Here is a 112,966-nt window from a genome sequence, read left to right as displayed (position 1 = left end):
TGCAGCTGGTGTTGCGCAGTTTGTCCCACTTGACGTGGGTGGCACCGATACCGGCACCGACGTAAGGCGTGAAGGCGCCGTAGGTGCCGATGTCGACATAGGCGTTGGCCATCAGGCTCCAGGCAGAAACCGAGGTGACGTCGCGCGACCGGCACGGACCGACCACGCTGCCGCAGTTGCCGAGTGTCGAGCCGGCGAAGTCGGCGCTGCCCCAGTAATCGGCGGTAACGTCGGCACGCAGGTAGTTGTTGAACTGGTAACCGACGCCGACGCCGGCGACCCAGGAATCATCGATATCGGCCGTTTCGAAATTGGTGATGGAGCCGCCGGGGCCTCCCTGGTAGTAGTTCGCACCGCGCAGGTCGTTCCAGGCGTAGCCGACGTCACCGCGCAGGTACCAGCCGCTGGTCTGGATGACCTCGACCGGCTGTTCCGGCACCGGCTCCATTGGCGGTTGATAGACATCTGCAGCGTAAGCTGCCGTGCCGCTGAGCAATATAGCAACAACGCCACTCAAAATTCTCTTCATGGCCCACTCCAATATATTTCGTTGCTTGGCTCACCATGAAACCGGTGCCCAAATCCCGTTGTTGGTTATGGATAATGAGGAGCAAAGGTTAAGTTCCGATTAACTACAATCGTTTACCGAGTTTGTTAAACATCGGATCTATTCTTGTAGTTGTCACGCGACGTTACTGTCGGCAACCGAGCATCCGTAAGGCACACCTAAATAATTTGGCAAGACAAAGCGCTAAGAGTGCGCATGGCTGGAAGCACTGCTCGGCAAGTGGGCGCCCGCACGGGGAAAAGTCTCCGACGCGGCGCATGGCTGACGCACCATCCGCACAAAAAAGAGGCCGGTGCAACGCACCGGCCCTGGAGGGAAGCCGAGGTCTGACGCTTAAGCGGCGTTGCGCACGCTGCCGATGACGTTGACCAGTTCGTCGACGATGCGCTCGACTTGGCCGCGATCGTCGCCTTCCGCCATCACGCGGATCAGCGGCTCGGTGCCGGACGGGCGGATCAATAGACGACCAGATTTCGCAAGCTCCGCCTCCGCGTCCGCAATCGCCTGGCGCACGGTCGCGTCTTCAAGCGGCTTGCCGGCGGAAACACGCACGTTCTTCAGCACCTGCGGCACCGGCTCGAAGCGATGGCAGACCTCGCTCACGGTCTTGCCCTGGCGCTTGATCACCGCAAGGATCTGCAAGGCCGCAACAAGGCCATCGCCCGTCGTGCCGAAATCCGAGAGCACGATGTGGCCCGACTGTTCGCCACCGACGTTCAGTCCGTCCTGACGCATCTGTTCGACCACATAGCGGTCGCCGACCTTGGTGCGGCGCAGGTCGATGCCGCGCCCCTTGAGGTAACGTTCAAGACCGAGGTTCGACATGACCGTGGCCGCAACCGCGCCACCGCGCAGCACGCCGTCCTCGGCCCAGCTGTCGGCAATGACGGCCATCAGCTGGTCACCATCGATGACGGTGCCGTTCTCGTCGACGATCAGCACGCGGTCGGCGTCGCCGTCGAGCGCAATGCCGATATCGGCGCGCACTTCATGGACCTTCTTGGAAAGAGCAGCCGGATGCGTCGAGCCGCAGTCGAGGTTGATGTTGAGACCGTTCGGCTCGGTGCCGATGCTGACGACCTCGGCTCCCAGTTCCCAAAGGGCGGTCGGAGCCACCTTGTAGGCCGCGCCATTGGCGCAATCGATGGCGATCCTCAGACCTTGAAGGGTGACGTCGCGTGGCAGCGTGCGCTTTGCGTGTTCCAGGTAACGATAGATGTCGCCATCGACGCGCTTCGCCCGGCCGATGTCTTCGGACTTTGCCAGCTGTCCAGAGAGGTCCTGATCGAGCAACGCCTCGATCTTCTGTTCGATATCGTCGGAGAGTTTGTAGCCGTCAGGGCCGAACAGCTTGATGCCGTTGTCCTGGAAGGGATTGTGGGACGCCGAGATCATCACGCCGATATCGGCGCGCAAGGAACGGGTGAGCATGGCCACGCCCGGCGTCGGGATCGGCCCGAGCAGGAAGACGTCGAGGCCGGCGGCGGTGAAGCCCGCCACCATCGCGTTTTCGAGCATGTAGCCGGAAAGACGCGTGTCCTTGCCGATCACCACCCGGTGGCGATGGGCGCCATTGCGAAAGATCGTACCGACGGCGATGCCGACCCGCATCGCCAGATCCGGAGTCATCGGAAACATGTTGGATTGGCCGCGAATACCGTCGGTGCCGAAATACTTGCGCTTCATAAGAGCTCCATCGTTCTGCCGGGTCAGCGCTGGCTTTGCCAGCTTCGCCTGTCTGCGGGGTGCGCGACTGGGTTTCATTGACCGGACCTCATTTCATATCGGCGGTTGCCGTACGCCTCGGATCGTCATGCCCACCCATGGCCATGCGATCGCAACACATGAGTCTTCTTTGACACAAAAGCGCAGCAAACGGCAGCGAGCCTAGCATCAGAAATCATTACATCCCGTTACCAAATGCCAGGTACAAAATCCCCAACGAAAAACCGCCGCTCCACTCAAGGAACGGCGGCTCCAATACATGGCCGACAGGCGTCGGTTATTGCGGCTGCGGCTCGAACCCGCCTTCGGACTCTTCGCCCTTGTTGCCCGCCGAGCCTTCCTTCTTGGCGCCGGCCGAGGGAACGGCCGAGCCACGATGCGGCGGCGTGTCGTCGCCGAGATCGCGTGCCGGCTTCTCTCCGCGGATCAGCGCCTTGATTTCTTCGCCGGTCAGCGTTTCGTATTCGAGCAGGCCTTCGGCAAGCGCGACGAACTCGTGGTTCTTTTCCGTCAGGATCTTGCGGGCGGTCTCGTAGGCCTCATCGATCAGACGACGGATTTCGTTGTCGATCTTCTGGGCGGTCGCCTCCGACACGTTCTTCTGCTGGGCAACGGAGTGGCCGAGGAAGACTTCCTGCTGGTTCTCGCCGTAGGAAACCTGCCCGAGCTGGTCGGAGAAGCCCCATTGCGTCACCATCGCACGGGCAAGCTTGGTGGCCTGCTCGATATCCGACGATGCGCCCGAGGTGATGTTCTCCTTGCCGAAGGTCAGTTCTTCGGCAACGCGTCCACCCATCATGATGGCAAGACGCGAGACCATCCACTTGTAGCTCATCGAGTAGCGGTCGCCTTCCGGCAACTGCATGACCATGCCGAGTGCGCGACCGCGCGGGATGATCGTCGCCTTGTGCAGCGGATCGGCCGAGGGAACGTTGAGCGCGAGGATCGCGTGACCGGCTTCGTGATAGGCGGTCAGCTTCTTCTCGGCCTCGGTCATCGCCGACGAACGACGCTCCGCGCCCATCATGATCTTGTCCTTGGCATCCTCGAACTCGAGCATGGTGACAAGACGCTTGTTGCGACGGGCGGCCATCAGGGCAGCCTCGTTGACGAGGTTCATGAGGTCGGCACCGGAGAAGCCGGGCGTACCACGTGCGAGCACCTTGAGGTCGACATTCGGCGCCAGCGGCACGTTGCGCACATGCACCTTGAGGATGCGTTCGCGGCCGTTGATATCCGGGTTCGGCACGACGACCTGGCGGTCGAAGCGGCCCGGACGCAGCAGCGCCGGGTCGAGAACGTCGGGACGGTTGGTCGCAGCGATCAGGATGATGCCTTCATTGGCTTCGAAGCCGTCCATCTCGACCAGCAGCTGGTTGAGCGTCTGTTCGCGCTCGTCATTGCCGCCGCCGAGACCGGCGCCGCGATGGCGACCGACGGCGTCGATTTCGTCGATGAAGATGATGCAGGGTGCATTCTTCTTGGCCTGCTCGAACATGTCGCGCACACGGCTGGCGCCGACGCCGACGAACATTTCAACGAAGTCCGAACCGGAGATCGTGAAGAACGGCACGTTGGCTTCGCCGGCAACCGAGCGGGCAAGCAGCGTCTTACCGGTACCCGGAGGACCGACGAGCAGCACGCCGCGCGGAATGCGACCACCGAGGCGCTGGAACTTCTGCGGGTCGCGCAGGAATTCGACGATTTCTTCCAGGTCTTGCTTGGCTTCGTCGACGCCGGCGACGTCGTCAAAGGTGACGCGGCCATGCGCTTCGGTCAGAAGCTTGGCCTTGGACTTGCCAAAGCCCATGGCGCCGCGCGAACCGCCCTGCATCTGGCGCATGAAGAACAGCCAGACGCCAAGGATCAGAAGCATCGGAAGCAGGGTACCGATATAGCTGAGGAACCCGGACGAACCGTCGGTTTCCGGGCGAACCGTGACCGTCACGTCCTTGGCTTCAAGGCGCTCGGTGAGCGCCGTATCGACTGAAGGCGCGTAGGTCTGGAAGGTTGCGCCGCTTTCGGAATAGCTGCCGATCACTTTAGAGCCGGTGATCACGACTTCCTTGACGCGGCTCGCATCCACGTCTTTCAGGAACTGCGAGAACGGAATCTCGCGCGAGCCGGTGCGCTCCGTCGGCTGTTGGAACATGCTGAACAGCGCGATCAGCAGAAGCGCTATGATTGCCCAAAGGGCAAGATTACGAAAATTAGGGTTCATCGAACTCCCCGGAACCTGTCACGACCCGCGCATTTCGCGAGCCGCTGTCTTGCTCCCTAACATAGGGTTCTGGTGACGTATTGCCAAGGCAAACCGCCGGCTACCGTTCCATTTCTGTCAACAGATCGTGAACCGGCGGCGGAGGATAAGGCTCTCGTCCGAACAATCCGGCGATCCGGTCAGCCATGATCCGGTCGAAACCCGGCAAAAAGGTGTCGTAGAGCCCGATCCGCGGCTCGATTGTGACGGATGCGACACTTTCGCGGTTCCCATACAGGACCTTCGGTGCCGAAAGCGATGCACGGCCGGCAACGCCCGGTGGCAGACCTGCGGCAATAAGTCTCTGCTGTTGTGGCCCGCCCCTGCCTTCTGCCGCGACGGAGATGGGCGTACTTGCGCCGTTGTGCACATGAAAACGGCCGTCCCATGTTCCGGTCTTACCGCCCGCAAGCGTCAAGGTCGCCAGGCCGCGCGCCTCGCGATAGAGGTAAAGTCCGCCTGCGCGCAGGTCGAACACGCATCGTCCGGCCGTCATCCTGCCGGGCGTTGCCTCTTGCAGAAACGCCGCTACCCGCTTCACCGTGTCGGCTGCGGGGATATGCGCGCGGCCGCCGACGACGGCCACCAGCGCGAGCAGCGCCCGCTGCCAATCGACGTTGTCGCGGCGGTTGGCGAGAGCAAGCGGGATCTCCACAACCAGGCCCGCATGCACGCGCACCTGGCGGGTGAGGAAGCCGGCAGCCCTCGCCGACGACCAGGCCCTGGCTCCAGCATCCCATGCCCCCTCCTCCACTCGCGGCGATTGCGCCAGTTCAGTCCGGACGCGGACCCGCTCGAAAGTCGGATTAGCGTTGCTCGGGTCATCGAACCAGCTCAAGTCGCGCGTCTGAAGAAAGGCGCGGATCGACGCCCTATCAAGACTAAGGAACGGCCGCAGCACCCAGACCCGGCGGTCGTAAAGCATGGCGCTCGCCATGCCGGAAGCACCCGGCCCTTGCGTCCTTTGCATCCGCATCAGGATCGTTTCGCGCTGGTCGTCGCTGGTGTGGCCGGTGACGATGCAACCGGCCTCAAACCGATCGGCGGCATCCGCCAGCAACCGGTAGCGCGCCTCGCGCGCTGCCGCCTGAATGCCGGTCGGCGGCTTCGCGCCATCCCAACGCAGGATGAGGTGCGGGACGTCGATGCTTGCGCAGAACGCGGCAACACCGCGCGCTTCCTCGGCCGATTCCGGCCGCAGCGCGTGGTCGACCGTACATGCGGCCAGGGAAAATCTTTTGGGTTCGGCTGCCTCGATCGCCTCGTTCAAGGCGAGAAGCAAGCCCTTGGAATCGCTCCCGCCGGAGACGGCGACGAGGATGCGCGTTGGGCGAAGAAAGGAGGCAAGAAATCGTTTTGCCGTTTCGACAACGGCTGTCGGCGCGGGAGCCTCAGCAGCCAAAGCGGCTCTGCTCGCTCGTCACCTTCGCCTTCACCGCAGGCGAGGCCTTGGGATAGCGCTTGTTGACCTCGCCCAGCGTCGCGCAAGCGGTTTCCTTGTTGTCGAGCGCGCCAAGCGACATGCCGAGCTTCAGAAGCATTTCGGGCGCCTTCGGCGATTTGCCGTGGGCCTGATGCGCATTCAGGAAGGTTTTTGCGGCGTCGCTGTATTTGCCCTGCGAATATTGGGCTTCGCCCAGCCAGAAGCTGGCATCGGCTGCCTTATCGCCCTTCGGAAAGGCGGCCAGGTAATCGCCGAATTCCTGTTCGGCGGTGCTGTAGTCGCCGGAGAGGACGTGACCGTAGGCCGACTGGTAGAGGTCGCCGGGATTGTCGAGAGACGCGGTCTGCTGGCTACCGGGATTGCTGTTCAGGCCGCCATCGGCCGGTGCGCCGGAATCGACGCCGGGAAGCGTGGCGTTTGCGCCTGGCCGCCCATCGGTCGTCGCTGCGACCGGATTGCCGTTCTCGTCGAAGACGATCTGCCCGAGTGTCGACGGCGGGGCCGCGCCATTGCCGCCCTGGCCTGCTCCGGGCGAAACGCCGGAAGACGCCATGTCGTTGCCGCCGGCTGCCGGCGCCATGGTCTGGCTATCCGTCACCCCCGGGGTGACGGACGCCTGATCGCTGGTTTTCGGCGTCTGCAGAGCGCCGCTCTTCTTGGGGGAGGCCTTGCCGCTTTCCAGATCCTGGAAGCGGAACTCGTTGTCCTCCTGGAACTTCCGGATCTGCTCCTGCATCTGCAAGAGCTGGAAGCTCATTTCCTCGATACGCCCGTTGAGCGAGCGGATCTGTTCTTCGAGCTGGCCAATCCGTGCGGTTTCGGCCGACTGCACCTTCACGACGGGCAGGTTCTGCACGCCGCTGTTGGTCTCAGCCGTTCGGGCCAGCAGCCCTGAAAGAGGCATGGCGTTCGCCGTCTGGCCGAGACCCGCAAGGGTCGCAAGACCGATCAGGCCCGCCACGACAAATTTCTTCATTTCATTTGTCCTGTTCGAATACCGGTTGTCCCACCCTTGACCAGGGGCCTGCAATACATCTCGCCGAGTCATCTGGGTGATTGCCGCACAGTTTTCCAATTGCCCTGAAAAAGCAACGGAGTTCGGCCAAAGTGTGGTAAAAAAGCAAAGGGCGGCCGAGGGCCGCCCTTTTAATTTAGCGATCTGTGATCTGCGGAACACGCAACGCCTCCTCGGATCACGTCGTGATTCCGGGCCACGCGATGCGCGCGGCCGCGGCATCATTACATGCCAGCGCCACCGAGAACGGTAACGGCGCGGCGGTTCTGCGACCAGCAGGAAATGTCGTCGCAAACGGCGACCGGCTTTTCCTTGCCGTAGGAGATCGTCTTCATGCGGTTCGACGGAACGCCCTGGCTGATCAGGTAGTCGCGGGTGGAAGCCGCACGGCGGGCGCCGAGCGCCAGGTTGTATTCGCGCGTGCCGCGTTCGTCGGCATGGCCTTCGATGGTGATCGCGTAGTTCGGGTACTTGGCGAGCCACTGGGCCTGACGAGCGAGCGTCTGCTGCGCGTCGGCGCGGATCGAGGTGGAGTCGGTGTCAAAGAAGATGCGGTCGCCGACATTGACGGTGAAGTCCTGCTGCGAACCCGGCGTTGCCGAACCGGCGCCACCGAGGCCGAGTTCGCCAGCACTGCCCGGCAGGTTCTTCTTCGATGCACAGCCAGCCAGGGCAAGCGTCATGACCAGGGCGATCATGACCGGGTTGCGAGCGATGGTCTGCATGCGGCCTGCGGCCGGGGTGTCAATTCGGCTCATACGCCGGTCTCCTTGAGAAGTGTCTGAATTCACGGTTGCCAGACTGTAACCGGAAGCGGTTAATCGCTATTCAACAGTTATGGTTAACAAATCGATAATTTCGGCTCGGGCCCTGCTAGACCAGCACTTTGCGGCGAGAAAGCGGCATCATTGCCACATTTTCCCGCCGCAAATCGGATCAGCCTGCAGCGGGATCAGGAAATAAGGACGCGGCTTTCCGCGGGCCTCCCGCCCCCAAGCAGACGAGAGGCGATCACGTCAACGGCTTTGGATCGAGTGACCCAAAGCCGTCGTGAACTACTCGAGCAGCGGCGACCAGGCCGGGTCGGATGCGAAGCCCTGCGTCTGGATCAACTGCTCGTTGTAACCCGACAGATCGATCGAATAGAGCTGCGGTCCGCCGGAGCCGGCGCCCTGGCGGAAGAACATCAGGACGCGGCCGTTCGGCGCCCAGGTCGGGCCTTCGTTGTGGAAGCCGGTGGTCAGGATACGTTCGCCCGAACCGTCGGTCTTCATCACGCCGATCGAGAACTTGCCGCCCGACTGCTTGGTGAAGGCGATGAGGTCGCCGCGCGGAGACCAGACCGGCGTCGAATAGGAGCCGTCGCCGAAGGAGATGCGGCGCTGGCCGGAGCCGTCGGCGCCCATGACGTAGATCTGCTGGCGGCCACCGCGGTCGCTTTCAAAGGCGATCTGGCTGCCATCGGGCGAATAGGACGGTGCGGTGTCGATCGCCGCGGTGTTGGTAAGGCGCGTCGTGGTGCGCGAGCGCAGGTCCATGGTGTAGATGTTGGCGTTGCCGTCCTGCTGCAAGCTCATGATGACCCGCTGGCCGTCCGGCGAGAAGCGCGGCGAGAAGGTCATGCCGGGGAAGTTGCCGACCACCTCGCGCTGTCCGGTCTCCAGCTGCAGCAGGTAGACGCGCGGCTGCTGGTTTTCGAACGACATGTAGGTGACTTCCTGGCGGTTCGGCGAGAAGCGCGGCGTCAGAACGATGTCGTTGGAATTGGTGAGCGCACGGGCGTTGAAGCCGTCCTGGTCCATGATGGCGAGCTGACGCTTGCGGGCCGTCTTCGGGCCGCTTTCGGCGACATAGACGATGCGGGTGTCGAAATATCCCTTTTCACCGGTAACGCTCTGATAGATCGCGTCGGCGATGATGTGGGCCACGCGGCGCCAGTTTTCCGGCTGGGTGAAGAACTGCTGGCCGGTCATCTGCTTGTTACCGAAGGTATCCCACAGGCGGAACTCGGCCTTCAGCCTGCCGTCGCCTTCCTGCGTCACGCGACCGGTGACGAGCGCCTGGGCGTTGATGACCTTCCAGTCTTCGAAACGCGGCGTCGCATCCGGATTGCTGATCTTCTCGATGAAGGCGCCCTTGTTGATCGGCGCGAACAGACCCGAACGCTTCAGGTCGGCTGCGACCACGTCGGAGATCTTCTGGCCGAGTTCGCCCTGGAGGAAGTCGGTAACAGCAATCGGCAGCGGTTCGACGTTGCCCTTGTTGATGTTGATTTCGACTTCAGCGTTCGCCGGCGTCACCGCCGCCACGACGGCGACTAACATGCCCGCGGCCACCATCATGGCGCGGATAAGAGAGACCTTGATCATAGAGACAAGCCTTTCAGCTTCGTACGAAGGGTTTGCAGGGGTGGTTTGCTATCCGGCATGGGTTCCAATCCCGGCAGCTCTAAAGTGCGAATTCCGAGGGGTCGAAATTCAGCACGAGGGTATTCCATCCTTTTTCGCCCTCATATTTTTCAGGCGGCAGGTTCTGTAGCGGGGCCGAACGGCGGATCGCGCGCAGGGTGCTGCTCTCGACCGCACGACGGGTGCCTTCCGGGCCGCCGGTGGCGGTCACTTCAGGCGTTCCGACGATGTTGCCCGCGGGGTCGAGCTGCACGCGGACGGTGACGCGGACCTCCTCGACGCCGGTCAGGCCCGGGGTCAGCGACCAGTTGCCCTGGATCTGGCCCTTGACGCCGTCGATCTCGTTGGCGCTGAGGCCAACCCCGATCGTCTTCTTGCCACCGAGCGCGGCCTCCTGCGTCGAACGCTTCGCGCCGCCGGCAGACGGATCCTGCCGGTTGAGCAGCGCTGCAATCTCGTCGGCGTTGAACTTGCTTTCCTCGGTGGAAGCCTGCTTCTTCTGCTCTTTCGGCGTCGCCTCGTTCTTGCGATCGGGCGTCTTGGCGCTTTGGGCGGGCTTTTCGACCTTCGGCTTCGCAGCGGGCGTCGGCACCTTCTCGGGCAACGCTTCGGCTTCCGGGTTCTCGGCCGGCTTTTCTTCGGCGGGCGCCGGATCGGGCTTGGTCTCGGGCTTCACTTCCTGCTTGGGTTCCGGCAGGGCTGCGACCTCGGTCGCGGGCTCGGAGGCGGGCTTGGATTCCTCGACCTTCTTGATCTCCTGCTCGACCGGATCGGGCGTCGGCTCGGGCTTGTCGTTCTTTTCCGGAGAGGCCGTGGCTTCGCTCTTCGACGGCTTGGCGTTCGGCGTCGGCGGGGTCTTCAGGTCGGTATCGTTGTCGCCGACATTTTCAGCCGGCTGGTTCGTCTCCGGACGCTTGGTCGGAACCGGCGACGAATGCTCCTTCTTCGGTGCCTTCTTGTCGCCCTGCTGAACCTGCGTCATCTCCGAATAGGGAACGATGTCGACAGGCAAAGCCTCGACGTCGGCGACCTGGAAGTCAGCCGGGCTGCCAAGCGACACCAGCGCCCAGGTCAAGACCATGGCGTGGAGGACAGCAGATGTAGCGAGACTGCCCTTCATCGTGGACGATCACTTTTCCTGTTCTTGCAGCGTGACGAGGCCGAGGTTCTTGAACCCGGCGGCAGAGATGCGGGCCATGACCTTCATGACCGTGCCGTAGTCGGCATTGGTGTCGCCGCGCACATAGATGCGTTCGTTGTAGCCGGTGGTGGCAATCGCCTCGAGCTTCGGCACGACTTCATCGATGGCGATCGCGGTTTCCTGCAGGTAGATCTCACCGGCCGGGTTGACCGAGACGGTGATCGGCTGCGTATCGGAATTCAGCGCCTTTGCCTGCGTTTCCGGCAGGTCGATCGGCACGCCGACCGTCATCATCGGTGCGGCCACCATGAAGATGATCAGGAGCACGAGCATGACGTCGACGAACGGCGTCACGTTGATCTCGCTCATCATGGCTTTCTTGCCGCCGCGGCGACGACGTCCGCCACCCGAACCTTTGGCTCCGCCAACCGACATACCCATCAGCGTGGTCTCCGTACTCTCTGGCGATTACTGCGCGGCCTGGCGCGGGTTCTGGAGCTTCTCGTCGATCTGCCGCGACAGGATGGCGGAGAACTCGTCGGCGAAAGCTTCCATGCGTGCCGACAGCTTGCCGGCGTCGGCCGAGAACTTGTTGTAGGCGATAACCGCGGGGATAGCGGCGAGAAGGCCGATCGCGGTCGCAAGCAGCGCTTCGGCAATACCGGGCGCCACGACCGCAAGGTTGGTCGACTTCGAACCGGCGATCGCCTGGAACGAGGTCATGATACCGACGACCGTACCGAAGAGACCGATGAACGGCGCTGCCGAACCGATGGTCGCGAGCGAGCCGAGGCGGGCCTCCAGCGATTCCGATTCCCGGGCGAGCGTCACGTCCATGGCGCGGTCGATACGCATCTGCAGGCCGATCGGCGAACGGGCACCGCGCTCGAAGCTCTTCTTCCATTCGCGCATGGCGGACACGAAGATCGCACCCATGCCGGCCGTCTGGCGGTCGGCGAGCGTGCGGTAGAGTTCTTCCAGCGACTGGCCGGACCAGAACACCTGCTCGAAGCTGTCGAGCTGGCGACGGACGCGCCCGTAGTTGAGCGTCTTGTCGACGACGATCGCCCAGGTCCAGACGGAGGCTGCGACCAGCCCCAGCATGACCAGCTTCACGACGAAGCCCGCTTGCATGAATAGCGACCAAAGGCTCACATCGTGTGTTGCCGCGGCCAATCCAACCTGTTCCATCGTCTTCAGTCCCCGAATCCAAACACCCGGCAAGAGCGGCTCATGCTCGTGACCGGGTAGCCCAAACGTCCTGTTTGCAAGAGTGCCCGGCACCGCCGCAGATCGCACCATCGCGACCTTAATTAGCTTTAGGTTGCCTTCTCTCCGTCAATTTTGGTCAAAGGATGACGTGCACTGCACAAATCCTGATGCGATGATTAAGACACCATTATGGTTAAGAGACCGTTACCGCTGTGTGTCTTTACAGCGTCACCTTCGGGGCGGAACTTACCCGCTACCGCCACGTTTCTTGACAACGACCCGATCCTCGACCGGACGTTGCGACAAGTTGCCATTCTCGCGATATCCTGGCCTTGAAGACATCGGGCATGTCGATCTCCAGACAGGCCAGGGGCCGTGAACCATCCAATCGCGCTGCGGGTGATGAGAATGACCGAAACGGAAGACACCGCCACCAATCGGAACAAGGGCAAGCCGGCCCCCGGGACATCGAAGGGGTCCGGGGCGACACCCGCGAAGTCCCGTCCGGCCGCCCCTGAAGACACGGTTGCCGGCGTCACGATCACGCATCCCGAACGGCTGCTGTTTAACGGCGGCATCAGCAAACTGGATCTTGCCCGCTATTACGCGGTGGTCGCCGATCGCATGCTGCCCTACGCCGCCAGGCACCTGCTGTCGCTCGTGCGCGCGCCGCAGGGGCTGAGGGGCCCGCGCTTCTACCAGAAGCATGCCGGGGATGGTTTTCCCGAAGAGATCAAGGAAATGGCGATCACCGAAAGTTCCGGCGAAACCGAAAACTACATGTACGTGCAAGATGCTGCCGGCCTGGTCGCCGCGGTGCAGATGGGATCGCTCGAATTCCACATCTGGGGTTCGCGGGTCGATGCGCTTGAAACACCGGACCGGCTGGTCTTCGACCTCGACCCGGACGAGGGCCTTGATTTCGGCATGGTCAAGACCGCAGCGACGGCGCTTCGCGATGCGCTCTCCGCCATCGGATTGGCATCGATGCCGATGGTTACCGGCGGCAAGGGCGTGCACGTGATAGTCCCCCTGGCAGAGCACGCCACCTGGGCGCAGGCCAAGGCCTTTGCCAAGACCTTTGCGCAAGGCTTTGCCGATCGCGAACCGGACAAGTTCATCGCCACCATGTCGAAGGAAAAACGGAAAGGGCGGATCTTCATCGACTGGCTGCGGAACGAACGCGGCTCGACGGCGATCGCCCCCTACTCGACCCGCGCACGGGACGGTTGCCCGGTCGCCACGCCCGTCAGTTGGGAGGAGCTTGCCGGTCTTGACGCCGCCAATAGCTTCCGAATGGCCGACAGTCTCGAACGGATCGAACGCGGTACGGATCCCTGGCGGGACTTCGCGAAGGCGAAGCAATCGCTCACCGACGAGATGCTGAAGCAGCTCGGCGTGGAAGCGGCGGACTAGGCCCGCGCGCGTGCCGGACTAGCCGGCGCTCTCCTTGGCATGCTGGAACTTGTAGGCCAGCGCCTCCGGCAGCCGCCGCGGGCGGCCCTGCGCATTGATCACGGCGATGATCACCTTGGCAGCGATCAGCAACTGTTCGCCGCGGCGAATTTCCTGCTGCAGCACCATCTTGGCGCCGCCGGCCTTCTCCGTGACGGTCGTGATCGTCAGGATATCGTCCATGCGCGCCGGCGCTTTGAAGTCGATCTCCATGCGGTGGACGACGAAGACGAGGCCCTCGCTGTCGCCCTCGATCGCCAGCGTCGCCTGTTCGACGCCGAGCAGCCGCAGGAAATCGGTGCGGGCGCGCTCCATGAAGTGCAGGTAGCGAGCGTGGTAGACGACGCCGGAAAAGTCGGTGTCTTCGTAATAGACGCGCTGGATCAGCTGATGGCCGTTTTCGGTCAGTTCGCCTGCGAGCGAAATCAGGGACATACTTTTCTCCGAAAGAATTTCCCGTTTCCTGTGCAGGAACAAAAAGCCGTTTGCAAGCATTGCAGCCTTGTCACAATCCTATCCTATCACGTGACGGACTTCCTTTGCGATCAGGAGAACGTGCATGAAGATTGCGATTCTCGGCGGCGACGGTTTCGTCGGCTGGCCCACGGCCCTTCATTTGTCCGATGCCGGTCACGACGTTCATATCCTCGACAATCTCTCCCGCCGATGGATCGATACGGAACTGGGCGTGCAGTCGTTGACGCCGATGGATTCGATCCAGGAACGCACCCGCATCTGGCATGCCGAAACCGGCCGCCGCATCCATTTCAACCTGATCGATCTTGCCCGCGACTACGAGCTTCTGAAGAACTGGCTCGCCGAACATCGCCCTGATGCCATCGTGCATTTTGCCGAGCAGCGCGCCGCCCCCTATTCGATGAAGAGCGACCGCCACAAGAACTACACGGTCAACAACAACGTCAACGCCACCCATAATCTGCTGAACGCGCTGGTCGAACTCAGCCTCGACGCCCACCTGATTCATCTCGGCACCATGGGCGTTTACGGCTACTCCACCATCGGTGCGGCGATCCCCGAGGGTTATCTGCCTGTCGGCATCGAAACGATGGGCGGCGAGACTGTCAGCCAGGAAATCCTCTACCCCGCCAATCCCGGCTCGATCTACCACATGACCAAGTGCCTGGATCAGTTGCTCTTCCAGTTCTATGCCAAGAACGACGGGCTCAGGATCACCGATCTGCACCAGGGCATCGTCTGGGGCACCCACACCGAGCAGACGCGCCGCCACCCGCAGCTCATCAACCGCTTCGACTATGACGGCGACTACGGCACCGTCTTGAACCGCTTCCTCATCCAGGCGGCGATCGGCTATCCGCTGACCGTGCACGGCACGGGCGGCCAGACACGCGCCTTCATCCATATTCAAGATTCGGTCCGCTGCATCGAGCTGGCGCTCACGAACCCGCCGGCGCGCGGAAGCCGCGTCGAGATCTTCAACCAGATGACCGAGACCCACCGGGTGCGCGACCTCGCGGAGATGATCGCGTCGATATCGGGCGCCCAGGTCGCCTGGCTGCCGAACCCGCGCAAGGAAGCCGCCGAGAACGAGCTCGTCGTGCACAACGAGAAATTCCTGAGCCTCGGCCTCAACCCGACCCGGCTGCAGGATGGGCTTCTCACGGAAATCGTCGATGTCGCCAAGAAATTCGCCTATCGTGTCGACCGAACGCGCGTGCCCGCCGTCTCCGCCTGGACCAAGGACATCGCGCCGCTCATCAACCACGACCCAGAGGGCAAGCGGCTGAAATCCGTTTCATGAGATCGACCGATCCTTCGGAGGGGCTCCGCCCCTCCTCGCCTCCCCAAGCCGACCATGCCTATGTGACGCTCGTCACCAATGGCGATTACGCGCTCGGCGCCCGCGCGCTGGCGCGCTCCATAAGGCTGACGGGCACGAAGGCCGATATCGTCGTGCTCCATACCGGCGGCGTTTCGCGCGAGGCGCTGGCGCCGCTCGCAGAATTCCAATGCCGCCTGGTCGAGACCGACCTGCTGCCGCTCTCCGACTGCTTCAACGCGCGTCATCAGCGCCGGAACGTGCACGAAATGGCGCCCTTCACCAAGGGCCGCAAGCCCGACTTCCACTCGCCGCTCGACAACTTCTGCAAGCTTCGGCTCTGGCAGCTTGGCGAATACCGACGCTGCGTCTTCATCGACGCCGACGCCATCGTTCTCAGGAACATCGACCGGTTGTTTGCCTATCCGGAATTCTCCGCCGCCCCCAATGTCTACGAAAGTCTCGCGGATTTTCACCGGCTGAATTCCGGCGTCTTCGTCGCCGAACCGTCATGGGCGACCTTCGACAGAATGCTCTCTCAGCTTGACGCACCCGACGCCTTCTGGCCGCGCACCGACCAGACCTTCCTGCAAGCCTTCTTCCCGGACTGGCACGGCCTGCCAGTGACCATGAACATGCTGCAATATGTCTGGTTCAACCTGCCGGAACTCTGGGACTGGAGCGCGATCGGCGTGCTGCACTACCAGTATGAAAAGCCCTGGGAGAAGAATCATCCGCGCCGGGAGGCCCTGCAGCCGTTGATCGATCTCTGGCACGGCTATCTCACGGGAGAGGCTATTCCGGACATCCCATCGCTCGCCAACCCGGTCCGCCGATGACCCGGGTGCTTGTCTCCGGCGGCACGGGCTTCGTCGGTCGCTTTATCGTCCAGCATCTGCTGCAAGCGGGGCACGAGGTGGTGGTCGGCGGGCGCCCGCGGCCCCCAGACACCTTCTTTGGCGGACCTGTCGATTTCGTGCCCCTGTCGCTCGATCCGACCATCGATCACAGAGCGGCCTTCGACAATGTCCAGTGTTTCATCCATGCCGCCTTCCAGCACATCCCCGGCCGATATCGCGGCGGCGAAGGCGACGACCCCGAGGGCTTCCGCCGCACCAATCTCGATGGTTCGGTCCGCCTGTTCGAAACGGCACGCGAACAGGGCGTGGAGCGCTGTATCTTCCTGTCGAGCCGCGCGGTCTATGGAGCACACCCGGCGGGCACGGTGCTGACCGAGGGGTCGGCCTGCCACCCCGAGAGCCTCTATGGCACGCTCAAGCTTGAGGCGGAGCGGCAACTGGAACTGCTCGGCACTAACGACTTCAAGACAGCGAGCCTGCGCGTCACCGGCGTCTACGGAGCGCCGGGCAATGGGGCGTCGCACAAATGGCAGACCCTGTTCGACGACTATCTCCGGGGCCGCCCGGTTGCACCGCGGGCCGGCACGGAAGTGCATGGCGACGATGTCGCAACCGCCGTGCGCTTCGTGCTTGAAGCGGAAGCACGCCGCCTACCGGCTTCGGTCTTCAACGTCTCCGACATCCTCGTCGACAGCCGCACCATTCTGGAAATCGTGCGCGAAATCGCCGGTTGCACGAACGACCTGCCCGAACCGGCCGCATTGGCTGATTTCAACGCGATGGACTGCGACCGCTTGCGCGCGCTCGGCTGGGTGCCGGGCGGGCTGCCGCGGCTGCGCGAGACGATCGAAGAGCTGCTCGGCCGAGGCCGCAGCACAGAGCCGTTCTGTGTCGATCAAGGACTCCTTTAAGGAGTATTAATTTACAATTTAACACCCCAGGTTGCTTTCGAAAATCCGCGCTATGTTGGCTGTGCGGAACGGTTCCGCTCCGCGCAAAAGCTCAACCCTCCCGTCGATCGACGGCGCTTCGAAGGAAATCAATCATGCCTATCGAGACGTTGAATCCTGAAGTCTGGAAGCTTGTCGGCACTTTGAACGGTGAATGGAAAACGAATGGCGGCAATGATTTTGGCTGGGGTACGGTCAAGACCTCATCGCAAACCTTGACCGCAAACGCCTTGCTTTCGGTTTACAAACTGATGCGCGGCAACCAGAACCTGACGCGTGACTACTATCTCGTCGTCGGGGATGTCTATCACGGCATCCAGGGCTCGCCGTCCAACCCGTCGTCCAACTGGGTGTCGGTCGGCTTTTACGCCAATCAGATGAAGCTGCGCCTCGAAACGAACTCGTCGCAGGCGCGGCTGGTAACGTTCGGGCCCAACAGCACCGTCGAGCAGGCGACGATCAGTTTCTCGATCGGCGGCGAACTCAGCGCCGAATACAGCAAGGAAGGTCCGAAGGGCGGCGCCTCGCTCAGCGCCAATGTGGGTGTCAGCTTCACCGCCTCCGAGGTTTCGTTTGCGGCGCGGCCCGCAACGCAATCGATCGAGTGGCAGGCGCGGCTGCCCCATGTCGGCTGGGTGTCGCCAGGAGTACCGGCAAATCCCGGTCGCCCGTCCTATGCCGGCTACATCTGGAATGCAGCCGCGATCATCGAGGTCCCCCAAGGCGCAACGCCCAACTTCAAAGGGCGCTTCGAGGTGGACTTCGAATTCAATTGGACGCGCGGCATTCGCAAGCGGTCGTTCACGCCCGAGATCGATCTCGTCTACCAGTCTCTTACGAGGACCGGCACCAGCGACATCGAGGTCGTTCCGCCGCTGCCGACGATACTGGAGACCTTGCGCTCCCTCGCTTCTTCGACCGGCCGGGACGGCAAGACCGACACCTTCCTGGCAGCGCTGGAAAACTCTCGCGTGATCGATGCCCTCGGCGACAGCAATCTCGACCAGATCGTCATCGCGCCGACCAACTTGGCCGTCCAGACCTACTTCGATAAGCACCCGCAAATCGCGCTCGAGGCGGTTTCGCCGGCAAACCAGGCCTGGCTCGATAGCTGGGTCGCCGAACGGATCATCAGCACACCGCCCGGCTCAGTTGAACTGGCAACGCTCAGCCCGTCGGTGAAGAGCATGAGCGAGGGAGAATGGTACCAGTGCGCCGACGGCCTGCTGTTGGTCACCGACACCTATGAGGTCGCGTCCGGCCTGCGGGGCGCACTGCGAAGCGGCGCCATCCGGGCCGCCTGAGGCCACGTGATGAACGGGCGCCAGCTCGGCTCAACGGAGCGAGCCGGCGGAGGAAAACGGGTCTGGCGTCGTCTTGACGCCAGGCTCTTTCAGAGCGAGACCAGCAAGCTTGGAATTTGTCGCTCAGCCGAGATCGATCACCACGATCTCCGGTGGCATGCCGAAGCGAACCGGCGCAAGCGAGCAGCCGAGACCGCCGGAAACGATCAGATTGCAATCATTCTCGGTCACATGGCCATAGGCGTAGCGCTCGCCGAAACGCGAGGGCACGACCGGCGCATAGCCGAGAAACCGCACCTGGCCGCCATGGGTATGGCCCGACAGCGTCAGCGCGACACGCGATGGAACGCGCGGGAAGACATCCGGCTCATGTGCCATGAGGATGACCGGATCGGCATCGCTCACCTGGGCGAGCGTGCCGTCGAGATCGTCGAGACCACCCATGTGCCTGCGCTTCCATTTTTTACCGGGCAACAGCGCCAGCTGATCTTCGAGGCCGGCGACCCAGAAACCCTGCCCGTCCTTCTCGAAGCGGGCAGCCCGGTTGCTGTAGACGTTGATGCCGACGTCCTGCAGCGCCTTGTGCCCAAAGGTCGGTCCGCCACCGTTCGTCTGCGCCGTCCTGTCCTCCCACCAGTCGTGATTGCCCATGACGGCGTGTACGCCGAGCGGTGCCTCGAGGACTGCGAGCGCCTTCGACCATTCGCTGGAATGCACATAGCTGGTGACAAAGTTCATGCCGGCCACATAGTCGCCGAGCAGCAGCGTGATATCGCCGCCAAGCGAGTTGGCCTGCCGGCAAATCGAAGCGATGCGGCTCGCCGGCATCCAGGGCTCGCAGGCGTGGATGTCGGTAAGCACGACGACGCGCAGCTTCAGCCCCGGCGTCCAGTTGGGCGGCCTCAATTTGTATCGGGTGACGTTCAGCCGGGCCAATGGTTCGACGGCAAAGGCGTAACCGCCAAGTGCTGCCATACTGGCGATACCGCCGCCGATCAGTTTCAACAATCCGCGGCGGCTGATCATCTAGTCGTCGTCCTCTAATGTCAGGCGAAACTGGGTCGCCTCCATTTCCTTGGGGGGATTAAGGCCGATATGTTTCCAGGCATTGGCGGTCAAAATACGGCCGCGCGGTGTGCGTTGGATGAAGCCCTGCTGGATAAGATAGGGCTCAATGATATCTTCGATCGCATCGCGCGGCTCCGAAAGGCCGGCGGCGATGGTTTCGATCCCGACAGGACCGCCGCCGAAGTTCTGCGCGATCATGAAGAGATAGCGCCGGTCGAGCTGGTCGAGGCCCATATTGTCGACGAGCAGCCGCGTCAGCGCCTCGTCGGCGAGTTCCTTGGTAACGGCTTCCGCACGCGCCACTTCGGCGAAATCGCGCACCCGGCGCAACAGCCGGCCGGCGATGCGCGGCGTGCCGCGGGCGCGACGGGCGATCTCGCGGGCGCCGTCGTCGGTCATGCCAAGCCCCATCAGCCGGGCGCCGCGCCGGACGATCGATTCCAGTTCCTCGACCGTGTAGAAATTGAGCCGCACCGGAATGCCGAAACGGTCGCGAAGCGGCGTCGTCAGAAGGCCAAGCCGGGTGGTCGCCGCCACCAACGTGAACTTCGACAGATCGATCTTCACCGACCGTGCCGCCGGGCCTTCGCCGATGATGAGATCGAGCTGGAAGTCCTCCATCGCCGGGTAGAGGATTTCCTCGACCGCCGGATTGAGCCGGTGGATTTCGTCGATGAAGAGCACGTCGCGCTCTTCGAGATTGGTGAGCAGGGCTGCGAGATCGCCGGCCTTGGCGATCACGGGACCGGAGGTCGAGCGGAAATTGACGCCGAGTTCCTTGGCCATGATCTGCGCCAGCGTCGTCTTGCCGAGACCGGGCGGGCCGACGAAGAGCACATGGTCGAGCGCCTCGCCGCGGTTCTTTGCGGCCTCGATGAAGATCTTCAGGTTGGCGCGCGCTTCCGCCTGGCCGGTGAAATCGTCCAGCGTCTGTGGGCGCATGGTCGCATCGATGTCTTCACCGCGCTTTTCCGGCGTTATCAGGCGTGCGGCGTCAGTCATGCGTTCGTTCCATTCGGTCGGGCAGCTCAGCGCTGCAACCCGTCATCATGCCGGGCACGATGCGTTCTGCCTTCTGCACCCGGCCAAGGCAAGCGTTCATCGCGCCAGTTCTTTCAGGCCCAGGCGAATGAGTTTGGCGCTGTCGCCGCCTTCGCCGCCGTTCCTCAGGGCCGCCGCAACGGCATTGGCCGCTTGGTCGCGCGAGTAGCCGAGATTGGTGAGCGCCGAAACCGCATCGGAAACCGGCGCGGAGGCGACGCCCTCGCCAAGCTCCTGCTTGAGGCCGATCGACGCCGACATCTCGCCGGCAAAGGACGGCGCCTTGTTCTTCAGTTCCGTGACGATGCGCACCGCCACCTTGGGCCCGACACCGGGCGCACGGGAGACGGAGGTCTTGTCCTGCAGCGCGATCGCATTGGCCAGTTCGCCCGGCGTCAGGGTGGATAGCACGGCCAGCGCCACCTTCGAGCCGACCCCCTGCACGCTCTGCAGCAGACGGAACCACTCCCGCTCCAACGCTGTCAGGAAGCCGAACAGCTTCAGCTGGTCCTCGCGCACATAGGTCTCGATGAAGAGGATAGCCGCCTCGCCGGCAGACCCGAGCCTGGACAAGGTGCGCGCCGAGCAAAAGGCAACGTAGCCGACGCCATGCACATCGAGCACGACGTGATCCTCGGCGATCTCGTCGATGGTACCCTTCAATTTGCCGATCATGTGGCGTCTCTCGCGGTGGGTTCTGGATGGTCCCCGGACCATCGGAAATTATCGTGTCGGGCGCAACTACGCCATCAATGCGGCAAGCCGGCTCGTCACCGATTGCCGGTTGTGGGCATGGCAGATGGCGATCGCCAATGCGTCCGCCGCGTCGTTGCCCTTGAACTCGGCCTTCGGCATCAGAACCTTCAGCATCATGTGGATCTGCTGCTTCTCGCCGTGGCCGACGCCGATCACCGCCTTTTTGACGGCGTTCGGCGCGTATTCGGCGACCCTCAGGCCCGCGCGTGCCGGCACCAGCATGGCGATCCCGCGCGCCTGGCCGAGCTTCAGTGTCGCCGTCGCGTCCTTGTTGACGAAGGTCTGTTCGACCGCCGCCTCATGCGGCTGATAGCCGTGCACCACCTCGGCAAGCCCGTCATGCAACTGGCAAAGTCGGGAGGCGAGATCCATGTCACCATCCGAGGTCACCGTGCCCGAGGCAACGAAACGCAGCGAATTGCCGAGCGTCTCGATGATGCCCCAGCCGGTACGGCGGAGCCCCGGATCGATACCGATGATACGAATCGTGGTCTGCATGGATTTCACCCTATGATGTCAGCCCGGACGCTGCCAGCAAAAAGTGAACAAAACAAAAACATACGCACAGTTGAGACGCGGACTCAGGTTTTCTTCGGCAGCGCCCTTGGATTGAGGAAAATTGAGCTTACATAGCCTTGCATCAATTTCTCTCAATGAAGGCCTTTGCCATGGCGACTTTCTCCGTCCTCGATCTTTCCCCGATCACTGAAGGCGGCAGCGTCGCCCAATCGCTGGAGAATTCGCGCCGACTGGCCCAGGCGGCGGAGGAGAACGGCTACACCCGTTTCTGGCTGGCCGAGCATCACGGCATGAAGGGTATCGCCAGTGCCGCGACCTCGATCGTGATCTCGCATGTGGCGGCTGCCACCAAGACGATCCGCGTCGGCTCCGGCGGCATCATGCTGCCGAACCACTCGCCGCTTGTCATCGCCGAGCAGTTCGGCACGCTCGCCGCTCTTTACCCCGGCCGCATCGACCTCGGTCTCGGCCGCGCTCCAGGCACCGACATGCGCACCGCCCAGGCGCTTCGCCGCAACATGGAAGCGAGCGGCAACAACTTCCCGAACGACGTCGTCGAACTGCAGGCGCTGCTCGGCCCGGTCGCCGAAGACCAGAAGATCATCGCCGTGCCGGGCGCCGACACCAATGTGCCGATCTGGCTGCTCGGCTCCAGCCATTTCAGCGCCCATCTCGCCGGCATGCTCGGCCTGCCCTTCGCGTTTGCCTCGCATTTCGCACCCGACATGCTGCTCTCGGCGCTGGAGATCTACCGCGAGCGCTTCACGCCCTCCGAGACCCTTGCCAAGCCGCAGGTGATGGTCGGCGTCATGGGGGTCGCCGCCGAAACGGACGAGGAGGCGAACTACCTCTTCACCTCCATGCAGCAATCCTTCGTGGCGCTGCGGCGCAATGCCCGCGGGCAGTTCCCGCCGCCGGTCCAGTCGATGGATGGGCTGTGGAGCTACGACGAGAAGATCTTCGTCGACCATTCGATGATGTATGCGGTCGTCGGCGGGCCCGAGACGATCCGGCGCAAGATCGGGGCGTTCCTGGAACAGACGAAGGCCGACGAGCTGATCATCTCGATGCCGATCTTCGACATGGACGCGCGGCTGAATTCGCTTCGCCTCTTCGCCGACGCTCAGCGCGATCTCGCCAAGGCGGCCTGAGGCGGGCCGATCAGATCGCCCCGAAGGCGGGTGCGATCTCTTCCAGATTGGCAAAGAATCGATCCGGCCCGAGCCCTTGCAGGAAAACCGGGTCGGCATAGCCCCAGGCGACGGCCCCTGCCGCCACACCGGCCTTTCGCGCCGCCTCGATATCGCGCGCCTCGTCGCCGATCGCCAGGATGCGAGCCGCATCGAGGCCGGAGTGCCTGATCGCCCGCTTGAAGTGCTGCGCCTTGCCGAAGAGCGCGGCCCCGCATTCGAAGAGATCGACAGTCGCAGCCGCTTCGCCGAGCGCGGCACGAATCCCCTCTTCCGCATTCGAGCTGACAATCGCAATGCCGATGCCCGCCGCCTTCAGTTTCCAGAGAAGCTGAGCGGCGCCCGGAAACAGCCGGACGCTTGCGGCTTCCGCTGCCATGGCCCGGCGCATGAAGGTGGCGATCTGCGGCAATTTCCAAACGGGCACGCCGAGTTGCGCGATGATCTCGCGGCTGCCCATCGCCCGCAACGACTGGAACTCCTCGACAGAGAGTTCGCGGAAACCGTAGCGCCGCGCAGCCGCATTGCACGCCGTCATGAAGCTTGCCGCCGTATCGGCAAGCGTGCCGTCGAAATCGAAGATCGCGAACTGATAGGTCATCGGGCCATCCAAAGAAAAACCCGCGCCCTTTCGGACGCGGGTAGGAAATCTTCAAGCGACGGTCGCCCCAATCAGGCCGACAGCTTCGCCAGGATCTCGTCCGACACTTCGAAGTTCGAGTAGACGTTCTGGACGTCGTCGTCGTCTTCAAGGATGTCGATGAGCTTCATCAGCGACTGTGCCTTTTCTTCGTCGACCGGAACGGTGTTCTGGGCCTTCCAGATCGCCTTGACCGTTTCGGCTTCGCCGAGCGCGTCTTCGAGCGCCTTGGAGACTTCGCCGATCGCTTCGAAGCCGCAGATGATCGTGTGGCCGTCCTCGTCGGTGGTGACGTCGTCGGCGCCAGCCTCGATTGCCGCGTCCATCACCTTGTCGGCGTCACCGACGGAGAGCTTGTAGGTGATCTCTCCGACGCGATCGAAGGAGAAGGAGACCGAGCCGGTTTCGCCGAGCGCGCCGCCGGCCTTGGTGAAGGTCGAGCGCACGTTGGAGGCGGTGCGGTTACGGTTGTCGGTCAAGGCTTCGACGATGACTGCGACGCCGCCCGGGCCATAACCCTCGTAGCGGACTTCTTCGTAGTTCTCCGCGTCGCCGCCGGAGGCCTTCTTGATTGCCCGTTCGATGTTGTCCTTCGGCATCGACTGCGCCTTGGCGTTCTGGATCGCCAGGCGCAGGCGCGCGTTCATTGCGGGATCGGGCATGCCCGACTTGGCGGCAACCGTGATTTCGCGCGCGAGCTTGGAAAACATTTTCGAGCGCACCGCATCCTGACGGCCCTTGCGGTGCATGATGTTCTTGAACTGTGAATGGCCAGCCATGGCACCCTCTGCATGCATTAATTTGAATGGAATGGGGCGCCTTATAGTTTTATTGCCGCTTTCCGTCCAGCCGGGGGGCGGTTTTTCAGTTGGCCGAGACCTGCGCGCGGCTGAGGAGGAAGCTGTGCCCGTCGTCACGACGACAGGAAAGACCGGTGCGTTCCGACACGCAGGAGAACGGCCCGCGCGACCAGCTTTGTCCATAGTCGAGAACGGTTCCGACCGAGCAACAACTCGGATCGCCGACGGCGTGATTGATCGTGGCGGCCCCCGCCCGGCCAAGTGTCGCCCTGACATAACGCGGCGCGACGATATCGCAGGCCAGTTCCGGACCACCGTCGGCGGGCTGATAGACGGACGTGCCGCCAGCCGGCGTATAGATGCAGCCGATATTGCCCGAGGGCATCGCGAAAATCTCCTGCTCAGTTGCCGGTTTGACCGCGGTCTCCGATTGGCTTTGCGGCTGTTGTCCCTCTGGAGACGGCATGCGCGGCGGCGGCACGCCACCGGCCTCGGCAAGAGTTGAAAAGGAGAGAAAGAGCGATACGCCAACCACGAGCAACTTCATCGGGCGATCCCAGGATGTTCAAACGCCCTTGAGAATATAAATCAGTGGTTTGCTTGGCAAGGAACGCAGGGATACTTTGATACCGGCGCTGTCCGCATAACGCTTGTCGTAGTCGTCGCCGAACATGTCGAGGAAAGCCTCGATCGGCGGGCCGCGGCGATGCATCGGCAGAATCAGTGACGAGCGCAGCCGGCTGACGACCCGGCTCATGCTTTCCGCCCCCATGGTCAGGCCGCCATCGACAGGCACCATCAGCACATCAAGCCGACCGATCTGGCCATAGTGGATGTCGTCGAGCTCATGGTGCAGATGGCCGAGATGCCCGATGCAGAGATCCGCCACCTCGTAGATGAAGATCGAGTTCCCGTCGTGCTCCATGGCGCCGCCACCGGCGCGAATGTCCGTCGTCACGTTGCGGATGTAGGCGTCGCCGACCACGAGATCGTGGCGCGCCGGTTGGCCGCTGTCGCTCCAGCCGTGCAGCACGGTCTTGATCGCCGGATCCGGCGTCAGCGTGTAGTGGCTCGAATGCGCCTTGTTCATGGTCGCGACCGTCGGCGGCGCCGACGGTGCGTACCAGCCGCTGTAGTCGGTTGCGATCGAGACGCCGCCGGGCGTCTCGATCAGGAAAGTGGAATGGCCGAGATAGCTGATCGTCACTTCGCCGGCCGTCGTCTGCCCCTTGGTGGCGGCAGCAGGCGTGAAACTGGCGAAGGTGGCCTGGGGGATCGTCTCGGCGATCGCCTGGCATTGGCTGACAGGGCGCGGCTGCTGCTGCGCATGGGCAACCGATGGCCAGGACGCGTGGATGATCCATATGGCGGCGAATGTGTAGACAAAGTACCGGAGCATCAGCCTTCACCTCTCTCACTTGCCGCCCGACCTCGGGCCCTGGGGGCACGCAGCAGGCAGGTATTGAACAGCGAATGGAAGCCTTTGCCTTCGCTCGACCGAACGGTGGCGTCACGGGGCCGGGAGAGAATTGTTCAAGGGCCGGGCCACGTCCAGTTACAAACGGCAGGCGGTGCTCACGTTTACGTCACCGACCCCGGGGGACGATCAAGAAACTATAACCTCTTCAAAGCCAAATGCCCCGGCATTGCTACCGGGGCATCTGTCCGATTGTCGTCAGGCCGGCGTTACTCGGCCGGGTGCGGTGCCGGCTCGCTCACGGCCACCTTGCGTCGCCGGAATGACCGGAGCGCGACGTAGAACACCGGCGTCAGGAACAGGCCGAGGAACGTTACCCCGAGCATGCCCGAGAAAACCGCGGTACCCAGCGACTGGCGCATTTCGGCGCCCGGGCCGGTCGCGATCATCAGCGGCACAACGCCGAGGATGAAGGCGAAGGCGGTCATCAGGATCGGGCGCAGGCGCAGCTGGCTCGCTTCCACCGCCGCCTCGATCGGCGTTTTGCCCTCGTCCTCGCCCTGCCGCGCGAACTCGACGATCAGAATCGCGTTCTTGGCCGCAAGGCCAATCAGCACGATCAGCCCGATCTGCGTCAGCACGTTGTTGTCGAGCCCGCGGATGAACACGCCGACCAGCGCGGCCAGCACGCCGAGCGGCACGATCAGGATGATCGCCAGCGGCAGGACCCAGCTTTCGTACTGGGCCGAAAGCGCCAGGAACACGAAAACGACCGACAGTGCGAAGATGAACACCGCGGTGTTGCCTGTCTGGCGTTCCTGGTAGGCGAGTTCCGTCCACTCGAAGGTCGTGCCCTGCGGCAGGATCTGGGCGGCGAGCGCCTCCATCTTGTCGAGAGCCGTACCCGTCGAGACGCCGACCGCGGGGTTGCCCTGGATCGGCACCGAGACGTACATGTTGTAGCGCTGCACCAGCGTCGGACCGGCCGTATCCTGGATCTCGACGAGTGTACCCATCGGCACCAGCGCACCGGTTGCCGAGCGCACTTTCAGCGCCAGGATGTTGTCACGCTCGACTCGGTACTGCTGGTCGGCTTGCGCCCGCACCTGGTAGACGCGGCCAAAGGCGTTGAAGTCGTTGACGTAGGACGTGCCGAGGTTGATCGACAACGCCTCGAAGATGTTGGGGATCGGCACGTTGAGCGTGCGTGCCTTGTCGCGGTCGATCGCCAGGAAGTATTGCGGACTGGAGGCCGAGAAGGTGGTGAAGACCCCTGTCAACCCTTCCGTCTGGTTGGCAGCACCCATCATCTGGTAGGCAAGCCCGAGCGCGCGGCGCATGTCGGAGCTCTGGCGGTCCATGATCTGCATCTTGAAGCCGCCGGAGTTGCCGATGCCGCGCACCGAAGGCGGCGGCACGGCGATGATGAAGGCTTCCTGGATGCTCTGCAGGCTGCCATAGAGCTGGCCGATGATCTGGTTGGCCCCCTGCCCGTTCTTCAGCCGCTCTTCGAAGCTTTCGAAGGAGGCGAAGACCACGCCCGAATTGGACGCGTTGGTAAAGGTCGCGCCGTTGAAGCCGGCAAAGGCAACGGCGCTCTTCACCCCGGGCACGTCCTCGATGATCTTCGAAGCGCGTTTGACGACGGCGTCCGTCCGGTCGAGCGAGGCGCCGTCCGGCAGCTGGATGACGACGATCGCATAGCCCTGGTCCATGGTCGGCACGAAGCCGCGCGGCACGATCTGCGCCATGTACCAGGTGGCCCCCAGCAGCCCCACGAAGACGAGAAGGGCCGCGGCCAGCGCCACCTTCGTCGAGACGAGCTTGCGCACGACCCATGAATAGCCCGACGCCATCCGGTCGAAGCCGTTGTTGAAGCCGTTCGCCAAGGCCTTGCCGAACCGCGTCAGCGGATTGCGGCTTTCATGATGGCCGTTCTCGTGCGGCTTCAACAGGATAGCCGCCAGCGCCGGTGACAGCGTCAGCGAGTTGAAGGCGGAAATCACCGTTGCGACCGAGATCGTCACGGCGAACTGCAGGTAGAACTGGCCGGCGATGCCGGGGATGAAGGCCGTCGGCACGAAGACCGCGGTCAACACCAGCGAGATCGCGATGACGGCCGCCCCCACCTCGTCCATGGTCACATGCGAGGCCTCGCGCGGGGTCATGCCGCGCGCGAGATTTCGCTCGACGTTCTCGACCACCACGATCGCATCGTCGACAACGATGCCGATCGCCAGCACCAGGCCGAACAGCGTCAGCATATTCAGCGAGAAGCCGAAGGCATAGAGGAAGGCGAAGGTGCCGACGAGCGACACGGGGATGGCGACGATCGGGATAATCGCCGTTCGCCACGACTGCAGGAAGACGAGCACGACGATGGCGACGAGAATGGCCGCCTCGGCGATCGTCTTGTAGACCTCGTTGATCGATTCCGAGATGAACTCGGTCGGGTTGTAGACGATGCGGTATTCGAGCCCGTCGGGGAAGTCCTTGGAAACGTCGGTCATCACCTTCTGGATCTGTTCGGCGGCGTCGAGCGCATTGGTGCCCGGCCGCGAGAAGATGCCGAGCGCCACCGCCGGGCTGCCATCGAGATAGCTGTTGTTGACGTATTCGCGGGCGCCAAGCTCGACGCGGGCGACGTCCTGCAGCTGCACGAGACGACCGCTTTCCGTCGCCTTGACGATGACGTAGCGGAACTGCCGCGCATCGCTGAAGCGGCCGTCCGTCGTGACCGTATACTGGAACGCGCTGTCGCCCGGCGCCGGCGGACCGCCGATCGAGCCGCCGGAGACCTGCACGTTCTGCTCGCGCAGCGCCTGCACCACGTCGCCGGCCGTCATGCCGTAGGCCGACAGTTTCTCCGGATCGAGCCAGACACGCAGCGCATATTCGCGCTCGCCGAACAGGATGACGTCGCCGACGCCGTCGAGCCGCACGAGCAGGTCGCGGATGCGCGTGCGCGCATAGTTCGAGACGTAGAGCTGGTCATAGCGTTCGGTCGGTGAGAGCAGATGCACGACCATCATCAGGTCGGGCGAACTCTTGGCCGTGGTGATGCCGATGCGCCGGACTTCTTCCGGCAGCCGGGGCTCAGCGATCGACACGCGGTTCTGCACCAGCACCTGCGCCTGGTCGAGGTCGGTGCCGAGCTTGAAGGTGATCGTCAGCGCCATCGAACCGTCGGCGGTCGAATAGGAGGACATGTAGAGCATGTTCTCGACGCCGTTGATTTCCTGTTCGAGCGGCGTCGCGACGGTGTTCGCAACGGTATCGGCGTCGGCGCCCGGATAGGCGGCGCGAACGACGATGGTCGGCGGCGCAATTTCCGGATACTGCGCTACGGGAAGCTGAAAATAGGCGATGCTGCCGACGATCAGGAGCACGATCGACAGCACCGACGCGAAGATCGGCCGGTCGACGAAGAAGTGAGCAAACCTCATTGCGCCGCCCCCGCTGCTTGCGCTTCGGGGGGAAGCTGCACCGTCTCGGGCTTCACCTTGGTGCCGGGGCGTGCCCGCATCAGGCCGTTGACGACAATGGTCTCGTCGCCGGTCATGCCGGAGCGGATGACGCGGTAGCCATGCAGCTTCGGGCCGAGACGGACAGGCTTGGTCACCACTGTTCCGTCCCCGGTCACCTCGTAGACAATGCGCTCGTTCTGGTCGGCGCCGATCGCCTCGTCCGGAATGAGGACCGCCTTGTAGGTGTTCGAGCCTTCGATCTGCACACGGCCGAAGAGACCGGGCTGCAGCACGAGGCTCGGGTTATCGAGACGGGCGCGCACGCGCATCGTGCCGCTCTGCGGATCCACGCGGTTTTCGGCGAAGTCGAGCTTGCCCTTGAACGGCTCCTCTTGCGAGTCGGCGATGGTGACCAGCACTTCGAGCGAGCCGCCGCCTTCCTGCAGCGCGCTGCCGCGCTCGCGCGCGACCCGGGCATAGGAAAGCAGCCGCCGTTCGTCGACGTCGAAGTAGAAATCGATCGGGTCGAGCGACACGATCGTCGTCAGCACTGTCTGGTCAGCCTGAACGAGATTGCCCGTCGACAGCAGGCGCCGGTCGACGCGGCCGCTGAGCGGCGCGGTGATGGTGGTGTAGTCAAGGTCGAGCTTGGCGCGCTCGACCGCCGCTTCCGCGCCGCGCACCAGCGCCTGCGCCGACAGGAGTTCGCGGCGGTGATCGTCGAGCGTCGAGACCGAAAGCGTGCCGGTGCCCGTCAGCGATTGCGTCCGCTTGAACTGGGCTTCGGCGAATTCCAGCGAGGAGCGCGCCGATTCCAGCGTCGATTCGGCCTGAGAGAGAGACGTGCGATAGGGCCGCTGGTCGATGACGAAGAGCTTGTCGCCCTTCTTCACCAGGGCGCCGTCGGTGAAGTTGACCTCGTCGAGATAACCGCCGATGCGGGCGCGGACCTGCACCTCGTCGACAGGCTCGAAGCGGCCGATGAACTCGTCGCTGTCGATGACATCCCGCACGACCGGCTTGGCGACGGTCACCACGGGCAATTGCGCGTCCTGCGCCTGGGCACCGATTACGGATAGAAGGGAAAGAGAAGCGCCGACGATCATCGGCAAATGCCACTGAGACAACATGCATGCCCTCCGAATGCACTTGGATCACGAGGGGCAGCCAATCGACCAGACCACCGCAATCGCTTTGAACATTTCAGAGCGGGGCCCGTGCGCAAAACAGCCGCATTACCCGTCCCGCTCCGCACAAATCCTCGGATCGGCAGCGATCCGAGAGGCAAAGTCACACAAGCAATCAAATGATACAGCGGCCTTGCGCCCTTCGGCCCGCGAACGCTGTCAGGTCAAAACCGCCCGCAGCGGGCATCGGCCCGAAACGCGGCGACAACAGCACATGCCCGCAATCCAGGACTGCGGACACCATTCATTCTGCAAAAACCCACGAATACATCACGCCCCGGCCCGGCGTGATTTCGCGATAACCTGCCATCATTTGATGGGGTTGTCACCTTGAAAAAAATCAATTCCGATAAGGCGATACGGGACAACCAAAGGTGCCCGCGCGCAGTTTTGCGCTGCGCCTCAGGACGCCGCCTGCCCTGGCCTTAAGACCAGAAATCCGGGATCGTTTCCGCCAGTCTCGGCCCAAGCCGCAGCGGCGCGATCTTCTCGGCAAGCCCGGTGCGATCGGAGATCTCGACCCCGAGACCGCAGATGGTGGCCGGACCCGACGCCGCCTCGAAGCGCCCCTTCGGCATCTTCGAGATGAAGCGGTTGAGCGGCTCTTCCTTGTCCATGCCGAGCGAGGAATCGTAGTCGCCGCACATGCCGGCATCACTCATATAGGCGGTGCCGCCGTTGAGGATCTGGTGGTCGGCGGTCGGCACGTGCGTATGCGTGCCGACGACGAGGCTGGCGCGTCCGTCGACGAAATGGCCGAAGCACTGCTTTTCGCTGGTCGCCTCCGCATGAAAGTCGAAGACGATCGCATCCGCCTGCTCGCCGAGCGGGCAGGCATCGAGGATCGCCTCGGCCGACTTGAAGGGATCATCGAGTTCGGGATGCATGAAGACGCGGCCCATGACGTTGGCGACCAGCACGCGCGCGCCGTTGCGGGCAAAGAACAGGTTGGAGCCGCGGCCGGGCGTGCCGGCCGGATAGTTGGCCGGGCGCAGGAACTGGTCGTGCCGCTCGCAGAAGACCACCGCTTCCTTCTGGTCCCAGACGTGGTTGCCGGTGGTCACCACGTCGGCGCCGGCGTTGATCGTCTCGAGGAAGATGTCTTCGGTGATGCCGAAGCCGCCGGCGGCGTTCTCGCCGTTGACGATGACAAAGTCGAGCTTGAGGTCGCCGATCAGTCCCGGAAGCCGCTCCCAGACCGCCGTACGGCCCGTCTTGCCCACCATATCTCCCAGAAACAGAAGCCTCATGCTCGCTCAAATCCCACCAGGGCAGCTCCGGCGGAAGCGCGTCAGCGGTTGTGGCGGCCGGACCTGCGTAAAACAAAGAGGTAGAGCGTCTACACGATCCTGGCCCGACAGGAAACGCCCAAGATCGATTCCGCCGGAATCGCGAACCGATCGTCGGCCGCGACCTGCACGATTTCAAGGCACAGGGCCGTTCCTCAGCTACGTCATCGATTAGAAATGCCGGAACCCGCTCTCGGTGAGCACGGCATCCAGCGCCACATCATGCGGTTCGGCCGGCACGGTGGCGACTTCCTGGCAGTCGAAGGCAATGCCGATCAGCTTCGGCAGGTGCCCCTTGTTGCGCAGCCGGTCGATCGCCCGGTCATAGTAGCCGGCGCCGTAGCCGATCCGGTGACCGGTCGCGTCGAAGGCCGAAAGCGGCACGAGCATGATATCCGGGTCGAGCACCGGCGCATCCGGGCCAGGCCCGGTCGTGCCGAAGCCGGTGGCGATGATGTCGACGCCATCGAGCAGCTCGCGAAAGACGATCGTCTGCTTGTCCATGATCACGGGCAGGCAGAGCCGGGCCCCGCGGCTTTTCAGCCGCGCCATCAGCGGCCGGATATCGACCTCGGAGCGGATCGGCCAGAAGCCGGAAACGATGTGCCCGGGATCGAGCGCAATGACGTCGCCCGCATGGTCGGCCATGGTCAGGCTCGCCTCGATCCGTATCTCCGCGGGCATCGCATCGCGCAATGCCAGCCGCTCGTTGCGCAGCGCCGCCTTCAAGTCTTTCGGTGACATCGTGCCCTCTCCTGCCTCATGCCATCGTCGCGGACGAATTTTCTTCCCGAAATGGCACAACCCGTCACTTTCTCGCCGATTCCCGGCTCAATCACCAGCCTATACACCCGATGTCGCCCATGCATAGCCACCCGCTTCGCCGCTTTTGCCGCGGTTTGCGACAGCACGGCCAGCGCCTTCCCGGTTCGGCACAGCATTAGCGTTCCGTTCATCATGGACGACGGTTCCGCTTTCGCGCATCGGCGACCGCATGCAAATAAAGACGCGATTTCAAATAATTAGCAGGAACTAATGCCCGCGTTCGATGTATGGACGCGCTCCTGCAGGCAGCAGTGGAAAAGCCGACGTCCATGAAGGACCAGATGAAAGAACTCGAACCGTTGGAACTGCGTTGCCTGACGCTCGCCGCCCGCGGCCGCACGCGCCAGGACATGATGCGCGAAACCGATATTCCCCTCGACCGGATCGACCGGGCGCTGGAAGACGCCATGCGCAAGCTGCAGGCCGGCAATCTGGCCGAAGCCGTCTTTCGTGCCGCAAGGCTCGATCTCATCTCGTAAGGATTGGCGCGGGGACTGCCTAGAGCATCCAGTGCGACCGATAGACCGCCTGCTCCAACATCCGCTCCCGCCGTCGAAGGTCGAAGTCGACTGCCGGGATCCCGGCGTCGCGCAGCAGCAGCGGCCTGTCCGCCGGCACCTCGGCAGGCGCCTCGACAAGCAGCAAATCGGCGGCCCATCGCCTTGCCCTGCGTCGGGCGGCAGCGAACGTGTCGGAAAAGGCGAGAACGGCAAGTACGCTCATGGCAGGGACTCGGGCCTAGGATGATCTGACAGAACGATCTTCGTCCTCGCATTGACATTTGACAAACGAATTGCAAGCATGACTGTCATCAGAAATTCTGATGGTTGACGCCATGCCCCTCCCGCTTGATAGCGATCTGCTCAGAACCTTTCTCGCAGTTGTCGATACCAGCAGCGTCACGCGCGCCGCAGACATCGTCGGGCGTACCCAGTCGGCCGTCAGCATGCAGATCAGGAAGCTCGAGGATGTGCTCGGCGACGCCCTGTTCGAGCGCCATTCGCGCGGTGTGGTGCTGACTCCGCAAGGACTGCGGCTCGTCGACAATGCCAGGCGCATCGTCACCCTGCTCGACGACACCGCCGCCGCGCTGCGTCAGCCGGCGCTCGACGGCGCCGTTCGGATCGGGCTGCCCGAGGAATACATCAACTCGACCTTGCCGAAAGCGCTGGGGAGTTTCGCGGCCATCCACCCGGGCGTCGAAGTGACCGTGCAGCAGGGCGCCTCGATGACCAATGTCGCGGCACTGGAGGCGGGAGAGATCGACCTTGCCGTCGTCTTCGAGCCCGGCGGAAAGACGAGGAACGAGGTGCTGATGATGGATCCGACCGTCTGGGTGACGTCGGAGCAGCACCGGACCGACGAGCGCCGTCCGGTACCGATCGCGACCTATACCTATCTTGAAGGCGGCTGGTGCGACGACCTTGCCCAGCGCAATTTGAGGAAATGCCGCATCGACAACCGCGTCGCCTATGTCAGCCGCACCAGCGGTGGCCTGATGGCGGCGGTGGTGTCCGGCCTTGCCATCGCGCCACTTGCCCGCAGCAGCATCCCGTCCGGCTGCCGCGAACTGACGGCCGATGACGGCTACACCGTGATCGACCACTCGAATGTCGTGCTGCGGATTTCAAAGGCCGGGAACGGCAAGGACCGGATCGTCGAGGCCATGGCCGACGCCATCCGCCGGGCTTTTGCCGGGGACTGAGCGAGCAGTCGAAAGGAGGGAGAAGTGCGATCCACACAACCGATGGATATTTTACGATCCCGGGTGCCTACAAAGTAGGTGGGCGCCATGTGTCCGAACCCACGGGTCCGGACAGGGACAGCTCCCTTAGGATCGAGTATGGCCCCGGGGATTGTGGTTCCTGTCGGGGAGCGCAGACCGCATTCGATATATAAAGTGTCTCGGTGCTTCGCGCCAGTGGCTCGCCGACGAAACCTTGTCAGCTCGACGGCGTCGTGGGGCGGCCGTTCAGCTTGGCGGCGATACCGTGGATCTGCTGGGTCACTTCGCTGAGCGCCGAGGCCAGCGCCTCCTCGTTCTTCAGCTGATCCGAAAGCGCGGCGTCGCGCCCATTCGTCAGGTTGCCGACCTCGGCTTCGAGGTTCTTCAGCCGGCGATTGACCTCGCTGAGCTCGTCCATGACCATGATGCCGGCCATGACGGTCAGGCGCAGATCGCCGATCTCGCCAAACTGGGTCTTGAGGTGTCCGACATACTGATCGAAATTGGTGGCAAGCTCGATCAGATGATCTTCCTGCCCTTCCTCGCAGGCCATGCGATAGGCCTTGCCGTCGATCGAAACTGTCACCTGCGCCATGTCGCTTGTTCCTAGCGGTCGAGCACCGCCCGAATGGTTTCCATCGCCGTCACGAGGCGACGGGAAACCTCACGGTTGACCTCCTCGAGCCGGTTTGCCCGGAACTGCGACTGATCGAGTTCCTGCGCCAGTCGCGACCGGTCGGTGTTGACGCGTCGCACCTCGCCCTCGAACTCGCTGAAGTCCCGCTCCCTGTCAAACCGACCGTCGATCGCATTCTCCAGGGATTGCACTGCGTTTCGCAGTTCGTCGATCGCCGCTTTGACAGTCTTTGCCGGCATGTGTTCCGAATACCTCGCCCATGAGGCCGAATCGCCCGAATCCCGTCCGCCGCTTCGGCTCGATCTTTTTTAAACCTATTACGTAAGTCTCAACAATGCCAAGTACGGCAAACAACAGCGGAAGCTGTGGATGGATTGCGTAGCCGGCTTTCTTCAACGGCAGTGCGGTAGGCTTGTTGCATTGCGGAACAAGCACCGCGGCGGGGGCCGGAGCAACCTGCCGTCAAATGGCCGCGGAAGGCCCGTATTTGTTGACTCGCACGGCGCACCTGCTATGTGTCAGCCGCTTCTTGCGCGGTCTTTGGAGGATAGAGACCGTTCCCTGACCACCGAACGCAAACGGAACAGTCATGATCTCTCGCGAAAAACACGACCGGATGGCAAATGCGATCCGTTTCCTCTCCATGGATGCCGTCGAGAAGGCAAATTCCGGCCACCCTGGCCTGCCCATGGGTGCAGCCGACATAGCGACAGTCCTCTTTACGCGCTATCTGAGCTTTGACCCCAAGAATCCGTCCTGGCCAAACCGCGACCGCTTCGTGCTGTCGGCCGGCCACGGCTCGATGCTGCTCTATTCGCTGCTCTATTTGACGGGCTACGAAGACATCTCCATCGACGAGATCAAGAACTTCCGCCAGCTCGGCGCCCGCACCGCCGGCCACCCGGAATACGGCCACGCCGCCGGCATCGAGACGACCACCGGTCCGCTCGGCCAGGGCATTGCCAACGCCGTCGGCATGGCGATCGCAGAGCGCAAGCTGCGTGACGAATTCGGCTCCGACCTGATGGAGCACTATACCTACGTGCTCGCCGGTGACGGCTGCCTCATGGAAGGCATCAGCCAGGAAGCGATTTCGCTCGCCGGCCACCTGAAGCTCAACAAGCTGATCGTCTTCTGGGACGACAACAACATCTCGATCGACGGCCCGATCTCGATCGCCGACTCGACCGACCAGCACGCCCGCTTCCGCGCCTCCAACTGGAACACCATTGCCGTCGACGGCCATGATCCGGACGCGATCGCCGCTGCGATCGACCAGGCGCAGAAGTCCGACAAGCCGACCATGATCGCGGCTAAGACGACGATCGGTTTCGGCGCACCGAACAAGGCCGGCACCCACAAGGTTCACGGCTCGCCGCTCGGCGCCGAGGAAATCGCCGCCACCCGCAAGGCGCTCGGCTGGGAAGCCGAAGCTTTCGTCGTTCCCTCCGACGTGCTCGACGCCTGGCGTCTGGCCGGCCTGCGCTCCACCAAGGCGCGCAAGGAGTGGGAAGACCGTCTTGAAAAGAGCGAGGCCGAGAAGAAGGCCCAGTTCGTTCGCCGCTTCTCCGGCGAACTCGAAGGCCGCCTCTCCTCGGCCATCGACGACTACAAGAAGAAGCTCGCCGAAACCAAGCCGTCGCCGGCAACCCGCAAGGCTTCCGAGGACGCGCTCGAAGTCATCAACGGCGTTCTGGCCGAAACCATCGGCGGCTCGGCTGACCTGACCGGCTCGAACAACACCAAGACGAGCCAGACCAAGTCGATCACCCCTGACGACTTCTCCGGCCGCTACATCCATTGGGGCGTTCGCGAGCACGGCATGGCCGCTGCCATGAACGGCATGGCGCTGCATGGCGGCGTCATCCCCTATTCCGGTGGCTTCCTGATCTTCTCGGACTACTGCCGTCCGTCGATCCGCCTGGCTGCCCTGATGGGCATCCGCGTCATCCACGTGCTAACGCACGATTCCATCGGCCTTGGCGAAGACGGCCCGACGCACCAGCCGGTCGAGCACATGGCAGCGCTGCGCGCCATCCCGAACCTGTTGATGTTCCGCCCGGCCGACGCCACGGAAACGGCCGAGTGCTGGCAGCTGGCGCTCGAAAGCCACAACCGTCCGTCCGGCATCGCGCTGACGCGCCAGAACCTGATGGCCGTTCGCACCGAGTACGAAGAAGAGAACCTGTGCGCCCGCGGCGCCTACGACCTGATCTCGGCCGCCGACGCCAAGGTCACGATCTTCGCCACCGGCTCGGAAGTCGAAATCGCCGTCAAGGCCTGCCAGACGCTGACCGCCAAGGGCATCTCGACCCGCGTCGTCTCCGTTCCCTGCTTCGAGCTTTTCGCCGAGCAGAGCGAAGACTACCAGCAGGCGATCATCGGCAACTCGCCGGTCAAGATCGCCGTCGAAGCCGGCATCCGTCAGGGCTGGGATCACTTCATCGGCAGCGATGGCACCTTCATCGGCATGTCGAGCTTCGGCGCTTCCGGCCCCTATAAGGAGCTTTACAAGCACTTCGGCATCACGCCTGAGGCGGTGGTTGCCGCCGCGGAAACGAAGCTCGCCTGATCAATCTGCGGGGCGCGCCGAAAGGTGCGCCCCGCTTTTTTCGTACCACGTCAGTCAGACAGGGAGAGACCCATGACAGTGAAAGTCGCCATCAACGGTTTTGGCCGCATCGGCCGCAACGTGCTCCGCGCCATCGTCGAATCCGGCCGCACCGACATCGAAGTCGTTGCGATCAACGACCTCGGCCCCGTTGAGACCAACGCTCACCTGCTGCGCTATGACTCGATCCACGGTCGCTTCCCGGCCGAGGTCAAGGTCGAAGGCGACACGATCACCATCAACGGCGGCAAGCCGATCAAGGTGACCGCGATCAAGGATCCGGCAACGCTGCCGCACAAGGAACTCGGCATCGACATCGCGATGGAATGCACCGGCATCTTCACCGCGCGCGACAAGGCTGCAGCCCACCTGACGGCCGGCGCCAAGCGCGTCATCGTCTCGGCCCCGGCCGACGGCGCCGACCTGACGGTCGTCTACGGTGTCAACCACGACCAGCTGACCAAGGACCACCTGGTCATCTCCAACGCATCCTGCACGACGAACTGCCTGGTTCCGGTCGTCAAGGTCCTGAACGATACCATCGGCATCAGCCACGGCTTCATGACCACGATCCACTCCTACACCAACGACCAGCCGTCGCTCGACCAGATGCACAAGGATCTGTACCGCGCCCGCGCTGCCGCTCTGTCGATGATCCCGACCTCGACCGGTGCCGCCAAGGCCGTTGGCCTGGTTCTGCCGGAACTGAAGGGCAAGCTCGACGGCACGTCGATCCGCGTCCCGACCCCGAACGTCTCCGTCGTCGACTTCAAGTTCGTCGCCAAGCGCAACACCTCGGTCGAGGAAATCACCAACGCCATCAAGGCCGCCTCCAACGGCGCGCTCAAGGGCGTTCTGGGCTACACGGAAGAGCCGCTCGTTTCGCGCGACTTCAACCATGACAGCCACTCCTCGATCTTCGCGATCGACCAGACCAAGGTCGTCGAAGGCAACTTCGTGCGTATCCTCACCTGGTACGACAACGAGTGGGGCTTCTCGAACCGCATGGCCGACACGGCGGTCGCGTTCGCCAAGCTCATCTAAGACAGATGTTTCGCGCCCTCTCCTCAACGACGGTCCGCTGGCGTCCGCTGGAAGGGGAAGGGCTCGAACACCTGACGCTGACAAAAATCGACACCACCGACGGCGCGGTCATCCGCGCCGTCGGCGTTCTGATCGGCAGCCGCGGCGGCACGCCCTATGGCGCGCGCTACCGGATCGACTGCGACGACAGCTGGCACGTGCGCAAGCTGATGGTCGACACGACAGACGGCCGCAGCCTGCACCTGCGCTCGGACATTCCGGGCGAATGGGCAACGGCACGCGGCACGCCCCTCCCCGAATTCGACGGCTGTATCGATATCGACCTCGCGGGAACGCCCTTCACCAACACGCTGCCGATCCGCCGCCTCGGGCTTGTGAGCCAGTCCGGCACCGCCAGACTGAAGATGCTCTACGTGCCCTTCGACACGTTTCAGCCTGTTGTGGACGGCCAGCACTACACCTGCCTCGATGATTTCAGGCTCTATCGCTACGAGGCCGAGGACCGCAGTTTTGCCGCGGAACTGCCCGTAGACGAGGACGGCCTCGTCATCGACTACCCCACCCTTTTCCAAAGACTATCACCGGAGACTATCTGATGACTTTCAAGACCCTCGACGATCTGACCGACATCGCCGGCAAGCGCGTTCTGGTGCGCGTCGATCTCAACGTGCCGGTCAAGGACGGCGTGGTCACCGACGCGACCCGCATCGAGCGCGTCGCGCCGACCATCCGCGAGCTGTCCGAGAAGGGCGCCAAGGTCATCCTGCTCGCCCATTTCGGCCGCCCGAAGGGTGAACCGGTCGCCGACATGTCGCTGAAGACGATCGCTCCGGCCGTCGAGGACGTGCTCGACCAGCGCGTTCATTTCGGCGCCGACTGCATCGGCGACAAGGCCAAGAACGCGATCGCCGACATGAGCGACGGCGACGTGCTGCTCTTGGAAAACACCCGCTTCCACAAGGGCGAGGAAAAGAACGAGGCCGAGTTTGTCAAGGCGCTTGCCGCCAATGGCGACATCTACGTCAACGACGCCTTCTCGGCCGCCCACCGCGCCCATGCCTCGACGGAAGGTCTTGCCCATCACCTGCCGGCCTATGCCGGCCGCACCATGCAGGCCGAACTCGAAGCGCTGGAAAAGGGCCTCGGCCAGCCGAAGCGGCCGGTCGTTGCCATCGTCGGCGGCGCCAAGGTCTCGACCAAGATCGACCTGTTGCAGAACCTCGTGACAAAGGTCGATGCGCTCGTCATCGGCGGCGGCATGGCCAACACCTTCATCGCCGCCAAGGGCATCAATGTCGGCAAGTCGCTCTGCGAGCATGACCTCGCCGACACCGCCCGGGCGATCATCGCCGCTGCCGACAAGGCCGGCTGCGCCATCGTGCTGCCGGAAGACGGCGTCATTGCCCGCGAGTTCAAGGCCGGCGCCGACAACGAAGTGGTCGACATCAACGCCATTCCGGCCGATGCCATGGTTCTCGACGTCGGCCCGAAGTCGATCGCGGCCGTCAATGACTGGATCTCCAAGGCCGAAACGCTGGTCTGGAACGGTCCGCTCGGCGCCTTCGAAATCGCGCCTTTCGACAAGGCCACCGTTGCCGTTGCCAAGCATGCGGCTGCCCGCACCCGTCAGGGTTCACTGGTCTCGGTTGCCGGCGGTGGTGATACCGTCGCGGCGCTGAACCATGCCGAAGTCGCCGACGATTTCAGCTACGTCTCGACCGCCGGCGGCGCGTTCCTGGAGTGGATGGAAGGCAAGCCGCTCCCGGGCGTCGATATCCTGAAGCAGAAGTAAGACATACAACCGGCGCGTGGGAAGCACTCTCACGCGCCGGCAATCAAGAAAAAACCTTATTTATTCAAACGATTAAAAAAATTTTAAATCGTTTCAGTCGATTTTCTCGCCATTTTCCTGGACAATTTCACCTGTTACTCGCGCTCCTGTTGGGAGCGTGGCGGTTGCCCCGCGCACCGTCGGCCCTGCAACTGTTTCAGTGTTCGCCTGATCCTCACGATCGGCGCTGTCTAGGGAGAGAAAAAGCATGACGGAAAAACTGGAAGACATCGCCGTCGCCATGGTCGCCAATGGCCGCGGGCTGCTTGCCGCCGACGAGTCCACGGCAACGATCAAGAAGCGCTTCGATACGATCGGCCTCGAATCCACCGAGACCTCCAGGCGCGATTACCGCGAGATGCTGCTGCGCGCCGAAAAGGCGATGCGCAAATACATCTCCGGCGTCATCCTCTACGAGGAAACCCTGTTCCAGCATGCGGTCGACGGCACGCCGCTCGTCGACATCATCCGGGCCGCCGGCGCGATCCCCGGCATCAAGGTCGATGCGGGCGCCAAGCCGATGACCAACTTCCCGGCCGAAACGATCACCGAAGGGCTCGACGGCCTTGCCCAGCGGCTGGCTAGATATCACGAGGCCGGCGCACGCTTTGCCAAGTGGCGCGGCGTCGTCTCCATCTCCGATACGCTGCCCACCGCCGGTGCGGTGCGCGCCAATGCCCATGCGCTCGCCCGCTATGCCGCCCTTTGCCAGGACGCCGGCATCGTGCCGATCGTCGAGCCGGAAGTGCTGATGGACGGCGCGCCGGGCGACCACTCGATCGATCGCTCCGAACAGGTGACCGAGTGGACGCTGCGGACCACCTTCGAGGAACTGGCGGCCATGCGCGTCAAGCTCGAAGGCATGATCCTGAAGCCAAGCATGGTGATCGACGGCAAGAAGGCCCGCAATGCCTCCGTCGCCGAAGTGGCCGAGCGCACCATCCGGGTACTGAAGCGCACGGTGCCTTCGGCTGTACCGGGCATCGCCTTCCTCTCCGGCGGCCAGTCGACCGAGGAGGCGACCGCCCACCTCTCGGCAATGAACGCCAGCCACGACCTGCCCTGGAAGCTCACCTTCTCCTATGGCCGCGCCCTGCAGCAGGAAGCGCTGACTGCCTGGCACGGCAAGGCCGACAACATCGGCGCCGGCCAACGCGCCTTTGCCCATCGCGCCGAGATGTGCAGCTTGGCGGCGAAGGGAACGTGGAAGAAGGAACTCGAGAAGGCCGCCTGAGCCAGGTTGACCGCATAGGAGGGGCCGCTGTCGGCCCCTTTTCATTGCAAAGGCTTGACGCCTGCAACGCGACGGCTTCGTCGGCGCTGTGGAACTTGTCACCCGGACAAGTTCGGGCCTTTGTGCGGTGTGTCGGCTGTCTTAAGCCTTGACTTCAGAGCCGACACGATGAGCGCCAGCGGCGCTCCACCAGCGAAAGCCACGACCATGACCTCAGACTCCGCGCCGAAATCCGTTGACTATGTCACCGTCGACGTCTTCACCGACGAGCGCTTTGCCGGCAACCAGTTGGCGGTCATGTCCGACGCCCGCGGCTTGAGCGATCGCCAGATGCAGGCGATCGCGACCGAATTCGGCTATTCCGAAGTCACCTTCGTGCTGCCGCCGCGCGACCCTGCGAACACCGCAGAAGTCCGGATCTTCACGCCGACGACCGAGATCCCCTTTGCCGGCCATCCCAATGTCGGCACGGCCTTCGTGCTCGGCCGGCAAAAGGAAATCTTCGGCCGCGCGCCCGGCGAAATCCTGCGTTTCGAGGAAAAGGCCGGCCTCGTCGAGGCCACGTTGCTGCGGGAAGACGGTGTTGTCGGCGGCGCCACCATCGTCGTACCGCGCAGCCTGACCGTCGGCCCAGAATTCGACGCCGACACCATCGCGGCCTGCGCATCGCTCGCGCCTGAAGCCGTCAGCAGACGCGTGCACGCACCGAGCCGGCTTTCCGTCGGCCTGCCCTTCGCCGTCGCCGAAATCATGGATGTCGCGACGCTGTCGTCCGCCCAACCCAATGTCACCGCCTTCCAGGCGGCCAATGCCCGCTACAAACCCGACGAAGACAGTTTCAGCCTGTTCCTCTACGCTCGCTCGGAGGAAGCGCCCTGGCAGATCCGGGCGCGCATGTTCGCACCGCTCGACAATGTCAATGAAGACCCGGCTACCGGCAGCGCCTCGGCAGCGCTTTCCGCCTATCTCGTCTCGCTCGTCCCGGAGCAGGATATCGATGTCGAGATCACCATCGAGCAGGGTGTGGAGATGGGGCGTCGCAGCCTCATCGGCGCGCATGTCCGAAAGCAGGGTGGCGTCGTTCGCAAGGTCAGCCTTTCCGGCCATTGCGTCAGCGCCATGCGCGGCCTGATCGAGCTCTAGCGCTTTTCAACGCCTCAGGCGCGGTCGCGCTCCGGCAGAAGCTTCAAGATATCGGCAAACATATCCTGCCATTCGGCGTCTTCCATCTCGAGGAAGCCGAACCCCCGCAGCAGGAAGACGCCTTCCGTTGCGAGAAACACCATCCGCGCCCTGCGCCCCTCCTCCGTCGACAGGTCGAGACCATCGAGGCGGGCGCGATACCAGGCGCGGTTCTTCGCCATGTGCTCTTCCCGCTGCAGCAGTGCGGCCATCATGCCGGATGTGCGGGCATTGTCGGCCGTGTTCATCCGGGCGGTCACCGACGCATGGGCGCGCATTGCCTTGATCGGATCAGGATCGTCGCCACCCTCCGCCGCTACCGCGGCATCGAATTCATCGAACCAACGCTGCATCATCGCGTCGATCAGGCCGTCCTTGTTGCCGAAGCAGTATTGCACGCCGCCCTTGGTAATCCCGGAAGCCTTGGCGACGGCATCGATCGTCAGCCCGGCCGCGCCGACGGAATTCACCACCGCCTCCGCCGCATCCAGCACCTTGTCACGATCGATTGTTCGTCGTCGTCCCATCTTGACTTCCTATTTCAAATCCATACGTACGTATTCAAATAAACAACGACCCTGATTTAAACAAGGCCCAGCCCCCATTTCCCAGTGGCGGCCACCGAGGTGTACCATGCTTCCGCAAAATCGCTGGCTCATTCTAGCCATAGTATCGAGCGCACTTTTTCTGATCGTCGTCGACATGACGGTGCTCTATACCGCCCTGCCCCGTCTGACCCATGACCTCGGCGCCACCGCGTCGGAGAAGCTCTGGATCGTCAACGCCTATGCCCTGGTCGTCGCCGGCCTTCTGCCTGGCCTCGGCACGCTTGGCGACCGCCTCGGCCACAAGAAGCCCTTCATCGTCGGCCTTGCCGTCTTCGGTATCGCCTCGCTGATCGCCGCCTATGCACCGACACCGGCGATCCTGATCGGTGGTCGCGTCCTGCTCGCCGTCGGCGCCGCTCTCATGATGCCGGCGACACTGTCGATCATCCGGCTGACCTTCACCGACGAACGGGAACGGTCGCTGGCGATCGGCGTATGGGCGGCGATCGCGTCCGGCGGCGCGGCGATCGGCCCGGTGCTTGGCGGTTTCCTGCTCGAATACTTTTGGTGGGGCTCGGTCTTCCTCATCAACGTGCCGGTCGTCGCGATCGCCCTCCTGCTCGGCCTCGTCGTGCTGCCAAACAACGCCGGCAATCCGAAACACCCCTGGGACGCAATCGGTTCGCTGCAAATCATGGTCGGTCTCATCGGCCTGGCCTATGCCGTCAAGGAAACAAGCAAGCGCGAGCCGTCGCTGGAAGCGGGCCTTGCTGCCGCCGTGATCGGTGCGATCGCACTCTTTCTCTTCGTGCGTCGCCAGCGCCGCAGTCCGCATCCGCTGATCGATTTCAGCCTCTTCCGCAATGCGGTGTTTTCCTCCGGCGTCGCCGCCGCACTGGTGGCATCCGCCTCCATCGTCGGCATCGAACTGGTGCTGAGCCAGCAGTTGCAGCTGGTCGAGGGCTTTTCGCCGCTCGAGGCCGGCTTCTTCATCCTGCCGATCCCGCTCGCCGCTTTCGTCGCCGGGCCGCTGACCGGTACGCTGCTGCCGCGCCTCGGCGCCGAAGTGGTGCTGCGCTCCGGCCTCATCCTGGCGGCGCTCGGCCTCGGCGGCTATCTGCTCGTCCATGAAACCGGAGCGCTCGCCCAGGTCGCCACCCTCGTGGTTCTCGGCCTCGGCATCGGTGCGTCCATGACCGCCGCCTCCAGCGCCATCATGTTCAACGCCCCGCCGGAACGGGCCGGCATGGCAGCATCGATCGAGGAGGTCTCGTTCGAGCTTGGCGGCGCGGTCGGCATTGCCGTGCTCGGCACCGTCATGTCGGTCGTCTACACCGCCTTCCTCGTCCTGCCGGAGGGGGCTGCGATCCCGGCGATGGCACGCGACAGTCTCGACGAAGCCCTGCTTCTCGCCGAGAAGCTGCCGGCGGATGTGGCGAGCGAACTGGTGACCCGTGCCCGCCTCTCCTTCGAAGGCGCGTTTACCGCGGTCGTGATGGTGGCGACAGCCATGCTGTTCGTGACCGGAGCGGCCATCTGGTGGCTGACCGCCGGGCGGGTCAGCGCCCCTCAGGGATCCCGCCAGGCGGGTCCCCACTAAGCAACTGCGAGCCGCCGGATGGCAACGACTGTCCGGCGGTTCAGCGCAATCCGGCCTCGCATTTTGCGATCGCCTCGACCATCGCCTGGAAACGGACATGGTGGCGAACGGCGTCGAGGTCTGAATCTTGCTTGAACCAGAGCAGCTGGTAGCAGGAGCTCTGCGGCAGCAAGGTCTCGAGAAGATCGAGCGCCGCATCGATATCGCCGAGGATGCAATAGACACAGGCCGTGTTGTAACGGGCGACCACGTCATCGGGATCGATCGCCAGCGCCCGCGCTGCCCATTCCCGCGCACGGTCGGCCTCGCCCATATGGGCAAGCGCCAGCGCGCCGCGATGGGCCGGGCCCGAGTTTTCCGGATTGAGTTCCAGCGCCCTCTCCGCCCGGGCAATGCCGATGCGCGCCCACTGCTTGCGTTCGCTGTCGCGGCCGAGCGTGCGATAGGCGCTCATCAGGTGGATCGGTGACAGATAATCGTCCGGTCGGATGTCCGCGGCACGCTTGAAGAACTGGATCGCCATTTCGAACGCGCCCTGCATGAACAGGAAGCGGCCATAATGGAAGTTCGCCTCGTAGAGCCCGGCATCGAGCGTCAGCGCCTGCTCGAAGGCGGCAACCGCCTCCTCGCATTGGCCGTCCTGGTGAAGCACCAGACCACGGGATGCGTGTGCCTCCGCGAGGTCTGGATCGAGCGCCAGCGCCCTGTCGGTGATGGACAGGATGCTTTGCAGCGGAAACTCGTCCTCGTGCCAGTCACGCAGCGCCGACTCGCAATCGGCGATGCCGGCATAGGCCCGGGCAAAATCCGGATCGAGTTCCACCGCCTTCATGAACATGCGCCGGGCGAGCAGGAGATAGGAGCGAGTCCAGGCATGCGAAAACTGCCGGCCGCGCAGATAGTAGGTGTAGGCCTCGACACTTGTCGTCGGGTCGCTCTCGATCGCCCGCCTTTCCGCCGGCAACAGCTTGATCTTCAGCTGGTCGACGATCGCATGGGTGATTTCGTCCTGGATGGCGAAGATGTCGGTCAGGTCCCGGTCGTAGCGATCGGCCCAGAGATGCGTGCCGGTCAGCGCATCGATCAACTGGCCGGTGATGCGCACCCGCGCGCCCGCCTTGCGTACGCTGCCTTCGAGGATGTAGCGGACACCGAGTTCCTGGGCCACCTGCTTCACCTTCACCGATCGCCCCTTGTAGGTGAACACCGTGTTGCGGGCGACGACGTGCAGCTTCGATATCTTCGAAAGATCGGTGATGATGTCTTCGGTGATGCCGTCGGAGAAGTACTCCTGCTCGGGATCGTGGCTCATATTGGTGAAGGGCAGTACGCCGACCGAGAGCCCGTAGCCATCGTCGAGCACCACCGGACACGATCCGCTCGGCGCCGACGCCACCTTGGTCGGTGCACCGAGCGCCACCGAATAGACATGCACGCCGGCGGCGATGTTCTTCAGCGTGTGTTCGCCCTTGTCGATGAAGCCAACATCGAGGCGCGCGCCGACATGGTCGCGCACGGAAGCCGAGACGGCGATGCCGGAGGGTTCGGCGAGGCCTTCGAGGCGCGCTGCGACATTGACGCCATCCCCGAAGATGTCGCCATCCTCGACGATGATGTCGCCAAGATGCACGCCGATCCTGAGTTCGATGCGTTTGAGCGGCGAAACGCTTTCATTGCGCAGCAGCATGCCACGCTGAATATCGACGGCGCAGGCGACCGCGTGCACGACGCTTGCAAATTCGACGAGGATGCCGTCGCCGGTGAGCTTGACGATGCGTCCCTTGTGACGGGTGATCTTCGGATCGACGAGTTCGCTCTTGTGCCGTTTCATGGCGGCCAGCGTGCCGGTTTCGTCAGCGCCGATCAGGCGACTGTACCCCACGACATCGGCAGCGAGAATGGCGGCAAGCCGGCGTTCCAAGAAACCCTCGAAGTCATCTCCCGAATGAGGCTCGCACTTTAGCGCTTTCTTTCCCATCTGTCCTGCGCCCTTTTCTGGTTGAAACGACAGGTTTCGCAACCAAGGTAGCGGTGAGCCGCAGGCGATGGAGTTCCAAAGGTAACGGGGAGTTGCGGCGCGGCGGCCGGATCAGGGACGGATCAACACCGTCACCATCATCATCACGATGGCGAAGACCGCGATCTTCCAGAAATCGCGACGGCGGCGCAGCCCCGGAATGCCGATCGGCCAGAGGAGCTGAATGGCCATGATCAGAAGCAGAAAAAGGGCGATCGCCTTCTGCATGTTGCCCTCGTCTACCGGGAGGCTGCCTCGACCGGTGAAGCGTTCGCAACACCGGCACTCTTCGTCGCACGCAGCACCGCCTCCCCCGAGGACGAGCGATACGTTGCGCCTAGCAAAAAGGGCTAGTGTTTCCGCGGGCGATTTGCAATGACCGGCCGCCGCATGTTGCGTCATTCATCTCCGATCGAAGGACAAAACCTGCGGCAACGCCAGGCGCTGCAATCACAAACCGGCTGGCAATTCACCAGGCACCGCCCTAACTTGCTGACGGCAGAACGAATTTCGGATGAATGATGAGAAAGAACCTGCTCCCTGTCGCCGCCCTCCTGCTTGGCACGCTGTTTCTCTTTCTGGGCAATGGTCTGCAGGGGTTGCTTCTTCCGGTCCGCGGCACCGCTGAAGGTTATCCCACCACCATCCTCGGCCTGATCGGCACATCCTGGGCTGCCGGCTTTGTGCTCGGCTGCTTCTTTGCACCCACGGTCGTCAAGCGCATCGGCCACGTGCGCGCCTTCAGCGTCTTTGCATCGCTGATCGCGATCGTCGCGCTGCTCACCGGCATCCTGATCGACCCGACCTGGTGGCTGATCCTCAGGGCCCTGACCGGCTTTTCCACCGCCGGCACCTCGATGATCATCGAAAGCTGGCTGAACGAGCGCGCCACCAACGAGAGCCGCGGCGTCATCTTCTCGCTCTATATCGCCATCACGCTCTTCGGCGTCGTCGGCGGCCAGATGATGATCCCCTTCGGCGATACGTCCACCACCATCTTGTTCATGATCTGCGGCATCCTCTACTGCGTCGCCATGCTGCCGACGCTGATGTCCAAGGCCGCCTCGCCGCAGCCGCTGAAGAAGGTGAGCCTCGACCTGCGCGGCCTTTATCGCAACTCGCCGGTTTCCTTCCTCGGCATCCTGCTCGTCGGCATCGCCAATGGCGCCTTCGGCACGCTCGGCGCCGTCTTCGGCCGCCAGGCGGGACTTTCCGACAGCACTGTCGCTGCCATGATGAGCGTAGCGATCTTTGCCGGCGCCGTCATGCAGTTGCCGGCCGGCCGGCTATCCGACCGCATCGACCGGCGCTACGTCCTTGCTGCCCTTGCCGGCATCGGCGCGATCGCCGGACTCCTCATCTTCCTGATCGAGCCGAGCCAGGTCTGGATCGTGCTGACGCTGATCGCGATCTACGGCGCTGCGGCCAACGCGCTCTATCCGATCGCCGTCTCGCACGCCAACGACTTCGCGACGGCCGAAGACTTCGTCAAGGTGTCCGGCGGCCTGCTGCTGCTCTATGGCATCGGCACCATCATCGGCCCGACGATCGGCGGCCCGGTCATGACGGCGGCGGGCCCCTACGGCCTGTTCATGATCACCGCCTGCGCCCATATTATGATCACGGCCTATGCCATCATCCGCAGCCGGATGCGCGCACCGGTTCCGGTCTCCGACCGCGACGCCTTCTCGCCGGTCAATGCCGGTGCGCCGACGACGCCGGAAAGCCTGCAGCTTTCGCCGCGCGCAGCCCCGTTCGAAGAAGCACACAACGAACCGGACAAGCGTCCGGAATGGGAGGATCAGTCGGATGAGCCTGTTTGACGACGACCGGCCACAGAAGAAGGTGGCCCATGAAATCGGCAGCGATCTCGCGCTGCTGTCCGTCGATGAGCTGACGCAGCGCATCGCGCTTCTGACCGAAGAGATCACTCGGCTGGAGGCGGAACGGACACGCAAATCCGCCAGCCGTTCGGCCGCCGAGAACCTGTTTCGCTGATCCGGCGGCGGAAGGTCGCACCGCAGCAAAACGGAGCGCGTTTAACGCAGCATTAAGCATTATCTGCGATTGTCAGGGCATCCGGAGCTTTCCGGTTTCAGACAATTTCTCCGACTGGCGAATGGGTCTGATTTTTCTCCCTGTTTTACCTTGAGAGCCGCTTTCCGCGGCTCTTTTTTTGTTTTGGCATAGGTTTATCTAAAGAACTGTGGAGATTAACCCTTTCTTAAGAATGCCCTTGCGCGAAATGCGCTATCGGATCATTCTTCAAGCATAGAGACGGGCAAGGATTTATTTCCCATAGCCGTCCCCTACCTGACTGTCGTGATGCGTTTGAACCAGGGAAAACAGGTCATGTCCGAGAGAGGATTGAATACGGTCAGTTTCGCAGGACACGCGGCGTCCTCGGCACAATTCAAGACACTCTATTCGGAAGGCATGGGACTGGTCGAAGAAACGGCCACCTATCTTGACGGACCCGGCCGCGCCGCTTCCAAGGTCCTGCCGCGCATGGCATCGGTGCTCTATGCAGCCGAATCCATGCGGCTGACCACCCGCCTGATGCAGATGGCCTCCTGGCTCCTGCTGCAGCGCGCCGTCAACAACGGCGAGATGAGCCGCGACCAGGTGATGTCGGAAAAGAGCAAGGTTCGCCTCGACAGCTTCAACGTCGACAAGTCCGCTCCGGGCTGGGCCGAGCTGCCGGAATCCTTCCGTGACCTGATCGAGCGGTCGCTGCGCCTGCAGAACCGCGTCGCCCTGCTCGACCGCGAAATCTATCGCCCGCACGAAGCGGCCGCGATCGTCCCGGACAACCAGAACGGCGTCAAGGCGCAGATCAAGCTGCTGCAGACGGCCTTCGGAACCAACTGACGCCGCGCGCAAAGAACAAATCTGAGAAACCAAACCCGCCGCTACAGCAATTGCAGGCGGGTTTTTCTTTGCGACCGGCAGCGGCGGCGGCCGCCCCTCGTCATCGACAAACAGCGACTTATCGGACATGATCCTCACCGAAGCCGACTTGGCTCCCTTCCGCGACGCGAACGGGCTTGCACATCTGGAACCACTTCCCCGGTTCCTCGAGAGCGCTGCGACGCTACTCAGCCCCGGACGCGTCATCCTGCCAAGCCAGATGTTGACCCCGACCCACAAAGCCTTCGAGACCGAATGGAACGCCTTCGATTCCGGCAGGCCGCGAGAGACGCTCCATGCGATCCCCGTCCTTGCCTTCCGACGGCACGTACCTGTTCTCAACCCAGCCGTGGAATGACGCGGGCTGGTCCATCAGTGCTCAGGATTCTATTGCCAGCAGATCAGGATGATCGCGACGCGCCTGAGGCCGACGCCGGCGATCGCTGCGCATTTGAACGCCATAGTCCGAAAACACCATGACGCGGACGCCGGTTTCCTTCATCCCGACAATCTGCGCGCATCGCAGATCGTGTCTTACGTCGAAACGCTGGCACGCCTGGGCCTCGACTGCGACGTTTCCTGGAGAAACCTCACCGAGGGCGCCTATCCGATCGACGCCACGCAAGCGCATCTCGATCGTCTGACGGAAGAGGCGTTGCCGCCTGCGGAAATCGCCGACTGGTCGGATCCGGAACCGCGACATAACGCCGTCATCCTGCTCCTTGCCTGGAACAGCGACTGAGCGCCGCTGCCCGCAGCGCTGCGCCCGGCGTATCTCCCAAAACCAAGACAGCAAAAAGCCCGGGCCAATGACCCGGGCTTTTTGAAATACCGAAGAGGCGTTCGATTAGAGGCCGAGGCCTTCGAAGCGCTTCTTGAACTTGGAGACGCGGCCGCCGCGGTCCATGAGCTGCTGGTTGCCGCCCGTCCAAGCCGGGTGCGACTTGGGGTCGATTTCCAGGTTCATGGTGGCGCCTTCAGAACCCCAGGTCGAGCGGGTTTCGTATTCGGTGCCGTCAGTCATGACTACCTTGATGACGTGGTAATCGGGATGGATGTCTGCCTTCATAACGATCTTCCTAGAGTTCCAGGGTCCAATTGTCGCAAGGCATTGCGACTTCGAGACCGAACACGTAAATGAAGCCGCGTACCGGCTGAACGGCCACGGCTTCCCAATTCGATGCCGTGCCTATACATCAAGGTCTGCGGGATAACAAGTGCCGCACGGAAGACTCATGGGCAATCCCTTTCCTCCGTGTTTGGCGAAAGGGGTCAAGTGTCGTCAAGAGAAAACCAGGCGCCAACGCGCAAATCCATTCGCCCGCTCGCCACGCTGCTTCCCTATCTCGCGCGCTATCGTCACCTGGTCGTCGGCGCCAGCATTTCGCTGATCCTTGCTGCCGTAACCACGCTGGCGCTGCCGCTCGCCGTGAGGCGGATGGTCGACAACGGCTTCTCCAGTCCCGATAGCGGCTTCATCAATACCTATTTCGCGATGCTGATGATGCTCGCCATCGTGCTCGCGCTGGCGAGTGCGGCGCGCTACTACTTCGTCATCACGCTCGGCGAACGCATCGTCGCAGACCTGAGGCGCAGCGTTTTCGATCGCGTCACCCGCCTTTCCGCCTCCTTCTTCGACGTCAACCAGTCCGGCGAGATCGTCTCGCGACTGACCGCCGATACGACGCAGGTGAAATCCGCAGTCGGCGCCACCGCATCGGTCGCCCTGCGCAACCTGATCCTGTGTCTCGGCGCCATCGGCATGATGGTCTATACCAGCCCCAAGCTTTCGAGCCTCGTGCTGATCGCGATCCCGATCATCGTCTTCCCGCTCGTCGGCTTCGGCCGTTCCGTGCGCCGCCGCTCGCGCCAGGCGCAGGACACGCTCGCTGCCGCCTCGGCCTATGCCGGCGAGGCGATTGCCGCATCGCGCACCGTGCAGGCCTTCAATGGCGAAGCACTTGCCAACAGCCACTTCGGAGCCGCCGTCGAGGATGCCTATGGCGCGGCGCGCGCGGCGATCAAGGCGCGCTCGGTGCTCACCGCTTTTGCCATCACCATGGTGTTCGGCAGCGTTGTCGCGGTCCTGTGGTTCGGCGCGCACGACGTGCTCTCCGGCAATCTTTCCGCCGGTACGCTCAGCCAGTTCCTGCTTTACTCGGTCTTTGCCGCGGGCAGCCTCGGCTCGCTGTCGGAAGTCTGGGGCGAGCTTTCGCAGGCAGCCGGTGCTGCCGAACGGCTGAACGAGCTTCTGACCGAAATCCCCGAGATCCAGGCGCCGGAACATCCGGTCGCCATGCCGGTCCCGGCAACCGGCGCCATCACCTTCGACGACGTTCATTTCGCCTACCCGTCGCGGCCCAACTACAAGAGCCTCAACGGCCTCAGCTTCAACATCGCGCCCGGCGAGACCGTTGCGATCGTCGGGCCGTCCGGCGCCGGCAAGAGCACGGTCTTCTCCATGCTGCTTCGCTTCTACGATCCCGCCAAGGGCGCGGTGAGCGTCGACGGCGTCGATATCCGCACTGTCGACCCCAAGGATCTGCGCGAACGCATTGCGATCGTGCCACAGGATGTGACGATCTTCGCCTCGTCCGTGCATGACAACATCGCCTTCGGCATGCCGAATGCCAGCCGCGAGGCGGTGCGCGCCGCCGCTGTCGCCGCGCAGGCGGACGAGTTCATCGGCAGGCTCGACAAGGGCTACGACACCTATGTCGGCGAACGGGGCGTCACGCTTTCCGGCGGCCAGCGCCAGCGCATCGCCATTGCCCGCGCCATCCTCAAGAACGCGCCGGTGCTGCTTCTCGACGAAGCAACCTCTGCCCTTGACGCCGAGAGCGAGACGCTGGTCCAGAAGGCGCTGGACAGCCTGCTGCACGAGCGCTCTACCATCATCATCGCCCACCGCCTGGCGACAGTGCTGAAGGCCGATCGCATCCTGGTGCTGGATCATGGCCGCATCGTCGAGGAAGGAACCCACGCCTCCCTCATCCGCCAGGGCGGGCTCTACGCCAAGCTGGCGCGGCTGCAGTTCAACCATGGTGCAGAGGCCCTGTTCGTCAACGCGCAGAGCTGAGCTGGCCGCACGGCGCGAAAAGCGTCCTCCGATTTGCCGTAAAGCGGTTGCCGACGGAAGGTCGAGCCCTATTGTTATGGGGCCCGGCCGAGGAGGCCGGTATCGTTTTCTGCAGAATTGATCGGGAGGACTACCGCATGGCATTTTCGCACCTGACCCGGCGTGCCACTCTGGCGCTGGGCCTGATGGCGCTGACGGCGCTGCCCCTTGGCTCGACGGCACTGGCTGAGGGCTTTCCCGACCGGCCGATAACGCTCGTCGTTCCCTTTGCCGCGGGCGGCTCCACCGACGTGGTTGCCCGCATCGTCGCGCAGAAAATGTCGGAGGATCTCGGCGAGCAGGTGATCGTCCAGAACGTCGCCGGCGCCGGTGGCAATCTCGGCGCAGACAATGTCGCCCGGGCCGATCCGGACGGTTATACGATCCTGATGGGCACGGTCGCCACCCATGCGCTCAATCCGCTGATCCTGAAGACCAAGCCCTATGATCCCGAGAAGGACTTCGCGCCGATCTCGCTGCTCGTGGTCGTGCCCAACGTGCTCGTCGTAAACCCGGAACTGCCGGCCAAAAACGTCGCGGAACTGCTGGCGCTCCTGAAGGCAAAGCCCGACGAGTATAGCTACGCCTCTTCCGGCAACGGCACGCCGCTGCACCTCTCCGGCGAACTTTTCAAGAAGATGGCCGGCGTCAGCATGCAGCACATTCCCTACAAGGGCGCAGGCCCGGCGCTGAACGACGTCATCGGCAACCAGGTGCCGATCATGTTCGACAACCTCCCCTCCTCCTCCAGCCACATCAAGGCGGGAACGCTGAGGGCGCTTGCGGTGACCACGGCAGAACGGGCACCGTCCTTCCCGGATGTGCCGACGGTCGCCGAGGCCGGCATTCCGGGCTACGAGACCTACACCTGGAACGCGCTCTTTGCCCCCGCCAACACGCCTGAGCCGGTCGTCGCCCGCCTCAACGAGACGGCCAACAAGGCGCTGAAGGATCCCGCCGTCGTCGAACGCATGAAGGAATTCAGCGCCACGATCGTTGGCTCGACCCCGGAAGAGCTGCAAGCCCATGTGAAGGCGGAACTGGCGAAGTGGACGCCGGTCGTGCGCGACGCCAACGTTCAGATGGATTGACTATCAGAACGATCGGAGCCGTCATCCGTTGCCACCACCTTCTCCCCGCAAGCGGGGAGAAGTGACGTGTGGCGCGCTCCGTGCGTTTGCGTCAAACACACACGGTGTCCCTCGGATTGAACCCGGATACACCACCCCACACTCGAACGTCGCCTCTTCGCGCTTGGCAGGGAGAGGCTAGTGTGAGGGCACTACGGGTACGTGGGACAGAGCCATCACGCCCCGGCAGCACCCCGTCCCGCAGCCCGGCCGGAAAAGATGCAGCCGCCGAGAAACGTGCCTTCGAGCGCGTTGTAGCCATGCATCCCGCCTCCGCCGAAGCCGGCGACTTCGCCGGCAGCGTAGAGACCGGGCACCGGCTCGCCCGATTGCTCCAACACCTGGCCTGACAGGTTGGTTTGGAGCCCACCGAGCGTCTTGCGGGTCAGAATATGCAGGCGGACGGCAATCAGCGGTCCGGCCTTGGGATCGAGCAGCCTGTGCGGCTTGGCGGTGCGCAGCAGCCGATCACCGCGATAGGCGCGTGCGCCGCGGATCGCGGTGATCTGCGTGTCCTTGGAGAAAGCGTTGGTGATTTCCCGGTCGCGCGCCTCGATCTGCTGCCGCAGATGCTCCAGCGACAGCCGGTTCTCGCCGGTCAGCGCATTCATCGCCGGCACCAGGTCGTCGAGCCGATCGCGCACGATGAAGTCTTCGCCCCTATCCATGAACGCCTGGACGGGCCCCGGCGGGTTCTTGCCGAGCCGCTTTAACAGAAGGGCGATGCTCTTGCCGGTGAGATCGGGATTCTGCTCCGAACCGGACAGCGCAAATTCCTTCTTGATGATCGCCCGCGTCAGCACGAACCAGCTGTAGTCATGGCCGCTGTCGCGGATCGCCTTCAACGTGCCGAGCGTATCGAAGCCGGGCATGGCCGGCGCCGGAAAACGGTTGCCGTCGGCGTCGCACCAGAAGGACGAAGGGCCCGGCAGGATGCGGATGCCATGGTCCGGCCAGATCGGATCGAAGTTCTTCAACCCTTCGGTATAGTGCCACATGCGATCCGCATTGATGACCGCGCCGCGCGCCTGGCTGGCGATCTCCAGCATGCGCCCGTCGACATGATGGGGTACGCCCGCGACCATCGTCGCCGGCGGCTGGCCGAGCCGCTTGCGCGGCCAGTTGCGGCGGACCAGATCATGGTTTCCGCCGATACCGCCTGACGTGACGACGACCGCGTCTGCCGAAATCTCGAAATCGCCGACGATGTCGCGCGAGCTGCGTTCGCCGCGCCCGACCGGCTCGTCCTTGAGCAGCGCACCGCGCGCACCCGTCACGCGGCCGTCGGTGGTCACGAGCTCATCGACCCGGTGACGGAAACGGAAGCGCACGAGACCGCGGCTTTCCGCCTCCCGCGTCAGCCGGATGAACGGTTCGAGCACCGCCGGGCCGGTACCCCAGGTGACGTGAAAGCGCGGCACCGAATTGCCGTGCCCGTGGGCAAGGCCACCGCCGCGCTCCGCCCAGCCGACCACAGGAAACCAGCGCATACCGAGCGAGTGCAGCCAGGAGCGTTTCTCGCCCGCGGCAAAATCGAGATAGGCTTCCGCCCAGAGCCGCGGCCAGTGATCCTCAGGACGGTCGAACTGCGACGAGCCCGCCCAGTCCTGCCGGGCAAGCTCGCGGGTGTCGCGGATACCCATGCGGCGCTGTTCGGGGCTATCGACGAAAAACAGGCCGCCCAGCGACCAGAAGGCCTGTCCGCCGAGGTTCTGCTCCCCCTCCTGGTCGAGCACGATGACCCTGCGCCCAAGTGCTGCCGCCTCCGCTGCGGCGACAAGCCCGGCAAGCCCCGCGCCGATAACCAGTACATCGCAATCCATGAAATGCTCTCCCCCTCGCATCCCATCCGGCACCCCACGCCCTGACACGCGAAGGTTTCCGCAGCCATCGAAATGGCTGCAAAAACTGTTACGCGTACGTCAAGGTCAATTCAAGGGCCGGACTGGCGTCACCGGCGACGGGACGCTCACGGGGCCGAAAGCTTACTTCTCGGTCAGCTTGAGCTCGATGCGGCGGTTCTGCGCCCGCGCTTCCGGGCTTTCGCCCGGCGCGATTGGCTGGTACTCGCCAAAGCCTGCAGCAACCAACCGGTCCGCCGGTACGCCCTTCGAGATCAGGAACTTGACCACCGAGGTCGCGCGCGCCGACGAGAGCTCCCAGTTGTCGGCAAAACGCCCGGCGCCGGAAAGCTGCACATTGTCGGTGTGGCCGTCAACGCGCAGAACCCAGTTGATTTCGGCGGGGATTTCCTTGGCGAGATCGAGCAGTGCGGTGGCGAGCTTGGCCATTTCCGCCTGCCCCGCCGGATTGAGGTCGTTGCCACCGGACGGGAACAGCACCTCCGACTGGAAGACGAAGCGGTCGCCGACGATGCGGATGTTTTCGCGGTCGGAGAGAATTTCCCGAAGGCGTCCGAAGAAGTCCGAGCGGTAGCGATTGAGTTCCTGCACCCGCTGGGCCAGCGCCACGTTGAGGCGTCGGCCGAGATCGGCGATCTTGGTCTGCGACTGCTGGTCCTTGGCTTCCGATGCCTGAAGCGCCACCTCGATGGCGGCAATCTGGCTGCGGAGCGCCGCGATCTGCTGGTTCAGGAGTTCGATCTGGCTCATCGCCCGCGCGCTGACTTCGCGCTCGGTCTCAAGCTCAGAGCCGAGACGGCCGATCTTCTGGTTGGCGGCGTCCGAGCTGCCAGCACCCTGGTCGAGCAGGGCCTGCAGCCGCGAGCGTTCGCCCTCGGAGGTGGCGAGCGACGCCTGCAGATTGGCAAGGGAATCCTCGAGATCCTGCTTGCCGCTCTTTTCCAGCGCCAGAAGCTGGGTCAGCTCGTTGATCTGGCTGTTCAGCCGCGTGAGTACCTCGTCCTTGCCACTGATCTCACGGCTGAGCAGAAACTGTGCGAGGACGAAGACGGTCAGCAGGAACATGATCGACAGCAGCAGCGTCGACAGCGCGTCGACGAAGCCCGGCCAATAATCGATCGTGCGCTGAGAGCGACCTTTTCGGGCGAGCGCCATGGATCATTCCCCTCCGGTCTCTTCCACGCGCGCCTTGGCCGGCACGGCCGGCTTGTCATGTGCTGACGAGCGGTCGGAGATGCCGACGCGCGAAGCCAGCTTGTCGAGCGTCTTGCGCATCGCCTTGGCTTCGTCCTGCTGGGCTTCGATCCAGTCCCGCAGCATCTGCTGCTCGCCGCGCATGTTCTTGACCAGCCCCTGAATGCCTTCGGCGAGGCTTGCCATGGCGGCGGTCGTGCGCTGGTTCGCGCCGCCCTCATGGTTGAGGCGCACGAGCTGGTCGGTGAGCCTCTTCAGCTCCTCGACCGGCGCGCCGGCGGGCAGGTCGAGCGCCGGCGAAAGCTCCGAGCCAACATCGGTCACGGAGGAGAGCCAGTTTTCAAGCTCGGTGTAGAAACGGTTCTGGGCCCGCCCGGCCTGCAGATCGAGAAAGCCGAGGATCAGCGAACCGGAAAGGCCGAAAAGCGACGTCGAAAACGCCGTACCCATGCCGGTCAGCGGTGCCGACAAGCCAGTCTTCAGCGCTGAGAGAATGTCTTCCGTCGTGCCCGATCCGGCGTCCAGGGACTGGATGACCGTATTGATCGAGCCGATCGTTCCAAGCAGGCCCCAGAAGGTGCCGAGCAGGCCGAGAAACACCAGAAGCCCGGTCAGGTAACGCGAAATGTCGCGCGATTCGTCGAGGCGGGTGGCGATGGAATCGAGGATCGACCGCAGCGCCGTGGTCGAGATTGCCGTCTGGCGACCGCCGATCAGGGCCCGCATCGGCGCGAGCAGCACAGGATCGCGCCCGACCTTGTCGGCGCTGCCGGCGGCACGAAACGAATTGAACCAGCGCACTTCGGGACGCAAGCCCAGCACGTGGTTGAAGACGAGCAGGATGCCGATCAGCAGGACGCCGAGGATCAGGCCGTTGAGGCCCGGATTGGCGAGAAAGGCATTCTGCGCCTGGCGGAAGAGGATCGCACCCACGAAGCCGACGATGATCAGAAAGACCACCATCGTCCAGAAATAGTGCATGGGGCTCGAGAGCTTGTGCGGGTTGTAGCCGTGTTCCATGCCTTCCCGACCGTTCCATCCGGACAGATGCAGTTTCGTCATGGGTATGAGTATCTCCGCTTCACTTGACGGAACGGCGCCGCGCCGGCCCGGAGCCTATCGCATAATTCCTGAAACCGAAATCGATTCAAGGGCCAATTTGTGCATGCAGCCGCGATCACGTCGCGGCCTGCAGGTCGCCAGTTAGGCACGGGCCTGTGGCGGTGTCGTGTTGCTCCGCCGAGCTTCGCACCAAAAACAAAGCCCCCGATGCGGGCTGCGCGTCGGAGGCTTTGAAACGAAAGGGATGGCGACTTACTTCGTCGGCACCGGGCGGTGAACGACTTCCGTCAGCGCCTTGACGATGTATTCGTTACCGCAGATGACCGAGCCGTCATCGACCGGGCGGGCGCCGCCGTTGATATCGTGCGTCCACCCACCGGCTTCGCGAATGAGAAGCACGCCAGCGGCAATGTCCCAGGCGGCAAGGTCACGCTCCCAGTAGCCGTCGAAACGGCCGGCAGCGACATAGGCAAGATCGAGTGCAGCCGAGCCCATGCGGCGGATGCCGGCGACTTCGCCCATCACGTGGCGCAGCTCGATCAGGTACTTGCCGTGGTTGCCACGGCCAAGATGCGGCGTGCCGGTGGCGATCACGGCATCGGAAAGATGCTTGCGCGCAGCGACGCGCAGACGGCGGTCATTGAGGAAGGCGCCACCGCCGCGCTCGGCCGTGTAGAGTTCATCGGTCGCCGGGTTGAAGACGACGGCGCCGACGATTTCGCCCTGGCGCTCCAGTGCGATCGAAACGGCGAAATGCGGGATGCCGTGCAGGAAGTTGGTGGTGCCGTCGAGCGGATCGACGATCCAGCGATGGGCGCCGTCGGTGCCGATGATCTCTTCGCCTTCCTCGCCGAGGAAGCCGTAGGTCGGACGAGCCTTCAGGAGTTCTTCGCGGATGAGCTTTTCGGCCTTGCGGTCGGCCTGCGAAACATAGTCGCCGGGTCCCTTGAGCGAGACCTGCAGGTTCTGGACTTCGCCGAAATCGCGGGACAACGACTTGCCCGCCTTGAAGGCGGCCTGAACCATGACATTGAGAAGTGCTGAACGGGCCATCTGGCGATCCCTTGAAAACGAAGGCCGATCGAACGCGTTCGATCGGACGTTGAACCTGCTTGACGAAACATAGGCGCATTGCCGGCCCCAAGGGCAAGCTGCAAACCGTGTTCCGTCGTCAAAAAACCGAGTGAAGTCTCACTCCGCTCGCGCATTGCTGCCACTTTCGTGGCGCCACGAGCAAAACCGCGGCTTCAGAAACACAAAAGCCCCGCGAGTTCAAGCGAAATAGCATGTTTGCCGGCCGGCGGCGACGGGATTCCGCCGCGCTCAGCTCCGGCGATACTTGTTGGCTGCACTCAGCGCCTGCTTCTGCTGCTCTTCGTTCAGGCCGAGGTAGAAGTCCTCGAGCGCATCGTCCTTGAGGCCGGCGCGGCGCGACAGCACATACCATTTGGCCGCCTCGACCGGGTTGGGCCTTGTGCCGATGGCATTGACATAGAGATGCGAGAGCCGGTTCTGCGCCACCACGTTGCCGCCCTCGGCCGCCCGGCGCATCCAGCCGAAGCCGTCCTCCAGGTTCCGATCACCGGCAATGCCTTCGATCATCCAGATGGCGATGTCCAGCTGGGCTGTGTCGAAGCCCGCCCGCGCCGCACGGATCAGCCATTCGCGGGCACGCGCCCGCTTGCTTTCCTCGATGCCGTCGACATTGACCAGGATCTGCGACAACGCATATTGCGCGTCCGCAATGCCCTGCTCGGCCGACTTCTCGTAATAGGGCATAGCCAGCTTCAATCCCTTCGGTCCGGGATTGTCGGCAACGAGCGTTTGCCCATAGTTGAACTGCGCCGAGCCGTTGCCGAGATCGGCCGCCTTCTTCATCAGCTCTTCGGACTTCTTCCGGTCACGCTTGGCGTAGCGCCCCTCCATCAGGATCAGGGCATATTTGAACATCGCCGCCGGATCGCCTTTTTCCGCCGCCTGGCCATACCAGAAGGCAGCCTGCTGCGGGTTGCGCACGACGCCCAGCCCCTGCTGCAGGATTTCGGCGATCAGCGTCTGTGCCGCCGGATCGCCGAGCTGCGCCCGCGGCAGCGCCAGATCCATCGCGGTCAGGTAGTAGCCGCGCTGGAACGCGCCATAGGCCTCGTCGACCTTGCCGACGAAGGGTTTTTCGGCCGGGAGCGCCGGCAATTCCGCACCCATGCGATCGAAAACGCCCACGCCTCCAGACGGCGCCGTGCCGTCTCCCGGCTTCTTTCCCGGGGCCGCGTTCGACTTGTCGCCGGTCTCTGCCCCTTCGGGCATCGCCGCGCCGTTGAAGGGTGTGATGCGGCCGCGTTTTTCGACGCCGGCATCACCGCCGTCACTCGGCTGCTCCTGCGCATGTGCCGGCAGCGCCAGCGCAACGGCCAGGGCGACAAGGGAAAAACCCCTACTCAATCTGGAAGACGGACGGTTCAACATCGAAACGTCTTAATCTTCAAACCGTGGCGCTTTTTCGTCAAGCAACGCGTTGACCGCGGCAACGACGGAAGGCGCCTGTCCCGGCTCACCGAAGACGGCCAGACGAAGCGCCACGAACTCGGCGCCGGTCTCCGCCACGGCAAGCGCCGATTGCGGATCGGTGCCGCCCATGACGATGCAGGGGATCTCGATCATCGACGCCCACCATTCGGCAAGCGCCAGGTTCTTAGAATGCGCCTCCGGCTTGATGTCGCCATCGGTCTTGCCGAAGAACACGTAATCCGGGCGCACTTCTCCGATCTCCAGCGCATGGTGGCGGTCGGCCGCGTTGCCGCCGCCGACGATCAGCTTCGGCGTATGCTTCTCAACCGCCTCGCCGAGCACCTCGGCATTGCCGGCGACATGCAGGCCATCCGCCTTGGCGCGACCGGCAACGCGCGAGTCGCCCGCGATCAGCGCTGCGGCGCCCGCCTCCTGGATGACCGGCACCAGGCGCTCGGCATGCTTCTGGAACTCGGCATCGTCGAGCCCATATTGCGGCACGATCACCGAGGCGACGTCGCCACCCTTGAGCGCGTCGGCGAGCACCTTGGCACGTTCCACCGCATCGGGCATGTCGGGCGCGATCAGCACCAGGCGGCAGCGTTCTGTTGTCATGCTCAGATATCCATTTCCGGCTGTGCCGCGTAAGCCGCGAAACCAGCGCTCGATTTCATTTCCGAAAACCGATAGACGGAGACTGCAAAAGGATCAACAGCCACCCATGCTTCCGGATCTCGACTTCTACCTTATCGCCATCCCGGCCGTTCTGCTTGTCGGCCTCAGCAAAGGCGGCATGGGAGAAGCGCTTTCGCTCATGGGCGTGCCGATCCTGTCGATGGCGGTGTCGCCCGTCCAGGCCGCGGCCCTGCTCCTGCCGATTCTGATCGCGATGGACCTTGTATCGCTCTGGATGTGGCGCAAGCATGGCGACCGCAAGACGCTTTTCATGCTCTTGCCCGGCGCCATTGCCGGCATCCTCATCGGCTGGGCGACCTCCGCCTATGTCTCGCGTGACCTGCTCCGCCTGATCATCGGTCTGATCACCGTGCTCTTCGTGCTTCGCTACGTCTACAACATCTGGCGCATGCGCCTCGGCATCACCATCGCGCCGAAGACGCAGCGGGCCGGGCCGGCAGCGCTTTGGGGCTCGTTCGCCGGTTATGGCAGCTTTGTTGCGCATGCCGGCGGCCCGCCCTTCCAGATCTATGCGCTGCCGCTGCAACTCGATCCGCGCGAATATACCGGCACGATCGTGCGCTTCTTCGCGATCCTCAACGCCGTGAAGCTCATTCCCTATTTCGCGCTCGGGCAACTGGATCTCAGCAACCTGAAAATCTCGGCGACGCTCTTTCCGCTGGCGATCGTCGCGACCGTGTGCGGCGCCTTTATCGTTCGCCGCATGAAGCCGCAGATCTTCTATCCCTTCATGTATAGCATGGCCTTCATCGCGGGCTCGAAGCTGCTCTGGGACGGTATCGTCGGCCTCGCCGCGGCCGGCTGAGCCGCCACCCAAGTATTACGGAAATATTGCAAAGCAAAATTAGCATTTCGCGCCGCACAAAATTCTTGCTGCTTTGCAAAAATTCGCCTAACGTCCGCCCATGACGATCGCGGACCCTTTCGATGCCATTGCGGACCCGAACCGGCGCCACCTGCTGGAGGAGTTGCGGCGCGCGCCGAAAACCGTGAACGAACTGGCAGAAGGCTTGCCGATCAGCCGCCCGGCCGTATCGCAACACCTGAAGGCCTTGCTGGACTGCAATCTGGTCTCGGTATCGGCGAGCGGCACCCGGCGGATCTATGCGATCAACCGGCCGGGTTTCGACCGTCTCAATCTCTGGCTCGACCAGTTCTGGTCCTGAGCGCGGCGGGCGCCGGCAGCGCAAGCGGCACGCCCTGAAAAGAAACAGACCGGGCGTCAAGCCCGGTCCAGCATTTCGTATCTTCCATCGTGGGGATTGGTTCTAAACCTTGTTGCGCCTACTCAGAGGGGAGATGGCGCTTCCCGATAGTCCTGGGAAATACCGTTGATAATCAGTGAGTCGAGGAGCGAAGCCTTTCGATTTCGTCCTTGATGCGCAGCTTCCTCCGCTTGATGTCAGTGATCAGCTCGTCTTCCACAGATGGCTGATTCAGTGCCGTATGAAGCTCCTGTTCCAGGGCGCCATGTTTTTTCTCAAGCGTTGCAAGATGAGCCTCAACAGTCATTTGGCAGTCCCTTCCTTTTGCTTGCATCCGGCACGCAAATGCCGGATGTTCCATGGTTGTAACCTTACTACTGTGCCATGCCATTTTTCATTTGTCGAAGGCGAAATGATGACGACGGATAACTTCCCGTTACCGCCCAAGATGTGATAGAGCGGCGCATGAAATTCCGGTTCGAGGAGGGCTTCGCGACCGGGCTGATGGGGATCGCTTTGCATGCCGGACCAGGACCAGGCCGAACTCAGATTGACCGCCGCGCGGCTGAGGCAGGAACATGAAGACTACGACGCTGCCATCAACGCCATGATTTCGACCGGCTGCGACGCGCTGCGGATCCAGCGCATGAAGAAGAAGAAGCTGGCGATCAAGGACAAGATCAGCAAGATCGAAGACCAGATCATTCCCGATATCATTGCCTGAACGCGGAACAGGACAGACGTGATCGACACCACGACCCCACCCGTCGCCATCATCATGGGAAGCCAGTCGGACTGGGAGACGATGAAGAACGCCGCCGATACGCTCGACGCGCTCGACATCCCCTATGAGGCGCGCATCGTTTCGGCCCATCGCACGCCCGATCGGCTGGTCAACTTCGCCAAGGGCGCCCGCGACGAGGGTTTCAAGGTGATCATCGCCGGCGCCGGAGGTGCAGCGCACCTGCCCGGCATGTGCGCCTCGATGACGCCGCTGCCGGTCTTCGGCGTCCCGGTCCAGTCAAAGGCGCTGTCCGGCCAGGACAGCCTGCTGTCGATCGTCCAGATGCCGGCCGGCATCCCGGTCGGTACGCTGGCGATCGGCCGTGCCGGCGCCGTCAATGCAGCACTCCTTGCGGCAGCCGTCCTTGCGCTTGGCGACGAGGACCTCGCAGACCGGCTCGACGACTGGCGTGAACAGCAGACCATTGCGGTTGCCGAGTATCCGGTGGACGAGGCATGACCACCATCGGCATTATCGGCGGCGGCCAGCTTGGCCGCATGCTGGCGATGGCAGCCGCCCGACTGAACTTCCGCACCGTCATCCTCGAGCCGCAGGTCGACTGTCCGGCGGCCCAGGTCGCAAACGATCAGATCGTCGCGGCCTATGACGACGAAGCCGCGCTCGGCGAGCTTGCCGCCGTCAGCGACATCATCACCTACGAATTCGAGAACGTGCCGGTCGGGGCCGCCGAGCGGCTTGCCGCGAAACGTCCCGTCTTCCCGCCGCCGAAGGCGCTGGAAGTCGCCCAGGACCGCCTCACCGAAAAGCAGTTCATCAACGGCTGCGGCATTGCCACGGCACGCTTCCATGCCGTCGACAGCCAGGCCGACCTCGAAGCGGCGCTTGCCGATTTCGGCGGAACCGGCGTCCTGAAAACCCGTCGCCTCGGCTATGACGGCAAGGGACAGCGCGTCTTCCGCTCGACGGCAGACAGCCCGGCCGGCGCTTTTGCGGCACTCGGCGGCGTGCCGCTGATCCTCGAAAGCTTCGTGCCCTTCGAGCGTGAAATCTCGATCATCGCCGCCCGCGCGTCCAACGGCGCCGTTGCCTGTTTCGATCCGGCGGAAAACGTGCACCGCAACGGCATCCTCCATACCTCGACGGTCCCGGCGGAGATCGGCACTGCGACGGGCGAAGCGGCACGGGTTGCCGCCAAGGCGATCCTCGATGCGCTCGGCTATGTCGGCGTCATCGGTGTCGAGTTCTTCGTGCTCGCCGACGGCAGCCTGATCGTCAACGAGATGGCGCCACGCGTGCACAATTCCGGCCACTGGACGGAAGCCGCCTGCGTCGTCTCGCAGTTCGAGCAGCATATCCGTGCCGTCGCCGGACTGCCGCTCGGCAATCCGCGTCGCCATTCGGACTGCGTCATGCAAAACCTGATCGGCGACGACCTCGACGCCGTCCCCGCATGGCTTGCCGAGAATGACGTGCTGGTGCACCTCTACGGCAAGACCGAGGCCCGCACTGGGCGCAAAATGGGCCACGTCACGCGGCTCGTCCGCGGCTGAGAGCCATAGAAATGCGGGGCAAGACGCCAAAATGGGGCGTCTTGTGGTTGACACACCAGGGGTGACACGGTATTTGCCATCCCACCTTAAAGGAGCGCGCTCACGGGCGCGCTTTTGATTGTTAGAGATACCGGGCGAATTTTCATTCCCCGAAACCTGCGGATCAGGAAAATGAAGATCAAGAATTCGCTCAAGTCGCTCAAGACCCGCCACCGCGAAAACCGTCTGGTTCGTCGCAAGGGCCGCATCTACATCATCAACAAGTCCAACCCGCGCTTCAAGGCTCGTCAGGGCTGAGACCCGTCTGGGGACTTGGGAACAGCGCTCAGGCGATGTCCCAGAATTGATTTTGAAGTTATTCCGTGGCGAGCTAACATGCTCGCCATGCGAGTTTTTAGACCCTTGATTCTGGCGTGTTCCGCCTTGCTCGCCATCTCCACGGGAGCTGGCAACCTCTGCTTCGCGGCGGAAGCCTCGGCGCAAACGGAAGCAACCAGCCTCACCACCCCGAAGCAACGGCTCGACGCCCTGTTCGCCGACCTGAAAAAGGAACGCGACCCTGACAAGGCACGCGAGCTTTCCAACCAGATCCGCATGGAGTGGCAGGATTCCGGCAGCGCCACGGTCAACCTGCTGATGCAATGGGCCGACAAAGCGATCGCCGATAACAAGCAGCCGGCCGCTCTCGACATCCTCGACCAAGTTATCGCCCTTGCGCCCAACTATGTCGAAGGCTGGAACCGCCGCGCGACCTTACACTATACGATGGGCAACTACCGGAAATCGATGGCCGACATCAACCGCGTGCTGTCGATCGAGCCCCGCCACTTCGGCGCGCTTGCCGGCATGGCGGCAATCCTCGGCGCCTCCGGCAAGGATGAGCTTGCCATGCGTGCCTGGGAACAGTTCCTGGACATTTATCCCGCCGATCGCAAGGCGCAGGAACAACTGGGCGAACTTGCCGAAAAACTCGCCGGCAGCAAGACCTGACAACGCGCGATCCCGTCGATTGCCTAGCCCGTCAACGCCCCTCCCCTCCGACAGAACGTCGCTTCTGAAGATCGCGGCAGCGGCGCGCTGTTTCGTCGAGCCCATCTGGGAGGAATGGCATCGCCATGCCGGAGCCGACCGCCCAGCGATCGCCGCGCAAGGCACCTGCGGTCGAACGAGCCTCTTCCTGCAGCGCGTCTTGAACACTCAAGGCTTCGGCGCCGAATGGGTCTGCGGAACGCCGCGCAGCGGGCCGTTGGGGCCTGAAAACGGACCGTTCGGCTTCCGCTGGGGGAAGACCTGGCAAAGCCATGCCTGGGTCGAATGCGGGAATTTCATCGTCGACATCACAGCCGATCAATTCGGCGCGCCTCCGGTGCTCGTTGTCGACCGCATGGACAACCGCTACAACAAAGACAACCGGGATGCGGCGCTGCCAGAGTTTGTGCTGGCCCGCAAGCGCGCTGTGGACGACATCTGGCCGCGATGGCAAAGGATAAACCTCGGCGGCCTCAAGGGTCCGGTCACGCCTTGAAAGACGGGCGCCGGAAGACAAATAGAAACGATGTTCCCAGTCACGCTCCTGTTCCTTGCACTGATACTCGCCGGCATCGCCTACAGCCTCTGGCACGCGCGTGGCTTCGTTCGGCGCTTTCCCAATGTCGGCGAACTGATCGATATCGGCGGCTACCGCATGAACAGCGTGCACCTGCCGGCCGGCGGGCAGGCCGACCTCCTGCCCGTCGTCTTCATTCATGGCGCAAGCGGCAACCTGCTCGACCAGCTGCATGCTTTCGCAACCGCGCTTGATGGTCGCGCCGAGATGCTGTTCGTCGATCGGCCGGGCCATGGCTATTCCGAGCGCGGCGGGCCGGAAAACGACCTGCCCGGTGGCCAGGCGGATGCGATCGCAAGGCTGATGGACAAGCGCGGCGTCGGTCGCGCGGTGATCGTCGGCCACTCCGTCGGCGGCGCGATTGCGGCGAGCTTCGCGCTCAATCATCCGGACAAGACCGCCGGCCTCCTCCTGCTGGCGCCGGCCACCCACCCCTGGCCCGGCGGCATCGACTGGTACTACCGCCTGACGGCCCTGCCCTTCGTCGGCTGGCTCTTTGCCCATACGCTGGTAACGCCACTGGGACAGCGACGCATCGAGGGCGGTACGCACTCGATCTTTTCGCCCAACCCGCGGCCGGCCGACTACATCGACAAGACCGGCCCGCATCTGGTGCTGCGTCCCTCGACCTTCCTCAGCAACGCCCGCGACATCGCCAATCTGCACGGCTATCTGACTGCTACCGCGCCCCGCTACCGAGACATCGCCGCACCGACCGTGATCATCACCGGCGACAGCGACGGGATCGTTCTGGCCGATATCCACTCGCGCGGGCTGGCGCGCGATATTCCCGGCGCCGAACTGCACTGGATCGGCAATCTCGGCCACAAACCCGACTATGTGGTCACCGACGTCGTCGTTGCCGCGGTCGAGAAACTGGCCGGAAAGCCTGGCGATCTCGAAGCGGCAGTCAAACGCGCCGAAGAAAGGCTCGCCGCCGCCAAGACGCCTTGATCGCGGACCCGACGCCCCTACCGTCTGAGCAGCCCGTTCCGACCCGCGCCGTCACGCAAAGTCTCATATCCATAGACGGTAATGCCGGGATCGTGTCACCGTGTGAGGGAGCATTCGGCTCTGCTAACGGGAGGGATCGGACATGAAAAGAGTGCTTTCAGCCGCGGCCTTGACGGCAATGTGATCAGCGGCGGCGCAGGCCCCGCATTCCCTGAGGAAGCCGGTGCCGACAAGGCGATGCCGGCCCTGATGGAAGAACTGGCAAAAACGAACATCGGCTTCAGCTCTTCGATGTGCGCTTCGATGCCCTTGGACGTGTGACCGTCGGGGTAGGCAAAGCCTTCAAGATCCAGATAGCGACGCTCGGTCATTGGAGCAAGGAGGGCGTCGTGGACGAAGAATACCTCTTCTGGGACAACCAGGGCTTCATGAAACAGATCGGTCTTGCCCAATAAGGCAGAAACCCCAGGAGCGGATCATCGCGCCTGGGGTCTCGTTGCTGTTCGAAAAAGATGACGGCGTCAGACGCCGCTCATGCCGTCCGAGCCGATATAGGCGATGCGCAGCATGTTGGTCGCGCCGGGGGTGCCGAGCGGCACGCCGGCCGAGATGATGATGCGTTCGCCCGGCTTGCCGAAGCCTTCCGAGGCTACGATGCGGCAGGCGCGGTTGACCATGTCGTCGAGGTCGGTCGCATCCTCGGTGACCACGCAGTGCAGGCCCCAGACGACCGAGAGGCGGCGCGCCGTCTGCACGATCGGCGACAGAGCGATGATCGGCACCTGCGGCCGCTCGCGGGCGGCGCGCAGACCCGTCGTGCCCGACGATGTATAGCAGACGATGGCAGAGAGCCGCAGCGTCTCGGCGATCTGGTGGGCAGCGAGCGAAATCGCGTCGGCGCCGGTGGCTTCCGGCGGCGTGCGCTGCGCGTAGATGATGCTGGAATAATGCGGGTCGCGTTCGACGTTGCTGGCGATCGACGCCATGGTCGAAACGGCTTCTACCGGATATTCGCCCGAGGCCGATTCTGCCGAAAGCATGACAGCATCAGCACCTTCGAACACGGCCGTCGCGACGTCGGAGACTTCGGCGCGGGTCGGGACCGGAGCCGAGATCATCGATTCCAGCATCTGGGTGGCGACCACCACCGGCTTGCCGGCGCGGCGACAAGCGCGCGTCAGCTGCTTCTGCAGGCCGGGCACCGATTCCAGCGGCATCTCGACGCCGAGGTCGCCGCGGGCGACCATCAGCGCGTCCGAGAGCTCGATGATCTCGTCGATGCGGTCGAGCGCCTGCGGCTTTTCGATCTTCGACATCAGGCCAACGCGGCCGCGGGCGATCTTGCGAACTTCGGCCAGGTCTTCCGGACGCTGCACGAAGGAGAGCGCCACCCAGTCGAATTCACCGGTCGCCAGAACCGCGTCGAGGTCGGCGCGGTCCTTGTCGGTCAGCACGCCGACGGCGAGCAGCGTATCAGGCAGGCTGACGCCCTTGCGGTCGGAAATCCTGGTGCCGGCGACAACGGTCGTGACGATGCTCTTGCCGTCGGCCTTCTCGGCCTTCAGGTGCAGCTTGCCGTCGTCGATCAGCAGGCGATGGCCGGGCTTGACCGCTTCGAGGATCTCCGGATGGGGCAGATAGACGCGCGTATTGTCGCCAGGCTCGTCCTTGTTGTCGAGCGTGAAGGTCTGGCCGACCTTGAGATCGACCTTGCCTTCGGCGAACTTGCCGACGCGCAGCTTCGGTCCTTGCAGGTCGCCGAGAATGCCGATCGGCCGGCCGCAGCGCGCTTCGACTGCGCGGATGCGCTGCACCAGCGTGCGCATCACGTCGTGGCTCGCATGGCTCATGTTGATGCGGAACAGATCGGCCCCGGCCTCGTGCAGCTTCTGGATCATCTGCTCGTCCGAAGACGCCGGTCCGAGCGTTGCGAGGATTTTGACTTTTCTGTTCCGCTTCATCAATTCTGGCTTTCCTGCGTGCCGGACGGATCCGAAAGCTGAACCATCCAGCTTCCCTGCCGCCCCGTGTCGTACTCTTTGAATCCCATGCGCTGGAAGCCGCGGGCGAAGCAGTCCTGCACGCCCGTGATTTTGAATTCGTTCTCGGCGACGCACATGTTGACGTCACCGGTCCAGCGACCGCCACGGGCCGCATCTTCCGCGTAAAGATAATAATAACGTGACTGAAGCTCGCCCTCGATCAGGGTCGCGCAGGTGTTGGCAGGCACCTGCCACCAGCCTTCCGTCATCCAGCCGTCCTTGGCCCGGTAGCCGATGGCTACGCCGACCAGTGTCTGGGTGCCGTTGCATACGCGAAAGTCGGCGCGTGCATCGCTGGCGAAAAGAAATGAGCTTGATGTTGCCAGGAGAAACAGGAGGATGCCTCCCAGTGTCGTCAGCCCCGGCTTCGCTTTGGAAAAAGGATATCTGGACACGGTTTCCGATGGAACTCCGTTTTGATTTGCGTGGCACTTTCTTGCGACGGGCAGCCCCGAAAGTCAACGCAACTCTAATCGATTACAATCGGTAAATTGCTTTCGGATTTCGTTAAACAGTTGCGTTTTTCTTGCGATTGACGCCCACGCGTGCGATCAGCGAGACGGGACGCTGAAACGGACTGGAAGGGCATGCAACACTATTCTCCCTATGAGATTATCGAAGCCAAGCCCACAACCGGGCTCGTGCTCCTTGCCGATCACGCGATGAACCGGCTGCCTGCCGAATATGGCAGTCTCGGCCTTCCCGCCGCGGCCTTCGAGCGGCACATCGCCTACGATATCGGTGTCGAAGCGCTCGTGCGGCGCCTGTCGGCGATGCTCGACGCGCCGGCCGTTCTCGGCTGCTTCTCGCGCTTGTTGATCGATCCCAACCGCGGTGAGGACGACCCGACATTGATCATGCGGATTTCCGACGGAGCGATCATTCCGGGGAACCACCCCATCACCGAGAAGGAGTGGGAAAACCGGCTGAACCGGTTCCATCGCCCCTATCACCGCGCCGTCTCCGAGACCATCGGCCGAAGCGCCGAGGCGCATGGCGCAGCACCGCTGGTCATCTCCATCCATTCCTACACGCCGGCCTGGAAGGGCGTCGCCCGTCCCTGGCACGCCGCCGTCCTCTGGGACAGCGACGGCCGCGCCGTGCTGCCGCTGATCGACAGGCTCGAGGCGCCGGGCGATATCGTCGTCGGCAACAATGAACCCTATGACGGCGCGCTACGCGGCGATTCGATGTTCAGGCATTGCATGGTGCCGGGCATTGCGCATGCCCTCATCGAGGTGCGACAGGACCTGATCGCCGACGCTGAAGGCGTTGCCGCCTGGGCCGAGCGGCTGGCGCCGATCCTGGCAAGCCTGAACGCCATGCCCGAGCTGCATCGCTACGAGCGGCACATCTCGCGCACCGGCGCCTATGATGAAGAGGACGAGCGACCATGACCGAACTGACCCCGGAGCAACAGAGCGCCTTCGAGGCCGCCGCCTTTCGCCGGCTGGTCAACCATCTGCGCGAACGCAACGACGTCCAGAACATCGACCTGATGAACCTCGCCGGCTTCTGCCGCAACTGTCTGTCCAACTGGTATCGCGAAGCCGCCGAACAGGCGGGCGTTCCGCTTGCCAAGGAGGAATCGCGCGAGATCATCTACGGCATGCCCTATGAGGAATGGCGCGAGCGCAACCAGAGGGAAGCATCGGCAGAGCAAAAGGCGGCGTTCGAGCTCAACCGGCCCAAGGCTGAGTGACGAAAGGCGTATGGGGGCTTCCGCCCGCACTTCGCTTGAACGCGTGAGCCGCTTGAAAATGATGGCCGGATCGCACCGACACAAACCGTCGTGATCAAGGGATTAGGGTCTTTTCGCCCGCTTCTGCCACGGAAATGACCGCGTTGTTGCGCAATCACCCTTGACGTTGGCGGCCGTTCGCGGCACGTCACGGCACCCAAGAAATTCCATTCCCCCTATCAAGGAGAAGACCATGTCGGATGCTCACGGCGTCGCACGCGATCAGCTTCGTGCTTTCATCGAACGGATCGAACGCCTGGAAGAAGAAAAGAAGACCATCGCCGACGACATCAAGGACGTCTACGGCGAAGCCAAGTCCACCGGCTTCGACGCCAAGATCCTGCGCAAGGTCATTTCGATCCGCAAGCAGGATCACGACGAGCGCATGGAACAGGAAGCGATCCTCGACACCTACCTCCAGGCGCTCGGCATGGTGCCGGCAGCCGACGAGGAATAAGGCAGGACTTTAGGGGCCGCCGGCAGGCGGCCTTCGCCTGCCGCGCGTAAACGCCGCAGTAGAGACGCCCATGCATCCGGAGCCGGCGTAAGGCGAAGGTAGACGACAGACACGAAAAAGCCCGCCAGGTCGGCGGGCTTTTTCGTGTCTGTGCTTGGTGGAAGCTCAGTTGGTGCTGAACTTCTTCACTTCCATGAAGTTGACGGCATTGCCGCTGAAGCGGGCCGTGTCGACGTTTGGTCCGGCGCTGCTGGAGAAGCCGGCCGCATAGACCGTCGTCGGGGCAGTCCGCAGGGACTTGCTGACGAAGCGCGGCGCCTTCACCGGCTTGGAAAGCGTTGCGACGCGGCCAGTCGAAAGCGCCCATTCGGAGATGATCTTCTGGGTCAGCTTCGGTTCGGCGCGCACCGACGAGCGGGTCGCGGCATCGGCGTCGTTCTTCTTCGGTCGGCCGCCCTTGGCCGGCGCTTCCGCCTGCGTGTCAAACGCGCTGTCGAAGATCGCGGCGCGTGCATTATTGCCCGACTGCGGCGCGTAGGCTGCCATCTCGATCGGCTGCGGCTGGGCAACCGGCTGGCGCTCAGCCGGGGTCGGCTGGGCAAGCGCCACACGGGTCTTGGCTTCGGCCGCCACATCGCGCGGTGGTTCTGCGGATGCCACGACCGGGCGCTCCGCGAAGGAGGGGATCACGACCTGTGCATCGGCAACGGCGGCAAGCGCCGCGTCACCCGCGGGCCGCATGGCCGGAACCGGCACGAAACCGAGCGCCTGCATGTCCGGCTCAGCATCGGCGGATGCGACGAGCGTGTTCATGTCGCGGCGGTCAAGCATTTGCGGGACCGGAACCTTCATCGAACCGAGGTCGGCAAATTCGCTCGGCATTTCCGAGGTTGGCGGCAGGGCTGCGGCAAGCGCTTCCTGGGCCGGGTTCTTCTCCGGCGCGACGAGAGCCACGGCTACGCCAGCATCGGCAGGCGCCTGCTTGAAGGCGGGCCGCACGGCCGGAACCGGCGCATTGATGTTCTGTTCGGCAGCAACCGTCGGCTCGGCGGCGACAGAACCGGCGACGCCGGGCAACGCTTCCTGAGCGGCGGGCGCAGCAGCCGTCTGCACCTTGGCAGCAGGCGCAGCACCACCTTCGTCATCGGTACCGGGGCCGGCTGCGATTGCCGAGGGTTCTTCATCCTCGTCACCGCCGCCGCCAAACAGCATGGCAAACAGGTTGCCGCGACGCTTGCCGCTGGCCGTATCGCCCGGACCGGTATCGCCACCGCCAGCGACCTGGATCGCCGAGGCACCGACGCGACGCTTGTAGTCGGCAACCGCCTGGTCATAACCGGGAAGCGGCTTACCATCGGACGGCAAATGCATGGTCTTTCCGTCGGGGAAGAGGCGTGCCAGTTCGGCACGGCTCATGCGCGGCCAGGCGCGAACGCCACCGACGTCCATGTGAACGAAAGGCGAGCCGGATGTCGGGTAATAGCCGACGCCGCCCACCTGGAATTTCACGCCGATTTCACGCAGCGTCTTCAGCTTCACATCAGGCAGATAGAAGTCCATCGCCTTGCCGAGCATGTGCTGGCTCTTCTTGGCGACACCCTTAGAGCGCGAACGCAGCATTCCGTTGGTCGCCGGCGAACGATAGGCCGAGACGACGTGGATGTAATCGCGCGAGCCGCTCTTCTGGTAAACTTCCCAGACGAGATCGAGCAGGCGCGGATCCATCTTCGTCGGCTCGTTACGTCGCCAGTCGCGCAGGAAGCGGTTGATTTCCTGCAGGCCCTTGGCGTCATAGCGGCCATTGCGCTTGAAGGTGATCTGCGCCTTTTCCTGGGTATGGATGAAATAGAGCTTCAGTGTCCGGGTCTGGCCTGCGGCCTCCACGGGAGGAGCAAAACCAGGCGTCACGAGGGCAGCCGCAAGAGCAACGGATGTCAGAACCTGCGGCACCCGGCGGGTGACCGCCGCGCAGACTCTAGCTAAGGAGCCGAGCGGCTTCTTAAAACCGAACAAATTTGGCATTCAATCCCCGTCCGACGGACAACCGTGCTTCGCTGTCTCAGATGACTGTCAAATAAGGTGACAGCATGGCAAATTTGCCACAGTCGTCACCGCCCCTTATAATATAGTGAATACTTCACTAACAAGGTCTAAACGGCGGTGACTGAATAGCACGGCTAATGAATCGTGAATGCGTCGATTTTATGCCGCCTCTCTCAAAGGGTTATCGGGATCGATGCCATAATCCTTCAGCTTGCGGTAGAGGGTAGACCGGCCGATACCGAGCTTGCGGGCCACCTGGCTCATCTGGCCGCGGTAGAATTTCAGCGCAAAACGAATCAGTTCCTCCTCGACTTCCGCAAGCTTGCGCACGTCTCCGCCCTCGTCGACGCTGGCGATCGCGTTCTCCATGCGTGCGTCGCCGGAGGCCTCTGCCTCCATGGATTTCGCCGCACTCGCAAAGTCCGGATAGACGCTCGACACGGTCTCGCCGCCAGCCGCCGCCCGCTCCGGACCAGCCTCGCCCCAGGAGAAACCGGCGCGGTCGGAAACCACATAGCCGGGGATCTGGGTGGCGATCTGCGGGAAATCCTTCACCGTCAGCTCATTGCCCTCGGCAAGCACGACGGCGCGGAAGATCGCGTTTTCGAGCTGGCGGATATTGCCCGGCCAGTCATAGGCCGTCAGAAGCGCCAGCGCGCCGCTCGATACCGTCAGCGGCTGGTTCAGCCGCTGCTCGGCGGCAAAGCGCTCGACGAAGGAGCGCACCAGCACCGGGATATCTTCCTTGCGCCGGCGGAGCGCGGGGATGGTGATCGGGAAAACGTTGAGGCGATAGTAAAGATCCTCGCGGAACCGCCCTTCGCGCACTTCGTTGATCAGGTCCTTGTTGGTGGCCGAGATCAGCCGGACATTGACCTTCTGCGGATGGCGCGCACCGATCGTCTCGACCTCGCCCTGCTGAACCGCGCGCAGAAGCTTCACCTGGACTTCCAGCGGCAGGTCGCCGATCTCGTCGAGGAACAGGGTCCCCCCGTCGGCATCGACGAACTTGCCCGCATGCTTTTCGGTCGCGCCGGTAAAGGCGCCCTTCTCGTGGCCGAAGAGAATGCTCTCGACCAGATTGTGCGGGATGGCGCCACAGTTGACGGTGATGAAGGGCTTGCCCACCCGGTCGCTTGCCGACTGGATGGCGCGCGCCACCATTTCCTTGCCGACGCCGCTCTCGCCTTCGAGCACGACCGGAATGTTCGACTGCGCGGCGCGGCGCGCAAGGTCGATCACCCGGATCATCGCCGGGCTTGCAGAGACGATGTCGTCGAAGCCGACGGCGCCGCCGCGCGGACGGCGCGAGGTTTTGACCTTGCCGTCACGGCTCGCCATCTTTAGCGCGTTACCGATCGCCACCGACAGCCGCTCCGGAGAGACCGGCTTGACCAGGAAATCGAAGGCTCCGGCCTGCATCGCGTGCACCACGGTCTCGATGCCACCCTGTCCGGTCTGGACGATGACGGGCGTGTCGACGCCGCGCTCGGCCAGTGCTTCGAGGAAGCCATGGCCGTTCATTTCCGGCATCAGGAGATCGAGCAGGATGACATTGATCATGCCGCCCTTGCGCCCCAGCAGCTCCAGACCGCTGCGGCCGTTATCGGCGAGATGCGCCACATGACCGAGACGCTCAATCATGTTCGTCAGCAACCGGCGCTGCACCGGATCGTCATCAATGACCAGAATGTGTGATGTCACGGAAGCCTCCTGCTCTGGACACGCGGTACTCTTTGGCCAACCTCATGTGCCAAATCACGTCAGGCATCTGTGCCATAAAGGGCTGAACATCATGTTTTGAGAAATGCTTGCATTTTATCCATTGCCGGCGATAGCAATGGGGCCCATATCGCTTGCCTCTTCCTGTCACGAACGAGAGAAATCCGACGATGACCTTCCGCCCCTTCGCCCCCGAGCAATTTGTTGTCCGCGCCGCCGCCGGCCAGAGCCATGGCGCGGTCGCCGACCTCGGTGACCTACCCTCCTGGCGGCTGGAGGACCTCTATCCCTCCGCGTCCTCGGATGCGTTTCGCAACGATATGAAGAAGGCCGATGCCGACGCAATCGCCTTCGAGGCCAAGTGGAAGGGCAAGCTGGCCGAAGCGGCGACGAAGAGCGGTGACACCGGCATCGGCGCTGCCGTGCGGGAATTCGAGGCGCTCGAAGACATCATGGGGCGCATCGCCTCCTTTGCCGGTCTCACCTATTTCTCCGACACGTCGAAGCCCGAAAACGGCAAGCTCTATGGCGACGTGCAGTCGAAGCTCACCGACATGTCGGCGCATCTCTTGTTCTTCTCCTTGGAGCTGAACCGGATCGACGACGCGATCCTCGACAAGGCGCTCGAAACAGATGCGCTCGCCGCCCATTACAAGCCCTGGCTGACCGACCTGCGCATGGACAAGCCCTATCAGCTCGACGACAAGCTGGAGCAGCTTTTCCTGGAGAAATCGATGACGGGCGCAGCCGCCTTCAACCGGCTGTTCGACGAGACGATGGCAAGCCTCACCTTCACGGTCGACGGTGAAACGTTGCCGCTCGAGGTCACCCTGAACCTGCTTCAGGACCCGTCGAGCGATGTTCGCAAGAAGGCGGCGATGGCGCTGGCGGAAACCTTCAAGGCCAACATCCGCACCTTCACGCTGATCACCAATACGCTCGCCAAGGACAAGGAAATCTCCGACCGCTGGCGCGGCTTCAAGGATATCGCCGACAGCCGGCATCTGGCCAACCGCGTCGAGCGCGAGGTCGTGGACGCGCTCGCAGAAGCGGTCAAATCCGCCTATCCGCGCCTGTCGCACCGCTACTATTCGCTGAAGGCCAAGTGGCTCGGCATGGAACAGATGGATTTCTGGGACCGCAACGCGCCGTTGCCGGAAACGCCGAATGCGCTGATCTCCTGGGACGAAGCCAAGGACACGGTGCTCTCCGCCTACAATGCCTTCGCTCCGGAAATGGCCGATATCGCCCGCCGCTTCTTCGACGAGCGCTGGATCGACGCGCCGGTGCGCCCCGGCAAGGCGCCGGGCGCCTTTGCCCACCCGACGGTGCCGTCGGCCCACCCCTATGTGCTCGTCAATTATATGGGCAAGCCGCGCGACGTGATGACGCTCGCCCACGAACTCGGCCATGGCGTGCATCAGGTGCTCGCCGGCGGTCAGGGCGCGCTGATGGCCTCGACCCCGCTGACGCTCGCCGAAACCGCGTCCGTCTTCGGCGAGATGCTGACTTTCCGTGCGCTGCTCGACCAGACGAAGGACAAGCGCGAGCGCAAGGCCATGCTCTCCCAGAAGGTCGAGGACATGATCAACACGGTCGTGCGCCAGATCGCCTTCTACGAGTTCGAGCGCAAGGTGCACACCGCGCGCAAGGAAGGCGAGCTGACGGCCGACGATATCGGTAAGCTGTGGCTGTCGGTGCAGAACGAGAGCCTTGGCCCGGCCATCCGGATTTCCGAAGGCTACGAGACCTACTGGGCCTATATCCCGCACTTCATCCATTCGCCCTTCTACGTCTATGCCTATGCCTTCGGCGACTGCCTGGTGAACTCGCTCTACGCCGTCTACCAGAACGCCGAACAGGGCTTCCAGGACAAGTACTTCGAGCTTCTGAAGGCCGGCGGCACCAAGCACCATTCCGAACTGCTCGCCCCCTTCGGCCTCGATGCCACCGATCCGTCGTTCTGGGCACAGGGACTGTCGATGATCGAAGGGCTCATCGACGAACTCGAAGCGCTTGATAAGGCCTGATCCGGACAAAACGTCCGGATCACGGCGCGATCGACAAGACGACTTTATGAGCGACACTGCACCCTATGTGCTGTTCCGGGACGACAGCGAAAGCCGCACCACGGTTTTCGCATCGCCTTCGCGCGTCATTACGGCCCGCACGAAGGCCGAATTTGTCCGCGGCCTTGCCGCGCTTGAACGCGCGCACAAATCAGGCAAATGGATTGCCGGCTTCATGTCCTATGAGGCCGGCCACCTCTTCGAAGAGAAGCTCGAGGGTTTTGCCGAGGAAAATCGCAAGACGCCGCTGATGTCATTCGGCATCTTCGATGCGCCGAGCGAGGATCATCCCCTCGCCGAACCGCAGCGGCGCACCGAGAACGAACCCTTCTTGAGCGAACCGCGAGCCGGCTGGGATTTCGATACCTACCGCGAACGTTTCGACCGCCTGCACCTGCATCTGCGAAAGGGCGATTGTTACCAGGCAAACCTGACGATGCCGATCCATGCCCGCTGGTCCGGCGACCCGCGCGCAGCCTTCTGGTCGCTGATCGACCGACAGCCGGTCAAATACGGCGCGCTCGTCGCGCTCGACGGGCCAGTGCTCCTGTCGCGCTCGCCGGAGCTTTTCTTCCGTGTCGATGCGGACGGCTGGATCGAGACCCACCCGATGAAGGGGACGGCCAAGCGCGGCGCGTCGGCGCTGGAAGACGCCGAGATCATCGCCGCCATGCGCGCCGACGAAAAGACCCAGGCCGAAAACCGGATGATCGTCGATCTCCTGCGCAATGACATCTCGCGCATCACCGAGGTCGGCACGCTTGATGTCCCCAAGCTCTTCGACATCGAGACCTACCCGACCGTGCACCAGATGGTGAGCCACGTCCGAGCAAAGCTCCTGCCCGAGATCAGCCTCAAGGATATTTTCACGGCGCTCTTCCCCTGCGGCTCGATCACCGGGGCGCCGAAGATGCGCGCCATGGAAATCCTGCACGACCTGGAAGACGGTCCCCGCGACGCCTATTGCGGCGCCATCGGTTTCATCGCCCCGAACGGCGTGATGCGGTTCAGCGTCGCGATCCGGACGATATCGCTCTTCGAAAATGGCGATGCCGTCTTTAATGTCGGCGGCGGCATCGTCTTCGACAGCACCGCCCAGTCCGAATACGAAGAGTGCCTCCTGAAGGCCCGCTTTGCCGTTGGCGACGACAGGATCGCGCTCGGCGAAGGCGATGTCGCGCCCGCCGACGACGCGGTCGTCCGATGACGGATTTCTCGTTGATCGAAACCCTGCGCTACGAGCCCGAAGCCGGTTTCATCCGCCTGCGTCTGCACCTCGCGCGGCTGGTCCGATCCGCCCGCCGTCTCGGCATTTCGGGCGCCGATGGCGCGCAGGCCGCGCTGCTTGCAGCGGTCAAGGCCGGCGATGGCGGCGCCGCGCTTCGCGTTCGCCTCGAGCTCTTCCCGGACGGCCATATCGAGGTGAAGACCGCCCCCTTCGCGCCGCTACCCCAAGATACGGTCTGGCGGGTACGGGTTGCCAGCACCCGGCTGAAGTCGGGCGATCCGCTGCTGCGCTACAAGACCAGTCGCCGCGCCGCCTATGAGGCAGCCCGCGGCGAGTTCGGCCCGAGCGAGGCCGACGAAGTTCTGCTTCTGAACGAGAAGGATGAGGTCTGCGAAGGCACGATCACCTCCGTCTTCCTCGACGACGGCAGCGGCATCCTCAAGACGCCGCCGATCGCCTGCGGCCTGCTTGCCGGCGTGCTGCGTACCGAGCTCATCTGCCAGCGCCGCGCGCGAGTTGCGCGGCTTTCACTTGACGACCTCGCCCGCGGCAACCTTTATCTCGGCAATTCGCTACGGGGCCTGATCCGGGTGAACCTCCTGGTCTGAGCCGGGAAGCGTGTGGCGCCTGACCTGGTCCCGCCCATCGCGCTTGGCGAGATAGAGCGCCTGATCGGCGCGTGCATAGAGGTCGCTGACCGTGTCCCCGTCGCGATACTCCGCAACCCCGACCGAACAGGTGTAGAAGAACTCCGGGATGTTCTCGAGCGGGCGGGAATTGCGCACCCGTTCGAGCAGACGATCGAGAATGCGGTGGCCCTCGCTGATGGTGGTATCAGGCAGGATGAGCATGAATTCCTCGCCGCCAATCCGGCCGAAGCAGTCCGAACGGCGAACGAATTCCTGCATCTGCCGGGCGAAATCGAGCAACACCTCGTCGCCGCGCTGGTGCCCATGGCGGTCGTTGATCGCCTTGAAGTAATCGATGTCGATGATCGCGACGCAGCCCCACATATGCGGGTTCTCGGCGCAATTGGCGATGAATTCGGTGAGCCGGCCCATCGTGTAGCGACGGTTGGGAACGCTCGTCAACTCGTCCACCTGGGCGGCCCGAAGCGCGAAGTCGCGGTCCTGCCTGAGCTCGCGCTCCTCCGCATGGATGGCCGTCACGTCGACGGCGATGCACAGCATGCAGCCGTCCGCGTCCACTGTCTCCGTCATCCACATCCAGCGACCGTCGTGCAGGTCGGTTTCCATGGCGCGGAACGGCACCTTGCCGCGCCGATGCATCGTCGAGGCGATCCAGGCATCGATGTCTTCGGTCTTCAGGATCGTTCCGTGGCCGGCAGCGTGGTTCCGGCGCATGATTTCCTCCCAGGTCGGGCTCTCATCCGGGCCGACATGGTAGGCTGCGCGGAATGCCGGATTGGCAAACCGCAGGCGATCATGCTGGTCGTAGAGCGCGATCAGCACGGGTGTTTTGCTCTGTAAGGCCGCAAGAGCCTTGAGATGACTACCGGTCACGGTCTGTCACGCCTCCGGGTCGGACAACGATCAATTATGGCGCGAAGCGGATGCTTCTAGCGAAGCTATAGCACGAACAGCTTGTGGCAAGCGTTTCATCGTGCGAAACGATAGGGATATGGTTAAATCACAGCCTTGGTGCGGCCGGTGAGCATGAAGCATACGCCTTACGACGGTTCTTCAAAACCTTTCACCATCGGCCTTGCCCAGCTCGACCCCGATCGCTGGATCGAGCCGGACGACCAGCTGCAGCACTACCTCTGCGAAAAGAAGCGGCTGCTTGCGCAAGCGCGCGGTACCGTGTTCGCCGCCGCTGACGGAACGCAGGACGCGCAGCGCGAACTGCTCGATGTTCTGCTCGACTACCTGCCGGCCGCCTATCCAGAGATCTACCGCCGCGACGGCGACCGCATGATCGTCGGCGGCGAGCCCGTGCCGCTCGACGGCGATGAGCCGCTGGCCGTTTCGGGCTCGCTGGTCCAGGACGATCTTGCCATCATGCAGAAGACCGACGACGGCTGGCGCCTCAACGCCGCCTATGTCGCCTTTCCTTCCTCCTGGTCGCTCGCCGAAAAATACGGCCGCACCATGAACGAGATCCATGGCCCCGTCCCGGGCTTCGAGCATGGCACCCGCAACGCCGAGCTGATTGCCCGGATGTTCGACAATCTGCCGCCGGGCCGTTTCGTCGAGCGCTTCAACTGGGCGGTCAATGTCGACGGCGCGCTGCACCTGCCGAAATCGAAGTCCGAGGGCATTGCCGCCAGTGCCATCGAGATGACCGAGGAGCGTACCTTCATCCGCATCGAACGGCAGACGCTGCGCAAGCTGCCTGAGACCGGCGCGCTCGTCTTCACCATCCGCATCTATTCGGACCCGCTGGTGATGCTGCGCAAGCGGCCGGATGCCGCAGCGCTGGCCGCGTCCTTCGTCGAACAGCTGCGCGCCCTGACCTTGCCGCAGGCCGCCTACAAGGGGCTTGTCAGCAAGCGGGACGGGCTGATTGCAGCACTGCTTACGATCGCCGGTTAAGCACACTCTCAAATAGCGGTTGACCGACCGGCTCTTTATTGTGACAGCAATCTATGCTCTACAGCGCCGCGTGCCCCACGGGCACAGCGGCCGTTTCGGCACACTCGCACGAGCCAGACAGCGGCCACAGCCGCTTCCTCATGCTTAGTCACCCACCGCCACAGGGAAAGTTTTCTCAGGAGTAAGACAAAAATGGCAGATACCACCTATCCGGTTTACGGCGAGATCACCGGTCCGATCGTCATGATCGGTTTCGGCTCGATCGGTCGCGGCACCTTGCCGCTGATCGAGCGCCACTTCAAATACGACAAGAACCGGTTGATCGTGGTCGAGCCCCGTGAGGACGCTGCCGACAACGAGCTGTTCGAACGGCATGGCGTACGCCACGTTCGCGCGCATGTGACGAAGGACAACTACAAGGAACTGCTGAAGCCGCTTCTCACCGAAGGTGAAGGCCAGGGCTTCTGCGTCAACCTGTCGGTCGACACCGGCTCGGTCGATCTGATGAGGATGTGCCGCAAGCTTGACGTTCTCTACATCGACACGGTCGTCGAGCCGTGGCTCGGCTTCTATTTCGACAGCGAAATGGACAATGCCGAGCGCACCAACTATGCGCTGCGCGAAACCCTGCGCAAGGAAAAGGAAAAGAACCCGGGCGGCACGACCGCGGTTTCCACCTGCGGCGCCAATCCGGGCATGGTCTCCTGGTTCGTCAAGCAGGGCCTCCTCAACCTCGCCAACGACCTCGGCGTAAAGTTCGAAGAGCCGCATCAGGACGACCGCGAAGGCTGGGCCAAGCTGATGAAGAAGGTCGGCGTCAAGGGCGTGCACATCGCCGAGCGCGACACCCAGCGCACCAAGAACCCGAAGCCGTTCAACACCTTCTGGAACACCTGGTCGGTCGAAGGCTTCATCTCCGAGGGCTTGCAGCCGGCCGAACTCGGCTGGGGCACCCATGAAAACTGGATGCCGAAGAACGCCAAGAAGCACAAGAAGGGCTGCAAGGCGGCGATCTACCTGGAGCAGCCGGGCGCCAACACCCGCGTGCGCAGCTGGTGCCCGACCCCCGGCCCGCAGTATGGCTTCCTCGTGACCCACAACGAGGCGATCTCGATCGCCGACTTCTTCACGGTTCGCGACAAGGACGGCGAAGTCACCTACCGCCCGACCTGCCACTACGCCTACCATCCGGCCAACGACGCCGTTCTGTCGCTGCACGAGATGTTCGGCAACGGCGGCAACGCCCAGCCGGTGCACCACGTCCTTGACGAAAAGGAACTGGTCGACGGCGTCGACGAACTCGGCGTGCTGCTCTACGGCCACGACAAGAACGCCTACTGGTTCGGCTCGCGCCTGTCGCTGGAAGAAACCCGCCGCATCGCGCCTTACCAGAACGCCACCGGTCTGCAGGTGACCTCGGCCGTTCTCGCCGGCATGGTCTGGGCTCTCGAGAACCCGAAGGCCGGCATCGTCGAAGCCGACGAGATGGACTACAAGCGTTGCCTCGAAGTCCAGCTGCCCTACCTCGGCCCGGTCGAAGGTCACTACACCGACTGGACCCCGCTCGACGGTCGCCCGGGCCTGTTCCCGGAAGACATCGACACCAAGGATCCGTGGCAGTTCAAGAACATCCTCGTTCGCTAAGCTGCTGAGACGTAAGCGCATCCGGCCCGGGACACGAACGTGCCCCGGGCCTTTTCATCTCTGGCGGAAAAGCCCGAGGCCGCGGCCTGCCGCTCTTGCTTTCAACTCATGATCGCGGCATGGTCTGCCGGAATGAAACAATCCGCTCGACCCAAACGCGGGGGAAATCGCCTATGAAGCCATTCGCCGTTCTGACCCTAATCGCAACCGCGGCCGCGCTTGCCTCCTGCCAGTCGTCGCCACGGATCATCGATAACGGTGGACAGCCGGCACGCCAGGCATCAGGCGTCGAGGGCTCCTGGGTCGACCCGAACGGTATCGTCTCGACATTTGCCGGCGGTACCTTCTCCACGCGCACGACCGACACCAACCAGCTGCTCGCCTCGGGCAACTACGTCAAGACGAGCCCGACGCTTGTCGAGATCAACATGACCTCGCTGGTGCGCAACACTCAGTCCAAGGTCGCTTGCGCTCTGGTCACGCAGAACCAGCTCAACTGCACCACCGACGCCGGGGCACAGTTCTCGCTCGCGCGTCGCGGCTAATTGAGAAAACAGGCATGTATCAAAGGCCCCTCCGGGGCCTTTTTTCGTTGCAGGGCCGTGGTTTACCCTCGTTGCAATTTGGCAAGCCCCTCGAAGCTTTAACGCTTGAAGTCGCCCGCAAGTGATGAAAACATCCGGCCCGGCAAAGCCACCCCGATCGTGGGGACCGGATCCGTTTCGACGGCCGGATACGGTCGGACGACAATAGGCAAAAAACAGGAGAACATCATGATCAGACATGTGCGGACCGGCCTGATGACCGCGTCCATTCTTGCCCTTTCCTCGGGCGCAGCCTTCGCCGATTATGAATTGAACATCCTGCATATCAACGACCTTCATTCCCGCATCGAATCGATCAACAAGTTCGATTCCACCTGCTCGGCGGAAGAGGAAGGCAAGAACGAGTGCTTCGGCGGCGTCGCGCGCCTGAAAGCGCTGATCGACCAGAAGCGCCAGGACCTCTCGGGCAAGAACTTGCTGCTCTTGAACGCCGGCGACAACTTCCAGGGCTCGCTGTTCTTCACCACCTACAAGGGCCTGGCGGAAGCCGAATTCCTCAACCTGATGAAGTTCGACGCGATGACCGTCGGCAACCATGAATTCGACGAGAGCGAAGACGGCCTTGCCGGCTTCCTCGACAAGATCGCCTTCCCTGTTGTCACCGCCAACGTGCTGCCGAGCGTCAAGTCGAAGATCGGCGACCGCATCAAGCCGTCGCTCGTGCTCGACGTCGGCGGCCAGAAGGTCGGCATCGTCGGCGCGGTTGCCAACGACACGCCGGAACTCTCCTCCCCCGGCCCGGACATCCTGATCGGTGACGACGTCGCCACCACCACGGCAGCCGTCGAAGAACTGAAGAAGCAGGGCGTCGATAAGATTATCGCACTCACCCATGTCGGCTATCCGCGCGACCTCGCGGCCATCGCCAAGATCCCGGATGTCGATGTCGTCGTCGGCGGCCACTCGCACAGCCTGCTCTCCAACACCGATGCGAAGGCCGAGGGTCCTTACCCGACGATGGTCGACAACCCCGGCGGTTACAAGGTTCCGGTGGTCCAGGCCGGCTCCTACACCAAGTATCTCGGCGACCTCGTCGTCACCTTCGACGACAAGGGCGTGGTCAAGTCTGCCAAGGGCGACCCGATCCTCGTCGACAGCTCGATCAAGCCGGATGAGGCAGTGCTTGCCCGCGTCGCCGAACTCGGCAAGCCGATCGAAGAGCTACGCTCGAAGATCATCGCCAAGACCGAAGCGCCGATCGACGGCTCGCGTGAGAATTGCCGCGCCAAAGAGTGCGAGATGGGCAGCCTGCTCACCGACGCCATGCTCGACCGCGTCAAGGGCCAGGGCGTGACCATCGCCATCACCAACGGCGGCGGTCTGCGCGCTTCCATCGATGCCGGCGACGTTTCGATGGGCGAAGCCATCACCGTGCTGCCGTTCCAGAACACCGTTGCGACCTTCCAGATCAAGGGCGACGGCATTCGCGCAGCGCTTGAAAACGGCCTCAGCAAGCTCGAGGAAGCTGGCGGCCGTTTCCCGCAGGTGGCCGGCATGAAGTTCTCCTTCGACAAGTCGAAGCCGGTCGGCAGCCGCGTCGTCTCGGTCGAGGTGAAGGAGGGCGAGGCCTATGTCCCGCTCGATCCGGCCAAGACCTATTCGCTCGTCACCAACAACTACATGCGCAATGGCGGCGACGGCTACGACGTCTTCAAGACGCAGGGTGAAAACGCCTACGACTACGGTCCGGGCCTCGAAACCGTGCTTGCCGACTACCTCGCCGCCCACCAGCCGTTCAAGCCCTATACCGATGGCCGCATCACCGAGGTCGCTTCGGCGGCCGGTGCGGCAACGGCCGAGCCGGCGGCGGACGCAAAGCCTGCTGCCGACGCCACGGCAGCCCAGCCGGCGGCAACGGCCGGCGGCACCGCGGCAGCGAGCGGCCCGCAGAAGCATGTGATCGCCAAGGGCGACACGCTCTGGGACCTCGCCAAGGCTTTCTACGGCGAAGGCGCGCTCTGGAAGAAGATCTCCGACGCCAACGGCAAGCCGGCGCCGCGCCACCTGCATGTCGGCACGGAACTGGAGATTCCGGCAAAGTAAGACAATTTGCCTCTCCTTTCAGAGCCGGCGCGGGCTTCCCCGCGCCGGCTTTTCTTTTTAGAAGAACTGGAAACCGAAGGAACGAAAGCGGTGTCCCGATACGGGGACCCGACGAGGATGAAGATGACCGATCAGCTTGCCGTGACCACTCCTGCCAACCACCCTTCCGTCAAATCCGGAAAGGTCGGCATCCTGCTGGTCAATCTCGGCACCCCCGACGGCACCGACTACACCTCGATGCGCCGGTACCTCAAAGAGTTCCTGACCGACCGCCGGGTGATCGAGTGGTCGCGGCTGTTCTGGTATCCGATCCTGTTCGGCATCGTGCTCAACACCCGCCCCGGCAAGGTCGGCAAGGCCTACGAGATGATTTGGAACAAGGATCTGAACGAGAGCTACTTGCGCACCTATACCCGCAACCAGGCGACGCTGATGGCAAAAAGCTTTGCCGACCAGTCCAACGTGATCGTCGACTGGGGCATGCGTTACGGCCAGCCGTCGATCGCCTCGCGCATGGAGACCCTGCAGAAGGCCGGATGCGAGCGCATCCTTGTCTTCCCGCTCTATCCGCAATATGCCGCCGCCACCACGGCCACCGTCAACGACAAGGCCTTCGAGGCGCTTCTGAAGATGCGCTGGCAGCCAGCGCTGCGCACCGTCCCGCCTTATCACGACGACCCCGTCTACATCGACGCCCTGGCGACCTCGATCGAGCGTCACCTGGCGACGCTCGACTGGGAGCCGGAAGTGGTGCTCACCTCCTTCCACGGCATTCCGAAGAGCTACTTCGACAAGGGCGACCCCTATTACTGCCAGTGCCAGAAGACCGCGCGGCTGCTGCGCGAAAAGCTCGGCTGGGCGAAGGACAAGCTTCAGGTCACCTTCCAGTCGCGCTTCGGGCCCGAGGAATGGCTGCAACCCTACACCGACAAGACGGTCGAAAAGCTCGCCCAGGATGGCGTCAAGCGCATCGCCGTGCTCAATCCCGGCTTCGTCTCCGACTGTCTGGAAACGCTGGAAGAGATCGCCGAGCAGGCGGCTGAGAGCTTCCATCACAATGGCGGCGAGAAGTTCACCCACATCCCCTGTCTGAACGACAGCGCCGAAGGCATGGCCGTGCTCGAACACGTCGTGCGCCGGGAGCTTGCCGGCTGGCTTTGAGCCTCCCGCCAGCCCATTTGAAAACGGCACGCCGATCACCACCTCAGGATGAAGGAGCCGCGCGCTTGCCCACCGGCGAGTGCGCCCTTCTAACATTTTGAATTTACGCGCAATCCGCGGAAAACCGATTCCGAACGGAACCGGAATACGCTAGACTGCAGCCACAGGTCGAGATTGCAATTTAAGGGGGTATATCTTGGGCGGAATGGATATCGTCGTCATTGGCTTCGTGGTGCTTATCATCCTGATCCTCTTCATGGGGATCAAGACGGTGCCGCAGGGCTACCGCTATACGATCGAACGCTTTGGTCGTTACACGAAAACGCTGGAACCCGGTCTCAACCTGATCGTTCCCTTCATCGACCGGATCGGTGCGAAGATGAACGTGATGGAACAGGTGCTCGACGTACCGACCCAGGAAGTCATCACCAAGGACAATGCCAGCGTCTCGGCCGATGCCGTCGCCTTCTATCAGATCCTGAACGCGGCGCAGGCCGCCTACCAGGTCGCGCACCTGGAAAACGCCATCCTGAACTTGACGATGACCAACATCCGCTCGGTCATGGGTTCGATGGATCTCGACGAGCTCTTGTCCAACCGCGATACGATCAATGACAGGCTGCTGCATGTCGTCGACGAAGCCGCCAGCCCCTGGGGCATCAAGATCACCCGCGTCGAGATCAAGGACATCGCACCGCCGAAGGACCTGGTCGATGCCATGGCGCGGCAGATGAAGGCCGAGCGCGAGAAGCGCGCGCAGGTGCTGGAAGCCGAAGGTGCCAGAAACGCGCAGATCCTGCGCGCCGAAGGCGCAAAGCAGTCGGCGATCCTGCAGGCTGAAGGCCAGCGTGAAGCAGCCTTCCGCGACGCCGAAGCGCGCGAACGTCTGGCGGAAGCCGAGGCGAAAGCGACCAAGATGGTCTCCGAGGCCATTGCGGCCGGCGACGTGCAGGCGATCAACTACTTCGTCGCGCAGAAGTATACCGAAGCGCTCGCTTCGATCGGCACCGCCAACAACCAGAAGATCGTGCTGATGCCGATGGAAGCCTCGGCGCTGATCGGTTCGCTCGGCGGTATCGGCGCCATCGCCAAGGAAGTCTTCGGCAACGGTGACACCACGCCGGCGAGACCGCGCCAGTCGACGCCGCGCACCACGCCGGCCTTCCCGGCCGATCCCTCGCAAGGGAAGTAACCCATGATCGAACGCGCCATTCAAGAACTCGGGCCCTGGAGCTGGTGGGTTCTGGGTTTCGTGCTTCTGGCAGCCGAGCTCGTCGCGCCCGGCGTGTTCCTGATCTGGATCGGCGTCGCGGCCCTTGTCGTCGGCATCCTGTCCCTCCTCCTTTGGGAGGTCGGTTTCTGGATTTGGCAGGTTCAGCTGGTGCTTTTCGCCCTGCTGTCGGTAGCGGCCGTTCTGCTCGGCCGCCGCTTCGTTCTCTCCACCTCCGAGATATCCGACGAGCCGCTGTTGAACCAGCGCGCCGAAAGCCTCGTCGGACGCACGGCGGTGTTGGAGAAGCCGATCGCCGAGGGCCGAGGACGGATCCGGCTCGACGACACGTTCTGGATCGTCGAGGGGCCGGACCTTCCGGCCGGCACGCGGGTGCGCGTCGTTTCCACCAACGGCCGCAACCTGACCGTCGAAGGCGTAACCGCAAGCGGCTGATGCCACGACGTTTTTTCCGCTTGGAAACGATTGCTTAACCACGTCGCTTTACGATTGCGAAAGGATTGCAATCAGACTCGTGGACAAACGGCATATGGTGCCAGGCACATCTCGCTCGACCAAAGGAGACGCGCGGCGTTCGGCCTCGCTGGCGTTGCTGCTGGCTGGCACAGCGCTGCTTGTCCCGACGTCCTTGAACGCCCAGACCGCCACGACCGCGCCGGCGACGACCTATATTGCCGGCACGGCACCGTCAGCCGTCCCGGCCACGACACCCGCGATCACCGATCCGCAGACGACCGGCGCCGTCAGCGCCGACGACCTGACACCGGCTTCAAACGAGGACTACCTCCGCCTGAACCAGCGCGAGCCGACGCTCGACGGCCTGCGGCTGCGGGCCTATGACCCCGAATACGATCGCGCAGCGGGCATTCGCCTCGGCACCTTCACGCTGCGCCCGAGCGTCAGCGAGACCATCAATCACGAATGGCGCAAGGACGGCGACACCAAGACCAACCGCGGCTATCTCGAAACCGGAATTCGCGGCACCTTGACGTCGGACTGGTCGCGGCATCAGCTGACCGTCACCGGCGAAGGCGTGCTGCAGAACAACATCTCCGGCGAGGGCGAGGAAGAGCCGCGCGCCAATGTCGATGCCGAACTGCGCCTCGATCTCTGGGACGAAACGATCGCCCGTCTGCGCGCCGGCTACAGCTTCGAGCGCGAAGACGCCGACGACCCGAATGCGGTTTCCAACGCCAAGAACCAGTCGGCGGTCAACACCTACCGCCTCGGCGCGGCCGTCGAGCGCGATTTCGGCCTGATCCGCGGCTCGGTCGGCATCGATTTCGACCGGCGCACCTATGGTGATGTCGAACTCGAAAACGGCACGAACCTGTCGGTCAAGTATCGAAACCGCAACACCGGCATGCTCACCGCCCGTGTCGGCTACGAACTGTCGCCGGCGCTGATCCCGTTTCTCGAAGCCTCCGTCGGCAAGTCGCTCTACGACCTGCGCCAGGACCCGCTCGGCTTCGAGCGCTCCTATCAGACCTATGCCGGACGCGGCGGTATCGAGCTCGACCTCGGCGAGAAGCTCTATGGCGAGCTCGGCCTCGGCTACGAGACCTACAATTTCGAGGACGATCGCCTCGGCGACCTCCGCGGCCTCTCGATCGATGGCCGTCTCAACTGGTCGCCGCAACGCGGTACCGACGTGCTCTTCGCCGTTTCGACCGACCTCAACCCGTCGACGACGGCGGGCGATGCGGGCTCGATCGACTACAACTTCACCAACATCATCACCCACCAAATGCGCTCGGACCTGGTCGCGCGACTGACGAACAACCTGACGCTCCGCAACTACCCCTCGAACGCCCGTTCGTCGGACGAGACCACCTGGCGCACCGGCGCCGGCCTCACCTACGACATCAACCGTTATTTGGCGCTGACGGGCGACGTCAGCTACGAGCGTACCACCCGCGATCAGGGCGACACCACCGACATCACCCGTGTCGGCGTCGGGTTGACGCTCCGCCGCTGAGGCAATCCGATCATCAGATAAAAAAGGCCGCGCCCGACGGGCGCGGCCTTTCTGCCTTCGAGAAGAGAAAGCCGATTACTTCAGGCTGGCGAGCAGGCTCTTCAGCGGACCTTCCACGGTCGGGCGAATGTCGCCACGCTCGAGCGCAAACGCAACGTTTGCCAGGATGAAGCCGTCCTTGGCGCCACAGTCATAGGTATCGCCACGGAAGTGGTAGGCGGCAAACTGCTGGCTGTCGGAAAGCTTGAGCATGCCGTCGGTCAGCTGGATCTCGTTGCCGGCGCCACGCTCCTGCTTTTCGAGGATAGGGAAGATCTCCGGCTGAAGGATGTAGCGGCCGTTGATGAAGAAGTTCGACGGGGCAGTGCCCGGTGCCGGCTTCTCGACCATCTTGGTGATCTTGAAACCTTCGCCGACCTTGTCGCCGACGCCGACGATGCCGTATTTGTGCGCCTGGTCCGGCGCGCATTCCTCAACCGCGATGACGTTGCCGCCGCTCTGCTCGTAGAGCTCGACCATGCCCTTGAGGCAGCCCTTCTCGCCCTTCATGATCATATCTGGCAGGAGCAGCGCGAAGGGCTCGTTGCCAACGAGTTCACGGGCGCACCAGACTGCATGGCCAAGGCCGAGCGGCGCCTGCTGGCGGGTAAAGCTGGTCGTTCCCGCCTTCGGCAGGATGCGGTCGAGCAGTTCGATCTCAATCTTCTTGTTGCGCTCGCGCAGCGTCTGGTCGAGCTCGACCTGAATGTCGAAATAGTCCTCGATGACAGCCTTGCTGCGGCCGGTCACGAAGATCAGATGCTCGATACCGGCTTCCAGCGCTTCGTCGACCACATATTGAATGACCGGCTTGTCCACCACCGTCAGCATTTCCTTCGGCACGGCCTTGGTCGCCGGCAGGAAACGGGTGCCCAGTCCTGCGACCGGGAACACGGCTTTGCGGACTTTACGCTTGTCGGTCATCGATACCTCCTTGAAAGGATTTCACTCTTAACTCTTGCCGAATGGTCCTGGACGTCAATCCGTCCCGAACCATACAGCGCTCCGTAATGGAGCCGCAATCTCTATGCCGTCAGCTGAACACAGCATGAACCGACGAAACAAATGCATATGCGAACTCCACGACCAACGCTTGACATTTTCTGTGGCCGAAGACGCCACCACATTTTCATGGTAAAGGGTTTGTTGACCACGTTTCTGTAGATTCGTTGCAATCCGGCAATGCAACAAGCGCGGCCGGATCCGAAACAGGAGCCGCCGACGACTGCCCCCACCGTCCAGGCTGGCCCCAGACTGCCACCTTGCGGAGTGATTCGGGCCATGACGGCCGAAGCTCCGCAGAGAAACGGAACCGACAGCTGATGATCAGAAACCGCAGGACGTTTTTCCGTCATATCGCAGCCGCCCTCGTCCTATCCGCCGCCACGCTCGGCACCTCCCCCGCGCGCGCCGATACCGGGTTCCAGAACTGGATCAACGAGTTTTACGCGACCGCCGCTCAGGCAGGCATCACCAAGGCAACCTACCGCCAGGCCTTTGCCGGCGTAAAGTCGCCCGACCAGACGGTGATCGACAAGGCCAACTACCAGCCGGAGTTCAAGCACAAGATCTGGGAATATATCGATTCCCGCGTGAACCCCTACACCAAGCGCGTCGGCCAGGAGATGGCGACCAAGCACGCTCGCACGCTGAACGCGCTGGAGAAACACTTCGGCGTCGACAAGACCATTCTGCTCGCCATCTGGTCGATGGAGTCCAACTACGGCGCCGTGCTGGAAAAGGACGACCGCCTGCACTACGTGCCGCGCGCGCTCGCCACCCTTGCCTATGCGGATCCGAAGCGGTCGAACTATGCCAAGAAGCAGCTGATCGCCGCGCTGAAAATTCTGCAGAAGGGCGATATCACCCCGCGTGAGCTGACCGGCTCCTGGGCGGGCGCCATGGGCCACACCCAGTTCATCCCCACGAGCTACCTGCTCTATGCGGTCGACGCGGACGGGAACGGTCACCGCGACATCTGGAACTCCGTGCCGGACGCGCTGGCAACCGCCGCCAACCTTCTGAAGAAAAACGGCTGGCAGCCGGGCGAGACCTGGGGCTACGAGGTCGCTCCGCCGGCCAATGCCGCGAAGTATTCCGGCCAGACGAAGACGCTCAAGGAATGGGCGTCGCTCGGTTTCGCCCGGCCGAACGGCAAGGGCTTCCGCAATGGCAGCACACGTGCCGAGCTCAAGTTGCCGAGCGGCGGCCAGGGGCCCGGCTTCCTGATGACCAAGAACTTCTTCGTCATCAAGCGCTACAACGCGTCCGACAGCTACGCGCTCGGCGTCGGCCTGCTTGCCGACCAGATCGCCGGCTACCAGGGGATGCAACAGCGCTGGCCGCGCCCGGACGGATCGCTTGATATCAGCGAGAAGTTCGAGTTGCAGAACCGGCTGAAGGAGCTTGGCTACTATAGCGGCGAAGTCGACGGCAACTTCGGCTCCGGCTCCAAGGCCGCGATCCAGGCGTTCCAGTCGAAGAACGGGCTGGCGCCGGATGGAGAGCCGACCCAGATGCTGCTGCGGGCGCTGCGCAACTAGCAGGCTCGAAACGGTTTCACGATCTGCGTATCCGTGAGATAAAAGACCGAAAAGGCGCGCTGCATTCCCTGCGGCGCGCTGATCCGTGACAGCGGCCAGGCGCCGCCGGAACACGTATGAACGGGCAGAAAAGCAGATGACGAGCAAGCGCAGCAGGCAACAGGGCCGGACGCCGTTCGGGATTGCGACGATTATGATCGCGCTCGCGGCCATGCTCACCGTGAGCCTGTTCGCCAGCTTTGCCGAGGCGCAGGAGCGGGTGCAGCGGCGCAATCTGTTCCAGATGCTCTTTGGCGGACTGAGCCGCGAGCGGCCGGTCTATGAGGACCGGGACTATTTTCCCGAACAGCCGCGCCCGAAGCGCCAGCGCCAGCCGCAACAGCGCCAGAAGGGCCTGGGTCAACAGAAGCAGAAGCCGAAACCTGCCGACACCGCTGCCCCGGCGCCCGTGGTGGTGGAAAAGGCGCCGGATGCCAAGAAGGTGCTCGTCGTCGGCGACTTCATGGCCGGTAGCCTTGGCGACGGCCTGAAGACCGCCTTCGAGATGACGCCCGGCATCACCACCGAGACACGCGCGAACGGCTCGTCCGGTCTCGTGCGCGAGGACTATTACAATTGGCCCGGCACGCTGCCGGGCTATGTCGGCGAAGTGAAGCCGTCGGTCATCATCATCAGCTTGGGCGCCAACGATCGCCAGCAGATGCAAATCGGCAGCACCAAGGAGAAGTTCCGCTCCGACCTTTGGACGGAAGAGTATCGCAAACGCGTCAACGCGCTGGCAGCCCTTGCGCGCAAGGAAAAGCTGCCGGTTCTCTGGGTCGGCATGCCACCATTCCAGTCGGCCGCCATGACCGCCGACATGGTCACCTTCAACGGTATCTACCGCGAGGAAATTGAGAAGGTCGGCGGCCAGTTCGTCGACATCTGGGACGGTTTCGTCGACGAGGGCGGCAAATTCGTGCTGACCGGGTCCGACATCAACGGCCAGCAGGTGCGCCTGCGCGGCGCCGACGGCGTCAACCTGACCAAGGCCGGCAAGCGCAAGCTCGCATTTTACGTGGAGAAGGACATCCGCCGGCTGCTCGGCGATGCCGCCGCGACCGACAAAAACGTACCGGGCGCCGACGAACTCAAGGACCTCGTGGTGACCGCACCGCTCGGCAACGAGGATATCGTCAAGACCCAGCCGATCGGCCTGACCGATCCGGCGCTCGATGGCGCCGCATCCCTGCTCGGCGGCGCAGCACCGGACAAGGGCAACGGCAAGAGCCCGCGCGACCTGCTGGTGGGCAAGGGCGACGTCGCCGCCGCCCCGGCCGGCCGCGTCGATGACTTCCGCCTGTCGAAACCGAGCACGGTGATCAGCAACCCGGTGATCCGCAACTAGATCGACGAACAGTCCTGCCCGGCCACAAAAAAAGCCCCGCATCGCTGCGGGGCTTCTTTCATGCTTGGGAGTGAACTTGCTTAGCGCGGCAGGGTCGTCGAGCCCATCAGCGCCTCGTCGATCGCACGTGCCGCCTGGCGGCCTTCGCGGATCGCCCAGACGACGAGCGATTGGCCGCGGCGCACGTCGCCGGCCGTCCAGAGCTTGTCGACTGAGGTCTTGTAGTCGCGCTCGTTGGCGACGACGTTGGTCGAGCCGCGGCGGTCGGTGTTGAGCGTCAGCTTGTCGCCGAGATCCTTGATCACGCTGTTGGTGAAGGGACCACTGAAACCGATGGCGATGAAGGCAAGATCCGCCTTGATGATGAACTCCGTGCCGGCGACCGGCTTGCGGCGATCATCCACCTGGCAGCACTTCACGCCGGTCAGGTTGCCGTCCTCGTCGCCGATGAACTCAAGGGTCGCCACCTGGAACTCGCGGATGGCGCCTTCGGCCTGGCTGGAAGAGGTGCGCATCTTCGTCGCCCAGAACGGCCAGACGGCGAGCTTGTCTTCCTTTTCCGGCGGCTGCGGACGGATGTCGAGCTGGGTCACCTTGACGGCGCCCTGGCGGAAAGCGGTGCCGACACAGTCGGACGCGGTATCACCACCGCCGACGACGACGATATGCTTGCCGCCGGCAAGGATCGGCTGCGACGGCCAGCCGACGCTGTCGATGTTCTCGCGGCCGACGCGGCGGTTCTGCTGGACGAGATAGGGCATCGCGTCATGCACGCCGGCGAACTGGACGCCGGGGATGCCCGCGTCGCGCGGGGTCTCGGAGCCGCCGCAGTAGAGCACGGCGTCATGCTCGTCGAGCAGGCGCTGCATCGGCACATCGACGCCGACATTGATGCCGCAATGGAAAGTGACCCCTTCGCCGCGCATCTGGTCGACGCGGCGATCGATGAAGTTCTTTTCCATCTTGAAGTCCGGGATGCCGTAGCGCAGCAGGCCGCCGGGCTTGGTCTCGCGTTCGTAGACGTAAACCTCGTGGCCGGCGCGGGCAAGCTGCTGGGCCGATGCCATGCCGGCAGGTCCCGAGCCGATGACCGCGACCTTCTTGCCGGTCTTGGTGACGGCCGGCTGCGGCACGATGTAGCCCATCTCATAGGCTTTGTCGGCGATCGCCTGCTCGACGGTCTTGATCGCCACCGGCGTGTCTTCGAGGTTCAGCGTGCAGGCTTCCTCGCACGGCGCCGGGCAGACGCGACCGGTGAATTCCGGGAAGTTGTTGGTCGAATGCAGGTTGCGGATCGCCTCGTCCCAGTTGCCGTTGTAGACGAGGTCGTTCCAGTCCGGGATCTGGTTGTGCACCGGGCAGCCGGTCGGGCCGTGGCAATAGGGGATGCCACAGTCCATGCAGCGTGCCGCCTGCTTCTGCACTTCCGGTTCTGACATCGGAATGGTGAATTCGCGAAAATGGCGGATGCGGTCGGACGCCGGCTGGTACTTTGCCACTTGCCGGTCGATCTCGAGAAATCCAGTTACCTTACCCATCGTTTCATCCTGAAAGCTTTGCGTCTGAACAGGCGCTTTTTGCGAGCGCGCGTGAGAGGCCCCCGAACCGATCTGCAATGAACCGGGAGCCTTGGTCACCGGGGCCTCCTATTCGGCCGCCTCTGCCATTTTCATGCGTTCCATATCCTCGAGCGCACGGCGGTATTCGACCGGCATGACCTTGCGGAATTTCGGCCGGTAATCCGTCCAATGGTCGAGGATCTCCTTCGCCCGGGGCGAACCCGTGTGGTGAAGGTGATTGGAGATGAGCTGATAAAGCCGCTCCTCGTCATGGCGCGTCATGTCGCCCGACACGTCGACCATGCCCTTGTGCATGATGTCGCCGCCGTGGTGATGCAGCTTCTCCAGCATGTCGTCCTCTTCCGGAACCGGCTGCAGCTCGACCATCGCCATGTTGCAGCGACGGGCGAAATCGCCTTCCTCGTCGAGCACATAGGCGACACCGCCCGACATGCCGGCCGCAAAGTTGCGGCCCGTTCCGCCGAGCACGACGACGACGCCGCCGGTCATGTATTCGCAGCCGTGGTCACCCACGCCCTCGACGACCGCGACAGCACCAGAGTTGCGCACGGCGAAACGTTCGCCGGCCACGCCGTTGAAGTAGCACTCGCCCGAGATCGCGCCGTAGAGCACGGTGTTGCCGACGATGATCGATTCTTGCGGAACGATCGTCGCATTTTCCGGCGGCCGGACGATGATGCGACCGCCCGAAAGACCCTTGCCGACATAGTCGTTACCGTCACCCACGAGATCGAAGGTGATGCCGCGTGCGAGGAACGCGCCGAAGGACTGGCCAGCCGTGCCCTTGAGGGTCACGTGGATGGTGTCGTCCTTCAGGCCCTTGTGGCCCCAGCGCTTGGCAAGCGCACCGGCAAGCATCGCGCCGGCCGAACGGTCGACGTTCTTGATCTCGGCTTCGATCTTGACCGGAGCCTTGGTTTCGAGCGCGACCGCCGCTTCCTTGATCAGCTTGCGATCGAGAACGTCGTCGATCGGGTGCTGCTGGCGGATCGTCCAGTAGGTCTCTTCCTTCTTGGCTTCCACCTTGTGGAAGATCTTCGAGAAGTCGAGGCCGTTGGCCTTCCAGTGCGCCAGCGCACCGTCCTTTTCGAGCAGTTCCGAAGCGCCGACGATGTCGTTGAGCTTCTTGACGCCGAGCGACGCCAGGATCTCGCGCACTTCCTCGGCGACGAAGAAGAAGTAGTTGATGACGTGCTCGGCCGTGCCCTTGAAGCGCTTGCGCAGCACCGGATCCTGGGTCGCAACGCCGACGGGACAGGTGTTCAGGTGGCACTTGCGCATCATGATGCAGCCGGCGGCGATCAGCGGGGCTGTCGCAAAGCCGAACTCGTCGGCGCCGAGCAGGGCGCCGATGATGACGTCGCGACCGGTCTTCAGACCACCGTCGACCTGAAGGGCAACACGCGAGCGCAGGCCGTTCAGCACCAGCGTCTGCTGGGTTTCGGCTAGGCCGATTTCCCAGGGACTGCCGGCGTGCTTCAGCGAGGTCAGCGGCGATGCGCCGGTGCCGCCGTCGAAACCGGCAACGGTGATGTGGTCGGCGCGCGCCTTGGCAACGCCTGCGGCAACCGTGCCGACGCCGACTTCCGAGACGAGCTTGACCGAGACATCCGCTTGCGGATTGACGTTCTTCAGATCGTAGATCAGCTGCGCCAGGTCTTCGATCGAATAGATGTCATGGTGCGGCGGCGGCGAAATCAGGCCGACGCCCGGGGTCGAATGGCGGGTCTTGGCAACCGTCGCATCGACCTTGTGGCCGGGCAGCTGGCCGCCTTCGCCGGGCTTGGCACCCTGCGCCACCTTGATCTGCAGCATGTCGGCATTGACCAGGTATTCGGTGGTCACGCCGAAGCGGCCCGACGCGATCTGCTTGATGGCCGAACGCTCGGGGTTCACGGAACCGTCGGGCAGCGGCAGGTAGCGGTCGCTTTCCTCACCACCCTCGCCGGTGTTCGACTTGCCGCCGATCCGGTTCATGGCAATCGCCAGCGTCGTATGCGCCTCGCGGCTGATCGAGCCGAAGGACATGGCGCCGGTAGAGAAGCGCTTGACGATGTCGGCAGCCGGCTCGACCTCGTCGACCGAGATCGGCTTGCGGCCGAGAGCCTCTGCACTCTTGATCGTGAACAGGCCACGGATCGTGTTCATGCGCAGCGCCGAAGTGTTCACCATCTCGGCGAACTCGCGGTAGCGGTCCTGGGCATTGCCGCGCACGGCGTGCTGCAGCGAGGCGATCGCGTCCGGCGTCCAGGCATGGCTTTCGCCGCGCATGCGGAAGGCATATTCGCCGCCGATGTCGAGCGTGTTGGCGAGAACCGGGTCGGCACCGAAGGCCGCCTTGTGGCGAGCAACGGTTTCAGCAGCGATCTCTTCGAGGCCGATGCCCTCGATCGTCGTCGCCGTGCCGAAGAAGAACTGGTTGACCAGCTTCGACGACAGGCCGATGGCGTCGAAGATCTGCGCACCGCAATAGGACTGGTAGGTCGAGATGCCCATCTTGGACATGACCTTGAGAATGCCCTTACCGACAGCCTTGATGTAGCGGTAGACGACCTCGCTGCCGTCGACTTCCTTGGGGAAGTCGCCACGCTTGTGCATGTCGGTCAGCGTGTCGAAGGCGAGATAGGGGTTGATCGCCTCGGCGCCGTAGCCGGCGAGCAGGCAGAAGTGGTGCACTTCGCGCGGTTCGCCGGATTCCAGCACGATGCCGACCGAGGTGCGCAGACCCTTGCGGATCAGATGGTGGTGTACCGCAGCGGTCGCAAGCAGCGCCGGGATCGCAACGCGATCCGGACCGACCTGACGGTCGGACAGCACGATGATGTTGTAGCCGCCCTTAACCGCCGCTTCCGCGCGCTCGCAGAGCCGGTCGAGCATTTCGGGCATGCCTTCGGCACCGCGCGAAATGTCATAGGTGAAGTCGAGCGTCTTGGTGTCGAAACGATCTTCGGTGTGGCCGATCGAGCGGATCTTTTCGAGATCGCCGTTGGTCAGGATCGGCTGGCGCACCTCAAGCCGCTTGGCATGCGCCATGCCTTCGTGGTCGAGGATGTTCGGACGCGGACCGATGAAGGAGACGAGGCTCATCACCAGCTCTTCACGGATCGGGTCGATCGGCGGGTTGGTGACCTGCGCGAAGTTCTGCTTGAAATAGGTGTAGAGCAGCTTGCGCTTGTCCGACATCGCCGAGATCGGCGTGTCGGTGCCCATTGAGCCGATCGCTTCCTGGCCGGTCGTCGCCATCGGCGACATCAGGATCTTGGTGTCTTCGAGCGTGTAGCCGAAGGCCTGCTGGCGGTCGATCAAGGAGACGTCGCGGCGCAGCGCACGCGGCTCCACCGGCTTCAGTTCCTCAAGGATCAGCTGGGTGTCTTCAAGCCACTTGCTGTAGGGGTGCTTCTGGGCGAGCGACGACTTCACCTCCTCGTCGGAGATGATGCGGCCCTGCTCCATGTCGATCAGCAGCATCTTGCCCGGCTGCAAGCGCCACTTCTTGACGATCTTGCCCTCGTCGACCGGCAGCACGCCGGCTTCCGATGCGAGGATAACGCGATCGTCAGAGGTGACGATGTAGCGGGCCGGACGCAGACCGTTGCGGTCGAGCGTCGCGCCGATCTGGCGACCGTCGGTAAAGGCGACCGCGGCCGGTCCGTCCCACGGCTCCATCAGCGCTGCGTGGTACTCGTAGAACGCCTTTCGCTCAGGCGACATCAACTGGTTGCCGGCCCATGCCTCGGGGATCAGCATCATGACGGCATGCGACAGCGAGTAGCCGCCCTGGACCAGGAACTCGAGTGCATTGTCGAAGCAGGCGGTGTCCGACTGGCCCTCGTAGGAGATCGGCCAGAGCTTGGAGATGTCGTCGCCGAAGAGCGGCGAGGAGACCGAAGCCTGGCGCGCCGCCATCCAGTTGACGTTGCCGCGCAGCGTGTTGATTTCACCGTTGTGCGCGACCATGCGGTACGGGTGCGCCAGCTTCCATGACGGGAAAGTGTTGGTCGAGAAGCGCTGATGGACGAGCGCCACCGCACTTTCGAACCGCGGATCGGCCAGGTCCTTATAATAGGCGCCGACCTGATAGGCGAGGAACATGCCCTTGTAGACGATCGTCGAGGACGACAGCGACACCGGGTAGAAGTTGCTCTCCTCGCCCTTGTATTCGTCATAGATGCGGTTGGAGATCACCTTGCGCAGCGTAAAGAGACGGCGCTCGAACTCCGGGTTCGTGGCGGCGTCACGGCCGGCGCCGATGAAGATCTGGACATGGCGCGGCTCGGTCGCGGCGATCTCGGGCGCCTTCGACAGCGACGAATTGTCGACCGGCACATCGCGGTAACCGATGAGCACCTGGCCCTCTTCCGTGACGACGTCCTTGATCACCTGCTTGAAGTGTTCGACGAGCGCATCGTCCTGCGGCATGAAGATGTGGCCGACGGCATATTCGCCGGCCTTCGGCAGGGTGATGCCTTGCTTGGCCATTTCCTCGCGGAAGAAGCGGTCGGGAATCTGCACGAGGATGCCCGCACCGTCGCCCATCAGCGGGTCGGCGCCGACGGCACCGCGGTGCGTCAGGTTTTCGAGCATGAAGAGGCCGTCGCGCACGATCTGGTGCGACTTCTGGCCCTTCATATGGGCGACGAAGCCGACGCCGCAGGCGTCATGTTCGTTGCGCGGATCGTAGAGCCCCTGTTTTCGCGGCAGGCCAGTCGGGAATGCGGGCGTTTTTTCAGCCGTCGCAACGCTGTGTGCGAGGTTGAGCCCAGATTGCTGTGATGGCGAATGATCCGTCATCGTTTTCCCTCCTGTTGAACCCGGCACCGCCGGGCATGGCACCGCCCGCGCATGACTCTTCGTTGCGCGCAAAGGCACGCCGAAAAGCCGGGGCACTCATCGTCTCATGATCCTGATCAGGTCGCAAATAAGCACGGCATCATCAGGCACTGATGTCTGCGACCATCCTGACGGCGGGCGATAACAACCGGATGAAATCCGGTTAATCCTCCCGCTTCGCACGCCGTCTGCCACTTTTTTAGGCACTCACGGCGATTGTTCCGGTCCCTAGACCGAAATAGGACAGCAAACCTGTCCTATTTCATGTGCTCTATGCCAGAAACCACCCCCCTCCGCAAGAGGCATATCAGCAAATAATGGAGAAGATTTTGCCGAACATTGCCGGAAATTTCCGGCTTTTATAATTTAATTACGGCATATCGTCGTTTTCTTCATTTTGGTTTCAAACTGGTCTCCTGTTGGCCTTTCGGCCTCTCACCGTGATTGATCCGGCTATAAACTCGGCTAAGGTCGGCAAAAGCCGTCGAAATGACGGTGAAACAGGGTGAGAAGTGATGATTTTTTCGTCTGATAACTGGGCTGGCGCCCATCCCGCGATCGCCGAAAGCCTGATGGCGCATGCCGGCGGCTACGCATCGGCCTATGGCACCAGCGAGCTCGACCGGAAGGTGGAAAAGAAGTTCGCGGAGATTTTCGAAAGGGAGGTCGCCGTCTTCTTCGTCGGCACCGGTACGGCCGCCAATTCGCTGGCCCTGGCGACGGCCAACCGCGCCGGCGGTGTCGCCTTCTGCCATCGCGAGGCCCATGTCATCGCCGACGAATGCGGCGCGCCCGAGTTCTTTTCGCATGGCGCCCGCCTGAAACCCGTCGACGGACCGCGGGGTAAGATGGAGGCCTCCCGCCTTGAAGCCGAGATCCGCCGCTTCCCGCTCGACAACGTCCACGGCGGCCAGCCCAGTGCGGTATCGCTGACGCAGGCGACGGAAAGCGGCACGGTCTATTCGCTCGCTGAGATCGAGGCGATCTCGGCCGTCGCCAAGGGACACAAGCTGCCGCTGCACATGGATGGTGCGCGCCTCGCCAACGCGCTGGTCAGCCTCGACGTAACGCCCGCCGAAATGACCTGGAAGCGCGGCGTCGACATCGTCTCCTTCGGCGGCACCAAGAACGGCTGCTGGTGCGCCGAGGCGCTGGTGCTGTTCGACCTCTCCAAGGCGCATGAGATGCACTTCCTGCGCAAGCGCTCCGCCCAGCTTTTCTCCAAGTCGCGTTTCGTCTCGGCGCAGTTCGACGCCTATTTCGCAGGCGATCTCTGGCTGAACCTCGCCCGTCACGCCAACGCCATGGCCACACGTCTGGCCGAGGGCATCGCCGCCTCAAAGACGAGCCGGCTTGCCTGGGCGGCCGATGCCAACGAGGTCTTCGCCATCATCAGCAAGGATGTGGCGGCGAAGCTCAGGCAGGATGGCGCCGTCTTCTACGACTGGCCAGTGCCGCATGACCTCGAGGGCAAGCTTGCCAAGAACGAGGGCCTCTATCGCCTCGTCACCAGCTTTGCGACCAAGGCCGAGGACGTCGACCGCTTCGTCGCCGGCTGCTGAACCCTTCCCTCAACCCTGCGCTTGCAGGGTCCTCAGATTGGCGAGGATTTCGACCGAGAGTGCTGCACTCAGCTTTCGGTCGACGCCCTTGCTCGGCACCAGCACGAATTCCACGTCTTCGAGCGGCGGCAGGAGGCCGGCGGGGATTTCCTTCAGCCCTGACGGCACCATGCTGCGCGGCTGCACGAGCACGCCCATGCCGGCACGGGCCGCCGCCGTCAGGCCGCTAAGGCTGCCGCAGGTGCATACGATCCGCCACGGCAGACGGTGACGGTCGAGCACTTCGAGCGCGACGCTGCGGGTGATGCTCGGCGGTGGAAAGGCGATCAGCGGCAGCACCTTGTCGCGCTTGATCCTTTCGGGATCGCGCGCCAGCCACACCAGCGGTTCGCGATAGACGAGCTCGCCCCTGAGGTCGCCGAGCCTGCGCTTGGCAAGCACGAGGTCTATCTCGCCATTGTCCTGCATCTGGTAGAGCACGCCGCTCAAGGCGACCGTCAGTTCGAGGTCGACCGACGGGTGGGCGCGCACGAAATCTTCGAGCACCGCCGGCAGCCGGCTCATGACGAAATCCTCGGAGACGCCAAGCCGCAAGCGTCCGCGCAGGCTGCTTTCGGCAAACAGCGCCCGCACCTCGCCGTCGATCGCCAACATCGAGCGTGCGTGCGCAAGCAGCGCCTGCCCGTCCGCCGTCAGCGAAACGCGGTGCGTGTCCCGAGCGACAAGCGTGCGCCCGAGCGAAGCCTCGAGCCGCTGGATATGCTGGCTGACCGTCGATTGCCCGAGCGACAGTTTTTCCGCTGCAAGCGTGAAGCTGCCCATCTGTTCGAGAGCGACGAAACTGCGCAACTGCACGAGATCCAACATGGCTCATCTCATTTCGTGATAACTGTTATTCCTTGCATCCTGCTTCACAATGAGCGATCCCCGCAAGACGTTCGTTAACGAGCAAGTGAGCTGAGATGCGCCGCTACCTTCCCGATACCTTCACGATCCTGCTTCTGGCGACGGTGCTGCTTGCATCCGTCCTGCCGATCCATGGCGAGGCAACCGAGTGGTTCGGACTGGCGACGAAGGTGGCCGTCGGCATGGTCTTCTTCCTGCACGGCGCGCGCCTGTCGCGCGACGTGGTGATCGCCGGCATCCTGCATTGGCGGCTGCACCTCACGATCCTTGCCTCGACCTTCGTGCTCTTCCCGCTGATCGGCCTTGCGATCGGTTTTGTGCCGGAATCGATCCTGCCGCAGTCGCTTTACACCGGCATTCTTTTCCTCTGCGTGCTGCCCTCGACGGTGCAGTCGTCGATCGCCTTCACCTCCATGGCCGGCGGCAACGTACCGGCAGCGATCTGCTCGGCGTCGGCCTCCAACATTTTCGGCATGTTCCTGACGCCGCTGCTCGTCGGGTTGCTGTTTTCCGCCGGCGGCCATGGCACCGTCACGCTCGACGCGGTCAAGCAGATCCTGCTGCAGCTGCTCGCTCCCTTCGTCATCGGCCAGATGCTGCAGCCCTTGATCGGCAACTGGATCCGCGCCCGCAAGGGACTGTTGGCGCCGGTCGATCGCGGCTCGATCCTGATGGTCGTCTACCTCGCCTTCAGCCAGGCGGTGACGTCGGGCCTGTGGCAAACGTTCTCGCTGACCGATCTCGGTGTGCTCGTCGTCATCGAAATCGTCATGCTGGCGCTTGTGCTCGCCGTCACCATGTACGGCAGCCGCCTGCTCGGTTTCGACAAGGCCGACGAGATTGCCATCACCTTCTGCGGCTCGAAGAAGAGTCTGGCGAGCGGCGTGCCGATGGCAAGCGCCATCTTCGCCGGCCAGAACATCGGCGCGATCGTGCTGCCGGTCATGCTCTTCCACCAGATCCAACTGATGGCCTGCGCGGTGATCGCGCAGCGCTACGCAGCGAGGAAAGCGGCAACCTCCGCGGTGCCGGTGCCGGCCCAGACCTGATCCAGCCCTGATTGATCCGAGAACAAAAAACGGCGCCCTGACGGACGCCGTTCTTTGTGGGAGGCCTGTTTCGTGCCCTGGTCGGGCAAGATATTTAGAGGGTCTGAGCCTCGATCTGCTTCGGCTGCGACGCGACCGACGCGATCTCGATCCGGCGGGGCTTGGCGGCTTCCGGGATCTCGCGGGTAAGATCGATATGCAGCAAGCCATTCTTCAGCGAAGCGGACTTGATCTCCACGTGATCGGCGAGCTGGAAGCGGCGCTCGAAGGCGCGCTTGGCAATGCCGCGATGGAGAAACTGGCTTTCTTCGCCCTTGTCCTCGGCCTTTTCGCCCTTGACCGTCAGCGTGTGTTCACGCGCCTCGATCGAAAGCTCGCTCTCGTCGAAACCGGCAACGGCCATGGTGATGCGGTAGGCGTTTTCGCCGGTGCGCTCGATGTTGTAGGGCGGATAGGTCTGGGCTTCACCCGGCTGGCCGAGGCTGTCGAGCATGGTGAACAGGCGGTCGAAACCAACGGTGGAACGGTAAAGGGGGGAGAAATCGAAGTGACGCATGGTGTCCTCCTTGGAGCAACGTTTGCGATGTCTGGTCGGCCACCCCATTCTGGCAGTGGCAGGACCGGTGAACGGACCCGTCTTCGGCGCCCGTGACCCTGATTTGGGGAGGCGATTTGACGACTTCAAGACGCCCCCGTCGACGATTTTTCCCCGAACCCGTTTTCGTGAACCCGACATGAACGCCGGCTTCGGCTGCCGTTCAGCCCGGCGGGACTAAAACGAAATCCTGGGCAGCAACGCCCAGGCTGAAGTGACATGTCCCTTCCCCTTCAGCGGCCGGAAACGGTGATCGTCCGGATTTCACCCACCGTTTCCGGCTTTTTTCTTTGACGGCGAAGACCCTGCCGCCTATCCCTTGATGCTATCGATCAACACGCTTTCACCTCCGGCCTCGACCCCATGACCTCGATCCTCCACGCGACACCGGACAATCCGATCCCGGACAATCATGTCGCTGGCTTTTTCGATGGCATCGGCGGCCGCAAGATCCGCTATGCGATCTTCAAGACGAAGCAGCCGGTGGCGCGCGGCACGGTCGTGCTGCTGCAGGGCCGCAACGAATCAATCGAGAAGTATTTCGAGACCATTTCCGACCTGACCGCAGCCGGCCTCTGGGTCGCTACCTTCGACTGGCGTGGCCAGGCAGGCTCCGAGCGGCTGATGGCGCACCCCGGACGCGGTTATGTCGATCACTTCTCCGATTACGAGCGCGATCTCAGCACCTTCCTCGAACAGATCGTGCTGCCCGATACCCGCCTGCCCTTCTCGATCGTCGCCCATTCCATGGGCGCGCTCGTCGCCTTGTCGCTCGCACCGATGCTGGCAAGCCGCATCGACCGGCTGGTGGTGCTGGCCCCCTTCGTCGGCCTTGGCGGCCAGGCGCTCGGCGAAAAGAGCATAGCGACGGTTGCGACCTTCATGCGCCTGGTCGGCCTCGGTGCCCTGCCGGCACATCCCGACAAGGGCAACCGTCCCTTCGAAAACAACGTGCTGACAGCGGACCGCCGCCGTTACGCCCGCAACATCGCGCTGACCGACGCGCATCCGGAACTGAGGCTCGGGCCCCCGACGGCGCGCTGGCTGAGCGAGGCTTTCCACGCCATGCGCCGGATCCTCCGCCGCGAACATCTGACCCGCATCACCTTGCCGACGATCATCCTGGCACCGACGGCCGATCGCCTGGTGCCCCATGTCGCCGTCGAATGGCTGGCGCGCAATTTCCGCGCCGCCCAGATGATCCCGATCGATGGCGCCCGCCATGAACTGCTGCACGAGGCGGACCGCTATCGCGCCCAGGCGATGGCGGCGATCCTCGCCTTCGTCATCCCCGAAGAAGGCGACGCGCGCGAAACCACCGCCGCCTGAAGCCAGCGCGCGCGCGCCCGACAACGCCGCTCGCCCTATCGGACGTACGAAGGTCTCTGTAACACTTTGATTTTACGGATGTCTGCACCCGTTGCGCGAGGCGCAGGGTGCATCAGCCCTTCAGGATTTCCAGCGCCTGCGCGTGCAGTTCGGCATTGCCGGCCGCAATGATCTCGCCGCCCATTTCCGCTGGGCCGCCCTGCCAGTTGGTGACGATACCTCCAGCCTGCTCGATCAGCGGAATGAGCCCGCCGACATCATAGGGTTTCAGCCCGCATTCGATCACCAGATCGACATGGCCGGCAGCCAGAAGCGCAAAGGCGTAGCAATCGCAGCCATAGCGGAACAGCCGCACCTTGCTTTGTACCGCCTCATAGCGGGTCTTGAGATCGCCGGAATACAGATGCGGAGAGGTGGTGAAAAGCACCGCGTCGTCGAGAGATTTGCAGGCGCGCGTCGAAAGCACCTGCTCGCCACCCGGTCCACGGTAGATCGATTTCGTGCCGTCGGCGAAGTAGCGCTCGCCGGTGAAAGGCTGGTCCATCAGGCCCATGACCGCATCGCCATTGCGATAGAGGCCCACCAGCGTGCCCCAGACCGGCAGGCCGGAAATGAAGGCGCGCGTGCCGTCGATCGGGTCAATGACCCAGACATATTCGCGGTCGAGACCGACATTGCCGTGCTCTTCGCCAAGAATGCCGTGCTCCGGAAAATGCGCCTCGATCAGCGCACGGATCGCCGCTTCAGCCGATTGGTCCGCTTCCGTCACCGGATCGAAGCCGCTTTCGAGCTTGTTGACGACGCTGGTCCCGATCCGAAAGCGCGGCAGGGTTTCCGCCTTGGCGGCATCTGCAAGACGATCGAAGAAGGCGCGGTCAGGCAACATGGCGATCTCTCTGAAAAACATGGAGGAAGGTACGTCCTGAATAGACGAAAATTGTCGAAAGGCAAACGACCGAGCACGCTCATCTGCGGGCGTCTACGGCGCCAGCACGGGAGCCTTTCGCACTGCACCACGGTCGCTTTGCGCTTCAAACGCGACTTTGGCAAATTCAATCGGTTGATTCGCCATTTTCGGCTGAAAAACTTTTGACGCGACGCAAAAGTTTTCACCGGCAAACTTGACATTTGTGCAGTGCAATAATATGGTTCTCCTACAGTCACCTGTGACTGTAAATACCCTCCTTGGGTGTTTCCTCCCTAGACTTGACCGCGCCGTTGGCGCGGTTTTTTTTGAACCTCCCCGACAGAAGTACCAAGCGCCGCCAGCACCTTGCTGGACGTCACCCTTGTCTGTTCTTCCTGGTTTCTAGGAAAGGCTACTCGGCCGCCAGCGGCAGATAAGCGCCGTAGTCTTCGACGTGGCGGGCAAGCGAGCCGATGAAGGTCGTGAGGTCGGCAACCAGCGCGCCGAAGCCCGGTTTGCGCACCAGCGTCGCCTCGTCGACATAGAGTGCCCGGTTGATCTCGATCTGCAGCGCGTGCAGCCCACGCGTCGGCCGACCGTAATGCTCGGTAATGAAGCCGCCGGCATAGGGCTTGTTGCGCACGACACTGTAGCCGAGTTGCTGCAGCAGATCGACGGCAGCACGCGAAAGCTCGCCGGCAGCACTGGTGCCGTATCGATCGCCGATGATGAAATCCGGTCTCTGGGCGCTGCCCGGCAGATGCACGTTCCCCGGCATCGAATGGCAATCGATCAGCACCGACAGGCCGAACTGCACATGCGTGCGGGCGATCAGCTTGCGCAAGGTGGCGTGATAGGGCTTGTAGATCGTCTCGATGCGCATCAGCGCATCCTCGACCGGGAACCGCCCGCGATAGATCTCCATGTTCTCGGCCACCAGCCGCGGGATCGTTCCGAGCCCGCCTGCAACGCGCATCGAGCTGATGTTGGCATGGGGCGGCAGCGACCCCTCGAACATGCGCGGATCGAGCTCGTAGGGCTCGCGGTTGACGTCGAGGAAGGCGCGCGGGAAATGCGCAAGCAGCATCGGCGCGCCGAGGAACGTCGCGTTCTGGAACAGCTCGTCGACATAGTGGTCTTCCGACCGACGAATCGAAAGCGCATCGAGCCTGGACTGGTCTAGGAAACTCTGGGGATAGGACCGGCCGCTATGCGGCGAATTGAACACAAAGGGAATGCGCTGGATTGGAGGTTCAAGGACCTCGAACAGTTCCCTCTCCGCAATTTCCCCCATCTGAACCCTTTTTTACCATATGCGGTACTTGCAATTGTCATCATGTTGCCAGTTGGCCCGCTCTGTGTCCATAGTGGCCAATCACAGCACCAAGGGGAATTGACGTCCCCCGTTCACGAGATATTTACCGCGTTGCGGTTTGGATAAAACGCCGCAATCTACGCGCAATGAACTGAATTAAAGAGAAGCACGGCCGATTCATGACTGCGAAAATCCTTCTTGCCGAAGACGACAACGACATGCGCCGATTCCTGGTGAAGGCGCTGGAAAAGGCCGGCTACAAGGTCATGTCCTATGACAATGGCGCCAGCGCCTATGACCGGCTTCGCGAAGAGCCCTTCTCGCTGCTCTTGACCGACATCGTCATGCCCGAGATGGACGGGATCGAACTGGCGCGGCGCGCCACCGAACTCGACCCGGACCTCAAGGTCATGTTCATCACCGGCTTTGCCGCGGTTGCCCTCAACCCGGACTCCAAGGCGCCGAAGGATGCCAAGGTGCTCTCCAAGCCTTTCCACCTGCGCGACCTCGTGGACGAGGTCAACAAGATGCTGGCTGCTGCCTGATCAGGACAGTTTTCCACAGGCGCGCCGTTCCGCGACTGTAAAGAATGCGACTTCGGACCGACCGCCGCGATCCACAGGGATCTCCGGCGGTCTTTTCGTTTCAATACCTTAGCGGAAACCCAACAAATCCGGGCTCTTGCCGGTGTCGCATCGACGCCGTTCCCGTGGGGAAAATCATTGCCTCTAAATTTCTGTCAAAAAACCTTCTAAAACCCTATTGACGCGACAACGGCTTTTGTGGTCTATGCGCCACATCGGATGGGCGTGTAGCTCAGCGGGAGAGCACTACGTTGACATCGTAGGGGTCACAAGTTCGATCCTTGTCACGCCCACCATTCGAATTCAAAAGGCCTTTCGAGACATCGAAAGGCCTTTTCTCGTTTCCCCTATTTCGTCCCCCTTCAGCTTGCGCATTCGCAAAGGCGTCGATCGAAGCGCTGCCCACCACGTTGCCCACAGCCGGCGCTCAGACTTTGGTCCGACAGAGGACGGCAAAGGTCCGGGGCGCATTGTCGAATCGGCTTCGCGGTGACTTGATGCCGATGCGCCCGGAAGCAAGCCCGCCTCCTGGACGCAACCGGTCCCAGGGCGATGCCCCGTAGCCCCAATACGCCGCTCTGGGACCCCGTTTTTCCTCAACATGACTGACACCGCCTGCTGTCGCGGCCACCCGAGCCAAGGGGCGGTCGTCCGTCACGAAAATTTGTGGCTTGCGTCATGGAAGGCACGTCTTGTCGCCCTAATTTCGGGCTGCAATCTCAACGCTTTGCCAAGCGCCAAGCGCAAGGCTGAGCAAGCCACCGAACAGACGACGGGCAGCATCCTCGCACACCTCTCCAGGGACGAGTGCGCTGCCGAACCGAGCACCTCTCCATTCGAGCGAAAGGAACGGACCATGCCGGCAGTCAAGAATATCGTGCTTGTACACGGCGCCTGGGGCGATGCCTCCCATTGGCGCCACGTGATCCCGCCGCTGCACGCCAAGGGCTACAGAATCGCGGCGGTGCAAAATCCGCTGACCTCGCTTGCCGACGATGTCGAGCGCACCCGCAAGCTGGCGGAATCGCTGGACGGTCCGACTCTGCTCGTCGGCCATTCCTATGGCGGCGCGGTGATCAGCGGCGCCGGCCACGCGTCCAACGTCGTCGGTCTGGTCTATGTCGCCGCTTTCGCGCCGGATGAGGGCGACAGCCTCGGCAGCATCTTCGCAAGGCGTGATCCGCCGTCCGGCGCCGCCAGCATCCGCCCCGACAAAGACGGCTTCCTCTGGCTGGCGCAGGATACGTTCCGTGAGAGTTTCGGCCAGGATCTGAGCGAGACCGAAGCTTTGGTCATGGCGGTCGCGCAGAAACCGATCGCCGGGCGTTGCTTCGAGGACAAGGCAGGGGCTCCCGCCTGGAAGACGAAGCCCAGCTGGTACCAGGTCTCGCGCCACGACCACATGATTCCGCCGGAAACTGAACAATGGATGGCCGAGCGCATCAAGGCGAAGAAGATCATCACGCTCGATGCCAGCCACGCCTCCCTTGCCTCGCACGCCAAGGAAATCGTGGCGCTGATCGACGAGGCGATCGCTTCGCTCGGCTGAATGTCCCGAAGCGCAGCGTCCCGACAAGAGAAACCCCGTCGGCTCCGAGCCGACGGTGTTCCTTCTGTCTCATTGGACCTCAGGCATAGGCGCCGCGCTGGCGCTGTCGCGTGGCCCTCGGCCCGCGCGAAAACGTATCGAGATCGATCGCCGCCCCTTCCGGCGCCCGGCACACCTCCTCCGGATGCCGGTCGCTCGCCTCGACGGCGAAATGGATCGCGGCGCTCTCATTGGTAAAGAGGCCGCCGACGAGGCCCTTGCGGTCGGATACGACCCACCAGCCGTGCCGGTCGCGGCCGACGACGAAACGCGCCCGCGCCAGGAAACCACGGCGGATCTGCTGCATACTGCCCATGATCGAACAATCCTTGTTGAGGAAAAGACGGCTTAACCGGCGATCCACGGCAGTGCGGCCTGAATGCCGTAGGCAAGGCCGAGCACGATGGCGAGCCGGATGCCGATGCCGAGAAAGGCATCGCGAACGGCGCTGTCCCTAGGCGGAAGGTGCTCGGCGCGCTCGCTGTTTTCGATGCGCCGGCGCCCAGCGGCGCGCGCAGCAAGATGGGGAAAACGGGACATGGTCTTTCCTTTCGGGTGAGATGGATGCGGACGGCGGGAGCCGCCGCGGCAATCGGGCATGCGGGATCCGGGTGAGGACGAACCGTCAGCCAGCGAGCGCGATGCGCACCCCGCGGCCGATCTGGGTGGAGGCTGGAAGCTCGGTCAGCGGTTCGAGCGCCGCGCGGATCTCGGCCGCCGTCTCCGGCGCCACCTGCGTCAGCGGCAGACGCACCTCCGGGCTGAGCGCCCGCACCAGGTGCAATGCGTATTTCACAGGTCCGGGATTGGTCTCGCGCTCCAGCGCCGTGAGCAGCGGCCGCTGGCGCTCATGAAGGGCGAGCGCCGCTGCGACATTTCCGGTCGCGACGGCCTGATGCATGGCGACCACCAGCCGCGGCACGACATTGGACGCCACCGAGATGGTGCCGTGACCGCCGCTAAGATTGAACGGCAGCGCCGTCTGGTCGTGACCCGAGAGCTGCTTGAGCCTGGCCTTCAGGGCCGGCGGCGAAGACAGGAAGCGGCCGATGTCGCCGGTGGCGTCCTTGATGCCGACGACATTTTGAAGCTCCGCCAGCCGCTCGATCGTCCGTGGGGCGAGATCGACCCCGGTGCGCGAGGGCACGTTGTAGATGATGACGGGAAGATCTACCGCTCGGGCGACCGCCTCGAAGTGGCGATAGAGCCCCTCCTGCGACGGCTTGCTGTAGTAGGGCGCAACGACGAGCGCCGCATCCGCACCGAGGGCCTTGGCTTCCGCCGTCAGTTCAATCGTCGTCGCAGTACTGTTGGTGCCGGTTCCGGCGATAACCGGGATCTTGCGTTCCGCCACCTCGACGCAACGTTCGATCACCATGGCCCGTTCCGCCCGCGACAGCGTCGGCGCCTCACCGGTGGTGCCGCAGGCGACAATGCCGGAAATGCCGTGTCGGATCTGCCATTCCACGAGCGACATCAGGCCGACGACATCAACCTTGCCGTCCCGGAACGGCGTGACGAGCGCCGTGATCGCGCCTTCGAGGCGCAGCGAATGCATGTTCATGGAAATATCCTTCAGGTGGGAAGTTGGCCACGGCCGGCAGCAGCCGCAAGCTGATGGCCGCGGCAGGAGCGCAGGAAGGCGCCAAGGATCGCCGCGGCAAGGTCGGCATGCCGTGCCTTGAAGGTGATGCGGCCGGCTCCGGGTGGCTGATAGCGCAGCGCGCAGGTCCACAGCCCGAACTCGTGACTGAGCGTTCGAAGGCACAGTTTCGGCTCGGTCGCCGACGTCAGGTGAATGACGGCATCGACCAGTGCATCGGCAGCCATCAGTTCACGGAACCGGCGCGACGGCCATTCTCCAGCCGCCAGATCCGGCATGTCCGCGATCACCCGCACGGCTTCCCAGACATGGTGCTCGCGCAGGCGGCGAACGGCGGTCAGTCGAAGCATCAGCGCATCGAGCGCTTGCGCAACCGTTTCGCCACCGGTCAGCTCCTGGTCCACATCGACCTTACGCAGGGCCGGAAGAATATGACGACGGATCTTGAAATCCTGAAGAGACATGGCACGCATCCCTATTCGATGCGGCAAGGCTAGACCCGGCAGGCGTCCGGTTTCGATTGCGACTTCCGGCGCCCGGCATAAGATTTCCGTAAAGCGCTTAAGTGGGTGTTGTGGAAGACGCCGGCCGCGGTCTAGATTTGGTTTCCGAACAGGCGAAAGCCCGGCGCGACAGCGCGCGCGGCGTCGAAATAATCTGACGCAAAAGATGACGCGCACGCAATTTTGCGCTAGGTAGCCCATTCGGTGGCGATCAGGGATCGCCATTCCCGAGCAATACCCCTTGTCCGTGAAGGAACATGCCATGCCTGCCTATCGCTCACGTACCACCACCCACGGCCGTAACATGGCCGGCGCCCGCGGCCTCTGGCGCGCGACGGGCATGAAGGACAGCGATTTTGGCAAGCCGATTATTGCGGTGGTGAACTCGTTCACCCAGTTCGTGCCGGGCCACGTGCACCTCAAGGATCTTGGCCAGCTTGTTGCCCGCGAGATCGAGGCTGCCGGCGGCGTCGCCAAGGAATTCAACACCATCGCCGTCGACGACGGTATCGCCATGGGCCACGACGGCATGCTCTATTCGTTGCCCTCGCGCGAGATCATCGCCGATAGCGTCGAGTACATGGTCAACGCGCACTGCGCCGACGCCATGGTCTGCATCTCGAACTGCGACAAGATCACCCCCGGCATGCTGATGGCGGCGCTCCGCCTCAACATTCCCGCCGTCTTCGTTTCCGGCGGCCCGATGGAAGCAGGCAAGGTTGTGCTCCACGGCAAGACGCACGCACTCGACCTGGTCGACGCCATGGTCGCCGCAGCCGACGACAATGTTTCCGATGAAGACGTCAAGGTTATCGAGCGCT

General features: G+C 63.2%; 107 protein-coding genes, 1 tRNA gene, 1 other RNA gene and 1 pseudogene (2 of these 110 cut by a window edge). 55 read left to right on the top strand and 55 right to left on the bottom strand.

Translation table 11 applies throughout. From position 1 onward, the window contains the following. The 10 genes from JVX98_RS25560 to tolQ all read right to left on the bottom strand — a co-directional run. On the bottom strand, positions 1 to 529 hold the 5' portion of the coding sequence (locus JVX98_RS25560) for an outer membrane protein (RefSeq protein WP_192450689.1). Its footprint begins 296 nt before the window's first position; the window shows 529 of its 825 coding nt (coding positions 1-529); the start codon lies at positions 527 to 529; its stop codon lies off the left edge, out of view. Positions 530 to 901: 372 nt separating this feature from the next. Beyond that, positions 902 to 2,254, bottom strand: a complete 1,353-nt coding sequence (gene glmM / locus JVX98_RS25555; protein ID WP_192450881.1) for a phosphoglucosamine mutase — start codon at positions 2,252 to 2,254, stop codon at positions 902 to 904. A gap of 316 nt (positions 2,255 to 2,570) precedes the next feature. Then, positions 2,571 to 4,514 carry an ATP-dependent zinc metalloprotease FtsH gene (gene ftsH, locus JVX98_RS25550; protein ID WP_077959806.1) on the bottom strand — a complete coding sequence of 648 codons (1,944 nt, stop codon included), beginning with the start codon at positions 4,512 to 4,514 and terminating at the stop codon, positions 2,571 to 2,573. A gap of 100 nt (positions 4,515 to 4,614) precedes the next feature. Beyond that, positions 4,615 to 5,955 (bottom strand): tRNA lysidine(34) synthetase TilS, encoded by a 1,341-nt coding sequence (gene tilS / locus JVX98_RS25545; RefSeq protein WP_205237855.1) that lies wholly within the window; start codon positions 5,953 to 5,955, stop codon positions 4,615 to 4,617. Continuing rightward, positions 5,945 to 6,973, bottom strand: a complete 1,029-nt coding sequence (ybgF, locus tag JVX98_RS25540; protein WP_205237853.1) for a tol-pal system protein YbgF — start codon at positions 6,971 to 6,973, stop codon at positions 5,945 to 5,947. Before ybgF ends, tilS begins: the two co-directional genes overlap by 11 nt. A gap of 263 nt (positions 6,974 to 7,236) precedes the next feature. Beyond that, on the bottom strand, positions 7,237 to 7,770 hold the full coding sequence (gene pal / locus JVX98_RS25535; RefSeq protein WP_034806256.1) for a peptidoglycan-associated lipoprotein Pal: 534 nt from the start codon (positions 7,768 to 7,770) through the stop codon (positions 7,237 to 7,239). A 297-nt stretch (positions 7,771 to 8,067) separates the two neighbouring features. After that, on the bottom strand, positions 8,068 to 9,354 hold the full coding sequence (tolB, locus tag JVX98_RS25530) for a Tol-Pal system beta propeller repeat protein TolB (RefSeq protein WP_245281720.1): 1,287 nt from the start codon (positions 9,352 to 9,354) through the stop codon (positions 8,068 to 8,070). A 106-nt stretch (positions 9,355 to 9,460) separates the two neighbouring features. Continuing rightward, entirely contained in the window at positions 9,461 to 10,540 is a 1,080-nt protein-coding gene (locus tag JVX98_RS25525; protein ID WP_205237851.1) for a hypothetical protein, read from the bottom strand. A 9-nt stretch (positions 10,541 to 10,549) separates the two neighbouring features. Continuing rightward, the gene (gene tolR, locus JVX98_RS25520) at positions 10,550 to 11,002 is read right to left on the bottom strand and encodes a protein TolR (RefSeq protein WP_034806246.1); all 453 of its coding nucleotides are present in this window, start codon (positions 11,000 to 11,002) and stop codon (positions 10,550 to 10,552) included. Between the two features lie 27 nt (positions 11,003 to 11,029). Then, on the bottom strand, positions 11,030 to 11,752 hold the full coding sequence (tolQ, locus tag JVX98_RS25515; protein ID WP_034806243.1) for a protein TolQ: 723 nt from the start codon (positions 11,750 to 11,752) through the stop codon (positions 11,030 to 11,032). Positions 11,753 to 12,187: 435 nt separating this feature from the next. On the opposite strand from tolQ, the pseudogene ligD reads away from it, so the two are divergent. After that, a pseudogene (ligD, locus tag JVX98_RS25510) lies at positions 12,188 to 13,189 on the top strand (non-homologous end-joining DNA ligase); the annotation flags it as partial. Positions 13,190 to 13,207: 18 nt separating this feature from the next. Here ligD and ybgC read toward each other — a convergent pair. Next, positions 13,208 to 13,663, bottom strand: coding sequence for a tol-pal system-associated acyl-CoA thioesterase (gene ybgC, locus JVX98_RS25505; RefSeq protein ID WP_043624113.1), 456 nt, complete (start codon positions 13,661 to 13,663; stop codon positions 13,208 to 13,210). A 124-nt stretch (positions 13,664 to 13,787) separates the two neighbouring features. Here ybgC and JVX98_RS25500 point away from each other — a divergent pair, with 124 nt between their 5' ends. The 4 genes from JVX98_RS25500 (at position 13,788) to JVX98_RS25485 (ending at position 18,140) form a co-directional block, all read left to right on the top strand. Further along, positions 13,788 to 15,008, top strand: a complete 1,221-nt coding sequence (locus JVX98_RS25500) for an NAD-dependent epimerase/dehydratase family protein (RefSeq protein ID WP_205237850.1) — start codon at positions 13,788 to 13,790, stop codon at positions 15,006 to 15,008. Continuing rightward, on the top strand, positions 15,005 to 15,865 hold the full coding sequence (locus JVX98_RS25495) for a glycosyltransferase (RefSeq protein ID WP_205237848.1): 861 nt from the start codon (positions 15,005 to 15,007) through the stop codon (positions 15,863 to 15,865). The genes JVX98_RS25500 and JVX98_RS25495 overlap by 4 nt, the downstream gene beginning before the upstream one ends. Then, positions 15,862 to 16,797, top strand: a complete 936-nt coding sequence (locus JVX98_RS25490) for an NAD(P)-dependent oxidoreductase (protein ID WP_205237846.1) — start codon at positions 15,862 to 15,864, stop codon at positions 16,795 to 16,797. The genes JVX98_RS25495 and JVX98_RS25490 overlap by 4 nt, the downstream gene beginning before the upstream one ends. Before the next feature lie 134 nt (positions 16,798 to 16,931). Then, on the top strand, positions 16,932 to 18,140 hold the full coding sequence (locus JVX98_RS25485; RefSeq protein WP_043624101.1) for a hypothetical protein: 1,209 nt from the start codon (positions 16,932 to 16,934) through the stop codon (positions 18,138 to 18,140). A gap of 123 nt (positions 18,141 to 18,263) precedes the next feature. Here JVX98_RS25485 and JVX98_RS25480 read toward each other — a convergent pair whose 3' ends face one another. The 4 genes from JVX98_RS25480 to ruvC form a co-directional block, all read right to left on the bottom strand. Then, a complete protein-coding gene (locus JVX98_RS25480; protein WP_192450697.1) occupies positions 18,264 to 19,166 on the bottom strand; it encodes a metallophosphoesterase in 903 nt (300 codons plus the stop codon). Continuing rightward, positions 19,167 to 20,210, bottom strand: a complete 1,044-nt coding sequence (gene ruvB / locus JVX98_RS25475; protein WP_192450698.1) for a Holliday junction branch migration DNA helicase RuvB — start codon at positions 20,208 to 20,210, stop codon at positions 19,167 to 19,169. It lies immediately after the preceding gene. A 96-nt stretch (positions 20,211 to 20,306) separates the two neighbouring features. Continuing rightward, positions 20,307 to 20,924 (bottom strand): Holliday junction branch migration protein RuvA, encoded by a 618-nt coding sequence (gene ruvA, locus JVX98_RS25470; protein WP_192450699.1) that lies wholly within the window; start codon positions 20,922 to 20,924, stop codon positions 20,307 to 20,309. A gap of 66 nt (positions 20,925 to 20,990) precedes the next feature. Further along, positions 20,991 to 21,503, bottom strand: a complete 513-nt coding sequence (ruvC, locus tag JVX98_RS25465; RefSeq protein WP_043625534.1) for a crossover junction endodeoxyribonuclease RuvC — start codon at positions 21,501 to 21,503, stop codon at positions 20,991 to 20,993. 170 nt (positions 21,504 to 21,673) lie between these two features. Between ruvC and JVX98_RS25460 the strand changes: the two genes are divergently transcribed. Further along, entirely contained in the window at positions 21,674 to 22,675 is a 1,002-nt protein-coding gene (locus tag JVX98_RS25460) for an LLM class flavin-dependent oxidoreductase (RefSeq protein WP_192450700.1), read from the top strand. A 10-nt stretch (positions 22,676 to 22,685) separates the two neighbouring features. On the opposite strand, the gene JVX98_RS25455 is transcribed toward JVX98_RS25460, so the two are convergent. The 8 genes from JVX98_RS25455 to JVX98_RS25420 all read right to left on the bottom strand — a co-directional run bounded on the left by JVX98_RS25455 (position 22,686) and on the right by JVX98_RS25420 (position 32,258). After that, positions 22,686 to 23,315 (bottom strand): HAD hydrolase-like protein, encoded by a 630-nt coding sequence (locus JVX98_RS25455; RefSeq protein ID WP_192450701.1) that lies wholly within the window; start codon positions 23,313 to 23,315, stop codon positions 22,686 to 22,688. A 71-nt stretch (positions 23,316 to 23,386) separates the two neighbouring features. Further along, entirely contained in the window at positions 23,387 to 24,133 is a 747-nt protein-coding gene (locus JVX98_RS25450) for a YebC/PmpR family DNA-binding transcriptional regulator (protein WP_192450702.1), read from the bottom strand. A gap of 85 nt (positions 24,134 to 24,218) precedes the next feature. Next, positions 24,219 to 24,701 carry a hypothetical protein gene (locus JVX98_RS25445; RefSeq protein WP_246764953.1) on the bottom strand — a complete coding sequence of 161 codons (483 nt, stop codon included), beginning with the start codon at positions 24,699 to 24,701 and terminating at the stop codon, positions 24,219 to 24,221. A gap of 18 nt (positions 24,702 to 24,719) precedes the next feature. Further along, positions 24,720 to 25,556, bottom strand: a complete 837-nt coding sequence (locus tag JVX98_RS25440; protein ID WP_192450883.1) for an MBL fold metallo-hydrolase — start codon at positions 25,554 to 25,556, stop codon at positions 24,720 to 24,722. Positions 25,557 to 25,840: 284 nt separating this feature from the next. Further along, positions 25,841 to 29,017, bottom strand: coding sequence for an efflux RND transporter permease subunit (locus tag JVX98_RS25435; RefSeq protein WP_205237844.1), 3,177 nt, complete (start codon positions 29,015 to 29,017; stop codon positions 25,841 to 25,843). After that, positions 29,014 to 30,168 carry an efflux RND transporter periplasmic adaptor subunit gene (locus JVX98_RS25430; protein ID WP_205237842.1) on the bottom strand — a complete coding sequence of 385 codons (1,155 nt, stop codon included), beginning with the start codon at positions 30,166 to 30,168 and terminating at the stop codon, positions 29,014 to 29,016. The genes JVX98_RS25435 and JVX98_RS25430 overlap by 4 nt, the downstream gene beginning before the upstream one ends. A 482-nt stretch (positions 30,169 to 30,650) precedes the next feature. After that, positions 30,651 to 31,475: a YmdB family metallophosphoesterase gene (locus JVX98_RS25425; RefSeq protein ID WP_034806196.1), complete on the bottom strand. Its 825-nt coding sequence runs from the start codon at positions 31,473 to 31,475 to the stop codon at positions 30,651 to 30,653. Between the two features lie 210 nt (positions 31,476 to 31,685). Continuing rightward, entirely contained in the window at positions 31,686 to 32,258 is a 573-nt protein-coding gene (locus JVX98_RS25420; RefSeq protein WP_043625555.1) for a 5-formyltetrahydrofolate cyclo-ligase, read from the bottom strand. Between the two features lie 362 nt (positions 32,259 to 32,620). Here JVX98_RS25420 and JVX98_RS25415 point away from each other — a divergent pair, with 362 nt between their 5' ends. Then, complete coding sequence (locus JVX98_RS25415) at positions 32,621 to 32,818, top strand: transcriptional regulator (protein ID WP_234798710.1); 198 nt, start codon at positions 32,621 to 32,623, stop codon at positions 32,816 to 32,818. A gap of 19 nt (positions 32,819 to 32,837) precedes the next feature. Here JVX98_RS25415 and JVX98_RS25410 read toward each other — a convergent pair whose 3' ends face one another. Further along, complete coding sequence (locus tag JVX98_RS25410; protein ID WP_192450705.1) at positions 32,838 to 33,062, bottom strand: hypothetical protein; 225 nt, start codon at positions 33,060 to 33,062, stop codon at positions 32,838 to 32,840. 100 nt (positions 33,063 to 33,162) lie between these two features. Between JVX98_RS25410 and JVX98_RS25405 the strand changes: the two genes are divergently transcribed. Next, positions 33,163 to 34,044 carry a LysR family transcriptional regulator gene (locus JVX98_RS25405; RefSeq protein ID WP_246764952.1) on the top strand — a complete coding sequence of 294 codons (882 nt, stop codon included), beginning with the start codon at positions 33,163 to 33,165 and terminating at the stop codon, positions 34,042 to 34,044. A 24-nt stretch (positions 34,045 to 34,068) separates the two neighbouring features. On the opposite strand, the gene ssrS is transcribed toward JVX98_RS25405, so the two are convergent. The 3 genes from ssrS to JVX98_RS25390 form a co-directional block, all read right to left on the bottom strand. Continuing rightward, positions 34,069 to 34,226: non-coding RNA, 6S RNA (ssrS, locus tag JVX98_RS25400), on the bottom strand. A 56-nt stretch (positions 34,227 to 34,282) separates the two neighbouring features. After that, positions 34,283 to 34,660 carry a cell division protein ZapA gene (locus JVX98_RS25395; RefSeq protein ID WP_034806187.1) on the bottom strand — a complete coding sequence of 126 codons (378 nt, stop codon included), beginning with the start codon at positions 34,658 to 34,660 and terminating at the stop codon, positions 34,283 to 34,285. 11 nt (positions 34,661 to 34,671) lie between these two features. Then, on the bottom strand, positions 34,672 to 34,941 hold the full coding sequence (locus JVX98_RS25390; protein ID WP_034806184.1) for a DUF4164 domain-containing protein: 270 nt from the start codon (positions 34,939 to 34,941) through the stop codon (positions 34,672 to 34,674). Between the two features lie 350 nt (positions 34,942 to 35,291). On the opposite strand from JVX98_RS25390, the gene tkt reads away from it, so the two are divergent. From tkt to JVX98_RS25360, 6 genes are all read left to right on the top strand, one after another. Continuing rightward, the gene (gene tkt, locus JVX98_RS25385) at positions 35,292 to 37,274 is read left to right on the top strand and encodes a transketolase (protein ID WP_043625569.1); all 1,983 of its coding nucleotides are present in this window, start codon (positions 35,292 to 35,294) and stop codon (positions 37,272 to 37,274) included. 72 nt (positions 37,275 to 37,346) lie between these two features. Then, positions 37,347 to 38,357 (top strand): type I glyceraldehyde-3-phosphate dehydrogenase, encoded by a 1,011-nt coding sequence (gene gap, locus JVX98_RS25380; protein WP_034806178.1) that lies wholly within the window; start codon positions 37,347 to 37,349, stop codon positions 38,355 to 38,357. Positions 38,358 to 38,362: 5 nt separating this feature from the next. Continuing rightward, positions 38,363 to 38,953 carry a putative glycolipid-binding domain-containing protein gene (locus JVX98_RS25375; protein WP_112985601.1) on the top strand — a complete coding sequence of 197 codons (591 nt, stop codon included), beginning with the start codon at positions 38,363 to 38,365 and terminating at the stop codon, positions 38,951 to 38,953. Continuing rightward, positions 38,953 to 40,149 (top strand): phosphoglycerate kinase, encoded by a 1,197-nt coding sequence (gene pgk, locus JVX98_RS25370; RefSeq protein ID WP_192450708.1) that lies wholly within the window; start codon positions 38,953 to 38,955, stop codon positions 40,147 to 40,149. The genes JVX98_RS25375 and pgk overlap by 1 nt, the downstream gene beginning before the upstream one ends. 247 nt (positions 40,150 to 40,396) lie before the next feature. Then, positions 40,397 to 41,422 (top strand): class I fructose-bisphosphate aldolase, encoded by a 1,026-nt coding sequence (locus tag JVX98_RS25365; protein WP_205237840.1) that lies wholly within the window; start codon positions 40,397 to 40,399, stop codon positions 41,420 to 41,422. Between the two features lie 207 nt (positions 41,423 to 41,629). Further along, positions 41,630 to 42,565, top strand: a complete 936-nt coding sequence (locus JVX98_RS25360; RefSeq protein WP_205237838.1) for a PhzF family phenazine biosynthesis protein — start codon at positions 41,630 to 41,632, stop codon at positions 42,563 to 42,565. A 14-nt stretch (positions 42,566 to 42,579) separates the two neighbouring features. Here the strand turns inward: JVX98_RS25360 and JVX98_RS25355 are convergent, their stop codons facing one another. After that, entirely contained in the window at positions 42,580 to 43,131 is a 552-nt protein-coding gene (locus JVX98_RS25355) for a TetR/AcrR family transcriptional regulator (RefSeq protein ID WP_205237836.1), read from the bottom strand. A 106-nt stretch (positions 43,132 to 43,237) separates the two neighbouring features. Between JVX98_RS25355 and JVX98_RS25350 the strand changes: the two genes are divergently transcribed. Next, positions 43,238 to 44,752 (top strand): MFS transporter, encoded by a 1,515-nt coding sequence (locus JVX98_RS25350; protein ID WP_205237834.1) that lies wholly within the window; start codon positions 43,238 to 43,240, stop codon positions 44,750 to 44,752. Positions 44,753 to 44,792: 40 nt separating this feature from the next. Here JVX98_RS25350 and JVX98_RS25345 read toward each other — a convergent pair whose 3' ends face one another. Next, positions 44,793 to 46,730 (bottom strand): tetratricopeptide repeat protein, encoded by a 1,938-nt coding sequence (locus tag JVX98_RS25345; protein WP_192450713.1) that lies wholly within the window; start codon positions 46,728 to 46,730, stop codon positions 44,793 to 44,795. 111 nt (positions 46,731 to 46,841) lie between these two features. After that, entirely contained in the window at positions 46,842 to 46,997 is a 156-nt protein-coding gene (locus JVX98_RS25340) for a hypothetical protein (protein ID WP_090299729.1), read from the bottom strand. 147 nt (positions 46,998 to 47,144) lie between these two features. Between JVX98_RS25340 and JVX98_RS25335 the strand changes: the two genes are divergently transcribed. The 6 genes from JVX98_RS25335 (at position 47,145) to JVX98_RS25310 (ending at position 50,421) form a co-directional block, all read left to right on the top strand. Next, positions 47,145 to 47,291 carry a hypothetical protein gene (locus JVX98_RS25335; RefSeq protein ID WP_205237832.1) on the top strand — a complete coding sequence of 49 codons (147 nt, stop codon included), beginning with the start codon at positions 47,145 to 47,147 and terminating at the stop codon, positions 47,289 to 47,291. Beyond that, complete coding sequence (locus JVX98_RS25330; protein WP_205237831.1) at positions 47,291 to 48,592, top strand: MFS transporter; 1,302 nt, start codon at positions 47,291 to 47,293, stop codon at positions 48,590 to 48,592. The genes JVX98_RS25335 and JVX98_RS25330 overlap by 1 nt, the downstream gene beginning before the upstream one ends. Then, positions 48,579 to 48,767, top strand: coding sequence for a DUF1192 domain-containing protein (locus JVX98_RS25325; RefSeq protein ID WP_043610601.1), 189 nt, complete (start codon positions 48,579 to 48,581; stop codon positions 48,765 to 48,767). Before JVX98_RS25330 ends, JVX98_RS25325 begins: the two co-directional genes overlap by 14 nt. 354 nt (positions 48,768 to 49,121) lie before the next feature. Next, positions 49,122 to 49,640, top strand: coding sequence for a DUF1465 family protein (locus tag JVX98_RS25320; protein WP_043610604.1), 519 nt, complete (start codon positions 49,122 to 49,124; stop codon positions 49,638 to 49,640). Positions 49,641 to 49,767: 127 nt separating this feature from the next. Then, positions 49,768 to 50,037, top strand: coding sequence for a hypothetical protein (locus JVX98_RS25315; RefSeq protein ID WP_205237830.1), 270 nt, complete (start codon positions 49,768 to 49,770; stop codon positions 50,035 to 50,037). A 48-nt stretch (positions 50,038 to 50,085) separates the two neighbouring features. After that, entirely contained in the window at positions 50,086 to 50,421 is a 336-nt protein-coding gene (locus JVX98_RS25310; protein WP_192450715.1) for a hypothetical protein, read from the top strand. A 105-nt stretch (positions 50,422 to 50,526) separates the two neighbouring features. Here JVX98_RS25310 and rpmE read toward each other — a convergent pair whose 3' ends face one another. Then, a complete protein-coding gene (gene rpmE / locus JVX98_RS25305) occupies positions 50,527 to 50,748 on the bottom strand; it encodes a 50S ribosomal protein L31 (RefSeq protein ID WP_034806140.1) in 222 nt (73 codons plus the stop codon). A gap of 207 nt (positions 50,749 to 50,955) precedes the next feature. On the opposite strand from rpmE, the gene JVX98_RS25300 reads away from it, so the two are divergent. Next, a complete protein-coding gene (locus JVX98_RS25300) occupies positions 50,956 to 52,758 on the top strand; it encodes an ABC transporter transmembrane domain-containing protein (protein WP_205237829.1) in 1,803 nt (600 codons plus the stop codon). Positions 52,759 to 52,895: 137 nt separating this feature from the next. Further along, positions 52,896 to 53,888: a tripartite tricarboxylate transporter substrate binding protein gene (locus tag JVX98_RS25295; protein WP_205237824.1), complete on the top strand. Its 993-nt coding sequence runs from the start codon at positions 52,896 to 52,898 to the stop codon at positions 53,886 to 53,888. Between the two features lie 215 nt (positions 53,889 to 54,103). On the opposite strand, the gene JVX98_RS25290 is transcribed toward JVX98_RS25295, so the two are convergent. From JVX98_RS25290 to JVX98_RS25265, 6 genes are all read right to left on the bottom strand, one after another. Further along, entirely contained in the window at positions 54,104 to 55,750 is a 1,647-nt protein-coding gene (locus tag JVX98_RS25290; RefSeq protein WP_205237822.1) for an FAD-binding dehydrogenase, read from the bottom strand. Between the two features lie 162 nt (positions 55,751 to 55,912). After that, positions 55,913 to 56,944, bottom strand: a complete 1,032-nt coding sequence (locus JVX98_RS25285) for a peptidoglycan -binding protein (protein ID WP_043610615.1) — start codon at positions 56,942 to 56,944, stop codon at positions 55,913 to 55,915. 3 nt (positions 56,945 to 56,947) lie between these two features. Further along, positions 56,948 to 58,045 (bottom strand): MotA/TolQ/ExbB proton channel family protein, encoded by a 1,098-nt coding sequence (locus JVX98_RS25280; RefSeq protein ID WP_192450719.1) that lies wholly within the window; start codon positions 58,043 to 58,045, stop codon positions 56,948 to 56,950. 252 nt (positions 58,046 to 58,297) lie between these two features. After that, positions 58,298 to 59,098 carry an inositol monophosphatase family protein gene (locus tag JVX98_RS25275; protein WP_034806132.1) on the bottom strand — a complete coding sequence of 267 codons (801 nt, stop codon included), beginning with the start codon at positions 59,096 to 59,098 and terminating at the stop codon, positions 58,298 to 58,300. 270 nt (positions 59,099 to 59,368) lie between these two features. Beyond that, entirely contained in the window at positions 59,369 to 60,508 is a 1,140-nt protein-coding gene (locus JVX98_RS25270) for a tetratricopeptide repeat protein (protein WP_192450720.1), read from the bottom strand. A gap of 9 nt (positions 60,509 to 60,517) precedes the next feature. Continuing rightward, positions 60,518 to 61,165, bottom strand: a complete 648-nt coding sequence (locus tag JVX98_RS25265) for a thiamine phosphate synthase (protein ID WP_192450721.1) — start codon at positions 61,163 to 61,165, stop codon at positions 60,518 to 60,520. Positions 61,166 to 61,271: 106 nt separating this feature from the next. On the opposite strand from JVX98_RS25265, the gene JVX98_RS25260 reads away from it, so the two are divergent. Together JVX98_RS25260 and JVX98_RS25255 are read left to right on the top strand one after the other, a co-directional pair. Continuing rightward, positions 61,272 to 62,051, top strand: coding sequence for a sulfite exporter TauE/SafE family protein (locus JVX98_RS25260; RefSeq protein ID WP_205237820.1), 780 nt, complete (start codon positions 61,272 to 61,274; stop codon positions 62,049 to 62,051). 100 nt (positions 62,052 to 62,151) lie between these two features. Beyond that, positions 62,152 to 62,412 (top strand): helix-turn-helix transcriptional regulator, encoded by a 261-nt coding sequence (locus JVX98_RS25255; RefSeq protein ID WP_034806124.1) that lies wholly within the window; start codon positions 62,152 to 62,154, stop codon positions 62,410 to 62,412. A gap of 172 nt (positions 62,413 to 62,584) precedes the next feature. Here JVX98_RS25255 and JVX98_RS25250 read toward each other — a convergent pair whose 3' ends face one another. Next, positions 62,585 to 62,758, bottom strand: a complete 174-nt coding sequence (locus JVX98_RS25250) for a YdcH family protein (protein WP_192450885.1) — start codon at positions 62,756 to 62,758, stop codon at positions 62,585 to 62,587. 213 nt (positions 62,759 to 62,971) lie between these two features. On the opposite strand from JVX98_RS25250, the gene JVX98_RS25245 reads away from it, so the two are divergent. The 7 genes from JVX98_RS25245 (at position 62,972) to JVX98_RS25215 (ending at position 67,306) form a co-directional block, all read left to right on the top strand. Beyond that, the gene (locus JVX98_RS25245) at positions 62,972 to 63,175 is read left to right on the top strand and encodes a YdcH family protein (RefSeq protein ID WP_205237819.1); all 204 of its coding nucleotides are present in this window, start codon (positions 62,972 to 62,974) and stop codon (positions 63,173 to 63,175) included. Between the two features lie 54 nt (positions 63,176 to 63,229). Continuing rightward, entirely contained in the window at positions 63,230 to 63,694 is a 465-nt protein-coding gene (gene purE / locus JVX98_RS25240; protein ID WP_060518669.1) for a 5-(carboxyamino)imidazole ribonucleotide mutase, read from the top strand. After that, positions 63,691 to 64,746, top strand: a complete 1,056-nt coding sequence (locus tag JVX98_RS25235) for a 5-(carboxyamino)imidazole ribonucleotide synthase (protein WP_192450723.1) — start codon at positions 63,691 to 63,693, stop codon at positions 64,744 to 64,746. Before purE ends, JVX98_RS25235 begins: the two co-directional genes overlap by 4 nt. 171 nt (positions 64,747 to 64,917) lie before the next feature. After that, entirely contained in the window at positions 64,918 to 65,043 is a 126-nt protein-coding gene (gene ykgO, locus JVX98_RS25230) for a type B 50S ribosomal protein L36 (protein ID WP_034806120.1), read from the top strand. A 78-nt stretch (positions 65,044 to 65,121) separates the two neighbouring features. Next, entirely contained in the window at positions 65,122 to 65,736 is a 615-nt protein-coding gene (locus JVX98_RS25225; RefSeq protein ID WP_205239525.1) for a hypothetical protein, read from the top strand. Between the two features lie 199 nt (positions 65,737 to 65,935). Further along, positions 65,936 to 66,271 (top strand): hypothetical protein, encoded by a 336-nt coding sequence (locus JVX98_RS25220; protein WP_205237818.1) that lies wholly within the window; start codon positions 65,936 to 65,938, stop codon positions 66,269 to 66,271. Positions 66,272 to 66,301: 30 nt separating this feature from the next. Continuing rightward, the gene (locus JVX98_RS25215; protein ID WP_205237817.1) at positions 66,302 to 67,306 is read left to right on the top strand and encodes an alpha/beta fold hydrolase; all 1,005 of its coding nucleotides are present in this window, start codon (positions 66,302 to 66,304) and stop codon (positions 67,304 to 67,306) included. A gap of 95 nt (positions 67,307 to 67,401) precedes the next feature. Here JVX98_RS25215 and JVX98_RS25210 read toward each other — a convergent pair whose 3' ends face one another. The 3 genes from JVX98_RS25210 to JVX98_RS25200 all read right to left on the bottom strand — a co-directional run bounded on the left by JVX98_RS25210 (position 67,402) and on the right by JVX98_RS25200 (position 69,743). Next, positions 67,402 to 67,758: a hypothetical protein gene (locus JVX98_RS25210; protein ID WP_205237816.1), complete on the bottom strand. Its 357-nt coding sequence runs from the start codon at positions 67,756 to 67,758 to the stop codon at positions 67,402 to 67,404. Between the two features lie 69 nt (positions 67,759 to 67,827). Then, positions 67,828 to 69,267, bottom strand: coding sequence for a pyruvate kinase (gene pyk, locus JVX98_RS25205; protein ID WP_192450727.1), 1,440 nt, complete (start codon positions 69,265 to 69,267; stop codon positions 67,828 to 67,830). Beyond that, positions 69,267 to 69,743: a DUF1036 domain-containing protein gene (locus tag JVX98_RS25200; RefSeq protein ID WP_051659725.1), complete on the bottom strand. Its 477-nt coding sequence runs from the start codon at positions 69,741 to 69,743 to the stop codon at positions 69,267 to 69,269. Before JVX98_RS25200 ends, pyk begins: the two co-directional genes overlap by 1 nt. 192 nt (positions 69,744 to 69,935) lie before the next feature. Between JVX98_RS25200 and JVX98_RS25195 the strand changes: the two genes are divergently transcribed. The 3 genes from JVX98_RS25195 (at position 69,936) to JVX98_RS25185 (ending at position 71,546) form a co-directional block, all read left to right on the top strand. Further along, the gene (locus tag JVX98_RS25195) at positions 69,936 to 70,745 is read left to right on the top strand and encodes an N-formylglutamate amidohydrolase (protein WP_205237815.1); all 810 of its coding nucleotides are present in this window, start codon (positions 69,936 to 69,938) and stop codon (positions 70,743 to 70,745) included. Continuing rightward, entirely contained in the window at positions 70,742 to 71,050 is a 309-nt protein-coding gene (locus JVX98_RS25190; RefSeq protein ID WP_205237814.1) for a DUF1244 domain-containing protein, read from the top strand. Before JVX98_RS25195 ends, JVX98_RS25190 begins: the two co-directional genes overlap by 4 nt. A 232-nt stretch (positions 71,051 to 71,282) precedes the next feature. Next, on the top strand, positions 71,283 to 71,546 hold the full coding sequence (locus tag JVX98_RS25185) for a DUF2312 domain-containing protein (protein WP_034806111.1): 264 nt from the start codon (positions 71,283 to 71,285) through the stop codon (positions 71,544 to 71,546). Positions 71,547 to 71,711: 165 nt separating this feature from the next. Here the strand turns inward: JVX98_RS25185 and JVX98_RS25180 are convergent, their stop codons facing one another. Both JVX98_RS25180 and JVX98_RS25175 read right to left on the bottom strand, forming a co-directional pair. Next, complete coding sequence (locus tag JVX98_RS25180) at positions 71,712 to 73,568, bottom strand: DUF882 domain-containing protein (protein ID WP_192450729.1); 1,857 nt, start codon at positions 73,566 to 73,568, stop codon at positions 71,712 to 71,714. A gap of 180 nt (positions 73,569 to 73,748) precedes the next feature. Continuing rightward, a complete protein-coding gene (locus tag JVX98_RS25175) occupies positions 73,749 to 75,293 on the bottom strand; it encodes a sigma-54 dependent transcriptional regulator (RefSeq protein WP_205237813.1) in 1,545 nt (514 codons plus the stop codon). A gap of 188 nt (positions 75,294 to 75,481) precedes the next feature. Between JVX98_RS25175 and JVX98_RS25170 the strand changes: the two genes are divergently transcribed. Genes JVX98_RS25170 through JVX98_RS25160 form a run of 3 tightly spaced genes read left to right on the top strand, consistent with a single transcriptional unit; the run spans position 75,482 to position 79,216 of the window. Next, entirely contained in the window at positions 75,482 to 77,341 is a 1,860-nt protein-coding gene (locus JVX98_RS25170) for a M3 family oligoendopeptidase (RefSeq protein ID WP_205237812.1), read from the top strand. A gap of 46 nt (positions 77,342 to 77,387) precedes the next feature. Beyond that, the gene (locus tag JVX98_RS25165; RefSeq protein WP_112976713.1) at positions 77,388 to 78,587 is read left to right on the top strand and encodes an aminodeoxychorismate synthase component I; all 1,200 of its coding nucleotides are present in this window, start codon (positions 77,388 to 77,390) and stop codon (positions 78,585 to 78,587) included. Then, on the top strand, positions 78,584 to 79,216 hold the full coding sequence (locus tag JVX98_RS25160) for an aminotransferase class IV family protein (protein ID WP_205237811.1): 633 nt from the start codon (positions 78,584 to 78,586) through the stop codon (positions 79,214 to 79,216). The genes JVX98_RS25165 and JVX98_RS25160 overlap by 4 nt, the downstream gene beginning before the upstream one ends. Here the strand turns inward: JVX98_RS25160 and JVX98_RS25155 are convergent. Continuing rightward, positions 79,181 to 80,131, bottom strand: a complete 951-nt coding sequence (locus JVX98_RS25155; protein ID WP_205237810.1) for a sensor domain-containing diguanylate cyclase — start codon at positions 80,129 to 80,131, stop codon at positions 79,181 to 79,183. The two genes, JVX98_RS25160 and JVX98_RS25155, sit on opposite strands and share 36 nt — an antisense overlap. A 153-nt stretch (positions 80,132 to 80,284) precedes the next feature. Between JVX98_RS25155 and JVX98_RS25150 the strand changes: the two genes are divergently transcribed. The 8 genes from JVX98_RS25150 to JVX98_RS25115 all read left to right on the top strand — a co-directional run bounded on the left by JVX98_RS25150 (position 80,285) and on the right by JVX98_RS25115 (position 89,825). Beyond that, positions 80,285 to 81,163 carry a DUF3445 domain-containing protein gene (locus tag JVX98_RS25150; RefSeq protein WP_205239524.1) on the top strand — a complete coding sequence of 293 codons (879 nt, stop codon included), beginning with the start codon at positions 80,285 to 80,287 and terminating at the stop codon, positions 81,161 to 81,163. Between the two features lie 192 nt (positions 81,164 to 81,355). Continuing rightward, complete coding sequence (locus JVX98_RS25145) at positions 81,356 to 82,807, top strand: homospermidine synthase (protein ID WP_205237805.1); 1,452 nt, start codon at positions 81,356 to 81,358, stop codon at positions 82,805 to 82,807. Positions 82,808 to 82,980: 173 nt separating this feature from the next. Beyond that, on the top strand, positions 82,981 to 83,352 hold the full coding sequence (gene omp10 / locus JVX98_RS25140) for an outer membrane lipoprotein Omp10 (RefSeq protein ID WP_192450737.1): 372 nt from the start codon (positions 82,981 to 82,983) through the stop codon (positions 83,350 to 83,352). A 228-nt stretch (positions 83,353 to 83,580) separates the two neighbouring features. Beyond that, positions 83,581 to 85,455, top strand: a complete 1,875-nt coding sequence (locus tag JVX98_RS25135) for a bifunctional UDP-sugar hydrolase/5'-nucleotidase (protein ID WP_205237803.1) — start codon at positions 83,581 to 83,583, stop codon at positions 85,453 to 85,455. A gap of 123 nt (positions 85,456 to 85,578) precedes the next feature. After that, positions 85,579 to 86,616 carry a ferrochelatase gene (hemH, locus tag JVX98_RS25130; RefSeq protein ID WP_192450739.1) on the top strand — a complete coding sequence of 346 codons (1,038 nt, stop codon included), beginning with the start codon at positions 85,579 to 85,581 and terminating at the stop codon, positions 86,614 to 86,616. Positions 86,617 to 86,812: 196 nt separating this feature from the next. Continuing rightward, on the top strand, positions 86,813 to 87,808 hold the full coding sequence (locus JVX98_RS25125) for an SPFH domain-containing protein (RefSeq protein ID WP_205237801.1): 996 nt from the start codon (positions 86,813 to 86,815) through the stop codon (positions 87,806 to 87,808). A gap of 3 nt (positions 87,809 to 87,811) precedes the next feature. Further along, on the top strand, positions 87,812 to 88,282 hold the full coding sequence (locus JVX98_RS25120; RefSeq protein WP_192450740.1) for an NfeD family protein: 471 nt from the start codon (positions 87,812 to 87,814) through the stop codon (positions 88,280 to 88,282). Positions 88,283 to 88,376: 94 nt separating this feature from the next. Further along, complete coding sequence (locus JVX98_RS25115) at positions 88,377 to 89,825, top strand: outer membrane beta-barrel protein (protein WP_205237799.1); 1,449 nt, start codon at positions 88,377 to 88,379, stop codon at positions 89,823 to 89,825. 75 nt (positions 89,826 to 89,900) lie between these two features. On the opposite strand, the gene galU is transcribed toward JVX98_RS25115, so the two are convergent. After that, entirely contained in the window at positions 89,901 to 90,788 is an 888-nt protein-coding gene (gene galU / locus JVX98_RS25110) for a UTP--glucose-1-phosphate uridylyltransferase GalU (protein ID WP_192450742.1), read from the bottom strand. A 398-nt stretch (positions 90,789 to 91,186) separates the two neighbouring features. Here galU and JVX98_RS25105 point away from each other — a divergent pair, with 398 nt between their 5' ends. Together JVX98_RS25105 and JVX98_RS25100 are read left to right on the top strand one after the other, a co-directional pair. Beyond that, positions 91,187 to 92,407, top strand: a complete 1,221-nt coding sequence (locus JVX98_RS25105; protein WP_205237797.1) for a lytic murein transglycosylase — start codon at positions 91,187 to 91,189, stop codon at positions 92,405 to 92,407. A gap of 136 nt (positions 92,408 to 92,543) precedes the next feature. Next, entirely contained in the window at positions 92,544 to 93,794 is a 1,251-nt protein-coding gene (locus JVX98_RS25100) for a DUF459 domain-containing protein (RefSeq protein WP_205237795.1), read from the top strand. Positions 93,795 to 93,874: 80 nt separating this feature from the next. Here the strand turns inward: JVX98_RS25100 and JVX98_RS25095 are convergent, their stop codons facing one another. Together JVX98_RS25095 and gltB are read right to left on the bottom strand one after the other, a co-directional pair. Next, positions 93,875 to 95,332, bottom strand: coding sequence for a glutamate synthase subunit beta (locus JVX98_RS25095; RefSeq protein WP_205237793.1), 1,458 nt, complete (start codon positions 95,330 to 95,332; stop codon positions 93,875 to 93,877). A gap of 108 nt (positions 95,333 to 95,440) precedes the next feature. Next, positions 95,441 to 100,165, bottom strand: a complete 4,725-nt coding sequence (gltB, locus tag JVX98_RS25090) for a glutamate synthase large subunit (protein ID WP_192450746.1) — start codon at positions 100,163 to 100,165, stop codon at positions 95,441 to 95,443. Between the two features lie 554 nt (positions 100,166 to 100,719). Between gltB and JVX98_RS25085 the strand changes: the two genes are divergently transcribed. After that, positions 100,720 to 101,766, top strand: a complete 1,047-nt coding sequence (locus JVX98_RS25085; RefSeq protein ID WP_205237791.1) for a low specificity L-threonine aldolase — start codon at positions 100,720 to 100,722, stop codon at positions 101,764 to 101,766. Between the two features lie 9 nt (positions 101,767 to 101,775). Here the strand turns inward: JVX98_RS25085 and JVX98_RS25080 are convergent, their stop codons facing one another. Further along, positions 101,776 to 102,633 (bottom strand): LysR substrate-binding domain-containing protein, encoded by an 858-nt coding sequence (locus JVX98_RS25080; RefSeq protein WP_205237789.1) that lies wholly within the window; start codon positions 102,631 to 102,633, stop codon positions 101,776 to 101,778. Positions 102,634 to 102,728: 95 nt separating this feature from the next. Between JVX98_RS25080 and JVX98_RS25075 the strand changes: the two genes are divergently transcribed. Further along, the gene (locus tag JVX98_RS25075; protein WP_205237787.1) at positions 102,729 to 103,721 is read left to right on the top strand and encodes a bile acid:sodium symporter family protein; all 993 of its coding nucleotides are present in this window, start codon (positions 102,729 to 102,731) and stop codon (positions 103,719 to 103,721) included. A 94-nt stretch (positions 103,722 to 103,815) separates the two neighbouring features. Here JVX98_RS25075 and JVX98_RS25070 read toward each other — a convergent pair whose 3' ends face one another. Continuing rightward, positions 103,816 to 104,277, bottom strand: a complete 462-nt coding sequence (locus JVX98_RS25070; protein ID WP_034786801.1) for an Hsp20 family protein — start codon at positions 104,275 to 104,277, stop codon at positions 103,816 to 103,818. Positions 104,278 to 104,679: 402 nt separating this feature from the next. Here JVX98_RS25070 and JVX98_RS25065 point away from each other — a divergent pair, with 402 nt between their 5' ends. Then, the gene (locus tag JVX98_RS25065) at positions 104,680 to 105,645 is read left to right on the top strand and encodes an alpha/beta fold hydrolase (RefSeq protein WP_205237785.1); all 966 of its coding nucleotides are present in this window, start codon (positions 104,680 to 104,682) and stop codon (positions 105,643 to 105,645) included. Positions 105,646 to 105,757: 112 nt separating this feature from the next. Here the strand turns inward: JVX98_RS25065 and hisN are convergent, their stop codons facing one another. Both hisN and JVX98_RS25055 read right to left on the bottom strand, forming a co-directional pair. Further along, positions 105,758 to 106,531, bottom strand: a complete 774-nt coding sequence (gene hisN, locus JVX98_RS25060) for a histidinol-phosphatase (protein ID WP_205239523.1) — start codon at positions 106,529 to 106,531, stop codon at positions 105,758 to 105,760. A 433-nt stretch (positions 106,532 to 106,964) separates the two neighbouring features. Next, on the bottom strand, positions 106,965 to 107,846 hold the full coding sequence (locus tag JVX98_RS25055; protein WP_205237782.1) for an N-formylglutamate amidohydrolase: 882 nt from the start codon (positions 107,844 to 107,846) through the stop codon (positions 106,965 to 106,967). Positions 107,847 to 108,046: 200 nt separating this feature from the next. Here JVX98_RS25055 and cpdR1 point away from each other — a divergent pair, with 200 nt between their 5' ends. From cpdR1 to JVX98_RS25040, 3 genes are all read left to right on the top strand, one after another. Next, positions 108,047 to 108,412 (top strand): response regulator CpdR1, encoded by a 366-nt coding sequence (gene cpdR1, locus JVX98_RS25050; RefSeq protein ID WP_034786813.1) that lies wholly within the window; start codon positions 108,047 to 108,049, stop codon positions 108,410 to 108,412. A gap of 260 nt (positions 108,413 to 108,672) precedes the next feature. Next, positions 108,673 to 108,747 (top strand) — tRNA-Val (locus JVX98_RS25045). A 560-nt stretch (positions 108,748 to 109,307) separates the two neighbouring features. Further along, positions 109,308 to 110,000, top strand: a complete 693-nt coding sequence (locus tag JVX98_RS25040) for an alpha/beta fold hydrolase (RefSeq protein ID WP_192450752.1) — start codon at positions 109,308 to 109,310, stop codon at positions 109,998 to 110,000. Positions 110,001 to 110,079: 79 nt separating this feature from the next. Here the strand turns inward: JVX98_RS25040 and JVX98_RS25035 are convergent, their stop codons facing one another. From JVX98_RS25035 to JVX98_RS25020, 4 genes are all read right to left on the bottom strand, one after another. Further along, positions 110,080 to 110,355 carry a hypothetical protein gene (locus JVX98_RS25035; protein WP_192450753.1) on the bottom strand — a complete coding sequence of 92 codons (276 nt, stop codon included), beginning with the start codon at positions 110,353 to 110,355 and terminating at the stop codon, positions 110,080 to 110,082. A 32-nt stretch (positions 110,356 to 110,387) separates the two neighbouring features. Next, complete coding sequence (locus JVX98_RS25030) at positions 110,388 to 110,579, bottom strand: hypothetical protein (protein WP_205237780.1); 192 nt, start codon at positions 110,577 to 110,579, stop codon at positions 110,388 to 110,390. Between the two features lie 85 nt (positions 110,580 to 110,664). Further along, positions 110,665 to 111,603: a 4-hydroxy-tetrahydrodipicolinate synthase gene (gene dapA / locus JVX98_RS25025; protein ID WP_205237778.1), complete on the bottom strand. Its 939-nt coding sequence runs from the start codon at positions 111,601 to 111,603 to the stop codon at positions 110,665 to 110,667. An 11-nt stretch (positions 111,604 to 111,614) separates the two neighbouring features. Continuing rightward, on the bottom strand, positions 111,615 to 112,106 hold the full coding sequence (locus tag JVX98_RS25020; protein WP_205237776.1) for a hypothetical protein: 492 nt from the start codon (positions 112,104 to 112,106) through the stop codon (positions 111,615 to 111,617). 301 nt (positions 112,107 to 112,407) lie between these two features. On the opposite strand from JVX98_RS25020, the gene ilvD reads away from it, so the two are divergent. After that, positions 112,408 to 112,966, top strand: partial view of a dihydroxy-acid dehydratase gene (gene ilvD, locus JVX98_RS25015; RefSeq protein ID WP_205237774.1) — the start only. The gene runs 1,280 nt beyond the window's last position; only the first 559 of its 1,839 coding nucleotides appear in the window; the start codon lies at positions 112,408 to 112,410; its stop codon lies beyond the right edge, outside the window.

This window comes from Ensifer sp. PDNC004 (assembly GCF_016919405.1).
Taxonomy (GTDB): domain Bacteria; phylum Pseudomonadota; class Alphaproteobacteria; order Rhizobiales; family Rhizobiaceae; genus Ensifer.
This window is presented reverse-complemented; position numbering and strand designations above follow the sequence as displayed.

Bases quoted from the DNA above. Each gene is read 5' to 3' on its own strand.
- glmM (WP_192450881.1), bottom strand. From the start codon at position 2,254: ATGAAGCGCAAGTATTTCGGCACCGACGGTATTCGCGGCCAATCCAAC.
- ftsH (WP_077959806.1), bottom strand. From the start codon at position 4,514: ATGAACCCTAATTTTCGTAATCTTGCCCTTTGGGCAATCATAGCGCTT.
- ybgF (WP_205237853.1), bottom strand. From the start codon at position 6,973: ATGAAGAAATTTGTCGTGGCGGGCCTGATCGGTCTTGCGACCCTTGCG.
- pal (WP_034806256.1), bottom strand. From the start codon at position 7,770: ATGAGCCGAATTGACACCCCGGCCGCAGGCCGCATGCAGACCATCGCT.
- tolB (WP_245281720.1), bottom strand. From the start codon at position 9,354: ATGATGGTGGCCGCGGGCATGTTAGTCGCCGTCGTGGCGGCGGTGACG.
- JVX98_RS25525 (WP_205237851.1), bottom strand. From the start codon at position 10,540: ATGAAGGGCAGTCTCGCTACATCTGCTGTCCTCCACGCCATGGTCTTG.
- tolR (WP_034806246.1), bottom strand. From the start codon at position 11,002: ATGGGTATGTCGGTTGGCGGAGCCAAAGGTTCGGGTGGCGGACGTCGT.
- tolQ (WP_034806243.1), bottom strand. From the start codon at position 11,752: ATGGAACAGGTTGGATTGGCCGCGGCAACACACGATGTGAGCCTTTGG.
- ybgC (WP_043624113.1), bottom strand. From the start codon at position 13,663: ATGTCCCTGATTTCGCTCGCAGGCGAACTGACCGAAAACGGCCATCAG.
- JVX98_RS25500 (WP_205237850.1), top strand. From the start codon at position 13,788: ATGAAGATTGCGATTCTCGGCGGCGACGGTTTCGTCGGCTGGCCCACG.
- JVX98_RS25495 (WP_205237848.1), top strand. From the start codon at position 15,005: ATGAGATCGACCGATCCTTCGGAGGGGCTCCGCCCCTCCTCGCCTCCC.
- JVX98_RS25490 (WP_205237846.1), top strand. From the start codon at position 15,862: ATGACCCGGGTGCTTGTCTCCGGCGGCACGGGCTTCGTCGGTCGCTTT.
- JVX98_RS25485 (WP_043624101.1), top strand. From the start codon at position 16,932: ATGCCTATCGAGACGTTGAATCCTGAAGTCTGGAAGCTTGTCGGCACT.
- JVX98_RS25480 (WP_192450697.1), bottom strand. From the start codon at position 19,166: ATGATCAGCCGCCGCGGATTGTTGAAACTGATCGGCGGCGGTATCGCC.
- ruvB (WP_192450698.1), bottom strand. From the start codon at position 20,210: ATGACTGACGCCGCACGCCTGATAACGCCGGAAAAGCGCGGTGAAGAC.
- ruvA (WP_192450699.1), bottom strand. From the start codon at position 20,924: ATGATCGGCAAATTGAAGGGTACCATCGACGAGATCGCCGAGGATCAC.
- ruvC (WP_043625534.1), bottom strand. From the start codon at position 21,503: ATGCAGACCACGATTCGTATCATCGGTATCGATCCGGGGCTCCGCCGT.
- JVX98_RS25460 (WP_192450700.1), top strand. From the start codon at position 21,674: ATGGCGACTTTCTCCGTCCTCGATCTTTCCCCGATCACTGAAGGCGGC.
- JVX98_RS25455 (WP_192450701.1), bottom strand. From the start codon at position 23,315: ATGACCTATCAGTTCGCGATCTTCGATTTCGACGGCACGCTTGCCGAT.
- JVX98_RS25450 (WP_192450702.1), bottom strand. From the start codon at position 24,133: ATGGCTGGCCATTCACAGTTCAAGAACATCATGCACCGCAAGGGCCGT.
- JVX98_RS25445 (WP_246764953.1), bottom strand. From the start codon at position 24,701: ATGAAGTTGCTCGTGGTTGGCGTATCGCTCTTTCTCTCCTTTTCAACT.
- JVX98_RS25435 (WP_205237844.1), bottom strand. From the start codon at position 29,017: ATGAGGTTTGCTCACTTCTTCGTCGACCGGCCGATCTTCGCGTCGGTG.
- JVX98_RS25430 (WP_205237842.1), bottom strand. From the start codon at position 30,168: ATGTTGTCTCAGTGGCATTTGCCGATGATCGTCGGCGCTTCTCTTTCC.
- JVX98_RS25425 (WP_034806196.1), bottom strand. From the start codon at position 31,475: ATGAGGCTTCTGTTTCTGGGAGATATGGTGGGCAAGACGGGCCGTACG.
- JVX98_RS25420 (WP_043625555.1), bottom strand. From the start codon at position 32,258: ATGTCACCGAAAGACTTGAAGGCGGCGCTGCGCAACGAGCGGCTGGCA.
- JVX98_RS25415 (WP_234798710.1), top strand. From the start codon at position 32,621: ATGAAAGAACTCGAACCGTTGGAACTGCGTTGCCTGACGCTCGCCGCC.
- JVX98_RS25410 (WP_192450705.1), bottom strand. From the start codon at position 33,062: ATGAGCGTACTTGCCGTTCTCGCCTTTTCCGACACGTTCGCTGCCGCC.
- JVX98_RS25405 (WP_246764952.1), top strand. From the start codon at position 33,163: ATGGTTGACGCCATGCCCCTCCCGCTTGATAGCGATCTGCTCAGAACC.
- JVX98_RS25395 (WP_034806187.1), bottom strand. From the start codon at position 34,660: ATGGCGCAGGTGACAGTTTCGATCGACGGCAAGGCCTATCGCATGGCC.
- JVX98_RS25390 (WP_034806184.1), bottom strand. From the start codon at position 34,941: ATGCCGGCAAAGACTGTCAAAGCGGCGATCGACGAACTGCGAAACGCA.
- tkt (WP_043625569.1), top strand. From the start codon at position 35,292: ATGATCTCTCGCGAAAAACACGACCGGATGGCAAATGCGATCCGTTTC.
- gap (WP_034806178.1), top strand. From the start codon at position 37,347: ATGACAGTGAAAGTCGCCATCAACGGTTTTGGCCGCATCGGCCGCAAC.
- JVX98_RS25375 (WP_112985601.1), top strand. From the start codon at position 38,363: ATGTTTCGCGCCCTCTCCTCAACGACGGTCCGCTGGCGTCCGCTGGAA.
- pgk (WP_192450708.1), top strand. From the start codon at position 38,953: ATGACTTTCAAGACCCTCGACGATCTGACCGACATCGCCGGCAAGCGC.
- JVX98_RS25365 (WP_205237840.1), top strand. From the start codon at position 40,397: ATGACGGAAAAACTGGAAGACATCGCCGTCGCCATGGTCGCCAATGGC.
- JVX98_RS25360 (WP_205237838.1), top strand. From the start codon at position 41,630: ATGACCTCAGACTCCGCGCCGAAATCCGTTGACTATGTCACCGTCGAC.
- JVX98_RS25355 (WP_205237836.1), bottom strand. From the start codon at position 43,131: ATGGGACGACGACGAACAATCGATCGTGACAAGGTGCTGGATGCGGCG.
- JVX98_RS25350 (WP_205237834.1), top strand. From the start codon at position 43,238: ATGCTTCCGCAAAATCGCTGGCTCATTCTAGCCATAGTATCGAGCGCA.
- JVX98_RS25345 (WP_192450713.1), bottom strand. From the start codon at position 46,730: ATGGGAAAGAAAGCGCTAAAGTGCGAGCCTCATTCGGGAGATGACTTC.
- JVX98_RS25340 (WP_090299729.1), bottom strand. From the start codon at position 46,997: ATGCAGAAGGCGATCGCCCTTTTTCTGCTTCTGATCATGGCCATTCAG.
- JVX98_RS25335 (WP_205237832.1), top strand. From the start codon at position 47,145: ATGACCGGCCGCCGCATGTTGCGTCATTCATCTCCGATCGAAGGACAA.
- JVX98_RS25330 (WP_205237831.1), top strand. From the start codon at position 47,291: ATGAGAAAGAACCTGCTCCCTGTCGCCGCCCTCCTGCTTGGCACGCTG.
- JVX98_RS25325 (WP_043610601.1), top strand. From the start codon at position 48,579: ATGAGCCTGTTTGACGACGACCGGCCACAGAAGAAGGTGGCCCATGAA.
- JVX98_RS25320 (WP_043610604.1), top strand. From the start codon at position 49,122: ATGTCCGAGAGAGGATTGAATACGGTCAGTTTCGCAGGACACGCGGCG.
- JVX98_RS25315 (WP_205237830.1), top strand. From the start codon at position 49,768: ATGATCCTCACCGAAGCCGACTTGGCTCCCTTCCGCGACGCGAACGGG.
- JVX98_RS25310 (WP_192450715.1), top strand. From the start codon at position 50,086: ATGATCGCGACGCGCCTGAGGCCGACGCCGGCGATCGCTGCGCATTTG.
- rpmE (WP_034806140.1), bottom strand. From the start codon at position 50,748: ATGAAGGCAGACATCCATCCCGATTACCACGTCATCAAGGTAGTCATG.
- JVX98_RS25295 (WP_205237824.1), top strand. From the start codon at position 52,896: ATGGCATTTTCGCACCTGACCCGGCGTGCCACTCTGGCGCTGGGCCTG.
- JVX98_RS25290 (WP_205237822.1), bottom strand. From the start codon at position 55,750: ATGGATTGCGATGTACTGGTTATCGGCGCGGGGCTTGCCGGGCTTGTC.
- JVX98_RS25285 (WP_043610615.1), bottom strand. From the start codon at position 56,944: ATGGCGCTCGCCCGAAAAGGTCGCTCTCAGCGCACGATCGATTATTGG.
- JVX98_RS25280 (WP_192450719.1), bottom strand. From the start codon at position 58,045: ATGACGAAACTGCATCTGTCCGGATGGAACGGTCGGGAAGGCATGGAA.
- JVX98_RS25275 (WP_034806132.1), bottom strand. From the start codon at position 59,098: ATGGCCCGTTCAGCACTTCTCAATGTCATGGTTCAGGCCGCCTTCAAG.
- JVX98_RS25270 (WP_192450720.1), bottom strand. From the start codon at position 60,508: ATGTTGAACCGTCCGTCTTCCAGATTGAGTAGGGGTTTTTCCCTTGTC.
- JVX98_RS25265 (WP_192450721.1), bottom strand. From the start codon at position 61,165: ATGACAACAGAACGCTGCCGCCTGGTGCTGATCGCGCCCGACATGCCC.
- JVX98_RS25260 (WP_205237820.1), top strand. From the start codon at position 61,272: ATGCTTCCGGATCTCGACTTCTACCTTATCGCCATCCCGGCCGTTCTG.
- JVX98_RS25255 (WP_034806124.1), top strand. From the start codon at position 62,152: ATGACGATCGCGGACCCTTTCGATGCCATTGCGGACCCGAACCGGCGC.
- JVX98_RS25250 (WP_192450885.1), bottom strand. From the start codon at position 62,758: ATGACTGTTGAGGCTCATCTTGCAACGCTTGAGAAAAAACATGGCGCC.
- JVX98_RS25245 (WP_205237819.1), top strand. From the start codon at position 62,972: ATGCCGGACCAGGACCAGGCCGAACTCAGATTGACCGCCGCGCGGCTG.
- purE (WP_060518669.1), top strand. From the start codon at position 63,230: ATGGGAAGCCAGTCGGACTGGGAGACGATGAAGAACGCCGCCGATACG.
- JVX98_RS25235 (WP_192450723.1), top strand. From the start codon at position 63,691: ATGACCACCATCGGCATTATCGGCGGCGGCCAGCTTGGCCGCATGCTG.
- ykgO (WP_034806120.1), top strand. From the start codon at position 64,918: ATGAAGATCAAGAATTCGCTCAAGTCGCTCAAGACCCGCCACCGCGAA.
- JVX98_RS25225 (WP_205239525.1), top strand. From the start codon at position 65,122: ATGCTCGCCATGCGAGTTTTTAGACCCTTGATTCTGGCGTGTTCCGCC.
- JVX98_RS25215 (WP_205237817.1), top strand. From the start codon at position 66,302: ATGTTCCCAGTCACGCTCCTGTTCCTTGCACTGATACTCGCCGGCATC.
- pyk (WP_192450727.1), bottom strand. From the start codon at position 69,267: ATGAAGCGGAACAGAAAAGTCAAAATCCTCGCAACGCTCGGACCGGCG.
- JVX98_RS25195 (WP_205237815.1), top strand. From the start codon at position 69,936: ATGCAACACTATTCTCCCTATGAGATTATCGAAGCCAAGCCCACAACC.
- JVX98_RS25190 (WP_205237814.1), top strand. From the start codon at position 70,742: ATGACCGAACTGACCCCGGAGCAACAGAGCGCCTTCGAGGCCGCCGCC.
- JVX98_RS25185 (WP_034806111.1), top strand. From the start codon at position 71,283: ATGTCGGATGCTCACGGCGTCGCACGCGATCAGCTTCGTGCTTTCATC.
- JVX98_RS25180 (WP_192450729.1), bottom strand. From the start codon at position 73,568: ATGCCAAATTTGTTCGGTTTTAAGAAGCCGCTCGGCTCCTTAGCTAGA.
- JVX98_RS25170 (WP_205237812.1), top strand. From the start codon at position 75,482: ATGACCTTCCGCCCCTTCGCCCCCGAGCAATTTGTTGTCCGCGCCGCC.
- JVX98_RS25165 (WP_112976713.1), top strand. From the start codon at position 77,388: ATGAGCGACACTGCACCCTATGTGCTGTTCCGGGACGACAGCGAAAGC.
- JVX98_RS25160 (WP_205237811.1), top strand. From the start codon at position 78,584: ATGACGGATTTCTCGTTGATCGAAACCCTGCGCTACGAGCCCGAAGCC.
- JVX98_RS25150 (WP_205239524.1), top strand. From the start codon at position 80,285: ATGAAGCATACGCCTTACGACGGTTCTTCAAAACCTTTCACCATCGGC.
- JVX98_RS25145 (WP_205237805.1), top strand. From the start codon at position 81,356: ATGGCAGATACCACCTATCCGGTTTACGGCGAGATCACCGGTCCGATC.
- omp10 (WP_192450737.1), top strand. From the start codon at position 82,981: ATGAAGCCATTCGCCGTTCTGACCCTAATCGCAACCGCGGCCGCGCTT.
- JVX98_RS25135 (WP_205237803.1), top strand. From the start codon at position 83,581: ATGATCAGACATGTGCGGACCGGCCTGATGACCGCGTCCATTCTTGCC.
- hemH (WP_192450739.1), top strand. From the start codon at position 85,579: ATGACCGATCAGCTTGCCGTGACCACTCCTGCCAACCACCCTTCCGTC.
- JVX98_RS25120 (WP_192450740.1), top strand. From the start codon at position 87,812: ATGATCGAACGCGCCATTCAAGAACTCGGGCCCTGGAGCTGGTGGGTT.
- JVX98_RS25115 (WP_205237799.1), top strand. From the start codon at position 88,377: ATGGTGCCAGGCACATCTCGCTCGACCAAAGGAGACGCGCGGCGTTCG.
- galU (WP_192450742.1), bottom strand. From the start codon at position 90,788: ATGACCGACAAGCGTAAAGTCCGCAAAGCCGTGTTCCCGGTCGCAGGA.
- JVX98_RS25105 (WP_205237797.1), top strand. From the start codon at position 91,187: ATGATCAGAAACCGCAGGACGTTTTTCCGTCATATCGCAGCCGCCCTC.
- JVX98_RS25100 (WP_205237795.1), top strand. From the start codon at position 92,544: ATGACGAGCAAGCGCAGCAGGCAACAGGGCCGGACGCCGTTCGGGATT.
- JVX98_RS25095 (WP_205237793.1), bottom strand. From the start codon at position 95,332: ATGGGTAAGGTAACTGGATTTCTCGAGATCGACCGGCAAGTGGCAAAG.
- gltB (WP_192450746.1), bottom strand. From the start codon at position 100,165: ATGACGGATCATTCGCCATCACAGCAATCTGGGCTCAACCTCGCACAC.
- JVX98_RS25085 (WP_205237791.1), top strand. From the start codon at position 100,720: ATGATTTTTTCGTCTGATAACTGGGCTGGCGCCCATCCCGCGATCGCC.
- JVX98_RS25080 (WP_205237789.1), bottom strand. From the start codon at position 102,633: ATGTTGGATCTCGTGCAGTTGCGCAGTTTCGTCGCTCTCGAACAGATG.
- JVX98_RS25075 (WP_205237787.1), top strand. From the start codon at position 102,729: ATGCGCCGCTACCTTCCCGATACCTTCACGATCCTGCTTCTGGCGACG.
- JVX98_RS25070 (WP_034786801.1), bottom strand. From the start codon at position 104,277: ATGCGTCACTTCGATTTCTCCCCCCTTTACCGTTCCACCGTTGGTTTC.
- JVX98_RS25065 (WP_205237785.1), top strand. From the start codon at position 104,680: ATGACCTCGATCCTCCACGCGACACCGGACAATCCGATCCCGGACAAT.
- hisN (WP_205239523.1), bottom strand. From the start codon at position 106,531: ATGTTGCCTGACCGCGCCTTCTTCGATCGTCTTGCAGATGCCGCCAAG.
- JVX98_RS25055 (WP_205237782.1), bottom strand. From the start codon at position 107,846: ATGGGGGAAATTGCGGAGAGGGAACTGTTCGAGGTCCTTGAACCTCCA.
- cpdR1 (WP_034786813.1), top strand. From the start codon at position 108,047: ATGACTGCGAAAATCCTTCTTGCCGAAGACGACAACGACATGCGCCGA.
- JVX98_RS25040 (WP_192450752.1), top strand. From the start codon at position 109,308: ATGCCGGCAGTCAAGAATATCGTGCTTGTACACGGCGCCTGGGGCGAT.
- JVX98_RS25035 (WP_192450753.1), bottom strand. From the start codon at position 110,355: ATGGGCAGTATGCAGCAGATCCGCCGTGGTTTCCTGGCGCGGGCGCGT.
- JVX98_RS25030 (WP_205237780.1), bottom strand. From the start codon at position 110,579: ATGTCCCGTTTTCCCCATCTTGCTGCGCGCGCCGCTGGGCGCCGGCGC.
- dapA (WP_205237778.1), bottom strand. From the start codon at position 111,603: ATGAACATGCATTCGCTGCGCCTCGAAGGCGCGATCACGGCGCTCGTC.
- JVX98_RS25020 (WP_205237776.1), bottom strand. From the start codon at position 112,106: ATGTCTCTTCAGGATTTCAAGATCCGTCGTCATATTCTTCCGGCCCTG.